This is a genomic window from Allokutzneria oryzae (assembly GCF_042429765.1).
GTDB lineage: Bacteria > Actinomycetota > Actinomycetes > Mycobacteriales > Pseudonocardiaceae > Allokutzneria > Allokutzneria oryzae.
Genome location: NZ_JBHLZU010000007.1, coordinates 1 through 111,212, shown reverse-complemented (window position 1 = coordinate 111,212; position 111,212 = coordinate 1). Strand labels below are relative to the sequence as shown.

At 70.8% G+C, this 111,212-nt stretch carries 106 protein-coding genes, 1 pseudogene and 2 riboswitches (1 of these 109 running past the window's edge); of the genes and pseudogenes, 50 read left to right on the top strand and 57 right to left on the bottom strand.

Features of this window, described 5'->3' with window-relative positions; all coding sequences use genetic code 11:
- The 3 genes in view from ACFFQA_RS09130 to ACFFQA_RS09120 are tightly spaced (at most 57 nt apart) and all read left to right on the top strand, a layout consistent with a single transcriptional unit that may run on beyond the window.
- Positions 1-111, top strand: partial view of an NAD(P)H-binding protein gene (locus ACFFQA_RS09130; protein ID WP_377851264.1) — the final stretch only. Its footprint begins 516 nt before the window's first position; 111 of the gene's 627 nt are visible here — the last part of the coding sequence; its start codon lies beyond the left edge, outside the window; its stop codon occupies positions 109-111.
- Positions 112-168: 57 nt separating this feature from the next.
- Positions 169-870 (top strand): Clp protease N-terminal domain-containing protein, encoded by a 702-nt coding sequence (locus ACFFQA_RS09125; RefSeq protein WP_377851262.1) that lies wholly within the window; start codon positions 169-171, stop codon positions 868-870.
- Entirely contained in the window at positions 870-1,826 is a 957-nt protein-coding gene (locus ACFFQA_RS09120) for an asparaginase domain-containing protein (RefSeq protein WP_377851260.1), read from the top strand. Before ACFFQA_RS09125 ends, ACFFQA_RS09120 begins: the two co-directional genes overlap by 1 nt.
- A gap of 217 nt (positions 1,827-2,043) precedes the next feature.
- On the opposite strand, the gene ACFFQA_RS09115 is transcribed toward ACFFQA_RS09120, so the two are convergent.
- From ACFFQA_RS09115 to ACFFQA_RS09105, 3 genes are read right to left on the bottom strand one after another with little or no spacing between them, the layout of a single operon-like run.
- Entirely contained in the window at positions 2,044-3,030 is a 987-nt protein-coding gene (locus ACFFQA_RS09115; protein ID WP_377851259.1) for a small ribosomal subunit Rsm22 family protein, read from the bottom strand.
- Positions 3,031-3,055: 25 nt separating this feature from the next.
- Positions 3,056-4,849, bottom strand: a complete 1,794-nt coding sequence (locus ACFFQA_RS09110) for an ABC transporter ATP-binding protein (RefSeq protein WP_377851258.1) — start codon at positions 4,847-4,849, stop codon at positions 3,056-3,058.
- Positions 4,846-6,606 (bottom strand): ABC transporter ATP-binding protein, encoded by a 1,761-nt coding sequence (locus ACFFQA_RS09105; protein ID WP_377851256.1) that lies wholly within the window; start codon positions 6,604-6,606, stop codon positions 4,846-4,848. The genes ACFFQA_RS09110 and ACFFQA_RS09105 overlap by 4 nt, the downstream gene beginning before the upstream one ends.
- A gap of 103 nt (positions 6,607-6,709) precedes the next feature.
- On the opposite strand from ACFFQA_RS09105, the gene ACFFQA_RS09100 reads away from it, so the two are divergent.
- From ACFFQA_RS09100 to ACFFQA_RS09080, 5 genes are all read left to right on the top strand, one after another.
- Positions 6,710-7,372 (top strand): DJ-1/PfpI family protein, encoded by a 663-nt coding sequence (locus ACFFQA_RS09100; RefSeq protein WP_377851255.1) that lies wholly within the window; start codon positions 6,710-6,712, stop codon positions 7,370-7,372.
- 114 nt (positions 7,373-7,486) lie between these two features.
- Positions 7,487-7,912, top strand: a complete 426-nt coding sequence (locus ACFFQA_RS09095) for a hypothetical protein (protein WP_377851254.1) — start codon at positions 7,487-7,489, stop codon at positions 7,910-7,912.
- A gap of 44 nt (positions 7,913-7,956) precedes the next feature.
- A complete protein-coding gene (locus ACFFQA_RS09090; protein ID WP_377851343.1) occupies positions 7,957-8,460 on the top strand; it encodes a SigE family RNA polymerase sigma factor in 504 nt (167 codons plus the stop codon).
- Between the two features lies 1 nt (position 8,461).
- Positions 8,462-8,803 carry a hypothetical protein gene (locus ACFFQA_RS09085; RefSeq protein ID WP_377851253.1) on the top strand — a complete coding sequence of 114 codons (342 nt, stop codon included), beginning with the start codon at positions 8,462-8,464 and terminating at the stop codon, positions 8,801-8,803.
- A gap of 16 nt (positions 8,804-8,819) precedes the next feature.
- Positions 8,820-9,956 carry an alkaline phosphatase family protein gene (locus tag ACFFQA_RS09080; RefSeq protein ID WP_377851252.1) on the top strand — a complete coding sequence of 379 codons (1,137 nt, stop codon included), beginning with the start codon at positions 8,820-8,822 and terminating at the stop codon, positions 9,954-9,956.
- Here ACFFQA_RS09080 and ACFFQA_RS09075 read toward each other — a convergent pair.
- Complete coding sequence (locus ACFFQA_RS09075) at positions 9,938-10,510, bottom strand: dihydrofolate reductase family protein (protein ID WP_377851251.1); 573 nt, start codon at positions 10,508-10,510, stop codon at positions 9,938-9,940. The two genes, ACFFQA_RS09080 and ACFFQA_RS09075, sit on opposite strands and share 19 nt — an antisense overlap.
- Positions 10,511-10,696: 186 nt before the next feature.
- On the opposite strand from ACFFQA_RS09075, the gene mihF reads away from it, so the two are divergent.
- Complete coding sequence (gene mihF / locus ACFFQA_RS09070; protein ID WP_377851250.1) at positions 10,697-11,011, top strand: integration host factor, actinobacterial type; 315 nt, start codon at positions 10,697-10,699, stop codon at positions 11,009-11,011.
- Between the two features lie 88 nt (positions 11,012-11,099).
- On the opposite strand, the gene ACFFQA_RS09065 is transcribed toward mihF, so the two are convergent.
- Positions 11,100-11,762 carry a hypothetical protein gene (locus ACFFQA_RS09065; RefSeq protein WP_377851249.1) on the bottom strand — a complete coding sequence of 221 codons (663 nt, stop codon included), beginning with the start codon at positions 11,760-11,762 and terminating at the stop codon, positions 11,100-11,102.
- A gap of 235 nt (positions 11,763-11,997) precedes the next feature.
- Positions 11,998-12,228, bottom strand: coding sequence for an AMED_5909 family protein (locus ACFFQA_RS09060; RefSeq protein WP_377851248.1), 231 nt, complete (start codon positions 12,226-12,228; stop codon positions 11,998-12,000).
- Positions 12,229-12,393: 165 nt separating this feature from the next.
- Here ACFFQA_RS09060 and ACFFQA_RS09055 point away from each other — a divergent pair, with 165 nt between their 5' ends.
- Both ACFFQA_RS09055 and ACFFQA_RS09050 read left to right on the top strand, forming a co-directional pair.
- Positions 12,394-13,137, top strand: a complete 744-nt coding sequence (locus tag ACFFQA_RS09055; RefSeq protein ID WP_377851247.1) for a DUF5919 domain-containing protein — start codon at positions 12,394-12,396, stop codon at positions 13,135-13,137.
- 10 nt (positions 13,138-13,147) lie between these two features.
- Entirely contained in the window at positions 13,148-13,618 is a 471-nt protein-coding gene (locus ACFFQA_RS09050) for an NUDIX hydrolase (protein ID WP_377851246.1), read from the top strand.
- Here ACFFQA_RS09050 and ACFFQA_RS09045 read toward each other — a convergent pair.
- Positions 13,611-13,964: a VOC family protein gene (locus ACFFQA_RS09045; protein WP_377851245.1), complete on the bottom strand. Its 354-nt coding sequence runs from the start codon at positions 13,962-13,964 to the stop codon at positions 13,611-13,613. The genes ACFFQA_RS09050 and ACFFQA_RS09045 overlap by 8 nt on opposite strands.
- Positions 13,961-14,593, bottom strand: a complete 633-nt coding sequence (locus ACFFQA_RS09040; RefSeq protein WP_377851244.1) for a DUF2238 domain-containing protein — start codon at positions 14,591-14,593, stop codon at positions 13,961-13,963. The genes ACFFQA_RS09045 and ACFFQA_RS09040 overlap by 4 nt, the downstream gene beginning before the upstream one ends.
- A 180-nt stretch (positions 14,594-14,773) precedes the next feature.
- Here ACFFQA_RS09040 and ACFFQA_RS09035 point away from each other — a divergent pair, with 180 nt between their 5' ends.
- Positions 14,774-15,787, top strand: a complete 1,014-nt coding sequence (locus ACFFQA_RS09035; protein ID WP_377851243.1) for an LLM class flavin-dependent oxidoreductase — start codon at positions 14,774-14,776, stop codon at positions 15,785-15,787.
- Positions 15,788-15,857: 70 nt separating this feature from the next.
- Here the strand turns inward: ACFFQA_RS09035 and ACFFQA_RS09030 are convergent, their stop codons facing one another.
- Complete coding sequence (locus tag ACFFQA_RS09030) at positions 15,858-16,670, bottom strand: alpha/beta fold hydrolase (protein WP_377851242.1); 813 nt, start codon at positions 16,668-16,670, stop codon at positions 15,858-15,860.
- 139 nt (positions 16,671-16,809) lie between these two features.
- Between ACFFQA_RS09030 and ACFFQA_RS09025 the strand changes: the two genes are divergently transcribed.
- Complete coding sequence (locus ACFFQA_RS09025) at positions 16,810-18,171, top strand: sigma-54-dependent transcriptional regulator family protein (RefSeq protein WP_377851241.1); 1,362 nt, start codon at positions 16,810-16,812, stop codon at positions 18,169-18,171.
- A gap of 79 nt (positions 18,172-18,250) precedes the next feature.
- Here ACFFQA_RS09025 and ACFFQA_RS09020 read toward each other — a convergent pair whose 3' ends face one another.
- The gene (locus tag ACFFQA_RS09020) at positions 18,251-18,772 is read right to left on the bottom strand and encodes a peroxiredoxin-like family protein (protein ID WP_377851240.1); all 522 of its coding nucleotides are present in this window, start codon (positions 18,770-18,772) and stop codon (positions 18,251-18,253) included.
- 73 nt (positions 18,773-18,845) lie between these two features.
- Here ACFFQA_RS09020 and ACFFQA_RS09015 point away from each other — a divergent pair, with 73 nt between their 5' ends.
- Positions 18,846-19,454: a TetR/AcrR family transcriptional regulator gene (locus ACFFQA_RS09015; RefSeq protein ID WP_377851239.1), complete on the top strand. Its 609-nt coding sequence runs from the start codon at positions 18,846-18,848 to the stop codon at positions 19,452-19,454.
- Positions 19,455-19,498: 44 nt separating this feature from the next.
- Here the strand turns inward: ACFFQA_RS09015 and ACFFQA_RS09010 are convergent, their stop codons facing one another.
- The 3 genes from ACFFQA_RS09010 to ACFFQA_RS09000 form a co-directional block, all read right to left on the bottom strand.
- Complete coding sequence (locus ACFFQA_RS09010) at positions 19,499-20,122, bottom strand: FMN-binding negative transcriptional regulator (RefSeq protein WP_377851238.1); 624 nt, start codon at positions 20,120-20,122, stop codon at positions 19,499-19,501.
- Between the two features lie 66 nt (positions 20,123-20,188).
- Complete coding sequence (locus ACFFQA_RS09005) at positions 20,189-21,160, bottom strand: tyrosine-type recombinase/integrase (protein ID WP_377851237.1); 972 nt, start codon at positions 21,158-21,160, stop codon at positions 20,189-20,191.
- A 123-nt stretch (positions 21,161-21,283) separates the two neighbouring features.
- Complete coding sequence (locus tag ACFFQA_RS09000) at positions 21,284-23,764, bottom strand: GH92 family glycosyl hydrolase (protein ID WP_377851236.1); 2,481 nt, start codon at positions 23,762-23,764, stop codon at positions 21,284-21,286.
- Positions 23,765-23,931: 167 nt separating this feature from the next.
- Between ACFFQA_RS09000 and ACFFQA_RS08995 the strand changes: the two genes are divergently transcribed.
- From ACFFQA_RS08995 to ACFFQA_RS08985, 3 genes are all read left to right on the top strand, one after another.
- Complete coding sequence (locus ACFFQA_RS08995; protein ID WP_377851235.1) at positions 23,932-24,498, top strand: ArsR family transcriptional regulator; 567 nt, start codon at positions 23,932-23,934, stop codon at positions 24,496-24,498.
- Entirely contained in the window at positions 24,495-25,706 is a 1,212-nt protein-coding gene (locus ACFFQA_RS08990; protein WP_377851234.1) for an MFS transporter, read from the top strand. Before ACFFQA_RS08995 ends, ACFFQA_RS08990 begins: the two co-directional genes overlap by 4 nt.
- Before the next feature lie 171 nt (positions 25,707-25,877).
- On the top strand, positions 25,878-26,243 hold the full coding sequence (locus ACFFQA_RS08985; protein WP_377851233.1) for a hypothetical protein: 366 nt from the start codon (positions 25,878-25,880) through the stop codon (positions 26,241-26,243).
- 26 nt (positions 26,244-26,269) lie between these two features.
- On the opposite strand, the gene ACFFQA_RS08980 is transcribed toward ACFFQA_RS08985, so the two are convergent.
- Positions 26,270-27,586, bottom strand: coding sequence for a PAS domain-containing protein (locus ACFFQA_RS08980; RefSeq protein WP_377851232.1), 1,317 nt, complete (start codon positions 27,584-27,586; stop codon positions 26,270-26,272).
- Positions 27,587-27,682: 96 nt separating this feature from the next.
- Between ACFFQA_RS08980 and ACFFQA_RS08975 the strand changes: the two genes are divergently transcribed.
- The 3 genes from ACFFQA_RS08975 to ACFFQA_RS08965 all read left to right on the top strand — a co-directional run bounded on the left by ACFFQA_RS08975 (position 27,683) and on the right by ACFFQA_RS08965 (position 34,721).
- On the top strand, positions 27,683-30,847 hold the full coding sequence (locus ACFFQA_RS08975) for a bifunctional cytochrome P450/NADPH--P450 reductase (RefSeq protein ID WP_377851231.1): 3,165 nt from the start codon (positions 27,683-27,685) through the stop codon (positions 30,845-30,847).
- 152 nt (positions 30,848-30,999) lie between these two features.
- The gene (locus ACFFQA_RS08970; protein WP_377851230.1) at positions 31,000-31,479 is read left to right on the top strand and encodes a CAP domain-containing protein; all 480 of its coding nucleotides are present in this window, start codon (positions 31,000-31,002) and stop codon (positions 31,477-31,479) included.
- Positions 31,480-31,601: 122 nt separating this feature from the next.
- A complete protein-coding gene (locus tag ACFFQA_RS08965; RefSeq protein WP_377851229.1) occupies positions 31,602-34,721 on the top strand; it encodes an amidohydrolase family protein in 3,120 nt (1,039 codons plus the stop codon).
- Between the two features lie 151 nt (positions 34,722-34,872).
- On the opposite strand, the gene ACFFQA_RS08960 is transcribed toward ACFFQA_RS08965, so the two are convergent.
- Genes ACFFQA_RS08960 through ACFFQA_RS08935 form a run of 6 tightly spaced genes read right to left on the bottom strand, consistent with a single transcriptional unit; the run spans position 34,873 to position 41,327 of the window.
- Positions 34,873-35,541, bottom strand: coding sequence for a GOLPH3/VPS74 family protein (locus ACFFQA_RS08960; protein WP_377851228.1), 669 nt, complete (start codon positions 35,539-35,541; stop codon positions 34,873-34,875).
- Between the two features lie 20 nt (positions 35,542-35,561).
- Positions 35,562-36,683: an acyl-CoA dehydrogenase family protein gene (locus ACFFQA_RS08955; RefSeq protein ID WP_377851227.1), complete on the bottom strand. Its 1,122-nt coding sequence runs from the start codon at positions 36,681-36,683 to the stop codon at positions 35,562-35,564.
- Complete coding sequence (locus tag ACFFQA_RS08950; RefSeq protein WP_377851342.1) at positions 36,680-37,858, bottom strand: acyl-CoA dehydrogenase family protein; 1,179 nt, start codon at positions 37,856-37,858, stop codon at positions 36,680-36,682. The genes ACFFQA_RS08955 and ACFFQA_RS08950 overlap by 4 nt, the downstream gene beginning before the upstream one ends.
- A 53-nt stretch (positions 37,859-37,911) precedes the next feature.
- Complete coding sequence (locus ACFFQA_RS08945) at positions 37,912-38,754, bottom strand: transglutaminase family protein (RefSeq protein ID WP_377851226.1); 843 nt, start codon at positions 38,752-38,754, stop codon at positions 37,912-37,914.
- On the bottom strand, positions 38,751-39,710 hold the full coding sequence (locus ACFFQA_RS08940; RefSeq protein WP_377851225.1) for an alpha-E domain-containing protein: 960 nt from the start codon (positions 39,708-39,710) through the stop codon (positions 38,751-38,753). The genes ACFFQA_RS08945 and ACFFQA_RS08940 overlap by 4 nt, the downstream gene beginning before the upstream one ends.
- A gap of 18 nt (positions 39,711-39,728) precedes the next feature.
- Positions 39,729-41,327 (bottom strand): circularly permuted type 2 ATP-grasp protein, encoded by a 1,599-nt coding sequence (locus ACFFQA_RS08935; protein ID WP_377851224.1) that lies wholly within the window; start codon positions 41,325-41,327, stop codon positions 39,729-39,731.
- Positions 41,328-41,880: 553 nt separating this feature from the next.
- On the opposite strand from ACFFQA_RS08935, the gene ACFFQA_RS08930 reads away from it, so the two are divergent.
- From ACFFQA_RS08930 to ACFFQA_RS08920, 3 genes are all read left to right on the top strand, one after another.
- A complete protein-coding gene (locus tag ACFFQA_RS08930; RefSeq protein ID WP_377851223.1) occupies positions 41,881-42,249 on the top strand; it encodes a hypothetical protein in 369 nt (122 codons plus the stop codon).
- 319 nt (positions 42,250-42,568) lie between these two features.
- A complete protein-coding gene (locus ACFFQA_RS08925) occupies positions 42,569-42,748 on the top strand; it encodes a hypothetical protein (RefSeq protein ID WP_377851222.1) in 180 nt (59 codons plus the stop codon).
- 710 nt (positions 42,749-43,458) lie between these two features.
- Positions 43,459-45,207, top strand: coding sequence for a ThiF family adenylyltransferase (locus ACFFQA_RS08920; protein WP_377851221.1), 1,749 nt, complete (start codon positions 43,459-43,461; stop codon positions 45,205-45,207).
- 146 nt (positions 45,208-45,353) lie between these two features.
- Here ACFFQA_RS08920 and ACFFQA_RS08915 read toward each other — a convergent pair whose 3' ends face one another.
- Positions 45,354-45,917 (bottom strand): DUF4142 domain-containing protein, encoded by a 564-nt coding sequence (locus ACFFQA_RS08915; protein WP_377851220.1) that lies wholly within the window; start codon positions 45,915-45,917, stop codon positions 45,354-45,356.
- Positions 45,918-46,235: 318 nt separating this feature from the next.
- Here ACFFQA_RS08915 and ACFFQA_RS08910 point away from each other — a divergent pair, with 318 nt between their 5' ends.
- Positions 46,236-47,198, top strand: a complete 963-nt coding sequence (locus ACFFQA_RS08910) for an ankyrin repeat domain-containing protein (protein WP_377851219.1) — start codon at positions 46,236-46,238, stop codon at positions 47,196-47,198.
- A gap of 3 nt (positions 47,199-47,201) precedes the next feature.
- Here ACFFQA_RS08910 and ACFFQA_RS08905 read toward each other — a convergent pair whose 3' ends face one another.
- The 3 genes from ACFFQA_RS08905 to ACFFQA_RS08895 form a co-directional block, all read right to left on the bottom strand.
- A complete protein-coding gene (locus ACFFQA_RS08905) occupies positions 47,202-48,437 on the bottom strand; it encodes a sensor histidine kinase (RefSeq protein WP_377851217.1) in 1,236 nt (411 codons plus the stop codon).
- The gene (gene cseB / locus ACFFQA_RS08900) at positions 48,434-49,111 is read right to left on the bottom strand and encodes a two-component system response regulator CseB (protein ID WP_377851216.1); all 678 of its coding nucleotides are present in this window, start codon (positions 49,109-49,111) and stop codon (positions 48,434-48,436) included. The genes ACFFQA_RS08905 and cseB overlap by 4 nt, the downstream gene beginning before the upstream one ends.
- 112 nt (positions 49,112-49,223) lie before the next feature.
- The gene (locus ACFFQA_RS08895) at positions 49,224-49,778 is read right to left on the bottom strand and encodes a hypothetical protein (RefSeq protein ID WP_377851215.1); all 555 of its coding nucleotides are present in this window, start codon (positions 49,776-49,778) and stop codon (positions 49,224-49,226) included.
- 200 nt (positions 49,779-49,978) lie between these two features.
- Here ACFFQA_RS08895 and ACFFQA_RS08890 point away from each other — a divergent pair, with 200 nt between their 5' ends.
- Together ACFFQA_RS08890 and ACFFQA_RS08885 are read left to right on the top strand one after the other, a co-directional pair.
- Positions 49,979-51,100 carry an LCP family protein gene (locus tag ACFFQA_RS08890; protein ID WP_377851214.1) on the top strand — a complete coding sequence of 374 codons (1,122 nt, stop codon included), beginning with the start codon at positions 49,979-49,981 and terminating at the stop codon, positions 51,098-51,100.
- Entirely contained in the window at positions 51,090-51,461 is a 372-nt protein-coding gene (locus ACFFQA_RS08885) for a DUF6542 domain-containing protein (RefSeq protein ID WP_377851213.1), read from the top strand. The genes ACFFQA_RS08890 and ACFFQA_RS08885 overlap by 11 nt, the downstream gene beginning before the upstream one ends.
- Here the strand turns inward: ACFFQA_RS08885 and ACFFQA_RS08880 are convergent.
- The 5 genes from ACFFQA_RS08880 to ACFFQA_RS08860 all read right to left on the bottom strand — a co-directional run bounded on the left by ACFFQA_RS08880 (position 51,450) and on the right by ACFFQA_RS08860 (position 56,845).
- Positions 51,450-52,193 carry a hypothetical protein gene (locus ACFFQA_RS08880; RefSeq protein ID WP_377851212.1) on the bottom strand — a complete coding sequence of 248 codons (744 nt, stop codon included), beginning with the start codon at positions 52,191-52,193 and terminating at the stop codon, positions 51,450-51,452. The genes ACFFQA_RS08885 and ACFFQA_RS08880 overlap by 12 nt on opposite strands.
- Positions 52,194-52,407: 214 nt before the next feature.
- Positions 52,408-53,571: a winged helix DNA-binding domain-containing protein gene (locus ACFFQA_RS08875; RefSeq protein ID WP_377851211.1), complete on the bottom strand. Its 1,164-nt coding sequence runs from the start codon at positions 53,569-53,571 to the stop codon at positions 52,408-52,410.
- Positions 53,572-53,617: 46 nt separating this feature from the next.
- On the bottom strand, positions 53,618-54,223 hold the full coding sequence (locus ACFFQA_RS08870; RefSeq protein ID WP_377851210.1) for a TetR/AcrR family transcriptional regulator: 606 nt from the start codon (positions 54,221-54,223) through the stop codon (positions 53,618-53,620).
- Positions 54,224-54,954: 731 nt separating this feature from the next.
- A complete protein-coding gene (locus ACFFQA_RS08865; RefSeq protein ID WP_377851209.1) occupies positions 54,955-55,296 on the bottom strand; it encodes a hypothetical protein in 342 nt (113 codons plus the stop codon).
- A gap of 112 nt (positions 55,297-55,408) precedes the next feature.
- Complete coding sequence (locus ACFFQA_RS08860; protein ID WP_377851208.1) at positions 55,409-56,845, bottom strand: FAD-binding protein; 1,437 nt, start codon at positions 56,843-56,845, stop codon at positions 55,409-55,411.
- A 224-nt stretch (positions 56,846-57,069) separates the two neighbouring features.
- Here ACFFQA_RS08860 and ACFFQA_RS08855 point away from each other — a divergent pair, with 224 nt between their 5' ends.
- Positions 57,070-59,370, top strand: coding sequence for an ATP-binding protein (locus tag ACFFQA_RS08855; protein ID WP_377851207.1), 2,301 nt, complete (start codon positions 57,070-57,072; stop codon positions 59,368-59,370).
- A gap of 141 nt (positions 59,371-59,511) precedes the next feature.
- On the opposite strand, the gene ACFFQA_RS08850 is transcribed toward ACFFQA_RS08855, so the two are convergent.
- Both ACFFQA_RS08850 and ACFFQA_RS08845 read right to left on the bottom strand, forming a co-directional pair.
- Positions 59,512-60,732, bottom strand: a complete 1,221-nt coding sequence (locus ACFFQA_RS08850; protein WP_377851206.1) for a PP2C family protein-serine/threonine phosphatase — start codon at positions 60,730-60,732, stop codon at positions 59,512-59,514.
- Positions 60,733-60,856: 124 nt separating this feature from the next.
- A complete protein-coding gene (locus tag ACFFQA_RS08845; protein ID WP_377851205.1) occupies positions 60,857-61,795 on the bottom strand; it encodes a glycoside hydrolase family 16 protein in 939 nt (312 codons plus the stop codon).
- A 343-nt stretch (positions 61,796-62,138) separates the two neighbouring features.
- Here ACFFQA_RS08845 and ACFFQA_RS08840 point away from each other — a divergent pair, with 343 nt between their 5' ends.
- Genes ACFFQA_RS08840 through ACFFQA_RS08830 form a run of 3 tightly spaced genes read left to right on the top strand, consistent with a single transcriptional unit; the run spans position 62,139 to position 65,106 of the window.
- Positions 62,139-62,807, top strand: a complete 669-nt coding sequence (locus ACFFQA_RS08840) for an HAD family hydrolase (protein ID WP_377851204.1) — start codon at positions 62,139-62,141, stop codon at positions 62,805-62,807.
- Between the two features lie 34 nt (positions 62,808-62,841).
- Positions 62,842-63,873 (top strand): phosphotransferase family protein, encoded by a 1,032-nt coding sequence (locus ACFFQA_RS08835; RefSeq protein WP_377851203.1) that lies wholly within the window; start codon positions 62,842-62,844, stop codon positions 63,871-63,873.
- A complete protein-coding gene (locus ACFFQA_RS08830) occupies positions 63,874-65,106 on the top strand; it encodes an acyl-CoA dehydrogenase family protein (RefSeq protein WP_377851202.1) in 1,233 nt (410 codons plus the stop codon).
- 89 nt (positions 65,107-65,195) lie between these two features.
- Here the strand turns inward: ACFFQA_RS08830 and cspE are convergent, their stop codons facing one another.
- Together cspE and ACFFQA_RS08820 are read right to left on the bottom strand one after the other, a co-directional pair.
- A complete protein-coding gene (cspE, locus tag ACFFQA_RS08825; protein WP_086824783.1) occupies positions 65,196-65,402 on the bottom strand; it encodes a transcription antiterminator/RNA stability regulator CspE in 207 nt (68 codons plus the stop codon).
- A 427-nt stretch (positions 65,403-65,829) separates the two neighbouring features.
- A complete protein-coding gene (locus tag ACFFQA_RS08820; protein ID WP_377851201.1) occupies positions 65,830-66,111 on the bottom strand; it encodes a helix-turn-helix domain-containing protein in 282 nt (93 codons plus the stop codon).
- 49 nt (positions 66,112-66,160) lie between these two features.
- On the opposite strand from ACFFQA_RS08820, the gene map reads away from it, so the two are divergent.
- Positions 66,161-66,928 (top strand): type I methionyl aminopeptidase, encoded by a 768-nt coding sequence (gene map, locus ACFFQA_RS08815; RefSeq protein WP_377851200.1) that lies wholly within the window; start codon positions 66,161-66,163, stop codon positions 66,926-66,928.
- A gap of 22 nt (positions 66,929-66,950) precedes the next feature.
- Here map and ACFFQA_RS08810 read toward each other — a convergent pair whose 3' ends face one another.
- Positions 66,951-67,877 carry a S66 peptidase family protein gene (locus tag ACFFQA_RS08810; RefSeq protein ID WP_377851199.1) on the bottom strand — a complete coding sequence of 309 codons (927 nt, stop codon included), beginning with the start codon at positions 67,875-67,877 and terminating at the stop codon, positions 66,951-66,953.
- Positions 67,874-69,826 (bottom strand): prolyl oligopeptidase family serine peptidase, encoded by a 1,953-nt coding sequence (locus ACFFQA_RS08805; RefSeq protein ID WP_377851198.1) that lies wholly within the window; start codon positions 69,824-69,826, stop codon positions 67,874-67,876. The genes ACFFQA_RS08810 and ACFFQA_RS08805 overlap by 4 nt, the downstream gene beginning before the upstream one ends.
- 273 nt (positions 69,827-70,099) lie before the next feature.
- Here ACFFQA_RS08805 and ACFFQA_RS08800 point away from each other — a divergent pair, with 273 nt between their 5' ends.
- Genes ACFFQA_RS08800 through ACFFQA_RS08790 form a run of 3 tightly spaced genes read left to right on the top strand, consistent with a single transcriptional unit; the run spans position 70,100 to position 72,323 of the window.
- The gene (locus ACFFQA_RS08800) at positions 70,100-70,681 is read left to right on the top strand and encodes an Rv2134c family protein (protein ID WP_377851197.1); all 582 of its coding nucleotides are present in this window, start codon (positions 70,100-70,102) and stop codon (positions 70,679-70,681) included.
- A gap of 10 nt (positions 70,682-70,691) precedes the next feature.
- Positions 70,692-71,486, top strand: coding sequence for an Rv2133c family protein (locus tag ACFFQA_RS08795; protein ID WP_377851196.1), 795 nt, complete (start codon positions 70,692-70,694; stop codon positions 71,484-71,486).
- Between the two features lie 36 nt (positions 71,487-71,522).
- The gene (locus ACFFQA_RS08790) at positions 71,523-72,323 is read left to right on the top strand and encodes a metallophosphoesterase (RefSeq protein WP_377851195.1); all 801 of its coding nucleotides are present in this window, start codon (positions 71,523-71,525) and stop codon (positions 72,321-72,323) included.
- Here ACFFQA_RS08790 and ACFFQA_RS08785 read toward each other — a convergent pair.
- A complete protein-coding gene (locus tag ACFFQA_RS08785; protein ID WP_377851194.1) occupies positions 72,275-72,742 on the bottom strand; it encodes a cupin domain-containing protein in 468 nt (155 codons plus the stop codon). The two genes, ACFFQA_RS08790 and ACFFQA_RS08785, sit on opposite strands and share 49 nt — an antisense overlap.
- 70 nt (positions 72,743-72,812) lie before the next feature.
- Between ACFFQA_RS08785 and ACFFQA_RS08780 the strand changes: the two genes are divergently transcribed.
- Complete coding sequence (locus ACFFQA_RS08780; RefSeq protein ID WP_377851193.1) at positions 72,813-73,700, top strand: LysR family transcriptional regulator; 888 nt, start codon at positions 72,813-72,815, stop codon at positions 73,698-73,700.
- A complete protein-coding gene (locus tag ACFFQA_RS08775) occupies positions 73,697-74,563 on the top strand; it encodes a TIGR03619 family F420-dependent LLM class oxidoreductase (protein ID WP_377851192.1) in 867 nt (288 codons plus the stop codon). The genes ACFFQA_RS08780 and ACFFQA_RS08775 overlap by 4 nt, the downstream gene beginning before the upstream one ends.
- Here the strand turns inward: ACFFQA_RS08775 and ACFFQA_RS08770 are convergent.
- Complete coding sequence (locus ACFFQA_RS08770; RefSeq protein ID WP_377851191.1) at positions 74,534-74,956, bottom strand: terpene synthase family protein; 423 nt, start codon at positions 74,954-74,956, stop codon at positions 74,534-74,536. The two genes, ACFFQA_RS08775 and ACFFQA_RS08770, sit on opposite strands and share 30 nt — an antisense overlap.
- An 82-nt stretch (positions 74,957-75,038) precedes the next feature.
- On the opposite strand from ACFFQA_RS08770, the gene ACFFQA_RS08765 reads away from it, so the two are divergent.
- Together ACFFQA_RS08765 and ACFFQA_RS08760 are read left to right on the top strand one after the other, a co-directional pair.
- Positions 75,039-76,175: an NAD(P)/FAD-dependent oxidoreductase gene (locus ACFFQA_RS08765; RefSeq protein ID WP_377851190.1), complete on the top strand. Its 1,137-nt coding sequence runs from the start codon at positions 75,039-75,041 to the stop codon at positions 76,173-76,175.
- The gene (locus tag ACFFQA_RS08760) at positions 76,172-77,044 is read left to right on the top strand and encodes an RNA polymerase sigma-70 factor (protein ID WP_377851189.1); all 873 of its coding nucleotides are present in this window, start codon (positions 76,172-76,174) and stop codon (positions 77,042-77,044) included. Before ACFFQA_RS08765 ends, ACFFQA_RS08760 begins: the two co-directional genes overlap by 4 nt.
- Here the strand turns inward: ACFFQA_RS08760 and add are convergent.
- From add to ACFFQA_RS08740, 4 genes are read right to left on the bottom strand one after another with little or no spacing between them, the layout of a single operon-like run.
- Positions 77,013-78,005, bottom strand: coding sequence for an adenosine deaminase (gene add, locus ACFFQA_RS08755; protein ID WP_377851188.1), 993 nt, complete (start codon positions 78,003-78,005; stop codon positions 77,013-77,015). The two genes, ACFFQA_RS08760 and add, sit on opposite strands and share 32 nt — an antisense overlap.
- A gap of 41 nt (positions 78,006-78,046) precedes the next feature.
- Positions 78,047-78,898, bottom strand: a complete 852-nt coding sequence (locus tag ACFFQA_RS08750) for an aminoglycoside phosphotransferase family protein (RefSeq protein ID WP_377851187.1) — start codon at positions 78,896-78,898, stop codon at positions 78,047-78,049.
- 13 nt (positions 78,899-78,911) lie between these two features.
- Positions 78,912-79,619 carry a polysaccharide deacetylase family protein gene (locus ACFFQA_RS08745; protein ID WP_377851186.1) on the bottom strand — a complete coding sequence of 236 codons (708 nt, stop codon included), beginning with the start codon at positions 79,617-79,619 and terminating at the stop codon, positions 78,912-78,914.
- Between the two features lie 5 nt (positions 79,620-79,624).
- A complete protein-coding gene (locus ACFFQA_RS08740) occupies positions 79,625-80,086 on the bottom strand; it encodes a GNAT family N-acetyltransferase (protein WP_377851185.1) in 462 nt (153 codons plus the stop codon).
- A 163-nt stretch (positions 80,087-80,249) separates the two neighbouring features.
- Between ACFFQA_RS08740 and ACFFQA_RS08735 the strand changes: the two genes are divergently transcribed.
- The gene (locus ACFFQA_RS08735; protein ID WP_377851184.1) at positions 80,250-81,356 is read left to right on the top strand and encodes a peptidoglycan recognition protein family protein; all 1,107 of its coding nucleotides are present in this window, start codon (positions 80,250-80,252) and stop codon (positions 81,354-81,356) included.
- A 163-nt stretch (positions 81,357-81,519) separates the two neighbouring features.
- The gene (locus tag ACFFQA_RS08730) at positions 81,520-82,281 is read left to right on the top strand and encodes a DeoR/GlpR family DNA-binding transcription regulator (RefSeq protein WP_377851183.1); all 762 of its coding nucleotides are present in this window, start codon (positions 81,520-81,522) and stop codon (positions 82,279-82,281) included.
- Between the two features lie 40 nt (positions 82,282-82,321).
- Here the strand turns inward: ACFFQA_RS08730 and ACFFQA_RS08725 are convergent, their stop codons facing one another.
- Entirely contained in the window at positions 82,322-83,020 is a 699-nt protein-coding gene (locus tag ACFFQA_RS08725; protein ID WP_377851182.1) for an MBL fold metallo-hydrolase, read from the bottom strand.
- Between the two features lie 276 nt (positions 83,021-83,296).
- Here ACFFQA_RS08725 and ACFFQA_RS08720 point away from each other — a divergent pair, with 276 nt between their 5' ends.
- The gene (locus ACFFQA_RS08720; RefSeq protein ID WP_377851181.1) at positions 83,297-83,497 is read left to right on the top strand and encodes a DUF1918 domain-containing protein; all 201 of its coding nucleotides are present in this window, start codon (positions 83,297-83,299) and stop codon (positions 83,495-83,497) included.
- Between the two features lie 19 nt (positions 83,498-83,516).
- Here ACFFQA_RS08720 and ACFFQA_RS08715 read toward each other — a convergent pair whose 3' ends face one another.
- The 3 genes from ACFFQA_RS08715 to hypE form a co-directional block, all read right to left on the bottom strand.
- Positions 83,517-84,428: a universal stress protein gene (locus ACFFQA_RS08715; protein WP_377851180.1), complete on the bottom strand. Its 912-nt coding sequence runs from the start codon at positions 84,426-84,428 to the stop codon at positions 83,517-83,519.
- A gap of 128 nt (positions 84,429-84,556) precedes the next feature.
- Complete coding sequence (locus tag ACFFQA_RS08710) at positions 84,557-85,855, bottom strand: Ni/Fe hydrogenase subunit alpha (protein WP_377851179.1); 1,299 nt, start codon at positions 85,853-85,855, stop codon at positions 84,557-84,559.
- Entirely contained in the window at positions 85,852-86,931 is a 1,080-nt protein-coding gene (gene hypE / locus ACFFQA_RS08705) for a hydrogenase expression/formation protein HypE (protein ID WP_377851178.1), read from the bottom strand. Before hypE ends, ACFFQA_RS08710 begins: the two co-directional genes overlap by 4 nt.
- 366 nt (positions 86,932-87,297) lie before the next feature.
- Between hypE and ACFFQA_RS08700 the strand changes: the two genes are divergently transcribed.
- On the top strand, positions 87,298-88,335 hold the full coding sequence (locus ACFFQA_RS08700) for an enoyl-CoA hydratase/isomerase family protein (protein ID WP_377851177.1): 1,038 nt from the start codon (positions 87,298-87,300) through the stop codon (positions 88,333-88,335).
- 30 nt (positions 88,336-88,365) lie between these two features.
- A riboswitch (cobalamin riboswitch) is annotated at positions 88,366-88,595 on the top strand.
- A 136-nt stretch (positions 88,596-88,731) separates the two neighbouring features.
- On the top strand, positions 88,732-91,026 hold the full coding sequence (gene metE, locus ACFFQA_RS08695) for a 5-methyltetrahydropteroyltriglutamate--homocysteine S-methyltransferase (RefSeq protein ID WP_377851176.1): 2,295 nt from the start codon (positions 88,732-88,734) through the stop codon (positions 91,024-91,026).
- 31 nt (positions 91,027-91,057) lie between these two features.
- Here metE and ACFFQA_RS08690 read toward each other — a convergent pair whose 3' ends face one another.
- Positions 91,058-91,705: a GNAT family N-acetyltransferase gene (locus ACFFQA_RS08690; RefSeq protein ID WP_377851175.1), complete on the bottom strand. Its 648-nt coding sequence runs from the start codon at positions 91,703-91,705 to the stop codon at positions 91,058-91,060.
- 116 nt (positions 91,706-91,821) lie between these two features.
- On the opposite strand from ACFFQA_RS08690, the gene ACFFQA_RS08685 reads away from it, so the two are divergent.
- The 3 genes from ACFFQA_RS08685 to ACFFQA_RS08675 all read left to right on the top strand — a co-directional run bounded on the left by ACFFQA_RS08685 (position 91,822) and on the right by ACFFQA_RS08675 (position 94,173).
- On the top strand, positions 91,822-92,343 hold the full coding sequence (locus ACFFQA_RS08685; RefSeq protein WP_377851174.1) for a CGNR zinc finger domain-containing protein: 522 nt from the start codon (positions 91,822-91,824) through the stop codon (positions 92,341-92,343).
- A 79-nt stretch (positions 92,344-92,422) separates the two neighbouring features.
- Positions 92,423-92,938 carry a DUF4232 domain-containing protein gene (locus tag ACFFQA_RS08680; RefSeq protein ID WP_377851173.1) on the top strand — a complete coding sequence of 172 codons (516 nt, stop codon included), beginning with the start codon at positions 92,423-92,425 and terminating at the stop codon, positions 92,936-92,938.
- Between the two features lie 11 nt (positions 92,939-92,949).
- Positions 92,950-94,173 (top strand): APC family permease, encoded by a 1,224-nt coding sequence (locus ACFFQA_RS08675; protein ID WP_377851172.1) that lies wholly within the window; start codon positions 92,950-92,952, stop codon positions 94,171-94,173.
- A gap of 609 nt (positions 94,174-94,782) precedes the next feature.
- Here the strand turns inward: ACFFQA_RS08675 and ACFFQA_RS08670 are convergent.
- Together ACFFQA_RS08670 and ACFFQA_RS08665 are read right to left on the bottom strand one after the other, a co-directional pair.
- Entirely contained in the window at positions 94,783-95,907 is a 1,125-nt protein-coding gene (locus ACFFQA_RS08670; RefSeq protein WP_377851171.1) for an HNH endonuclease signature motif containing protein, read from the bottom strand.
- 142 nt (positions 95,908-96,049) lie between these two features.
- Positions 96,050-96,228: pseudogene (locus tag ACFFQA_RS08665) on the bottom strand (IS5/IS1182 family transposase); the annotation flags it as partial.
- 326 nt (positions 96,229-96,554) lie between these two features.
- Here ACFFQA_RS08665 and ACFFQA_RS08660 point away from each other — a divergent pair.
- A complete protein-coding gene (locus ACFFQA_RS08660; protein ID WP_377851170.1) occupies positions 96,555-96,947 on the top strand; it encodes a VOC family protein in 393 nt (130 codons plus the stop codon).
- A gap of 65 nt (positions 96,948-97,012) precedes the next feature.
- Here the strand turns inward: ACFFQA_RS08660 and ACFFQA_RS08655 are convergent, their stop codons facing one another.
- From ACFFQA_RS08655 to ACFFQA_RS08625, 7 genes are all read right to left on the bottom strand, one after another.
- Positions 97,013-97,447 (bottom strand): YciI family protein, encoded by a 435-nt coding sequence (locus tag ACFFQA_RS08655; protein WP_377851169.1) that lies wholly within the window; start codon positions 97,445-97,447, stop codon positions 97,013-97,015.
- Between the two features lie 111 nt (positions 97,448-97,558).
- Positions 97,559-98,284, bottom strand: coding sequence for an HNH endonuclease (locus ACFFQA_RS08650; RefSeq protein ID WP_377851168.1), 726 nt, complete (start codon positions 98,282-98,284; stop codon positions 97,559-97,561).
- The gene (locus ACFFQA_RS08645; RefSeq protein WP_377851167.1) at positions 98,281-99,645 is read right to left on the bottom strand and encodes an AAA family ATPase; all 1,365 of its coding nucleotides are present in this window, start codon (positions 99,643-99,645) and stop codon (positions 98,281-98,283) included. Before ACFFQA_RS08645 ends, ACFFQA_RS08650 begins: the two co-directional genes overlap by 4 nt.
- Before the next feature lie 590 nt (positions 99,646-100,235).
- The gene (locus ACFFQA_RS08640; protein WP_377851166.1) at positions 100,236-101,303 is read right to left on the bottom strand and encodes a ribonucleotide-diphosphate reductase subunit beta; all 1,068 of its coding nucleotides are present in this window, start codon (positions 101,301-101,303) and stop codon (positions 100,236-100,238) included.
- Between the two features lie 22 nt (positions 101,304-101,325).
- Positions 101,326-104,193: a ribonucleoside-diphosphate reductase subunit alpha gene (locus ACFFQA_RS08635; RefSeq protein WP_377851165.1), complete on the bottom strand. Its 2,868-nt coding sequence runs from the start codon at positions 104,191-104,193 to the stop codon at positions 101,326-101,328.
- 338 nt (positions 104,194-104,531) lie between these two features.
- A riboswitch (cobalamin riboswitch) is annotated at positions 104,532-104,766 on the bottom strand.
- Positions 104,767-104,878: 112 nt separating this feature from the next.
- Positions 104,879-105,667 carry an ABC transporter permease gene (locus ACFFQA_RS08630; RefSeq protein WP_377851164.1) on the bottom strand — a complete coding sequence of 263 codons (789 nt, stop codon included), beginning with the start codon at positions 105,665-105,667 and terminating at the stop codon, positions 104,879-104,881.
- Complete coding sequence (locus tag ACFFQA_RS08625) at positions 105,664-106,617, bottom strand: ATP-binding cassette domain-containing protein (RefSeq protein ID WP_377851163.1); 954 nt, start codon at positions 106,615-106,617, stop codon at positions 105,664-105,666. The genes ACFFQA_RS08630 and ACFFQA_RS08625 overlap by 4 nt, the downstream gene beginning before the upstream one ends.
- Before the next feature lie 238 nt (positions 106,618-106,855).
- Between ACFFQA_RS08625 and ACFFQA_RS08620 the strand changes: the two genes are divergently transcribed.
- Together ACFFQA_RS08620 and ACFFQA_RS08615 are read left to right on the top strand one after the other, a co-directional pair.
- Positions 106,856-107,500: a PadR family transcriptional regulator gene (locus tag ACFFQA_RS08620; protein ID WP_377851162.1), complete on the top strand. Its 645-nt coding sequence runs from the start codon at positions 106,856-106,858 to the stop codon at positions 107,498-107,500.
- Positions 107,501-107,647: 147 nt separating this feature from the next.
- Positions 107,648-108,847: an FAD-dependent oxidoreductase gene (locus ACFFQA_RS08615; RefSeq protein ID WP_377851161.1), complete on the top strand. Its 1,200-nt coding sequence runs from the start codon at positions 107,648-107,650 to the stop codon at positions 108,845-108,847.
- On the opposite strand, the gene ACFFQA_RS08610 is transcribed toward ACFFQA_RS08615, so the two are convergent.
- Positions 108,840-109,466, bottom strand: a complete 627-nt coding sequence (locus tag ACFFQA_RS08610; protein ID WP_377851160.1) for a TetR/AcrR family transcriptional regulator — start codon at positions 109,464-109,466, stop codon at positions 108,840-108,842. The genes ACFFQA_RS08615 and ACFFQA_RS08610 overlap by 8 nt on opposite strands.
- Positions 109,467-109,538: 72 nt before the next feature.
- Between ACFFQA_RS08610 and ACFFQA_RS08605 the strand changes: the two genes are divergently transcribed.
- Entirely contained in the window at positions 109,539-110,423 is an 885-nt protein-coding gene (locus ACFFQA_RS08605; RefSeq protein WP_377851159.1) for a TIGR03564 family F420-dependent LLM class oxidoreductase, read from the top strand.
- Positions 110,424-110,712: 289 nt separating this feature from the next.
- On the opposite strand, the gene ACFFQA_RS08600 is transcribed toward ACFFQA_RS08605, so the two are convergent.
- The coding region (locus ACFFQA_RS08600) for an HNH endonuclease signature motif containing protein (protein WP_377851158.1) at positions 110,713-111,212 on the bottom strand (500 nt) is incomplete at its 5' end.

Here is a 111,212-nt window from a genome sequence, read left to right as displayed (position 1 = left end):
GTCGCGGCGGTCGCGGTCGCGTGCCTGACCGCCGATGAGACGGAGTGTCGTGCCTTCGACCTGGTCGCGGGCGCCTCGCCGATCCAGGAGGCGCTCGCCCTGGACATGTAACCCCAGTGGGGGTACAACGGGGTCATATGCGAGATGACCCCAGGGGAGGGCGCCGCCATGCCGAAGATCAACGTGTACCTGCCGGACGAGCTGGCCGAGGCGGTCAAGGAGGCGGGAGTGCCCGTCTCCGCGATCTGCCAGCGCGCGCTGGAGCAGTCGGTGCGCCGGGTGACCGCGATCAGGGAGACCGCGCTCGGTGACCTGGAGACCGAGGACCCGACGGCACGGCTGACGCACTTCACCGAGCGCGCGTGCGCCGCGGTCAAGCTCGGCATCGAGCGCGCACGCGCCGAGGGGGCCGCCAGCGTCGGCTCCGAGCACCTGCTCGGCGGGATGCTGGCCGAAGGCGGCAACCTCGCGCTCCACGTGCTGCGCGCGGTGGACATCGACCCGCGACAGCTGCTGCGCGACCTGGAGAAGGAACGAGGCTCCGGGGGCGGGGAGGGGCGGCAGTTCAGCAGCTCCGCGGCGAACGTGCTGGAGCTGGCCGTCACCGAGGCGACGGCGCTCGGCCACAACTACATCGGCTGCGAACACCTGTTGCTGGGCCTGGTCTCCGAGCCGGAGGGGGCAGGCGGCCAGCTGCTGCGCGCACGCGGCGCGGAGCTGCGGCTGACCCGGCGAGCGGTCACCGCCGCGCTCGCGGGCTACGTCCACCTCCGGGCGCAGGCCTCGGACAAGACGGAGAGCTCGGCGGCGGCGCTGTTGCAACCGATCATGCAGCGGCTGGACCGGATCGAGAAGCACGTGGGCCTGTGATGCGGATTCTGCTGCTCGCCACTGGCGACACGATCGCGCAGTCGGCGGGTCACGTCGCGGCGGGTGCGGAACTGGTGCCGGACACCGTCCACGAGGTGGTGGTCGAGGACGTGATGTCCGAGCCGAGCTGGGACATCACACCGTCGACGATGCTGGCGCTCGCGCGGCGGGTGCGGACCGCCCTCGTGGCCGACGGGTTCGACGGAGTCGTTGTCTCGCACGGCTTCGACACCGTCGAGCACACGCCGTTCCTCACCGAGCTGATGGTCGGCGGTGCGGGGGCGATGGGCGGGATCGTGTTCACCGGAGCGGTCCGGCGTCGTGACGAGGAGTCCGGCGACGGTGCGCGGAACCTGGCCTCTTCCGTTGCGGCCGCTGCGGATCCGGCGTTGCGGGGTGCCGGTGTGGTGGTGTGCGCCGGGGACTCGTTGCACGCCGCCCGGTGGGTCCGGCAGGTCGACGCCACGTCGCCGTCCGGGCTGTCCTCCGGGGTGAACCCGTTGGTGGGCAAGGTGATTGACGGACGAGTGGTCCTCATGGGCGCAGCTCCGGGGAAGGTGCCGGAGCCGGTCGGAGAGCCCGAGACGGACGTGGCGGTCATCGCGACCTATCCGGGTGTGGGAGCCGCTCAGTTCTCGGCAGTCGTGGACGCCGGGGCGCGGGGAGTCGTGTTGGACGGCACGGGGCTGGGCAACGTGCCGGTGGAGTTGTTCGCCGCGGTCGGGGAGGCTGTCGAATGGGACATTCCCGTGGTGGTGGCCTCACGCGCACAGCCGTACGCCGTGGGGCTGGAGGAGATGCCGCTGGGCAGCGGGCTCGCCGGCAAGCTCGGCGCCATCGGGGCGCGCGGGCTCGGTGTCGGGCAGGCGCGGAGCGCGTTGATGGTCGCGCTCGGCGGGGGAGGGGTCGCCGAGGTGCGCTCGTACTTCGCTGCGCTGCGACCCGCTTCGCGGTGACCGCCGCGACCGTCCTGCTGGTCATCGCGCTGGTCGGCGTGTGACTCCCGTCCACCCCGCCGCCTGAGCACCCGCCGGGTGGCTGATCCCGCGTTTTGTAGGCTTAATGCGGATGGGAGCGCTCTCTTTTCACGTTATGCCTACAAAACGCGATCACAGGGAGTGCCACGGCACCGCGTGTGGTGACAGGGAGTGCCACGGCACCGGGTGGGGTGACTCAGTCGGCCGGGGGCCAGGCGTCGCCCCACGAGACGTCGCGGGCGGAGCGGTAGAGCTCGCCCTGCCGCTTCGTCACCTTCGTCTCGGCGAGCACGCCCTCGTCGGTGCACACCTGGAGCGACACCAGACCCTTGCGCTTCAAGGGATGCCGCAGGACCCGGCTCGCCGCTCGGGACACCGGGGCCGCCGAGGCCGCGATGTAGGTGAACTTCTCGTCCTCGAAGTTCAGGGTGCCTTCCTTGATCAGCCGGTGGGCACCGAGGCGGGGCAGGCGCGTGGAGAAGTGGCACCAGTCCTCGCCGCGCGGGATCGGGCACGTCCGCTCGTGCGGGCAGGGCGCCACCAGCGAGCGGCCCATGCCGAGCAGCCAGTCCCGCGCGGCGGCGATCCGCTCGTACCCGGCGGGCGTGCCCGGCTCGATCAGCACCACCATCGCGGCGGTCTCCGCGAGCCACCGCACGGTCCGCTCCCTCGCCGCCTCCGGCAGCTCACCGAGGACGTAGGACAGGGTGACCAGGTCGGCGGCGGGCAGCGGGGTCCTGGTGTCGATCACCCCGCGCCGCCAGGTGGCCGAGCGCACCGCGGCGGAGTCGGCGCCCGCCGCGAGCTTCCTGCCCAGGGTGAGCGCCTGCTCGACCTGTTCGACGACGGTCAGCTCGGTCAGCGAGGACCACGTGTCCGCCGCCGCCCACACCGCGGCCCCGGTCCCGCCGCCCACGTCGATCATGGACGCGGGCGAGAACTCCGGCGCGAACACGGCGACCTCGCCCAGCACCGCGCGCACCGCCGCGTAGGTCGCAGGCATCCGGTAGCCCGCGTAGGCGGCGACGTCGACGTCGGAGCCGAGGATCGGCGTCGAGGCCGCCCGTCCCTCCCGGTACCGGGTGCTCAGCCGGTCCACCGAGCGCGCGAGCGCCTGCTGGGGCAGGCCGCCGATCGCGGTGTCCAAAGCGGACTGGAGGTCGGCGGGAAGGGTGGTGGCCACGGGGCGTCATTCTGCCCTGTCCACCTCACGCCGCGACCGGCTGGGCGAACTGCGCGGCGTGCAGCCGGGCGTAGTGCCCGCCCGCGGCCAGCAGCGACCGGTGGTCGCCCTGCTCGACGATCCGGCCGGAGTCCATCACCAGGATCACGTCGGCGTCGCGGATCGTGGACAGCCGGTGGGCGATCACGAAGCTCGTCCGGCCCCGGCGCAGCGAGGACATCGCCTGCTGGAGCAGTGCCTCGGTCCGGGTGTCCACCGAGCTGGTCGCCTCGTCGAGCACCAGCATCGCCGGGTCGGCGAGGAACGCCCGCGCGATGGTGATCAGCTGCTTCTCCCCGGCGCTGACGTTGGAGCCCTCCTCGTCGATCACCGTCTCGTAGCCGTCGGGCAGCGTGCGCACGAACCGGTCGACGTGCGTGGCCTTCGCGGCCTCGACGATCCGCTCGCGCGGGACGTCGCCGACCCCGTAGGCGATGTTCTCCGCGATCGTCCCGCCGAACAGCCAGGTGTCCTGGAGCACCATGCCGATGTTGCCGCGCACCTGCGCCCGCGAGGCCGCCGCGATGTCCACGCCGTCCAGGGTGATCCGGCCGCCGGAGACCTCGTAGAACCGCATCAGCAGGTTGACCAGCGTGGACTTGCCCGCACCCGTCGGGCCGACGATGGCGACCGTCTGGCCTGGCTCCACGGACACCGACAGGTTCTCGATCAGCGGCTTGTCGGGGGAGTACCGGAAGGACACGTCCTCGAAGGCCACGCGCCCCCGCACCTCGGCGAGCCGGGCGGGCACCACCGGGTCGGGCCGCTGCTCCTCGGCGTCGAGCAGCCGGAACACCCGCTCCGCCGACGCCAGGCCGGACTGCACGATGGTGGTCATCGCGGCGAGCTGGGTGATCGGGTGGTTGAACTCGTGGACGTACTGGATGAACGCCTGCACGTCGCCGAGCGACATCGTCCCGGTCGCCACCCGGATCCCGCCGACCACGGCCACCATGACGTAGGTCAGGTTGCCGACGAAGGACATGGCGGGCTGGGTGAGGCTGGAGACGAACTGCGCGCGGAAGGCGGCCGCGTACAGATTGTCGTTGTGCTCGGCGAAGGTGGCCATGGCCTCGCGCTGCCTGCCGAAGACCTTGACCAGCGCGTGACCGGTGTACATCTCCTCGATGTGCCCGTTGAGCTTGCCCGTGGTGGCCCACTGCTCGGCGAAGTGCGGTTGCGCCCGCCGCGCGATGGCCCTGGTGACCACGAGCGCGACCGGGATGCTGACCAAGGCGAGCGAGGCCATCAACGGCGAGAGCCAGAACATCATCACCACCACGCCGAGCAGGGTGAGCAGCGAGGTGACGATGCGGCTCAGAACCTGTTGCAGCCCTTCAGAGACGTTGTCGATGTCGTTGGTGACCCTGGACAGCACCTCACCGCGCGGACGCTGGTCGAAGTAGCCGAGCGGCAGCCGGTTGAGCTTGTCCGCGGACTGCTCGCGCAGCCGGAACGCCAGTCGCTGTGCGACAACGGCGGTCAACCGGCCCTGCACCCACGCGAAGCCCGAGGAGCCCGCGATCGCCGCAACGGCCCACGCCAAGGTGATCCCGACGGAGCCGAGGTCGATGCCGCCCGCTCCGGTGACTCCCGCGTAGACGAGGTCGGTGACGTGCCCGAACAGCAGTGGGACCGTCACCCACAGTGCCACGTACCCGAGACCCGCCACGACCACGCCGCCCAGCAGCAGCCGCTCCGGGCCCAGCATCCGCACCAGCCTGCTCAGCGAGCCCGCGAAGTCGCTGGGCCTGCGCACGGGCTCGTCCTGGCCGTTCATGCCACCTCCTGCTCGGCGCCCTGGGAGAGCACGATCTCCCGGTAGGTCTCGTTGGTGTCCATCAGTTCGGTGTGCGTCCCCGCGCCCACGACCCGGCCGCTGTCGAGCACGACGATCCGGTCGGCGTCACGGATGGTGGAGATCCGCTGCGCGACGATCACCACCGTGGCGTCGCCGAGCTCCTTGGCCAGCGCGGCTCGCAACGCGGCGTCGGTGTTGTTGTCCAGCGCGGAGAACGAGTCGTCGAAGAGGTAGATGTCCGGCCGCGCGACGAGCGCCCGCGCGATCGCCAGCCGCTGCCGCTGTCCACCCGAGACGTTGCCGCCGCCCTGGCCGATGGGCGCGTCGAGCTTCTCCGGCAGCGCCTCGACGAAGTCCTTGGCCTGCGCGATCTCCAACGCTCGCCACAGGTCCGCATCGGTCGCGTCGGGGTTGCCGTAGCGCAGGTTCGACGCGATGGTTCCGGAGAACAGGTAGGGCTTCTGCGGCACCAGCCCGATCGAGCCGGACAGCGTCGGCGGTGCGAGTTCGCGCACGTCCACGCCACCGACTCGCACGGAGCCGCCGGTCGCGTCGAAGAGCCGGGGCACCAGGTTCAGCAGCGTGGTCTTCCCACTGCCGGTCGAGCCCACGATGGCGGTGGTCCGGCCGGGCCGGGCGATGAGATCGACGTCGTGCAGCACGGGCTGCTCCGCACCGGGGTAGCGGAAGCGAACGCCGCGCAGATCGACGTGACCGTTGCGCGACAACGTGGTCACGGCGTTCTCGGACACGGTCACGCTCGTGGTCGTGTCCAGGACCTCCTCGATGCGGCCCGCGGAGACGCGGGCGCGGGGGAGCTGGAGCAGCATGAAGGTCGCCATCAGCGTCGACATCAGGATCTGCATCAGGTAGTGCAGGAACGCGAACAACGCGCCGATCGGCATGGCCCCGTCGTCAACCCGCTGCCCGCCGAACCACATCACGGCCGCGTTGGACAGCTCCATCACCAGCATGATCGCGGGCAGCATCAGCGCCATGAGCTTGCCGACTCCGAGCGCGACGCCCATCAGCTCGCCGTTGGCCTCGGAGAACCTCGCGCGCTCGTGCTCCTCGCGGACGAACGCGCGCACCACGCGGATGCCGGTGATCTGCTCGCGCAGCAGGCGGTTCACCCGGTCGATGCGGTGTTGCACGAAACCCGCGAGCGGCCCCATCCCGCGCAGGATCAGCCGCATCGTGACCGCCAGCACCGGCACCACGACCAGGAGCAGCGTGGAGAGCGGGACGTCCTGCCCCAGAGCCATGACCACGCCGCCCACACCCATGATCGGCGCGGTCACCATCGACGCCAGCGCGAGCATGGTCACCATCTGCACCTGCTGGACGTCGTTGGTGGTGCGCGTGATCAGCGAAGGCGCCCCGAGCTCCCCGAGCTCCCGGACGGAGAAGGTCTGCACCCGCGCGAAGACAGCGGCGCGCACGTCCCGACCGACCGCCATGGCGGTGCGCGCGGCGAAGTAGACGGCGGCAGCGGCGGTGACCACCTGCACGAGCGTGACGACGAGCATCACGCCGCCGGTGCCCAGGATGCGCGCGGTGTCGCCGCGCACCACGCCGTTGTTGATGATCTCGGCGTTGAGCGCGGGCAGCAGCAGCGAGGCGAAGGTCTGCACGAGCTGGAGCAGCACGACGATCGCGATCGAGCCCAGGTACGGCCGGAGGTGGGCGCGGAGCAGGCGGAGGAGCGCCCCTCGACGCTCTGGTTGGTCGGTCACCCGGCCACGCTAAAAACTCAATCAAAGTTGAGGTCAAGCGTCCTCGGGAACCAGCAGGGGAGTGGAGCCGACCACCTGCACAGGCGAGCCAAGGGAGGCACACGTGCAACGCAGGGACTTCTTCCGCATGTCGGCGGCGGGCGTGGCGGCGGGGGCACTGCCGCGATCAGGACCGCTGAAGGTGCACATCCTGCTCTTCGACGGCGCGGAGGAACAGGACTTCGTCGGCCCTCTGGAGGTCTTCGGCCTGGCGCGGGTGGAGACCACCCTCGTCCGGCACGGCGGCCCCGGCCGCATCGTCGCCACCCATGGCACGCGCATCGACGTCCAGCACGGCTGGGACCCGAAAGCCGCGGACATCCTGATCGTTCCCGGCGGGGGCTACGGACGCCGGGACGGACCGGGGGTCCACCAGGTGGTCAAGGACAAGTCGCTGCTGAGCGCCCTGGTCACAGCGCACAGGTCCGGTGTCGTGCTCGCGGCTGTGTGCACGGGGACGATGGTGCTCTCCGCCGCGGGACTGACCAGGGGGCGCCCGTGCACGACGCACGCCAGGGCGAAGGCCGACCTCGTCGTCCAGGGCGGCACCGTGATCGCGGCCCGCGTGGTGGACGACGGCGACCTGGTCACGGCGGGCGGGATCACCTCCGGCCTGGACCTGGGCCTGTGGCTGGTCACGCGGGAGCTGGGCGCCGACCGCGCGGTGACGGTGGAGGCGATCATGGAGTACGAGAGCCGGGGGACGGTCTGGCGATCACGGGCATGAGCGCCTCGAAAGGTTCTTCCGTGAACTCGTGCAACCTCCTGCCGCTCCGGCCGCATGGATAGGGGCGAGGAGGTCGCCGGCAGGGGCGGCGTCCCGGGATCCGAGGAGTCATGAATGCGAAAGCGAATGATGGTGGCGGCCGGAGCGCTCGTGCTCGGCGGCGTCGGCATCGCCCTGCCCGCGTTCGCCGGAGCGCCCGGCCCCACCCCGGCGGGTCCGACCGAGCCCGCGCCCGCCGCGCCCGCTGTGCCCGCCCCGGTCGCGCTCGGACCCGCCGTGCCCGAGCTGGTACAGCCCGCGCCGGACGCTCCCGCCCCGATCGTCCTCCCCGCGCCCGCCCCCGCGCCGGTACAGCCCGCGCCGCTGCCGTTCGCGCCGGGCGCTCCCGCCCCGGTGAAGCCCGGACAAGGCCTGGCGACCCACCCCGCGCCGGGCGCTCCCGCCCCGGCACCCGGCAGGCCGACGGCCCCGGCGCCGTTCCACCCCGCTCAGCCCGGACAGGGCAGCCCCGCGTCCCCGGCACCCGCACCGGGCAAGTGACCTGATCTGAGCGACGACGCGGGAGACCACCACGCGTGACCGACCTGAGCTGGAACGCCGAGTTCACCGAGTGCTTCGACCGGTGCGCCACCACCATGCGCTTCACCGCGTACCTGATGTGCGGCGACTGGCACGAGGCCGAGGACGTGATGCAGGCGGCGTTCCTCAAGCTGTACCTGGCGGGCCCGAAGCTCGCCCGCAGGGACGGCTTGGAGCCCTACCTGCGCCAGATCGTGGTCCGGACCTTCCTCGCCGAGCGGCGGCGGGTCCGCTGGCGCAGGGAACGGGTGACCGACACACCGCCGGAGCTCCCGGAGCCGGCGGGCATGCCGGAGGACAAGGTCGTGCTCTGGCAGGCGCTGGCCACTGTCCCGCCCCGGCAGCGCGCGGTCCTGGTGCTGCGCTACTGGAACGACCTGAGCGTCGAGGAGACCGCCGCGGCGCTGCGATGCTCGGCGGGAAACGTGAAGAGCCAGGGCAGCCGGGGCCTCGCGGTGCTGCGCCGCACCCTGGGTCCGGACTTCGGCGACCTGCCGGTGGAGGTGTGACATGGTGCGTGAGGACGACATGAGGGCGACCTTCGATGCCCTCAGCGTGCGGGAGTCCCCGCCACTGGCCTTCACTGCGGCGGACGTGATCGCGAACGGCGGCCAGGTCCGCAAGCGCCGCACCAGGAATCTCGCTGTCGCGGGCACGACCATCGCTGTCGCCGCCGTGGTGGCTGGTGTCTTCGTCCTGTCGACCGACCGCGTCGACACGCCGCCGGAGAACCTGACCCCGGCGAACACCCCGGCCACCACGTCGCAGCTGGGGCCGCGTCCGGCGTCCCCCGCCCCGATGCATCCCACCCCCTTCGCACCGCCGGCGCCGGGAGCACCGATCCATCCCTGATCGCACTACGATCGTGATGGTGGAACCTCTGGCGCCCCGCTACGGGGCAGGTGCGCTGGCCGATCTCGTCCCGTCCCTGCTCTCGGGCATGAACGTCCCGGGGATGGTGAACGTCCTCGGACTCCCCACGGCGAACCGGGTCTGCCTGCTCCTCGTAGACGGGCTCGGTTGGGAGCTGCTTCGCCGGCACGCGGCGGACGCCCCGTTCCTGACCGAGCTCGCCCGGACGTCGACACCGATCACCGCCGGGTTCCCCGCGACGACCGCGACCAGCCTCGCGGCGATCGGCACCGGTCTTCCCACGGGACAGCACGGACTGGTCGGCTATTCCTTCGCCGTCGACGACGACACGGTCCTCAACGCCCTGCGCTGGCGCCAGCGCGAGGAGGACCTCCGGGAGCGGGTCGTCCCCGAGGTTTTCCAACCCGCTCCGACCGCCTTCGAACGAGCTGCCGAAGCGGGGGTCCACGTCAGTCTCGTCGCACCACGCGACCAGAACGGCAGCGGCCTGACCCGCGCGGTGCTCCGAGGCGGGCAGTTCCGCGGCGTCCACGCCCTCGGCGACCTCACCGCGCGGACCATTGGCGCGCTCCAGGCCGAACGGAGCTTCTGCTACGCCTACCACGCCGACCTCGACGCGCTCGGCCACCTGTACGGACCGGGTAGTGACCCCTGGCGCAGCCAGCTGATCCACGTGGACCGGCTGGCTCAGGCGATCGCGGAGCGGCTGCCCGACGGCGCCGTGCTCGTCGTCACCGCCGACCACGGCATGGTGGCCGCGACCGACCGCGTCGACTTCGACGCGGAGCCCTTGCTGCGCAACGGAGTCCGGGTGCTCGGTGGTGAAGCGCGTGTCCGGCACGTCTACGCCGAGCCCGGAGCCGTGGACGACGTTCGTCAAGCGTGGCAAGGGTTCCTCGGTGACCGGGCGTGGTTGGCGCACCGCGACGAGGCCATCGCCGCCGGGTGGTTCGGACCGGTCGCCGACCACGTGCGCCCCCGCATCGGAGACCTCGTCGTCGCGGCGAAGGGCGGGCTCGCGATCACCCAGTCGGCGGAAGGGGTGTTGAGCGGCTTCATCGGGCACCACGGCTCGCTCACCGCGGAGGAGCAGCTCATCCCGCTGCTGGTGCATCAGCGAGGGGTGGCGTAGCGCATCTTCACCACCCCGCTGCCGAACTGCCGGAGCCCGGTGAGCGTGAAGGCGCCCGGGTGGAACCCGCCCGCGAACAAGGGCGTGCCCGATCCGCAGATCACCGGGTTCACCTTGAGGACCAGCTCGTCGATCTCCTCGCGCAGCTGCGCCGCCAGGTTCCCTCCGCCGCACAGCCAGATGCCGAGTCCGTCCTCCTGCTTGAGCTCGCGGATCTTCGCGACGGGATCGCCCGCCACCACCTCGACGTCGTTGCGGGGCGCGAGGCTGCGGGAGAACACCACCTGTCGAAGGTGCGGGTACGGGCTGGTGACGCCGACGGTGAGGGCGGGATCGTAGGTTCCGCGCCCCATCACCACCGTGTCGAAGGTGCGGTTCGGGGTGTCGGCGGCCATGCCGAGGTGCGGGCGGAGATGGCCGGGGATCGTCTCCGGGAACTCCTCGACGATCGCCTGGATGTGGTCGCCCTCCATCGGGAAGAAGTCGATGGAGCCGTCCGGTCCGCTGATGAAACCGTCCAGCGTCGTTGCGATGTAGTAGGTCAGCTTTCGCATGGGTTCTCCCGATTCAGCTCGATCGCGGTTCGTCCCGCGCGCCACGCCGAAGTGCACGCGTTTAGGTGACAGGAAGCCCGTTTCCGGGCATTCCGGAATGCTGTTGTCGGTGGTCGCGGTGATGATGCAGCGGTAATCCCCGCCCCTGACCGGGCGCGGGGTTTTCTTGCAGGAAGGACGGCAGCAGTGCCTCTCCCCACGATGACCCCCGAGCAGCAGGCCCAGGCCCTCGCCAAGGCGCAGCAGGCCCGTGCGGCGCGCAGCGCGTTGACCAAGGAGCTCAAGGAGGGTTCGCTGACGCTGCAGCAGGTTCTCGACCGCGCGGACTCCGATGAGGTCGTCAAGAAGACCAAGGTGCTCGCGCTGGTGAAGGCCCTGCCGGGGATCGGCGCCGTGCGCGCGGCCCGCGCACTGGAGACCGCGGGCATCCCGGAGAACCGCCGCGTCGGCGGACTCGGGGACCGGCAGCGCGCCTCGCTGCTCGCCGAACTGGCGGAGTAAGCGGAGCAAGGCGGGTGGGCCGGGCTGGTCGCTGTCAGATCATGGTGATCAGCCTGGCACAGCCCGGGTCCGATCGGAAGCGCGTTTCTCAGCTCGCCGGGTAGCCGATCTCCGCGATGTCCTTGCCGAGACCGGAAGGGCTCGCGTCGGGGTTGATCGCGGCGACCACCCCCGCGGTCAGCGGGCGCAGCGCGAAGACGTGGCGCACCGCGTCGAGGTCGATGCGCGTTTCGAAGTTGGTCTCGGCGAAGCGGTGGTAGCTCTCGGGTCGCCCGTCGACGAGCAGCTCCAACAACCAGGACGCGCCGTCGTCGGCGCCCGGCGGGATCTCCGCCTTCCCGGTCCGCCACTGCGGGTCGGAGTGCTCGCGCCACAGGCAGAACGTGGTGCTCCTGGTCCCGTCCAGCTCGCGGAAGGCGATGTCGTCCACACAGGACTGAAACGCCGCGGGGACGCCGTCGAACATCCCCGGCCACGGGTCGCGGGTGCGCCGCACCCACGGGCTCAGCGGTGACTCGTGGTCGAACCCGTTGACATAGGCGCCCGCGGGGGAGAAGACGATCGAGTAGCTGTCCCCGCCACCGCTGCGGAAGGACGCCAGCTCCTCGGTGGGGGACCAGGCGGAGTTGTAGGAGTAGTAACGGAAATCCCATTCGGGGCTCAGCGCGGCGTCGAGCATCGCCATGGCCCGCGACCGGGCGCGGACGACGTCGATGTCGGGCAGTGCGCGGATCACGTCGTGGACGGACATGGCTCCATTGAACCGCTTGCCCGGACGGGGAACGGCAGTCTCAGGATCACTCGATCCGGCAACTCAAGTCTCCGAGCGCGCCGTCCCGGACCGGCGCGAAGCGCGGGCGGAGGCGGTGCTGCTCGGTGGGTCGGTCAGCGGAGCAGTCGGCGAGGACTGGCAGCCCACGCGGGCGCACCCGCCCGACGGGGCGGAGGAACACGCCCACGCGACCGCGTGGTGATCGGCGAGCGGGTCAGCGCCGACGGGGCCGGGGCAGCTGGCCCTCGACGTCCGCCAGCTTCTGCCGGACGTGGCTGACCCAGTACAGCGCCTCGTGGTGGTGGTCGGTGTCCACCTCGGCGACCTGGGCGTAGACCGCCGCGGTCTGCTGGTGGTAGGCATGCCAGACGGCGGGCCGAGCCTCGGGGGCCGGACGCATCCGGCGCACGTACTCGTGCGCCTCCCGCAACGTCCGTGACCGCATAGCCACCGCCCACCCGTCCGTTCTCCGCACGCCGATGCCCCTTCTTGGTCGTCTGAGCCAGGGAGGCTTTCGGCGAGAATCCGGGACGCGCGCACCGCATAGCGGGACATCTCAGGACGTCCTTGCTAGGTTGCGCGCGTCCCAGTCGTCGGATGGGGAGACAGCGTGGCCAACGAGCGCCTGCGAGAAGCGTTGTTACGCAACGGTTTTGACCTCGAACACGCGGCGAGGGCGACCGGGGTGGACCCGAAGACCGTGGAGCGGTGGATCACCCAGGGACGCGTCCCGTACCCGCGGCACCGGCGCACGATCGCCGCACTGGTCCGTGAGGCCGAGGACTACCTCTGGCCGGACGCGGTCGCCCCGGAGCGCAAGGCGGAGATCGCGGAGTCCGAGGTGGTCAAGGTCTACCCGCGCCGCAGCGACATCCCGGCAGACCTGTGGGAGCGGCTGCTCGGGACGCCAGTCGCACGCGTGGAAGCCCTCTCCTTGGCGGCGTTGTTCCTGGTGGAGCGCCCGGACTTCGCCAGGCAACTGCGGAAGCGGGCTGAGGAGGGCACCCGCGTGCGGCTGCTCTTCGGCGATCCCGCCGCGCGGGAGGCGGCCAAGCGCAGCGAGGAGGAGCAGCTCGGGAAGGGCACCGTGGCCGCCAGGATCCGCAACGCGCTCGCCTTCGTCCGGCCCCTCCTGGGCGTCGAGGGCATCGAGATCCGGTTGCACAGGTGCACGCTCTACAACTCGGTGTTCCGCTTCGACGACGAGATGGTCGTCAACACCCACGTCTACGGCGTCCCCGGCGGGCACGCGCCCGCGATGCACCTGCGCAGGCTCTCCGACAGCGGCATGTTCGAGACGTACACGACGAGTTTTGAGACCGTGTGGGCGGGAGCTAGTCACGCGACGTTCTGAGGAGGCAGCCATGGGACGCACCGACTACTTCAACGATCCGGGCGCGCCGAAGCCGAACAGCCTCAAACCGGCGGTGAGCGCCGTCGTCCGCGACACCGAGGGCCGGCTGCTGATGATCAGGCGGACGGACAACGACAGGTACGCGATCCCCGGTGGCGCCCAGGAGTGCGGCGAGACGGTCGCCCAGGCGGTGGTCCGCGAGGTGGACGAGGAGACCGGCATCCGGGTGGACGTGACGAGCCTGGTCGGTGTGTTCTCCAACCCGGCGCACGTGGTGGCCTTCTCCGACGGAGAGGTACGCCAGGAGTTCTCGCTGTGCTTCCGGGCCACGCCGACCGGCGGTGACTTACGCGCCAGCAGCGAATCGAAGGAGGTCCTGTGGGTGGCGCCGCACGACTTGGCGTGCTTGGACATCCACCCCTCGATCCGGCTCCGCATCGACCACGGGCTCCGTGATCGGGCGGAGCCGTTCTTCACGTGACGTGCGACAGGATGTTCACCACGTTGCCGTCGGGGTCCCGGACGAAGAACCGCCGAACACCCCAGGGCTCATCGGTGAGCTCGTGCACGATCTCCGCACCGGCGGCGACCGCGGCCCGGTAGCTCGCGTCCACGTCGTCGACCTGGATCGACGCGACCGGTACCACCGCGGCGGTCGCGTCGTGGGTCATCAGGCTGAGCTGCACCTCGGGCCGTCCCGGATCGGCGAGCGTGACGATCCACCCGTGGTCCATCACCACCCGCATCCCCAGCACGTCTCCGTAGAACGCGACCGCCTCCTCCATGGAGGTGGTCTCCAGGTCCGCGACCACGCGGGTGACCTTCATCCTCGTTCTCCTCCGGCACCGGCGGGCTGGGCGACCGACGCGAGCTGCCGGTCGTGGACTCGGCTGAACAGTAGCTGCGCGACCGATGCCCCGATGAGGGCCATGGTCATGTCCCACTGGGTGTCCCACTGGTCGCCCTGGGTGCCCAGGTAGTCGGCGGCGTTCCCGCCGCCGAGCATGCCGACGAAGCCCTCGAACATCTCGAACCCGCCGCTGATGCCCAGGCACACGAAGGTGATGATCGTGACCAGCCACCGCCCGGGGACCAGGGGAGTGCGGCGCAGCAGGAGCTCCCGGACCACGATCGCCGGGACGAGACCCTGCGCGAAGTGGCCGATCCGGTCGTAGTGGTTGCGGTCGAACCCGAACCAGTCCTCCATCCAGAACCCCAGCGGCACCTCGGCGTAGGTGTACTGGGCGCCCAGCGTGAGGATCAGCGCGTGCAGGGCGATCAGCCGGTAGGCCAGCGGTGTCAACGGGAAGCGCCGGTAGGTCGCCACCAGCAGGGGAGCGGCCAGGGCGATCGGCAGCACCTCAAGGGCCCAGGTGCCGTAGGCGCGGGGGTTGATCGCGGAGGCGGCGACGGCCAGCAGCACGACGCCGAGCAGGACGAGGGGTTCACGCTTCACGCGGGCTTTCCTACCCGTTAGCCCGTATGGACCACACCGGTATCGGCGCAGAAGATCGTATCTTTAAAATATTGCGCGAACAATGACTTCAGTGACGAGTGAAATCAATCCTCCGGAACCACAGACCACAAAGCCGCCAGGACGGGAGAGCGGAATGCGCGCGCCGGGAGTGGGGTTGGCATGGACATGGCCGACTCCACGTTCCCGTTGTCCGTGCTCGACCTCGCCACGGTCGCGGAGGGCTCCTCCGACGCCGCCGCGCTGCGGCGCAGCGTCGAGCTCGCTCAGCACGTCGAATCACTTGGCTACCAACGGTTCTGGACGGCCGAGCACCACAGCATGCCTACCATCGCGAGCTCGTCTCCCGACCTGCTCGCGCTCCAGGTGGGCAACGCGACCAGCACGATCCGGGTCGGCTCCGGGGGAGTGATGCTGCCCAACCACTCGCCACTGGTCGTGGCGGAGCGGTTCGCGTTCCTGGAGGCTTTCCACCCCGGCCGGGTCGATCTCGGCATCGGGCGGGCGCCCGGCACCGACCAGCGCACCGCGGCGGCGGTGCGCAGGCACATCGGCCACGGAGTGGAGGACTTCACCGACCAGCTGACCGAGCTGGAGGGCTACCTTGACGGTGCGCTGCCGGAGGGGCACGCGTTCACCGGAGTGCACGCGGTGCCGACCAACCCGACGCGCCCGCCGGTGTGGCTGCTCGGGTCCAGCGGGTACAGCGCGGCGCTCGCGGCGCAGCGGGGGAGGCCCTTCGCCTTCGCCTACCACTTCGCGCCGGACAACGCCGCCGCCGCGCTGCGGCACTACCGCGAGGCGTTCCGGCCGAGTCCGGAGCTGGCGGAGCCGTACGCGATCCTCACCGTCGGTGTGATCGCCGCTGACACGGCGGCGGAGGCGGAGCGGTTGGCGATGCCAACGGCGCTGTCGATGGCGCGGCTGCGGGCGGGCCGGCCGACTCGGCTGCCGTCACCGGAGACCGTCGAGCGGCACGAGTGGACGCCGGGGGAGAGCGCGGCTGCGCGGAACTTCCTCTCGACCTACCTGATCGGCGAGCCGGACGACGTCGCGGCGCGGCTGCGGCGGCTGGTCGGTTCGATGGGGGCGGATGAGGCCATGATCACGTCGATCATCCACTCCGCGAAGGACCAGCAGCACAGTTACACGTTGCTGGCGGAGGCGATGCGTTGAGGACGGTTCCGGGGGTGCGGGGTGGGCGGGGGCGTCCGCACCCCCGGAACCACTTGGGCGGCCAGAGAGCTCATGAGGACGCGAGGAAGTCGCCGAGCACGGTGTTGAACCGTTCGGGCTCCTCGGCGAAGGGGGCGTGGCCGCTGTTGTCGAAGCGCGCGACCTCGGCGTTGGGCAGCTGCTCGGCCAGCCAGCCGCCGAGGTCGCCTGGGAAGACCTTGCTGTGCTCGCCGTAGACCAGCAGTGCGGGCACGGAGACTTCGTGGAGCATCGGGCGGAAGTCGGCGTAGGCCATGTCGAACCAGATGTCCAGCGCGCTGCGGGTGTGCGTCTTGGTGGTCTCGGCGTAGATCGCGTCGGTGGTGGCCTGGTCGGGTTCCTCCGCGAAGCAGGAGGCGATGAAGGGCTTGATCACAGTGGGGCGGGAGTGCCGGACGGTCTGGGCGAACACCGCGAGGTCGGTGATGGAGTAGCTGCCCATCAGCGGGAAGTCCCACTCGGCGGCGTCGAGGAAGCGCGGCGACTGGTCGACGAAGGACACCGAGCGCAGCTTCTCGGTGCCGTACTCGCGGATGTAGCTGAGGATGACGGCGGTACCCATCGACCAGCCGACGAGGCAGACGTCGTCGAGGTCGAGGTGGTCGATCAGCGCGCGCACGTCGTGGGCGTACTGGTGGAGCGAGTGGCCCGCGTCGGTCTTGCCGGAGTTGCCGTGGCCGCGGAAGTCCACGGTGACGACGCGGTTGGCCTGCGCGAGCGGGCCGGTGTTGGCCTGGAAGAAGGTGCTGTTCATCGTCCAGCCGTGCAACAGGATGACCGCGGGGCCGGTGCCGGTGTCCTCGTAGTACAGCGGGACGCCGTCGGGCAGTTCGAGGTAGGCCATGGCGGAAACCCTCTCGTCGTCAGCGCGGTCGGCCCGGATCATCGTCCGGGTGTTGATCAGCGGAGAAGGGGTTGCAACCGGGTTGCACGAGGGTTGCATCCGCCGCGCGGGCGGCCCTACGTTCTCGGCGGAGGCGACCATGGACGCTGAGGGCAGGCGGCTGGCCCGTGCGCGGGACCAAGCGTTGAGTGGGGTGGAGTCGCGCCGGGTCCGTGCGGCGGTGCGCGCGTCGTGGGATCGGGCGCGGAGCAACGGGGTGCATCCGGATCGGCATCTGCCGCCGGTGCCGTTGGCCGAGGACGACGTGCGTGAGGTGCGGCGTGACCATCCGCTGGCGCGGGTGTGGCCGTTGGTGGAGAAGACGATGCAGCCCGTGCTGAGTGAGCCGGGGCGCATTCTGTTCCTCAGTGATGCGGCGGGGCACCTGTTGTGGACCAGCGGTGAGCGGCCGACGTTGCGGGAGGCGGAGCGGGTGCACCTGGTGCCGGGTGCGCGGTGGAGTGAGGACACGGCGGGTACGAGTGGTGTGGGCACCACGTTGGTGCTGGGGCACGCGTTTCAGGTGCGTGGCGCGGAGCACTACCTGTCGGCGGCGACGGAGTACACGTGTTCGGCGGCGCCGATCCATGATCCGGTCACCGGTGCGGCGTTGGGGGCGTTGAACCTGACGACGGGGTCGTTGGGTGGTGCTGACCGGCTGGCGTTGTCGTTGGTGATGTCGACGGCGCGGTTGGCGGAGGCGCAGCTGCGGGACTTGGCGCATCGGCAGCACGCGGAGTTGCAGGGCCGCTACGTGCGGAGGCTGGCGAGCCGGGTGGGCAGTCACAGTGCGGTGGTGGCGCCGGATGGCCGGGTGGTGCACGCCGATCCGGCTGGGTGGTTGCCGGAGCGGTGGTTCCTGCCGTTGTGTGAAGGTCCCGCGGTGTTGCCGGACGGGCGGTCCGTGGTGATCGAGCGGTTGACGGTGAACGGGCCGTTCTTCGTTATGGCGCAAGAGGTTGAGGTTGACGGCGCGGTTGTCTTCGGCGGTCTCGGGCTCGATCGCGGTTGGTTGCGGGTGGACGGTGTTGCGCATGAGTTGACGATGCGGCACAGCGAGTTCCTCGCGGTGTTGTGCGCGTGGCCGGGTGGGCTCACCGCTGAGGGTGTGGCGCGTGAGGTTTACGGGGCGTCGGGCAAGACGGTGACGGTGCGGGCGGAGATGACTCGCTTGCGTCGTGTTCTTGGCTACCGGCTGGCGTCGGAGCCGTATCGCCTTGTGGGTCCGGTGCGGGCGGATTTCCTTGACCTGGAACAGGATCTGTCGTCGGGTTCGCTGGGTGGGCTGCTCGATCGGTACCGGGGTCCGTTGTTGCCCAGGTCCTCGGCTCCCGGGGTGGTGGAGCTGCGCGCCCGTCTGCACGAACGCCTCCGTGGGCGTGTGATGGCGGAGGGCGACACCGACGCTGTCATCCGCTGGCTGGCGGCCCCGCACGGCCGCTCCGACCGCACCACCCCCTGAGCACCACCCCCTCCGGCCATTCGCGGGCTTATGGACCTTCGCGAGCGCGCTCAGAGGTCCATAAGCCCGCGAATGGCGATCAGTGGGGGCGGGCGTGTGAGAGCAGTTCGTCGACCGACCACTGGTCGTAGGCGTGCTCGCCGTACTTGGCGGCGAGCACTCGGCCGGTGGGGTCGAGCAGGAAGTCGGCGGGCAATCCGAGTCGTCCTCCCTCCTGTCTGGCCGCGGGCGGGCGGTACTTGCCCAGCAGTGTCATGGCCGCTCCGCGCAGGATCGCGCCCCAGGTCCTCGGGTGCAGCAGCGCGCGAGGACTCGATTCGACACCGAACTCCCGGTAGTAGTGCTTGTCCGGATCGGCGATGACCGCGAAGGGCAGGTCGTGGTCGCGCAGCTCGCTTGCCGGCGAGTGGAAGAACACCACCTCGCGGATCCGCGCGTCGACGATCTCGTCGTGGCGCTGCGCGATCGAGCGCAGGTGGAGGTTGCAGACGGGGCATCCGGCGAACCGGCGGAACTGCAGGTGGACCAAGCGATCCGGGTCGGGAACGCGGAGTCGTTCTCCGGTGACGGTGGTCAGCTCGCGCTCGGTGACCTGGCGCATGGGAACCCCTCTTTTTAGGCGTGTGGTGTACGCCTACGAACGTATGCGCGTATGGTGTACGCTGTCAAACGCCATGCCACGACCCCGATCCCTCACACCCACCCAGATCGCGACCGCCGCGCTGGCCGTGCTCGACCGCGACGGGCTGGACAGCCTGTCGATGCGCACGGTCGCGCAGGAACTGGGCATGGGCACCATGTCGCTGTACCGCTACGTCACCGACCGCGGTCAGGTCGAGGAGCTCGTGGTCGACCTCGTCCTGCGGACGGTCGACCTGGACATCCCCCGTGGCGCTGCGGGCAGGCGCCTGAGCGTGCTGGCCGACCGAGTGCGGGCCGCGGTGTCCGACCATCCGGCGGCCGTGCCGCTGCTGCTGATGTACCGGCACCGCTCGCCCAGTTCGCAGCGCTGGGGCGAGACGATGCTGTCGGTGCTCACCGAAGCGGGCCTGACCGGCAGGGAACGGGTGATCGCGTTCCGCGCCATCCTCGGATACGTGTTCGGCGCTCTGCAGGTCCACTACTTCAGCGCGTTGTCCGGCCCGGGAACCGCCGCGCTGGCGGCGCTACCGCCCGATGAGTTCCCGATCCTGTCCGAGACCGCCGCGCAGGCCCAGGCCCTCTCTCCGGAGGAGGAGTTCCGGCGCGGCTTCGACATCCTGTTGCGCGGCCTCGGTCTCTGACAGTCCGACCATCAGCCTCTGAATGAGCGGGTCCCGGGGCTCGGTTAGCGTGGGCGCAGGAGGTGTGCTCGGACGGCGACGTCGTGCTGGTCGTCGCGGGTGGCCAGTTCGGCGGCGATGCGTTCGCGGACGTCGTCGGTCTTGTTGCCTCCGTACTTGAACTTGGCGCGGGCGGCGGTGACGGTGAGCTCGATACCTCGGATGCCGGGGAGGAGTCGCCGGTCGGGGTCCTCGGTGTGACTGACGGGGCAGCGGGCGCTACCGGGTTCGAAGTGGTCGAGCTGGCGGGTGAGCAGCTCAGCCTTGTCGTGCGGGTCGTCGAGGATGCGGGCGTCGCACTCCAGTTGGACGGTGGCGTAGTAGAAGGTGGGGACGCCGCGTTCGGGGTCGCCGTTCCAGTGCGAGCGGATGTAGGTGTAGTCGCCGACCACGGTGAGCAGGGCTCGGGGGTTCTCGGTGAGTGCCGTCCACACCGGGTTGGGGCGGGCGAGGTGCAGCAGTACCAGGTCCTGGCCGTTCTCGTGGCGGTAGGTGAAGTGGGTGGGGACGACGACGGGGAGTTCGCGGCCCGTGCCGGGGGCGATGAGCTGGCCGAAGTCGTGGTCGTGGCGGAGCCACTCGCGCCACTGGTCGTCGGAGGTGGGGGCGTCCCACGGGTGGATCAGCACGGTCCGATCCTGTGGCCTGGGAGGTTGTCGTCCCATGGCCACTGTTGGGGGAGTTCCGAAGGCCAATCAGGTGGCGGTGTCGGCGACCTCGGCGAGTGTGGCGTAGGTGCGGTTGGAGCCCGCGGCCATGCGTTGTTCGCGTGCGGTGGCGTCGATGTAGTTCTGGCTGGCGGTGATGGAGGCGTGGCCGAGGAGCTTGGCGATCTCGATGACGGAGGCGCCGTCCTCGGCGAGCCGGGTGGCGAAGGTGTGTCGGAAGGCGTGCACGAGGGCGCCGCGCTGGACCCGGTCGCCGACACCCGCGGCGCGCAGTGAGGTGCGGACGAGGTACTGGAGGCCGCCGCGCTGGAGTGCTTCGTCGCGGTGGTCGACGAACAGGGGGGCGGTGCCGGGGACGCGGAGTCCGAAGCGGAGCCTGCGGCTGTGCAGGTAGGCGGAGATGATCTCGTCGAGCGGGCGTTCGATGGGGACGGAGCGCCGGTTGCCGCCCTTGCCGCTGACCTGGATGCGGCGTTCCCCCGGTCGTCCGACGAGGGAGGCGACGGTGAGGCCGAGCAGTTCGGCGGAGCGCACGCCGGTGCACAGCAGGGTGGCGAGTACGGCGAGGTCGCGTTCGGGCCAGGGGTTTCTGGCGTTGCGGGCGCCTTCGGCGACCTGGCGGAGCAGGCGTTCGGGGGTGTCCTCGCCCTGGAGCGGTTTGGGGGCGCGCATGGGGGTGCGGGGTTTGGGCACGACCTGCATGGGGTTGCCGACGGCGGCGCCCTCGATGACGAGGAACCCGAAGAACCCGTTCCAGGTGGACCAGGCGCGGGTGACGGTGGCGGCGGAGCGGGGCCCGGCGAAGCGGGCGAAGGCGGAGCGCAGTGGTGCGGTGGTGACCTCGTCGACGGTGAGGTCGTGGGGTTCGCGGTCGAGGACGGCGGCGAGGTCGACGGCGACGGACTCGAGGTCGCGCCGGTAGGCGCGCAGCGAGTTCGCGGCGAGTTTCCTGGCCTGCATGTGCTCCAGGTAGGCGTCGATCCAGTCCGGCAACGTCACGTCCGCATTCTCCCGCACACCCCCGACAAGATCATCATCCTGACGTGGGACAGCGCCATTCGCGGGCTTATGGACCTGTTCGCGGGTCGCGAAGCGTCCATAAGCCCGCGAATGGCCGGGGGGTTACCTCGGTGGGGTGGTGGTGAGTTTGTGGGGGGTGAGGAGGGGAGAGGTGGTGGGGGTGAAGGTGGGCGGGGTTGTGGGGGCGGGGTAGGAGGGTGGGGCGGTGCCCCAGGGGGTGGGGGTGGTGGTGAGGGTGAGGTCGAGGCGGGCGCCGTTGAGGAAGCTCTCCGGGAGCCAGGTCGCCGTCGTGGTGCGGCCGTTGAGCTTCGCGGCGGCGATGTAGGCGGTGGTCGTCGTGGCACCGGGGGCGTTGATGGTGATGCGGCTGCCGTTGGCGCGGTCGATGGTGATCTTCGGGAAGAGCGGGGCGGAGAGCAGGAGCTCGCCCCTGCCGGGGTACTGCGGGTAGAGGCCCATGGCGGCGAAGGCGTACCAGGCGGACATGGCGCCGAGGTCGTCCTGGCCGGGGATGCCGTCGGGGGCGTTGCGCCACAAGGTGTTCAGGACCTCGCGGATGGTCTGCTGGGCCTTGGCGGGCGCTCCGACGTAGTTGTAGACCCAGGGGGCGCCGATGGAGGGTTCGTTGTCCATCTCGGAGTGCGCGCCGCCGGACTTGGTCAGTGCCCAGGAGCCGTCCGGCTTGCGGAAGAACTTGTCCAGCCTGGCGATCGTGGCCGCGTCGCCACCCATGGCGTCGGCGAGTCCGCGCACGTCGAAGGGGATCATCCAGGTGTACTGGGCGCTGCTGCCTTCGGCGAAGCCCTGGTCGCCCGCCGGGTCGAAGGGGGTGCTCCAGGTCCCGTCGGACTTGCGGTCCTGGATGTACCCGGTCGCGGGGTTGAAGACGTTGCGCCAGTAGCCGGAGCGGGCCAGGTACTCGTCGTGGGAGCGGGTGTCGCCGAGGCGTTGGGCGAGTTGGGCGATGCCGAAGTCGGCCGCGACGTCTTCGAGGGTCTCGCCCGCGCCGCCCCAGGCGTTGCCGTCGGCGGGCACGTAGTGCTGGGAGAGGTACTTGTCCAGTGAGGGGCGTTGGCCGACGACCATGACGTTCCAGCCGTCGCGGCTGAGGTCCTCCGGCTTGACCGTGCGGGCCGAGGTGGTCATCGACCTCAGTGCGCCGTGCGTGTCGAACTTCGTGCCACCGAAGGCGTGGATGCTGGCCACTGACACCGGGCCGGGGTCGCCGGTCATGACGTGGGTGCCGCCCGCGCCGTGGGTCCAGCGGTCCCAGATGCCGTTGTTCTGCTGGGCTTGGTTGTACAGGGACTGGGCGATGTCGGAGCCGACTCCGGGTTCGAGCAGGGTCAGCAGCTGCAACTGTCCTCTGTAGACGTCCCAGCCGGAGAAGTTGGCGTACTGGGCGCGCTGCCGTCCGGTGACGCGGTGCACCTTCTGGTCCATGCCGATGTAGCTGCCGTCCACGTCGTTGAAGACGTTGGGGTGCAACAGGGAGTGGTAGATCGCGGTGTAGAACGTGGCGAGCTGGTCGGGGGTTCCGCCCGTGACCTTGACCCGGGACAGCTGGCGCTTCCACGCGTCGTAGGCGTTGGCGCGCACGCGGTCGAAAGTGGTGCCGGTTGGGTTCTCGGCGCGGAGGTTGGCCTTGGCGCCGTCGGCGCTGACGAAGGAGATGCCGACGCGGACGTTCACCGGTTGGCCGCCGGTGTCGAAGGTGACGTAGCCGCCGGAGCCCTTGCCGGGCACGGGCCACCCGGCGTTGGGGAAGGACCCGGTGGTCCAGCCGGTGCCGCCGCGCGCGGTGGTGGAGCCGGGGGTGACCTTGTCGTCCTGCCAGGTTCCGGTGCTGGTGAAGGGTTTGTCGAACTCGGCGGTGAAGTGCAGCGTGTAGTAGCTGCGGCGGCCGACCTCGTTGATGTAGCCGCAGAAGTTGCCGCCGGTGACCGAGCCGCTGACGGTGCGCGTGGCGGGGTCGATGCGCACGGAGGCGTCGCTGGAGCCGACCTCGGAGCTGGAGGTGCGGAACAGCATCGTCGCGGGCTTGCCGTCGGGGTAGGTGAAGCGACCGGAGCCGGTGCGGGTGGTCGCGGTCAGCTCGGCGCGGGCGCCGGAGTCCAGTTTCACGCTGTAGTAGCCGGGTTTCGCGGTCTCGTTGGCGTGGCTGAAGGTGCTGGCGTAGACGGAGTCGGTGAGGTCGGCGGTGGGTGAGGTGGTGACCTCGCCGGGGTGGGGCAGGAAGGGGATGTCGCCGAAGGCTCCCGCGCAGCCGGTGCCGGAAAGGTGGGTGAGGCTGAAGCCGCGGATCTTGGTGTGGTCGTAGCCGTAGCCGCCGGGGCGGACGGTGCGGTTCTGGTTGCCCTTGGTGTTCTCCGGGCTCCACTGGAGCATGCCGAAGGGGGTGTCCGCGCCGGGCCAGGTCTCGCCGCCCTTGGTGCCGATGAGCGGGTTGACGTGGGCTGCCGGGTCGGCTGCCGCGTCGTGGGCCGGTGTGGCCGTCGCGACGTGGGGGAGCAGGGCGGCGGTGAGTGCGCCGAGGGTGACCAGCGGGATCGTCCGCCGTCTGCGGGAGCTGCGGAACACCATGCGGGTGTGCCTTCCGTGGGTGCCGTGGCGGCGGCTGGGGTCCAGTCCAGTGCACGGTCGCGTGGCTGGTCAAGGTCGCTGCTGGGGGAACTGACAACGTTGTCCGGCAACTTGTCCAATCCAGAAGAAGTCTTCCGGAATTTTTCTTCTGGATGTACTGTCGCCGCATGGACGACCAACGGAGGATCACCGACCCGGACGTGCTCAAGGGCATGGCCCAGCCGTTGCGGCGGACGCTGTACCGGCTGTTGTGCCAGCTCGGCCCGGCCACGGCGGGGGTGCTGGCCAAGCGCGTCGACGCCGATCCGGGCCTGGTCAGCTACCACCTGCGCGAACTCGGCCGCACCGGCTACATCGAGGAGGCGCCCGAGCTGGCCAGGGACCGCAGGCAGCGGTGGTGGCGGGCGGTTCCGGGCTCCACCAGCTGGTTGCACCTGGACTTCTCCTCCCCGGAGGACCGCGCCGTCGCCGACACGGTGAAGTCGCAGATGGTCGCCGAGCAGTTCGAGCGGTTGCGGGACTACGAGCGGGGCCGGGACTCCTGGCCGGACGAGTGGGTGGACGTGGCGACCTCCGCCGAGGGCAACCTGCGGCTGACACCTGAGGAGACGCGTGCGATGAACGCCGAGCTCCAAGAGGTGATGGTGCGCTGGTCCCGCGTCGGCAAGGGCGGCGGCGACGACGGCCGCGAGCACGTTTTCCTGTTCCTGCACGCCTTTCCGGAGAGACCATGACCACCGCCGTTGTCGTCCCCGCCTACCGGGTCGCCCAGTACCGCCGCTACGTCGCGGGCGAGGCCGTCTCGGTCCTGGGGGACCAGGTCTGGTACGTGGCGTTGTCGTGGGCGACGGTGCAGCTGGCCTCGCCCGGTGTCGCCGGAGTGGTGCTCGCGCTCTCGGCGGTGCCGCGACTGCTGCTGATGGTGCTCGGCGGGCCGCTCGCCGACCGCTTCGACGCCCGCGCGCTGATGGTCGGCAGCGACGCCCTGCGCGCGGTGGTGATGGTCGCGGCGGCCGGAATCGCTTTGGTGGCAACGGATCTGTGGTTGCTGGTCGCCGTGGCGTTGATCTTCGGGACGGTGGACGCGGTGTTCATGCCCGCGGCGGGGTCGCTGCGCCCGCGGTTGCTGGAGACCGAGCAGCTCTCCGATGGCGCGGCCCTGCGGGAGCTGGGCATCCGCGCCGCGCTCACCCTTGGTGCGCCGCTCGGCGGTGCGCTGGTCACGGTGGGCGGGCTGGCGCTGGCCTGCGCGGTCAACGCGGTGACCTTCGTGCTGTCCCTGCTGGCGATCCGCACGCTCCGCCCCCGCCCGCTGGAGCGCGTGGAGCGGCGTGAGCCCTACGGTGCGGCCCTGCGCGCCGGGCTCCGGTACCTGTTGTCGCACCGCATGTTGCGGCCGCTGTTGCTGGTGACGCTGTTGTTCAACATCGGGTTCGTCGGCCCGATGAACATCGGGCTGGCGTTGCTGTCGGAGGACCGTGGCTGGGGCGCGCCCGGGATCGGGTTCCTGCTCGCGGGCTTCGGTGTCGGCGCGGCGGTGGGTGCGCTGGTGATGCTCAGGGTCCGCGTCCGCCGCCACATCGGGATCGGGATCGCCCTCGGCGCGGTCGGGGAGGCGGTCGGGATCGCCGGAGCCACCCTCGCCCCGAACCTGGGGCTCGCGGTGGCCTCGACCGTGGTGGTCGGGCTGCTCGGCGGGCCGATGGGCATCATGTGCGCCTCGTTGACCCAGGCCAACACCGACGACGCGTTCCGTGGCCGGGTCAGCAGCGTCCAGGCTCTGCTCAGCCTCGGCGTCACACCGCTGGTGATGGGGCTGGTCGGGGTGCTCGCGGGACAGTTCGGGACCACGGCGGCGATGCTGGGCAGTGCGGTGGTGGAAGCCTCCGCCGCGCTCCCGTGCCTGCTGCTGGCGCGGCTGCGGCGAGCGTCGATCAGCTGAGTTGTTTCGCATTTCATCGCAGACCGAAATGTCGCGAGGCCGGACGGCGCGTTTTGGGTGATTTCGTTAGTCTGAATTCGACTGTTCTCCCAAGTGAATAGTCTTCGTCAAGTTTGTTGGAGCGCATTCTTCATGTCGAGGTCATCTTCGCGTTTCGCAGCGGTGACGCTGGTGGGCGCCACCGTCGTCTCGCTCGGTCTTCTCGTTCCTTCCGCCCAGGCCGCACCGGCCGCGGCGCAGGACTGCGCGGCGACCCACACGGTGCACGGGAAGGTCAAGGCGAGCCACACCGCGGTCATCAGGCCGAAGCCGGTCAAGAGCGAGGCGAACGGTCTCGGCCAGATCAACAAGGGCGACACGGTCACCCTCGTGAATGGCAACTGGGATGAGCCGACGAAGAAGTGCACGTACTTCGTCAGGAATGGCGAGAAGAACGAGGTCTGCAGCCCGGGTGACCCGACCACCTGGTACCACACCGTGTGGGTTGAGCGGTACAAGCGGATCGGATACGTGCCCGCCGCCTGCCACCGCGGCTGACCCACGAGGCTGATCAGCCGCCGCGGTCAGGACGGCCGCGGTGGCCATGCGGTCGTGGCCAGCAGGCCGAGGGTGTAGGCACGGGCCACGAGCGCGGTGCGGTTGGGGACCTCGAAGCGCTTCGTCAGGCGGGTGACGTGGTAGGTCACCCCTTCCGCGGTCAATCCCAGTGATCGCGCGATCGTCGCCGTGCTGTCCCCGGCCGCGAGCCGCGTCAGCACGTCGGTCTCCCGGTCCGACAACGCCGGTGGCTCCGGAGCCGGCTCCGGAGCCACGGCCAGCGTCGCCAGCAGAACGAGCCCGTCGTCGTCCGGCACCGCCTGCACCGTCAACGCACCGGTGTGCTCACCCCAGCGCACCGCGAGCACGCGCCGCGCCAGCCGTCCCGTGCTCAGCTCGTGCATCAGGCGCCTGTGGGTGGCGGTGTCGGCCGTGGTGAACAGCACCTCCAGCTCCGCGTCGACGAGGTCGCGCGGGCGTCGGCCGAGCGCCGCGGCCATGGCGGGGTTCGCGATGGTGATCCGGCCGTGCTTGGTCGCGACGCAGGTCGGGACGGGGGAGCGGTCCAGCAGCGCGAGGAACCTGTTGCGCCACATGGCCGCCCTGCGCCGGTCCGCCTCCTGCTCGGTGACGTCGAGCAGGATCGAGCCGACGTGGGTCCCGCCGTCCGGCTGGGGCAGCGGGAAGCGGTGGCCGGACCACTCGACCCCGTCGGCGCTGAGCCGGACCTGGCGCGAGCGGCCCGAGCCCAGCACCGCCGCGTTCTGCTCCAGCACCTGCGCGGCCACCTCCGGCGGCAGGACCTCCGCCACCGTGCGGCCGAGCACCTCCGGCAGCGCCAGCCCGAACAGCCGCTGCCCGGTCTCGCCCAGCCACACGTAGCGGTCGTCGGCGTCGGTGATCGTGGCCAGCACCGGCGCGTGCGCCAGGAACCGGCCGAGGCGGGTGCGGGCGGCGGTGAGGTCCCGCCGGTCGGCCAGCCACGCGCTGGTGTCCACCGCGATCATGGCCAGCAGCGGGCCGCCGACCAGGGCCTTGCGCCCGGCCAGCCACACCCGGTCGCCGCCGGGCCTGGTGAAACAGCCCGGGTCCTCCGGCGACCAGCGCACCGCGCGGCCACTGGACCAGATCGCCTCGTCCTCGGCGCGCACCCGCTCGGCGGTGGCCGCGTCGGCCCAGTCGGCGACGCGGGAGCCGGTCACGTCCGCGCCCGCCATCCGGTGGTAGGCGGGGGAGGCCCACACGAAGCGGCCGTCGCGGTCGCGGAAGGCCGCGATCACGTCGGTGGAGACCAGCAGGTCCAGCAGGCCGTCGATGTCAAGCCCGGATCGGTCGGAAGGCACTACAGGATTCTGTAGCACGATCGGCGTCCCCGTGGCCCCCGCGCTGCGAGTGTTGATCACAGACACAGGCACGGACACACCAAGGGGACGATCGCGATGCCGAAGCTCGAACCCGCCAGCGGTTCTTCGATGGACGTCAGCCGGCTCCCGCACCCGCCGCACCGGCTCCCGCTGCTGGGCGACCTGCTCGGCGGCAACGTGCGGCAGCGGCCGTTGCAGACCGCGATGGCCAACGCCCGCGAGCTGGGCCCGATCTTCACCCGCCGCTTCCTCGACCGCGACGTGGTCTTCGTCTGCGGCGCCGACCTGGTCGCCGAGGTCTCCGACGAGTCCCGCTTCGCCAAGCACGTCGCGCCGGGGCTGGCCATGATCCGGGGCATCGCGGGGGACGGGCTGTTCACCGCCTACAACCACGAGCCGAACTGGCAGAAGGCCCACGACATCCTGCTGCCCGCGTTCGCGATGAGCTCGATGCGCACCTACCACCCGACGATGCTCAAGGTCGCCAGGACGCTGATCGCGCACTGGGACGCCCACGTCGGCGGCGAGCCCGTCGGGGTGGCCGAGGACATGACGAAGCTGACCATGGACACCATTGGCATGGCCGGGTTCGGCTACGACTTCGGCTCCTTCGACCGCGACTCCGAGCACCCGTTCATCAGCGCGCTCTCCCGCAGCCTGGCCTACGTGCAGGCCAAGACCCGCGAGCTGCCGTGGACCGCGCCGCTGCACCGCCGCGACGACGAGCGTTTCGCCGCCGACGCCGCGCTGATGAACGGGATCGTCGACGAGGTGATCGCCGCGCGGAAGGCCAGCGGCGAGCACGGCACCTCCGACCTGCTGGGGCTGATGCTGGAGGCCACCCACCCCGACGACGGCACCACGCTGGACGAGGTCAACATCCGCAACCAGGTGATCACCTTCCTGATCGCCGGGCACGAGACGACCTCCGGCGCGCTGTCCTTCGCGCTGCACTACCTGGTGAAGAACCCCGCGGTGCTGGCCCGCGCGCAGGCCGAGGTCGACGCGATGTGGGGCGACGTCGCCGACCCCGACCCGAGCTTCGAGGACGTCGGCAAGCTCCGCTACGTCCGGCAGATCCTCAACGAGACCCTGCGGTTGTGGCCGACCGCGGCCGCGTTCGCCCGCGAGGCCACCGTGGACACGGTGATCGGCGGCGGGTACCCGGTCCGGAAGGGGCAGTGGCTGCTGGTGCTCGCGCCCGCGCTGCACCGCGACCCGGTGTGGGGGGACAACGTCGAGGCCTTCGACCCCGACCGGTTCACCCCCGAACGCGAGAAGGCGCGCCCGGTGCACGCGTTCAAGCCCTTCGGCACCGGTGAGCGCGCCTGCATCGGGCGGCAGTTCGCGCTGCACGAGGCCACCCTGCTGCTGGGGCTGCTCATCCACCGCTACCGGCTGCTCGACCACGCCGACTACCAGCTGAAGATCAAGGAGACGCTGACCGTCAAGCCCACCGGCTTCACCCTGAAGCTGGCCCGCCGCACCACCGAGGACCGCCACCAGGCCACCGTCGTCGCCATGCGGACGGAGGAGGGTGGGGTCGCCGGGCGGGCGAGGACCGGGACGACGCTGCGCGTGCTGCACGGCTCCAACCTGGGCACCTGCCGCGAGTTCGCCCGCCGCATCGCCGAGGACGGCAAGGGCTACGGGTTCGAGACCACCGTCGCCCCGCTGGACGCCTACGCCGGTGGCCTGCCCACCGACGGGCCGGTGGTGGTCGTCGCCGCCTCCTACAACGGCCGCCCCACCGACGACGCCGCCGAGTTCACCGCCGCGCTGCCCGACGTGGACGCCACCGGGGTGAGCTACGCGGTGCTCGGCGTCGGCGACCGCAACTGGGCCGCGACCTACCAGCGGATGCCCACCCTGATCGACGAGGGTCTCGCCGCCGCGGGGGCGAGGCGGCTGCTCGACCGTGGCGAGGCCGACGCCTCCGGGGACCTCGACGGCGACGTGTCGAGCTGGAGCGCGCGGATGTGGCGGGCGCTGCTGGAGTCCTACGGTGACCCCGACGCGGTTGCTCCGTCCACTCAGGACAGTCCTTCGTGGACGGTCACGCGGCTGGCGGGAGGTGTGACCTCGGCGCTGGAAGCGCGGCACGAGCTGCGGCCGATGACCGTGCTGTCCAACGAGGAGCTGGTGGACGTCGACCACCCGCTCGGCCGGTCCAAGCGGCACCTGCGGATCGCGCTGCCCGAGGGCGTCACCTACCGCACCGCCGACCACCTCACCGTGCTGCCGGACAACCGGCCCGAGCTGGTCGAGCGCGCCGCCCGGCTGCTGCGCCTGGACCTCGACGAGCTGATCGCCTTCTCCGGCCGCACCCCGCTGCCGGTGGACCGGCCGGTGACCGTGCGCCAGCTGCTGACCCACTTCGTCGAGCTCCAGGACCCCGCGACCCGCGACCAGGTGCGGGTGCTCGCCGAGCACAACCCGTGCCCGCCGGAGCGCGCCGCGCTGCTGGCCATGGCCGAGCGCGAGGACTTCGGGGGGCCGAGCCTGCTGGAGATCATGGCCACCCAGTCCGCTGGCACGCTGCCGCTGGAGGTCTTCCTGGAGTGCGTCCCGGCGATGCGGCCCCGGCACTACTCGATCTCCTCGTCGCCGCTGACCGCGCGGGGCGAGGTCGACCTGATGGTCGCGCCGCTGGCCGCGCCGCACCGGCACGGCGACGGCACCTTCGTCGGGGTCGGCTCGCACCACGTCACCGGCCTGCGTCCCGGTGACACCGTCCGCGCCAGGGTCTCGCCGTGCCGGGAGGCGTTCCGGCTGCCCGCCGACACCGGCGTCCCGGTGATCCTGGTGAGCGCGGGCACCGGCCTCGCCCCGTTCCGCGGCGCGGTCGCCGACCGCGTCGCCAAGGGCGTGACCAGCCCGGCGCTGTGCTACTTCGGCTGCGACCACCCCGACGTGGACTACCTGCACCGCGCGGAGTTCGAGGCCGCCGAGGCCGCGGGCGCGGTCCGGATGCGGCCGACCTTCTGGAAGGCGCCGGAGAACGGCTGGGAGTTCGTCCAGCACCGCATCGCCGCCGAAGGCGAGGAGGTGTGGTCGTTGCTGGAGGCGGGCGCCCACGTCTATGTCTGCGGCGACGGCCGAAGGATGAGCCCGGCGGTGCGGCAGAGTTTTCTATCGCTCTACCGCAATCGGACGGGTGCGGACGAGGCCAAGGCCGCTCTCTGGCTGGACTCCCTCATTGCAACGGACCGCTACGTCGAGGACGTCTACGCGGGCTGACCTGCCGCCATTCGCGGGCTTATGGACCTGTTCGCGCGTCGCGAAGCGTCCATAAGCCCGCGAATGGCCTAGTCCGTTCGGGGGTGGTGACACTAAAGGGTGAACGGGATCATGGGCGCCCCTGAGTGCTCCATATGGCGGAAGGCATGTGAATGACCCTTCGTTCCCGCTCTGCCGCGCTGGTTCTCGGCGCCCTGCTCGCCACCGCGCTCGCCCCCGGCCTCGCGCAGGCCGATCCCGGCGGCGAGGCGCAGCAGATCCTCGACCTCACCAACGGCCACCGCGCCGCGGCCGGCTGCCCGGCGCTGACGGCCAACCCGCGGCTGACCGCGTCGGCGCAGGGCCACAGCGACGACATGGCCGCGCAGAACTACTTCAGCCACACCGGCAAGGACGGCAGCGGCCCGGGTGACCGCATCGCCCGCGCCGGGTACCAGAGCCGCATGTGGGCGGAGAACATCGCCGCCGGCTACCGCGGTCCCGAGGAGGTCGTGCGCGGCTGGATGAACAGCCCCGGGCACCGCCGCAACATCCTCAACTGCGAGCTGCGGGAGCTGGGCGTCGGCTACACGTCCAAGACCGGCACCCGGTACACGACGTACTGGACGCAGAACTTCGGCACCAGCAGGTGAGCCGTTCGCCGCGCCGGAGTGCGCCGAATGGGCGCGCACCGGCGCGGCGATGTGTCGTCCCGGGGCTCGTGTAAAGCTGGCGCGGCACAACCGGACCACGCCAGTCATTCCCGGGAGGCACCATGAGCTTCGACCTGTCCCGCCGTGACCTGTTGCGCAGCAGCGGGGTCGTGGCGGCAGCGGCGGCGCTGTCGAGCACCACCGCTGCGGCGGCCTCCGCGGCCCCCGCTGAGGTGGACAGCGCCGAGGGCCACGGCGCGCCGCGGGTCGAGCTCACCGAGGGAACCAACATCAGCGCATCGGCCTCCGCCGACGGCAAGCTGATCGCCTTCGACCTGGTCACCGCGATCTGGACGGTCTCCTCCGGTGGTGGCGCGGCGCGGCGGCTGACCGATGACCTCGGCGACGCGAGCCTGCCGCACGTCGCCCCGGACGGCTCGCGCGTGGTGTTCCAGTCCTATCGGGACGGTAACTACCACTTGTGGACAGTCCGGCCGGACGGCTCCGGGCTGACCCAGTTGACCAAGGGCCCCAACGACCACCGCGAACCCCGGTTCTCCCCGGACGGCCGGTCGATCGTGTTCACCTCCGACCGGGGGAACACCGGCAGCTACGGCGTTTTCCTGTTCGACGTGGCCAGCTCCAAGATCACCCAGCTCACCGACACCGCAGCCGAGGAAGCCGCGCCCGCGTGGTCCCCGGACGGCGCCCGCGTGGCGTACACAGTGGACGATGCCGCGATCGACGTGCTGGACGTCGCCTCCGGCAAGGTCACCAGAGCGGTCACCGCCACCGGCGGCGCGAAGCTCTACGGCCCGGCGTTCGCGCCGGACGGCAAGACCCTGTCGTACACGCGGCTCACCGGAGCGGTCGCCGAACTGGTGGTGGGGGACAAGGCGATCACCTCCGGCGAGGACGTCTTCGGGTTCGCCGCCACCTGGCTCTCCGCCAAGGAGTTGCTCTACACCGCCGACGGTCACCTGCGCCGCCGCACGATCGGTGGGGCGGCGGCCGACATCGCCTTCACGGCGGCCGTCCCGGTGACCGCGCGCCGCAACTACCGCCAGACGGTCCGCGACCTGACCGACCGCCGCACCCACGCCGTGCAGGGAATCGCCTCGCCCGTCGTCTCCGCGGACGGCAAGCAGGTCGCCTTCCGCGCGCTGAACGCGTTGTGGCTGCTGACCATCGGCGACAAGCGGCCGAAGCGGCTGGTGGCCGACGGCTACTTCAACTCCGACCCCGACTTCGCCCCCGACGGCAAGTCCCTGGTCTACGTCTCCGACCGTGCCGGTGACGCCGACCTGTGGGTCCGCGACCTCGACTCCGGCAAGGAGCGCCGCCTCACCGGCCTGTCCGGTGCGCAGCTCACGCCGCGCTTCTCCCCGGACGGCAAGCGCATCGCCTACCAGGACCACGACGGTGCCGCGTGGATCGTCGACACGGCCGGAGGCACCCCGAAGCAGGTCACGCCGACGCTGTTCATGCCCGGCCGGATCACCTGGTCCCCGGACGGCAACACGATCGCGCTCGCCGCGGTGAAGCCGTTCTCCAAGCGCTTCCGCGAGGGCACCAGCCAGATCCTCACAGTCGATCTCGCCAGCGGCTCGCTGACCTACACCGAGCCGATGCCCTTCGCCTCCATCGCCGCGCGCGGCGACGACGGACCGGTGTGGTCCCCGGACGGCAAGCACCTGGCGTTCGTCGTGGAGTCCACCGCGTGGGTCGTCCCGGTTGACGCGCGCGGCAAGTTCACCGGAAAACCACGCCAGGTCACCCGCGAGGTCACCGACTCGCTGGCGTGGATCGGCTCGGACACCTTGCTGTACCTGAACAACGGCCGCCTGCGCAGCCAGTCGATCAACGGCGGCCGGGCGTTGACGATCCCGGTCGACCTGTCGTGGAAGCGCTACGAGGTCAACGAGAAGGCGGTCATCCGCGCGGGCGCCCTGTGGGACGGCCGGGCCCGGCAGCTGCGCCGCAACGTCGACATCGTCGTGGACGGCAACCGCATCGAGGGCGTCCAGCCCGCGCGCCCCGGACGGGCCACAGTGGACGCGTCGAAGCTGACCGTCATGCCCGGACTGATCGACTCGCACAACCACTGGCACCTGCGCGGGCGGCAATGGGGCGACCGGCAGGGGCGGACGTGGCTGGCCTACGGCATCACCAGCACCCGCTCGCCGGGCGACCCCGTCTACCAGATGGCCGAGACCCGCGAGGCACTCGACGCGGGCGCCCAGGTCGGGCCGAGGTTCTTCGCCACCGGCGAGGCCATCGACGGCTCCCGCGTCTACTACAACTTCATGCGGCCGACGCGGTCGCTCGCGCAGCTGGACCTGGAGCTGGAGCGCGCGCGGGAGCTGCACTACGATATGATCAAGACCTACGTGCGCCTGCCGGTGGAGTACCAGAAGCGGGTCATCGACGCCGCGCACCGAGCCGGGATGCCGCTGTCCTCGCACTACCTCTATCCGGCCGAGCACATCGGCATGGACGGCATGGAGCACACCGGGGCGACCAACCGCCTCGGCTACTCGCACACCGTCTCCCGCCTCGGGCGTGCCTACGCCGACGCGGTCACCCTGTTCATCCGCTCCGGCATGTCGATCACGCCGACGCTGTTCAACTCCGCGGCGCTCTACGGCGAGGACCGGTCACTGGTGGAGGACCGGCGCACCAAGGCGCTCTACCCGTCATGGGAGTACGAGCGGCTGGTGAAGAAGGCCGACGACGCCAAGCTCCCGGCCGCCGAGGCGATGATGGCGATCCTGAAGTCCAATGTGGACATGGTGCTGCGCATCCACCGCGGCGGCGGACTGGTCATCGCGGGCACCGACGCGCCACTGGACAACCCGGCGATCTCCTTGCACACCAACCTCCGCGCGATGGTGAAGTACGGCTTCACCCCGCACGAGGCGCTGACCACCGCGACGGCCAACACCGCCCGCTGGCTGGGCCACGCCGACAAGCTCGGCGTCGTCGCCAGGGGCGCCATGGCCGACCTGTCCTTTGTGGACGGCGACCCGCTCGCCGACATCAAGGCGGCCGCGGCGGTCCGGCAGGTCATGGTCGGGGGAGTCCTGCGCACGGTGGAGGAGCTGATGAAGCCCTTCACCCCGGCGGCCTCCCGCATGGCCCCCGCCGCCACAGTCCGCCTGGCCCCCACCACGCACGCACACTCCACCCAGTGGTGGCACACCCCCGAATGGGCCCAGCAAGTCTGCTGCGGCCACCCCTAGCCCACGCCTCCTAGGCAGACGCCAAAGGCCATTCGCGGGCTTATGGACGCTTCGCAGCGCGCGAAGAGGTCCATAAGCCCGCGAATGGCCGAAAAAGCGCGACGGCGCCCCGGCTGCCGGAGGCAGCCGGGGCGCCGGGGGCGTGCGGGTGTTACTGGCCGCTGGCGGCCTGGCTGGAGACGACCGCGGCCACGACCGTGGCCGTGACCGCCGCGTTGATCGCCGCGAGGGCCTGGGAGACGCCCTTGGCCGCGATGTCCTCGGAGGCCAGCTCCTTGAGGCGGGCGCGGGCGCCGGAGCCCTCGCCGCCCGGGTAGAGGCGACGGCTCAGGCCGCAGGCGTGCACCAGCGCGCCCAGCGCCGCCGTGCGGTCGTCGCCGTCGGCGCCGCCGAGGACGACCTTGTCCAGGCGCGCCTTGACCTCCGACTTCGCGGCCGCGTCCTTGATGGGGAAGCGGTGCACCGGGATGAGGCCGAGCACCTTCTTGCTCGCCTCCTCGATCACACCGGCGTTGGCGAGGCGGTCCGCGTAGGTGTCGCGGGTGTGCTTCTTGGCCTTGTTCAGCCACGAGGAGGGCTTGACGGGCTCGCCCTTCTCCACCAGGCCGGCCAGGGCCGAGTCCAGCGCCGCGTCGCCGACGGGCTTGGCGTCGGTGACCACGATCTTCTTGTCTTCAAAGGCAATGCGGTCCGCGAGGGCCAGCTCGGTGAGCTCGGCGCCGCCCAGTCCGAGCACGACTGCGTCTCCCGAGTGCAGCTTGCCGTCCTCGTCGTCGACGGCGAGCAGGAACAGTTCCTCGGGGAGGGTCCTGGAGGTCATGACGCGCATTGAACCACGGCTCACGTTTGCGCCAGCGACGGTATGTCCATCGGAAGATGGACCATGTGGCCCAGTGTCATCCGGTGTTCGCCACCCGTTCCGAAGGCGAGCTGGTCGATCTTGGCCCGCTTGAGCGCGAGGTGCGCGGGGTGCTCCCAGGTCATGCCGATCCCGCCGTGCAGCTGGATCGCCTCCTCCGCCGCGCGCACCGCCAGCTCCGCGCATTCCGACTGGGCCAGCGCGACCGCCACGTCGGCGTCCGGTGACCCGCAGGCCAGCGCGTCGGCGGCGTAGCGAGCGGTCGCCCGCGCGCACACCAGCTCCAGCCACAGGTCGGCCAGCCGGTGCTTGACCGCCTGGAACGAGCCGACCGGGCGGCCGAACTGGTGGCGCTCCTTGACGTAGCGGACCGTCTCCTCCAGGCACCACTCCGCGATGCCGACCTGCTCGGACGCCAGCAGCCCCGCGCCCACCCGCACCGCCTCGCGCACGGCGGCCTCGGCGCGATCACCCGAAGCGAGCAGAACACCTGGGGTGGATGCCAAAGACACGTCGGCGATGCGGCGCGTCATGTCCAGGGAGACCACCTCAGCCACCGTGACGCCCGGCGCGTCCGCGCGCACCGCGTACAACGCCGGACCGGTGGCAGGAACCACGAAGAACTCCGCGGCCCGCGCGTCGACAACCGAGGTCACGCGCCCGCTGAGCAGGCCGTCCTCGCCGACGGAGACCGTTGTGGGACAAGCGGAACCGGGCGCGGTGGTCAACGGGATCGCGAGCGCCGCTGTTGTGGTACCCGCCGCCAGGTCGCCGACCAGGTCGGAGTCGCAGGCCAGCAACGCGGTGGTCGCCAGCACCGTGCTGCCCAGGAACGGCACCGGTGCCACGGACCGGCCCAGCTCCTCCAGCACCACAGCCGTCTCCCGCACCGACGCGCCGTGGCCGCCCCGGTCCTCGGGCACGTGCAGGCCCGCAACGCCCAGCTCGGCGGCCAGCGTCCGCCACACGCCCAGGTCGCAGGGCTCGTCGGACTCCAGGCGGGCCAGCACCGCCGAGGGCGGGCAGTGGTCGGTCAGCACCGCGCGGACGCTGGCGCGCAGGTCCTGTTCCACCTCGGAGTAGAGCAGGTCGGGGTTGCTCATCGGGGCAGGTCCTTCCATGCGCGCTCGGAGTCGGTCCTCGGCTCGGTCGGCAGCCCGAGCACGCGTTCGGCGATGATGTTGCGCAGGATCTCCGAGGTGCCGCCCTCGATCGAGTTGCCCTTCGCGCGCAGGTACCGGTACCCGGCGCCACGGCCGTTGAAGTCCACCTTCTCCGGGCGGCGCAACGTCCAGTCGTCGTAGCGCAGCCCCTCCTCGCGCAGCAGCTCCACCTCGAAGCCGCTGAGGTCCTGGGCGAGCCTGGCGAAGGCCAGCTTCATCCCCGAACCCTCCGGACCCGGGTCGCCCGCCGCGAGCTGCTGCCGCAGCCGGACCCCGGCCAGCCGCAGCGCCTCGGCCCGCGCCCACAGCTTCACCAGCCGCGAGTGCAGCTCCGGGGTGCGCAGCTCGGGGCGCTCGCGCCAGGTGTCGGCGACGATGCCGATCATGCCGCCCTCACGCGGGACGGAGGTGCCGCCGATCGCCACCCGCTCGTTCATCAGCGTGGTCCGCGCGACCTGCCAGCCCGCGCCGACCGGGCCGAGCCGGTGCGCGTCCGGGATGCGGACCTCGGTCAGGAACACCTCGTTGAACTCCGCCTCACCGGTGATCTGGCGCAGCGGCCGCACCTCGACCCCGGGCGCGGTCATGTCGCAGACGAAGTAGGTGATGCCCTTGTGCTTGGGCACGTCCGGGTCGGTGCGGGCGATCAGGATGGCCCAGCGGGCGGTGTGCGCGCTGGAGGTCCACACCTTCTGGCCGGTCACCACCCAGTCGTCGCCGTCGCGCACCGCGCGCGTGCCCAGCGCGGCCAGGTCCGAGCCCGCTCCCGGCTCGCTGAAGAGCTGGCACCACACCTCCTCACCAGTCCACAAAGGACGGAGGAAGCGCCGCTTCTGCTCGTCGGTGCCGTAGGCCAGCACGGTCGGCGCGGCCATGCCAAGGCCGATGCCGATGCGCCTCGGGTCGTTGTCCGGCGCCCCGGCCGCGGCCAGCTCCGCGTCGACGACCGGCTGGAGCGACCTCGGCGCGTCCAGCCCGCCGAGCCCTGCCGGGAAGTGCACCCACGCCAGGCCCGCGTCGAAGCGGGCGCGCAGGAACGCCACGCGCTCCGTGTCCAGCGGATCGTGCGCGGCGAGCAGGTCCCGGACCCGGCCGCGCACCTCCTCCGCGTCCAGAACCGAACTCACACGCCACCCGCCTTCTCGTCGATGAGCCGATCTCACCGTAGTCACGCCAGACGGGTGATCTCCACATCCACCTCCAGCGCCGACGCCGCACCACCCGAGAAAATGCCCTTCACCGGCGCGACGTCGGAGTAGTCCCGGCCGAGCGCCACCCAGATGTGGCGCTGTCCCACCGGGATCGCGTTGGTCGGGTCGTAGCCCCACCAGCCCCCGGTCCACGCCTCGATCCACGCGTGGCTCTCGCCCTTGACCGTCTCGCGGACCTCGCCGTCGGGGTTGGTGTGCAGGTACCCGGAGACGTAGCGCGCCGGAATCCCCATCGAGCGCAGCAGCAACAGGCTCAGGTGCGCGTAGTCCTGGCACACGCCCTCCTTCGCCTGCCAGGCGTCCACCGCGGAGCTGTGCACACTGGTGCGCCCCTGCTGGTAGGTCAGGTGCTCGTGCACCCAGTTCGCCACGCCGAGCACCGCCTCGGCCGGGCCCACCCGGCGCTTGAGCTCCCGCCCGACCGCCGCGAGCTCACGGTTCCTCGGCACCGTTCGGGTCGGCTCCAGGAACTCGGTGTAGCGGTCCACCACGTCCTCGGCGCGCAGCCGGCCCCACGTCGCGGTGGTGACCGGCTCGCTCGCCGACGCCGTCTCCACCACCGAGGAGCCGATGATCTTCAGCTCCGTGTGCGGGGCGTGCAGGTCGAAGGAGGTCACCGCGTTGCGCCAGTAGTCGGTGTAGCGGTAGGCGCGCGTCGCCGGAGTGGTCTCCACGCGGTTGACCACCACCTCCTGCCGCCGGTCACCGCGCGGGGTCATCCGCACCTCGTTGAAGGACTGCACCACTGGCGAGGAGTAGCGGTAGCCGGTGCTGTGCACGATCCTGACCCGCCAGCTCACGACCCCACCTCCAGGTCGGTCTCGGTGTTGTTCCACGCCACCCACGGCGCGGAGTGGAAGTACTGCAACGACACCGCCTCGCCGACCTCGTGGATCATGTCCTGCAACGCGCCCAACCGGCTCGGCAGGTCCTCCAGCAGGTCGGTCGGCCGCAGGAACTCCAGGTCGCTGCGCGCCCGCCCGAGCAGCCGCAGCGCCTCGGCCTTCGCCCCGATCCGCACGCTCGGCCGCTGGTCCAGCTGTTCGAGGCACGCCTCGGCCTGCCGCAACGCGTGGAACACCGACCGCGGGAAGAGCCGGTCCAGCAGCAGGAACTGCACCACCCGGCCCGCGTCGATCGCGCCTCGGTAGGTCCGCAGGTACGTGTCCTGCGCCCCGGCAGAGCGCAACACCGTCACCCACCCCGGCGAGGACAGCTTGTCGCCGACCCGAGACAGCAACAGCCGCACCACCATGTCCACCCGCTCGACCGAGCGCCCCAGGACCAGGAACCGCCAGCCGTCGTCGCGGCTCATCGTGGAGTCGGCCAGCCCCGCGAACATCGCCGCCCGCTCCTCGATGAAGGAGAAGAACGCGTGCGGCCCGACCCGCCGCGAGTAGCGCTGACGCTCGCCGATCGCGTTCCAGGTTGCGTTGAGGCACTCCCACATCTCGGTGGAGACCACCTCGCGCGCGCCCCGGGTGTTCTCCCGCGCGCTGGTCAGCGACGCGGTGATCGACCCGATCTGCTCGGGGGAGTAGGCGACGAGCTCGGTCAGCGACCACGCGTCCAGCGCCAGGTTCTCCGGCGGGGTGATGCCCAGGACGCCGAGCAGCTGCCTGCTCGTCGCGTCCGGGTCGACGGTGGCGTCCTCCAGCAACTGGTGCACCGAGACGTCGAGGATGCGGGCGGTGTCATCGGCGCGTTCGACGTAGCGGCCGATCCAGTACAGCGATTCCGCGTTGCGGGCCAGCACGGCGTCCTCCTCTCCCCATCACTGTTGCTGCTGTTGTTGTTGCGAGACGGTCAGTTCCGGGCCCTGTTCGGCGGCGCGCCCGTCCACCGCCGCCGAGCTGACCAGGCCGGGGTCACCCAGCTCGCGCTCGGCGGTCGAGGACCGCGACGCCAGCACCCAGGTGTCCTTCGAGCCGCCGCCCTGCGAGGAGTTCACGACGAGGCTGCCCTCGGGCAGCGCCACCCGCGTGAGACCGCCGGGCAGCACGAAGACGCTCTCGCCGTCGTTGACCGCGAACGGCCGCAGGTCCACGTGCCGCGGCGCGAGGCGCTCGCCGACCTTGGTGGGCACAGTGGACAGTTGCACCACGGGTTGGGCGATCCAGCCGCGCGGGTTCTCGCGGATGCGCCTGCGCATCGCGGCCAGCTCGGAGCGGGAAGCGTTGGGGCCGAAGACGATCCCGTAGCCGCCGGAACCCTCGACCGGTTTGGTCACCAGCTCGTCGAGGTGGTCGAGCACGTGCGCGCGTTCGTCGGCCAGCCAGCACCTGTAGGTGTCGACGTTGGGCAGCAACGGTTTCTCGTTGAGGTAGTACTGCACGATCTCCGGCACGTAGGTGTAGACGAGCTTGTCGTCCGCGACGCCGTTGCCCACCGCGTTGGCGATCACCACGTTGCCCGAGCGCGCGGCGTTGATCAGCCCGGCGACGCCGAGCACGGAGTCAGGCCGGAAGTGCACCGGGTCGAGGAAGTCGTCGTCCAACCGCCGGTAGATCACGTCGATCTGCCGCTCGCCCTCGGTGGTGCGCAGGTAGACGACGTTGTCGCGGCAGAACAGGTCCCGCCCCTCGACGAGCTCGACGCCCATCTGCCTGGCCAGGAGCGAGTGCTCGAAGTACGCGGAGTTGTGCACCCCCGGCGTGAGCACCACGACGGTCGGATCGGCCGCGTTGGGAGCCGCCGACGCGCGCAGGGCTCTCAGCAGGTGCACCGCGTAGTCCGAGACGGGGCGAACCCGGTGGCGCGCGAAGAGGTCCGGGAACACCCGCGCCATCGTGCGCCGGTTCTCCATCACGTACGACACCCCCGACGGGCAGCGAACGTTGTCCTCCAGCACCCGGAACGTGCCCTGCTCGTCGCGGACGAGGTCGATGCCCGAGACGTGCAGCCGCACCCCGTTCGGCGGGGAGATCCCGAACGCCTCGCGGTGGAAGTGCTCGCACGAGGCGATCAACCGGCGCGGCAGCACCCCGTCCCGCAGGATCTGCGCGTCGCCGTAGATGTCGGCGAGGAACGCCTCCAGCGCACGAACCCGTTGCACGATGCCGCGTTCGAGCTTCGACCACTCCGAAGCGGTGATCACGCGGGGGATCAGGTCCAGCGGGAACGGCCGCTCCTGACCGGACAGGGAGAACGTGATGCCCTGGTCCACGAACGCCCGCCCCAGCGCGTCGGACCGCGCGCCGAGATCTGCGATCTCCGTCGGCGCGATCGACTCGTAGAGCGTGCGGTACGCGGGACGGATGCCGAAGTCGGCGGCGAACATCTCGTCGTAGGCACCCGCGTGCGGCCGCGTCGGATTGAGGTAGCCGTCGAACAGCGCGCTCGTGGTGACAGGGGAACGCACAGCTCGGTTCATGGTCCACATCCTGTCTGAGCTGGGCGGCGCCGCGAGTTAGCTGATTGTTAATGCCAGGTTTCCGCCCCGACACCCCCGAACGGTTGATCGTCATCCCGCTGAGCTGGCGCTACCGGCCCGGAGAGCGGCCAGACCTGAGCGGCAGGGGAGCGACCGGCGTGTTCGCGCTGGCATTCGTCACCTGGGAAGACACCTTGTCGGGGGCAAGTGGAGCGTTCGTTGTTCGAGTGCCCCGACCGGACACTCCCGCTCGGCATTCGCACAATGGACAATGAAGGGACGACCTCGGCGACTGCCGTCCTCAATCGGTGAGGACGCAGACAGCCTCGCCGCCTGGACGGCGTCCGCACATCGGTCACCGCCACCGATGTGCCGATCTGGGCGGCCGGGTGCGCAGTACGTACCACCGAAGGCCGCCCAGGTGTTCCCTGCCGGAGCGTGGCGGACCATTACGACGGCGAGCAGCTCGTTTTCGTCGCCCCTACACTGACGGTCCTGTCAATGAGTGAGAATGCGATGCCGTATCGTCCAGTCGGGGCGGAGATGAGAACTCATGAACAATGATGAGCGCGAGGGTGCTTCCCAGCTTCGTTCGGTCTACAAGGCCCTGATTGATGCGCTCGAAGCAGCCGAGTCTGATCAAGCGTCACTTCGAGCTGTCAGATCCTATGCCGGGGAGCTAGTCAAGCACTGCTTCCTCGGTAATGAACTGGCGAAGCTCATCGCCGCCAAAGAAGAGGGCATACCCGCGGAAGATTGCGTTGTCCGGCACGGTGACGACGAGGAAGTTGTCACGCGGGCGATCGAAGTGCTGCATGAGTGCCAGCACCATCTCGTGCGTGCTGCGAGCAAAGCGCAAGAGTTTCACTCAATCGTGTCTGCGCGAAGTAAACGGCGGGATGAGCGCACCGACGCGTCGTAGCGTCGCCGGTGACTGGTTCGGGGGGAATTTCCGATCGCGCGGCGGTGAACCCTACTCGTCGCAAGTCATGAGGGGGAAGTATGTTCAAAGTCAAAAGTATGCTCACCACGTCACTCTTGGCGTTGGTCGCTGCCCTGGCCTCGCCTGCGGTCAACGCCGCTCCGCGGCCACTGATCTCGGCGATGACGCCACCGGCGCAGGAGCCGCCGGCTGACTGCGGCGAGCGCATCCAGGCGTATGCGAAAACAGGGCAGCCCGTGAACGCGTGGCTCGTCCGAGTCGTCGGAGTTGACTTCGGGGGCGCGCGGGGCGTGCTTTCGTGGCATTCGACGACGATGATGAGACCGAAGACAAAGATATCCGCTTCGACCGGGATCATCCGCTCAACACGTCGGCCACCGTGAACGGTCTGCGCATCGCCATCTACGTCAGCATCACGGATCTCGAAAACACGTCCACGTTCTGTACAAAGACGATCTACTTCGCTCATCCTGGCTAGGATCTTCGATCGCGTCATCACCCGAGATCCACCGACACTCGCGGGTCTGCCGGTAGTCGACCGGCAGACCCGCGGTCCGTCGTCGAGGCTGCGCGGCCGACGGCTTCGGCTCGTGACTCACTGGAGATCACCTGAACCGGGGCAGTCCAAGACCGCGAACGTGCTGTTCGCCGTGGAGGCCACCCGCCGCTGGGCCAACGACGGGATCGCCGCCAGCTCCCCCCAGGCCCGGCGCGATCACGACCAGCCTTGCAACGCCACGCCGGTGGCCGGCACTTCGTCGACCGTGCCACCGGCGACCTCGGCGGGGTGGCCGACTAAGCCGTGGACCCTGTCAACGCCGACCGGCTCTCGACGTACTCCGAAGCCCTGGTCGCTGAGGAGACTCGCTAGCCGACTCTTACAGCTTTAACGCGACATTTCCTCGCGGACCTCGGCTTTTCGGGTGAAAGCTCACCCGGTTTCTTGGTTCTTTCGGAGCGCGGAGGATGCGCTGCTACCCTTCGGCCCGGTCCGGTTCGCTTTGTGATTGCCGCAAGGTACGGATCTTCCTCGTCATATGACCGGTTTGTCGCGGCCCATCGCGCTTTTCTTTCCGGCATAAGCCTGTACCTGTGGAGGGGTGATCCGTGGTGGATATCGGACGCTGGCACGTCGCGGCGTTTCACGTGCCTCCAGGCCGAGAGGGCGACCCGGCTTTGCTCGACGCGATGCGCGAGTTACGGGCGCGGATTCTTTTCGACCACGGTCGCCGACCGGGTTTCGCGCGACCGGACGGCACTTACGGCGACGACGATGACCAGGGCCTCGATCTCGGCGCGTGGCACTTCATCGCGCGCCGGGAACCGGATGGGCCGCCGCTGGGATACGTCCGGCTCTGCACGCCGGAGAGCACCGATCTGTTCCATTCCCGCGTCTACCTGGGTTCGGAGCGGTTCGAGCAGGTGCTGCGGTCAGCGGGCATCGCGGTCGCGGACGCGTTCGAGCACAGCAGGCTCGTCGTCGAACACCGGGCCCGCAAGCTGGGGTTGGGCCTGTACCTGAACGCGCTGGCGGTCGCGGCGGCCCACCACCTCGGTGCGAAGGCGATGATCGGGGTGTCGGGCACCAAGGACGGCCAGGACCACTTCCACGAGCGGTTCGGGTTCCGCGCTGTTCCCGACACTCGCGGGTACGTGGAGCAGTACACCGAGGACGTGGTGGTCATGGTCCAGCGTGTCGCCGACGGTGCGGGGGAATGCACCGACCTGGTCGCGCGGATTCGAGAGGAGTTCCCGGCCATCGCGGCCGCGGGCCCTTCGCGACTGCTGCCCAGGACGTCGTCGGGTCTGCCCGCGCCGGTGGGGCTCAACGACCGGGGCGCCGATCGGGACGTGTGGCGGCCGGTGCTGTTCGATCCCGGCCACGCCTCCGATGTGGGCGCGTTGAGCGCCCTGCTGGCCTCCGGCGAGGTGCGCGAGGTCCACGACACCATCGACGACCAGCTCACCGAGCTGGTCCGCAGCCGTGATCCGTCCTGTGTGGACCCTGACGAGATCCAGCGCGGGAAACAGGAGCAGTTGGCCGGTCTCGCCGCGTGGGAGTACGGCACCTGGGCGTGGTACCCGTGGTCGCAGCGGCTGGTCCACGTGTTGCCGCGCGAGGAGTTCCGCCTGGTGCGCACCGACCGCAACCGCGGCAAGATCGAGCGCCCGGAGCAGCGCCGGCTGCTGGGCAAGCGCATCGGGATCATCGGCTTGTCCGTGGGCAACAGCGCCGCCGTCACGTTCGCGCTGGAGGGCATCGGCGGCGCGTACAAGCTCGCCGACTTCGACGACTTCAGCCTGTCGAACCTCAACCGGCTGCGCGCCGGCGTGCACCACCTCGGAGTGAACAAGGCGGTGATCTCCGCTCGCCAGATGTTCGAGATCGACCCGTACCTGGACATCGAGATCTACCGGGAGGGCCTGACAGAGCACGAGATCGTGGAGTTCTTCACCGGTGGCAACGGGCCGATCGACCTCCTGGTCGAGGAGTGCGACACGCCGTGGGCCAAGATCGCGGCGCGGGAGCGCGCGCGGGAACTGGGCGTTCCGGTGGTGATGGACTGCAACGACCGGGGCATGCTCGACATCGAGCGGTTCGACCACGAACCGGACCGGCCGCTGCTGCACGGTCGGCTCGGCGACGTGAAGTCGGTTGACCTGCTCGACCTGAGCTACGAGGAGAAGGTCGCCCTGCTCCTGGCCATGGTCGACGAGACCCGGATCAGCCAGGAGCTCGCCGCGTCCTTCGCCGAGATCGGCCGCACGTTGAGCAGCTGGCCGCAGCTGGCGTCGGGAGTGGCCCTGGGCGGTGCGCTCACCGGCGAGGCGGCACGGCGCATCCTGCTCGGCGAGCCCTGCGCGTCGGGTCGCTTCTACACGGACTTGGACCTGCAACTCCGGCCCGAGCGCAACACCGCCGGGAGCGCGGTGTGACCCCGCTGCCCGTCGTGGTGGCCGATCCCGAAGAACTCACCCCCGCGTCCTCCACACGGTCGAGCGAACCGGGCTGGTCGGCTCGGTGGGGACGAGGCGATGCGCCGCCTCGTCCCCACCGGTGTGCGTTCGTCAGGCGACTCGGGTCACCCCGTGCACTCCCGCTGCGCGGTCTTCGCCAGCTCCAGGTGCTTCGTGGCCGTGGGCAGGGCCGCCCGCGCGAGGTCCTGCACCTCGCGCGTCCCGCTCTGGAGCGCCTGGTTGATGAGTGCCAGCTCCTTCTCGTGGAAAGCGATCTGCGCGGGAATCCAGACGCGGTCGAAGTGGACCCCCGACCTGGCCGACAGGAGCCTGAGCGTCCGCTGTTCCGGCGTGTCCGGACGGTCGGGCAGCTCCACCCGCTCCCGCGACGCGACCGGGAGCAGCTTCGAGTCCAGCAGCTTGTGCTCGGTCTCCAGGCGCGCGCCGAGGAGCCGCACGGTGGGGCAACTTCCCTTGGAAGTCGCCATGCCGCCGCTGGAGACCTCGAAGAGGTTGCCCTGGTGCGACCTCCCCAGGAAGAGCCGGTCGACCGGTGAGGCGGCCAGGAGCTGGGCCACGGTCGAGGTGATGGGGTCGGCCTTGGGTGCGGTCGCCGCATGGGCGGCGGTCCCGCCCAGTGCGAGAGCGCCGGCAAGACCGGCCGTCACCAGAAGGCGCAATGACTTCATGATTTTCCTTGTCCTGGTTGGCTTGTGCCCCTGCGGGGCACCGGTGAGCAGCCGAGCGCCACGGTCCCGGTCGCTCGGCGTCGGAAGGGATACGCGCCACTCCGGTGAGTTCTGTCGGGTTCGCGCGCAAGATCCCGCGAATGGATCATCGAGGTGCCGCCCGAGCTGTCCGAACGCGGTTCACCGACGTTGGTCCTCCTGGGCTCATCCGATGTGCGGCACCGGCAGGACCACCTCAGATTGGTTGATGAGCCGGTCTTGCCGCCCTCGCGCGCTCCGGGCAAGATCGCCCGCTTCGGACGGTGGAGGGGAAGCGCGGTGGACGACCGGAACGCCGGGTGGTCAGGAGTGGGCTGGGCCTCGTGGAAGGACTTCGACCTCGTGCGCGCCAGGCTCGACGCGGGCGCGGACCCGAACTCCGGACAGGTGGTGTACGAACACCCGCTCCACGCGGCGGCCGCGTGCGGTTCGCCCGAGGTCGTCGCCGAACTGGCGCGGCGGGTCGATGACGTCGACGCCATGTCCGAGGGCCGCACCGCGCTCTGGCGCGCTGTCCACACCAACAACCACGACAACGCCCGAGCCCTGGTCGACGCGGGTGCGGACCCGTGGCTGCCGATGATGTCCAGCTGGTCTCCGGGACGGCTCAGCCTGGCCGGGCCGGAACCGTCGTTGTTCGGCACGCCGCCGGAGGGCGTCGGACTGTCACCGGAGGAGGCCGCCGACGCGGCGGAGGCACCACGGCTGACCGAGGCTCTCGGCCAGCTCTGGACCGAGGGCACGGGCCTGGCGTGCGTCGTCGGGATCGACGCGGCCGAGGCCGCGAGGCGGCTGGAGGCCCTGCCACTGGAGGACGCCTCGCTGGTGGACGCCGCCGCGGACTTCGCCATGGACCTCGACGAGAGCCTGATGATCATCGGTGCGACCACGGTGCCCGGCGGCTGCGTCGTGACCCAGCCCTGGGGCTTCGCCCCGGCCGCAACCGGTGTCGTCGAACGCCTGTCGAAGGGCACCGTGTGCTTCGGGCTCTACGAGAACCCCAAGAGCGGCAGCCAGGGCAGCCTCACCCGCGACGGCGTCGCCGAGAGATGGGGACTGTCCCCAGCGGGCGAGGCGTGGGAGGACGACTCGGCCAAGGAGGTCCTGTTCTCCTACCTCTACCCAGAGGACGCCGTCGCCTACAGCTGCGCCTACGTGGGCCTGAAGCTCACCGACCCGCGCGCGGTCACCGGCCCGGCCGATCTCTGGCTCCGCCTGCCTCACCGCGACTACGTGTACTGACCGTCAGGAACGCGGGAGCTCCAAGGTGACCAGCGCACCGCCGCCGTTGTCGTCCTCCGGGGCGTTGGCGAAGCGCAGCTCCCCACCGAGCACCCGCGCCTGCGCCACCGCGATCGTCAAGCCGAGACCGTGACCGCCACCGCGGTCGCTGGAGCCCGTCCGGAACCGGCTCGGTCCCTCGCGCAGCAGCTCCGCCGAGAAGCCCGGACCGTGGTCGCGCACCCGCAGCACCGCTCCGTCGACCTCCACCAGCACCGGCGGTTCACCGTGCTTGCGGGCGTTGAGCAGCAGGTTCACCAGCACCCGCTCCAACCTGCGCGGGTCGGTGCGCACCGGCTCCTGGCCGGCCACCCGCACCTCGGCCTCCGGCAGGATCGCCGCGACCCGGCGGCGGACGAACTCGCCCAGCACCAGCTCGGTCAGCTCCGCCCGCTCGGTCGCGGTGTCCAGCCGAGCCACTTCGAGGATGTCCTCGACCAGGCCGCGCAGCACCCGCACCCGGTCCCGCACCAGCTCCGCCGGACGGCTCGGCGGCAGCAGCTCCGCCGCCGTGACCAGGCCCGTCACCGGGGTCCGCAGCTCGTGGGCGATGTCGGCGGTCACCCGCCGCTCGGCGACGAGCCGCTCCTGCAACGCGTCGGCCATCGCGTCCACCGCGCGGGCCAGGTCGCTGGTCTCGTCCTTCGGCCGGTCGCCGATCGCGTCGTGCACCCGGGTGCCCGGATCACCGTCGGCCACGTGCCGGGCGGCGACCGCCGCCAGCCGCAGCCTGCGGGACAGCCGCGCGCCGAGCACCACTCCCAGCAGCGTGCCCACGCCCACCACCGCTGCCGAACTGATCAGCAGGACCTCGTCCAGGTCCGCCAGCGCCGCGTCCCGGTCCTGGTAGGAGCTGCGCAGCGAGAGCACCTTGCCGTCGATCTCCGCCGCCGCCCAGATCACCGCTCCGTGCGGAGTGCGCTCCAGGTAGGTGGCGCGGTGACCGCCGCGCACCGCCCGCAGCAGCTCCGCGGGCACGTCGGGGGAGTCGAGGGTGCTGCCCAGCACCGCCTGCCCGGTCCTGGCGTAGTCGCGCAGCACCAGCTGGATCCGCTCGTCCTGCAACCCGCGCGCGTCCTCCAGCTGCATGCTGAGGAACTCCGTGCGCACCAGCACGCTCAGCGCGATCGCGACCAGGGCGCTGACCACGGCGATCACCGCGCTCAACCGCCAGCGCAGGGTGGTGGGGAACAGCCTCACGGGGTGCTCTTGAGCTTGTAGCCGAAGCCCCTGACCGTCTCGATCCGGTCCTGGCCGATCTTCGCCCGCAGCCGCTGCACGTGCACGTCGACCACCCGGGAGTCGCCACCCCACTGGTAGTCCCACACCTGTTCCAGCAGGATCTCCCTGGTCAGCACGTTGCCGGGGGACTCGGCGAAGCACAGCAGCAGCCGCAGCTCGGTCGGGGTCAGCTCCAGCCGCCGCCCGCCGCGCCGGACCTCAAGGCCGTCCTTCTCGATCTCCAGGTCACCGAAGGACAGCGGCCTCGCCGAGGGCTGCGCGACCCGGCCCATGCGGCGCACCACCGCCCTGATCCTGGCGACCAGGACCGTGCTGTCGAAGGGCTTGGTCACGTAGTCGTCGGCGCCCGCCTCCAGGCCGAGCACCACGTCCACCGGGTCGGCGCGCGCGGAGAGCATGATCACCGGAGTCGGGCCCTCGTCGCGGATCTGCCTGCACAAGCTCACCCCGTTGATGCCGGGCAGCATGATGTCCAGCAGCGCCACGTCCGGTCGCTCGGTGCGGAAGGCCGCGAGGCCCGCGATCCCGTCGGCGGCCACGGTCACCCGGAACCCGTCGCGCTCCAGGGTCAGCTGGGTCGTCTCGCGGATCACGTCGTCGTCCTCGACCAGCAGCACGTGCACGGCGTTCATGGCGCCTCCGCGGTGAAGAGCACGTCGGCGCTGGTCGATGGCGCCTCCGCGGTGAAGAGCACGTCGGCGCTGATCGATGGCGCCTCCGCGGAGAAAAGCACGTCGGCGCTGGTCATCTGCCCGCCTTCGCGAAACCCGTCCCGGTCCACGCGTACACGGTCGTCTCCTCACCACTCGGGCAGCACGAGCGGTCACCCGCGCGGTAGCGGCTGCGCACCAGGACCACGCCGGAACCGGGGTCGGGCTGCACCAGCACCCCGGACTCCTCGATCCCGAAGATCTGCGCGGGCGGCTGGCCCGGCCGCAGCTCGTAGACGTAGCCCGCGCGGTTGTACCCGTAGCCGGCGTAGGCGACGCCGCGGCAGTCCGCGACGTTGACCACGACCTCGGCGGCGCCGTCACCGGTCACGTCGACGTAGCGGGTGTCCACCGGGTACCGGCCGTTCTCACACGTCGTCAGCATGAGTTTGATCTTCTCGCCGACCTTGGCGTCCCCGCGCAGCAGGGCGACCGCGTCCACGGTGACCGGCTGGCCGCTGACCGTGGTCGTCACCGGCCGCTCCGCCTCGCTGGCCTTGCCCTCCACCCGCACCCCGCCCTGGGTGGCGCAGCCCACCGCGGCCAGGGCAAGCGCCGCGCAGCCGAGCGCTCTCATCGCGGTCCGCACCCCGCCATTCTGACCCCTCCGGAGTGGTCCGCCTCACCACAACGCGCCTCGGAGCTGCGCTGTTACCCAGCCGAGGGGTAGGCGCGGGGTGACTGTTACACGACCGACGGAAGGCGGTGGCAAAACGTCCATACCGTCGAAGGCGAGTCAGGTCCGCTGCCCGCCGTTGTGCGGCTCGACACCGATCCGAGGGGACGACGATGGAGCAGGGACACGGGAAGCGGCGTCGCGTGCTGTCCGGGATGGGCAAGGCGGGCGTCGCCCTGGTGTCGGCGGCGGCACTCGGGGTGAGCGCCCTGGGCTGGACCGCGTACCGCAGCGTCACCGTAGCGGTGACCACGGACGACGTGATCGCCGCCCCCGCCACCACGCAGAGCACCGGCAAGGCGCCCGCGACCGCGACCACGTTCCTGCTGGTCGGAGTGGACAGCCGCACCGACGCGCAGGGACGGCCGCTGCCGAGGGAGGTGCTCGACGAGCTCCAGGCGGGTGAGGCCGACGGGCAGCAGAACACCGACACGATGATGCTGGTGCACGTGCCCGCCGACCCGACGAAGAAGGCCTTCGCCGTATCACTGCCCAGGGACTCCTACGTCGACATCGCGGGCGGCTACGGCAAGCACAAGCTCAACTCGGCATACGCCAGGGCGAAGAACGCCCAGGGCAGCGCGACGGCGGGCCGCAGGAACCTGATCGAGACCGTGTCCAACCTGACCGGCCTGCGCGTCGACCACTACGCCGAGATCAACATGTACGCCTTCAGCCAGATCACCAAGGCCGTCGGCGGTGTCCCGGTCTGCCTGAACAAGGCGGTCAAGGACAGCTACTCCGGCGCGGACTTCCCCCAGGGCGAGCAGGTGCTCCAGGGCGCGGACGCGTTGAAGTTCGTGCGCCAGCGGCACGGCCTGCCCAAGGGCGACCTGGACCGGGTGCGCAGGCAGCAGGCTTTCCTGGCGGGGCTCGCCGGGCGGGTGCTGTCCGCGGGTACGCTGACCGACCCCGGCAAGGTCGCCGGGTTGCTCGACGCGGTCAAGACCTCCGTGGTGCTCGACCAGAACTGGGACCTGCTCAGCCTCGCCGAGCAGGTGCAGGGCCTCACCGGTGGCCGCATCGAGTTCCACACCATCCCGACCATCCGCCCGGACCTGGCCACCCCGGCCGACGGCACCGCGGTCGAGGTCAACCCGAAGCAGGTCAAGGCGTTCATCAACGACCTGCTCAGCGCCACCCCGCCGCCGCCGGTCCAGATGCGCCAGGGCCTCGGGGCGGCCGAACCACCGCAGCAGCCGATCACCGCGAACGGAGTCCACTGTGTCAACTGAGCGTCCCCGCCGGGGCCTGCCGTGGTGGGCGGTCGCGCTGGCCGGAGTCGCGGTCGCCGCGGCGGGCCTCGCCCTCGGCGACACCTACTTCCCGTTCGCCCTCGCGGGAGGCTGCGTGGTCGCGGTCCTGATCGCCGACCGCACCGCCCTGTTCACCGCGGCGGTCCAGCCACCGCTGGTGGCGGTCGCCGTGCTGGGCGGGGCGGCGTTGTCCGGCGGCTCCTTCCTGCGCTCGGCGTCGGTGTTCGCGTCGGTCTTCCCGATCCTGGGCGCCACCACCGCGCTGGTGATCGTGATCGCGCTGGTCCGGGCGGCCCTGCACCGCAGGACGACCGTGGCCCGGACCGGCTCAGACGCGTAGCAGGCGGGTGGTCCGCCACCCCAGCGCCAGCGCGGCGAGGGCCACCAGCGGCAGCCCGTACGGCAGGACCAGCCCGGCGCCGGTGTTCGCGCCGATCCCGCCCGCGGTGAGGACGCGGCAGAAGAAGCCGAGCACCGCGCCGAGCGCGAGCGCGCCGAGGAACTGGCCCAGCCAGCGGCCTCGGGCCGGGGTCGTCGCGGTGACGAGCAGCGTCGCCGAGGCCAGGGCCAGCGCCACGCTGCCGAGCAGCACGTCGATCGCCGGGCTCATCGACACGATCGGCAGCGGCTGCACCGGGTGGTCCAGCCGGGTGCCAGGCGGCGTCGCGGAGCTGAGGTCGCCCACCAGCCACCAGGCCGCGAAAGCGCCGGAGACCGACAACCGCAGCTGCGACCACAGCGGCGCCCGCGCGGGATGGCGGTCGACGCCCGCCTCGGGGACGCGGGCCAGCCGCCAGGTCCGCCACGCCAGCACCGCCGACACGACCACGATCACCGGCAGCTCGACGAAGACCGCGAAGATCGCGCCGATGTTCACCCCGGTCCCGCCCGTGGTGAGGACGCGTGCGGCGTGGCCGAGGTAGCCGCCGATCGCCAGCGCGACGAACAGCACCGCGTACCAGCGCCGGTCCAGCTCCCGCGTGCGCACCACCTCGAACAGCACCGCCGAGATGAACAGCACAGCACCGAAGCCCAACACCGCGTCGACGACCGGATTGCTGGTCAGAGGCATTACCGTGTAATCCATTCGCGTTCCCCGAGGGAACGCCGAGGACATTTCCCCGGTCAACGCCCAACCCGCGATCACCCCTGCGACCAGCAAGAACAGCTGGACTCGCGCGGGCGCCCCGAGCACCCCCACGAAACGGCTGTCGTCGTTCTTCATGCGCATATCGTTGGGGTTGTGTGACCCGGTTGCAAAGAAGAGTTTCGAAGAATCGGTGGCACTACCTACCGTCGGACGTAATTTCGCGTTCCAGCGGTGTGCGGAAACGCGGAACGAAGCGGACATCCCCGATCCACGCGCGCAGCAGCTCCGCCTTCGCGTCGACCGCCCGCACCACCGCGCGCGGCTGCTTCCCGAACAGCCGGACGCCGATCGTGCCGTCCTTGAGCTGCGCCCAGCCGCCGATCACCTCGCCGTCGCGCCACACGGTCGGCCCCACGTTGCCGGAGGTGTCGAACAGCGCGGCCCGGTACGCGTCAGGCAAATACCAGTCGCGGTGCTTCCACCCCATTGGCGTCGGGTCCAATGCGGGCAGCAACGCCACCCAGGCCTCGGTTTCCTCGGGCTCCGAGCAGTCGGGCAGGGCGTAGCCCTCGCCCTCATCGAGCGCGACGACCTCCGCGCCGGTCGCCGCCAGCGCTGTGCGCGTGTCCCGGAGCCCCCAACCGGTCCACCAGGTGATGTCTTCCACCGTGCCGGGGCCGAACCGCTCCAGCCATCGGCGCACCAGCTCCGCCTTGGCCTCGGCGGCGGGCGGCTCCTGGACGGGCGTCGCCAGCGCCCAGCCGAACTGGTTGCTGGTCCACGACCCGCGCGGCGCGGTCCGCCGGATCAGCCCGTCGACCGACAAGCCGCGCAGCACCCGCGAGCACACGGTTTGTGTTGACTCATAAGGCTTTCCGGCCGCGACGACCACCTTCTCGCGGAGTTGCGGGACCTCCGAGGACAGCTCCGCCGCCGTCGCCTCGCCCCGCTCGCGGAGCACGGCCAAGGCGGCTTCGTGCGCCTGCGCCAACCACTTCTCGTCCCAGCCGCCGCCCTCGTCGAGGTACTTCAGCAGCAGGGCGTGCTGCTTCGCCGCGATCGTCCTCGCCGTCGACGACCACACGGCGGGCGCGACCGCCGAGGAGACGACGAACATGGTGCGGCGCATGCACAACAGCCGCTCCATGCGCTCATCGAACAGCTCCTCGGTCATCGCGCCGAGATCCGCGGAGCTCATCCGGGCCCACGCGGAGAGGAACACCGTCGCCGGGTCGGTCGCGTGCAGTGCCACCACGGAGTCGGCCGCCTCGCTGACGGTGCCGGCCCGCCGCGACGGGGCGAGGAGGTGCCGGGCGCCGATCCGCGCGCGACGCTGCTGGGCGGTGATCTTTCTCGTCACGGGTCAATCTTCGGCGCCACGCCAGCTCAGCGCTTGCACAAACGCGTCACTCAGCCGGCCCGAAGAGGGTGTCCACGTGGTACTCGGCGATCCGCGCCGCGGCCTCCTGGGTGAGCGAACCGAGCACCACCGCCGCGCGCAGCCCGTCCGCCACCGCGAGGAAGGTGCCCGCCTCCAGCGCCGGGTCGCGGTCGGCGGCGAAGCCACCCATCTCCTGGATGCCCTGGAACTGCTCGGTCAGCGACTCCAGCGCCTCGGTGTAGATCCGCTGGGTGATCTCGGCCAGCCGGGGGGAGACGTGCGAGCGGGAGTCGAAGGCGATGATGATCCGCGCCTCCTCGATGCTCTCCGGGTCCATCGGCAGCCCGGCCACCATGATCGCCCGGAACAGCCCCCGGATCGAGCTCGGCGGCAGCAACGGCTCCAGCCTGGCCCGGATGCGCTCGCGCGCGCTCTCCACGACCCGCTCCAGCGCGAAGACGAGCATGTCGTCCTTGGTCTTGAAGTAGTGCTGGACCGAGCCCATGGACACCCCGGCCTCGCGCGCCACATCGCGCAGGCTGACCGCCTCCAGGCCGTCCCTGCTGGTGATCCGCAGCACGGCCTCGGCGATGTGCCGCCGACGCTGCTCGTGATCAACCTGCTTGGGCACGTCTGCCACCATGCTTCCGGGCCGGGGTTCCGTCGGCGATGATAATAATGCAGTCGCATGGTCACGGTTTCGCGACACGCGCCCGCAACATGACCAGGTGGATCATTCCGGGCAGCCGGTTCGGCGTTTCGCCCGGCATCCACGGTCACGGCTAGCGAGATCCGGGGGAGAGCGGCTCTGCCGAGGACGTCACCGTGTACCCCGTCCCAGGGTCGAACGGTGCTTCAACCGGCTCAAGCAGTTCCGAGACCTCGCGACCCGCTACGCCGAGCGCGCCGCCCACTGCCAGGCCGGGCTCACCATCGCCGCGATCGTGCTATGGCTGCGATGACTTACAGGACACGGCTTAGCCGCTTCCCCGGGCCCTCTGGCGCCGCCGTCGCCCGTGGCGGGAGGACGCCCCGGTACTCCAGCGGTAATGGGGGAGGTGCCGCGAACACCGGGGCGTCCTATTTCAGGTGGCTGTCACGCGTCGTGGTTGCAGACGGCCGAACCGACGTCCTTGTTCCAGCAGCTCGCGGGCCCCGCCTCGCCGCTGGGGGCGCCGAGGCGCTGCCTGCCGGGGCCAGGGCCGTTCCGGTCGCCAGCAGCACGGAGGCGATTGCCTATGTCCTTCGCTCGCATGCGCCGTCAACCACCGATCGGTTTTTCGGGCGTTGCGGGAAGGGTTGTGCAGAACCGGCCTTGCACGGTTCCGCACCTCGACGAGGATCAGGAACGCGGCCTTCCGGTCATGTCACTGCCGTCACCCGACGGGACGCGGCGAGGCATGCGCGGCAGGGCGGTCCGGACGGTTCCGCCATCGGCAGCGGTTCGACGACGTGCCCGCACAGCGCGGTGTAGTTGCCGCTCGCCTGCCCCTTGTGGAACGCGGTGTCGCTGACCTGGTGCTCGCAGCGGTCCCTGCCGCAGGTGATCGGGTTGGCGTACACGACGGGCGACGCGTCACGGCGGGGCGGCGGCACCTGGCGGGGTGCGCGGCCGCCTCCGCTCCGGTCGACCACAGCTCCCGTTCCTGCGGCGGTCGCGACAGCGATCAGCGGGAGAATCGTCCACACAGCGGCGTCCTGCATCGTCGTGCTCCGTTCGGTGTGGCCGCCCCGGCGGCGTCGAGTCTGGGGGAATCGACGCCGTCGGGGTGACCGGATACCCCGTGCGCGGTCCGGGGTTGGTCGGTGGTGCCCGCTACGGCACGGCGGCGTTGATGCCGGGGCCGGGCGTGAGGATGCGGGCGGGGTCGTAGAGCTTCTTGGCGCGCACGACGTCGTCCCAGGTGTCGCCGTAGTGCTCGCGCCACTCGTCCGGGCCGTACCGCTGGCCACCGATGGGGTAGGTCTTGCCGCCCAGGCTGCGCACCTTCTCCATCCAGACCTTGTTGCGCTCCAGCATCTTCTCGACGAAGTCGGGGGCGGGGTCGATCGGCGAGGCGTTGAGCACGTCGAACAGCCACACCAGGCCGTCCGGCTCCTGCGCGGGCATCCGCAGGCGCGGCCTGCGGAAGGACCCTGCCCGGTGCGGGAACACCAGCACGAAGCCCCTCCCGTGCGGTAGCGACCAGTCGTCCTCGGTCATCAGGCCGAACGTCTCGGCGGCGAAGTCCTCGATGTGCTCGTCAGCGAGGAAGACGTCGAACCACGGCTTGTGCCGCTCGTCCCAGTCCTCGGTGCGCCACTGGTCCATGACCGCCGAGTACTTCGAGACCTGGGCGACGTAGTCCAGCCGCTCCTCCTGCACCGGCCCCTGCGGGTCGAGGCCGTCGAGCAGGCCCTCCGGCACGCCGGTCCCGTGGTCGTAGTGTGCGAGGTGCACCAGGAACGTCGGGACCGGGGCGACCGCGCCGGGGGGCGCGATGATGCAGTAGATCTCGTCCACCTGGCCTCGGGCGACCACCTCCCGCATGGCGCGGAACGCCGCGGCGGGCTCGACGTAGGGGAGCACCCAGGAGCGCACGGAGGTGGGCAACGGCGCGACGTTCAGCTCGGCCCTGGTGATCACGCCGACCTGGCCGATCCCGCCGAGCACCGCGTCGAAGAGGTCGGGGAGCTCGGTCTCGGAGGCCCACTCGATGTCGCCGCGGCCGGTGACGACCTGGACGCGGGAGACGGAGTCGACCTGCGCGCCGTAGCGGTAGCCGGGGCCGATGCCGCCCGCGCTGAGGGTCCCGCCGACCGTGATGGGGAGGTAGCCGGTCAGCCCGCCCGTGAAGCGCGTCCCGTTCCCGGCCAGCGCGGAGACCAGGTCCGACCAGAGCACTCCGCCGTCGACCTCGGCCTTGGTCGGGCCGAGCTCGTGCACGGCGTTCAGCACGGTCACGTCGATGGCGATCCCGCCTTCGACCAGCCGCTGGCCCTGCGTCATGTGACCGGTGCCCTGGGGAGCGACCGGGATCTGGTGGTCGTGGCAGAACCTGATGACCTTCGCGACGTCCTCGGCGTTGCGGGGCCGCAGCACCGCGGCGGGGCGGCGGGTGACGATCCGGCCGAGATCGCGCGAAGCCTCTGTCAGGGCATCGCCGTCGAATTGGTACTCCCCGTCGACCTTGGGCAGCGCGACTGTGGCGCTCCCGGACTCGGTCGTCCAGTCGCGGGAAGTGGGGTCCCAGAACAGGGGCTGCTGCGTCATTGGATCTCCGGATGTCGCCTCGGCTTCGAGGTGAACGATGCCGTGAACACGCTGCGTGCACATCCGTGTACGCCACATGCTCGGCCCCGGCCGCACGTACGTGTTCGGTCCTTCGTGCGAGGAGCACACGTACGTGCGGTCCGACCCGGCTGGCCTGACGTGCCCGTGCGGGTGGAGACTGCGGGCATCGACGGCATGACGGGGCGGACGTGGAACTAGCTGGGGTGGGGCTGACCAGTCTGGTCGGCAGGGACGAGCTGCTGGGCTCGCTGGCGGCTTCGGTGCGCGCGGGCGCGAGGTTGACGAGCCTGTCAGGAGCGGGCGGGGTCGGCAAGACCAGGCTCGCGCTGGCGCTGCTCAGGAAGGTGGCGGGCGACTTCGACCTGGCCGCGGTCGTGCACCTTGCCGACCTCGGCCCGAGCGAGGACGCGGTCACCGCCGTCGGGCAGTCGATCGTGGCCGCGCTGGGCGTCACCGACCACCAGTCGCAGCGCCACCCGGTGGAGGTGCTGCTGGAACACCTCCGGGGTCTGCGGGTGCTGCTGGTGCTGGACAACGCCGAGCACCTCCTGGACCCGGTCGCCGACGTGGTGATCGCCCTGCTGACCGAGGCGCCGGGGCTGAGCGTGGTCACGACGACCCGGCACCGGCTCGACCTGCCGCCGGAGCGCGTGGTCGCCGTGCCGCCGGTGACGATCCCCGAAGCGGGCGCCTCACCGGAGGAGGCTCGCAGCAGCCAGGCGCTGTCGCTGCTGCTGGAGCGCGCCGGTGACGCCGGTTTCCCCGCGGTCCCCGAGGGCACCGCCGCGTGGGAGGCCGTCGTCGAGCTGGCGCGGTGGTCCGGCGGGCTGCCGCTGGTGATCGAGCTGATCGCGGCGCAGATGGGCGTGCTCGGGCCGGAGAAGACGCTGCAACGGCTGGACGGTGGGCGGCTGCTGACCACGACCGCGCGGCGCGCGCAGCCGCACCACCGCGCCCTCACCAAGGCACTCGACATCTCCTGGGACCTGTGCACTCCCGAGCAGCGCCTGCTGTGGGCACGGCTGGCGGTGTTCTCCGGCGGCTTCGACCTGGAAGCCGCCGAGGAGGTCTGCGGAGGCGGAGGAGGCAGCGGTGACGTGCTCTCGCTGCTGGCTGACCTGGTCAGGCACTCCGTCGTCGTGGTCACCGGGGACGGCCGCTACCACCAGCTCCAGCCGCTGCGCGAGTACGGGCTGCGCCACCTCGACGCCTTCGGCGAGACCGACGAGCTGCGCGAGCGGCACTGCCACTGGGTGCGAGGGCTGGTCGCGACCGCCGCCGACGAGTGGTTCGGGCCGGACGAGCTGGTGTGGCTGGCGCGCATCCACCGCGAGGTGCCCAACATCCGCTCCGCCGTCGGCTGGTGCGCCGCCACGAGGACCGCGGCGGCGGTGGAGGCCGGTCTGGCGATCGTGACCGACGTGCTGCGGACCCGGGTGCAGTTCTTCACCGCGTTGCAGAACACCACCTCCGCGTGGCTCGGCGACCTGCTCGCGCTGCCCTTGGCCGGGGACGAGCCGCCCGAGCCGACGCCGACCCGGATGGCCGCGCACGCCGCGCTCGGCTTCACCCTGATCGCGATCGGCGACAAGGACCGGGCCACGCCCCATCTCGACCTGTGCCGGGCGCTCGCCGTGGAACTCGGCGCGGAGTCCGCTCCGCCGCTGCTGTTCGTGGAGGGCAGTCACCTCGTGATGAGCCTCGGCGACACCGCCGGGCTGCCCCTGCTGCGCCAGGCCCGCGACGGCTTCCGGGCGCTCGGCGCGCGTGGTGACGGCCAGATGGCCGCGCTGCTCCTCGCCGTTGGCGCCGGTCTGCTCGGGCCCGCCGACGTCGCCGACGAGACCTCGGCGGACTGCTTCGAGGACGCCGAGCGCAGTGGCGCGCCCTGGGCCCGCACGTGGGCGCTGTGGACCCAGGGCCTACCCGCGCTCACCGCGCCGAACTACGTGCTGCAAGAGTGCCTTCCCGCCCAGATCGCGATGGGCGACCGGTGGGGCACCACGTGGACGGTCGAGGCGGGCGCGTGGTGGCGGTCCCGGATCGGCCAGCCCGAGGACGCGGCGCGGCTGCTCGGCGCCTGCGTGGGCCTCCAGGAGCGGCACGGCGTCGGGCTCGGCGGTCTCGTGCCCTTCCAGCGGCAGCGCGAGCTGGCGGAGCGGCGGATCGTCGCGGCGATCGGCGAGGCGGCCTTCCGCGCCGCGTACACCGACGGAACGGAGCTGACCACCGAGGAGGTCTACGAGCTGGCACTGCGGCCCGTCAGCGCCCGCGCGGCGACCGCACCGCCGACCACCGCGTCGGAGCTGACGACGGCGGAGCGCAAGGTGGCGGCGCTGGTCGCCAACGGGCTCAGCAACGGGCAGATCGCGGAGGAGCTGCACGTGTCGAAGCGGACCGTGGAGACCCACGTCGGCCGGATCTTCGGCAAGCTCCACCTCGTCAACCGCGCGCAGCTCACCGCGTGGTACCTCGGCCGCTCCGGAGACGAGCCGTCCACATAGGACTCGCCGCGACCACGACCACCGGCCCGCCGTGGGCTGGCTGGCGTGGTCGGGGTTCTCGCGTTTTGTAGGCTTAATGCGCGAAAGAGCGCTCTCATTTCGCATTAAGCCTACAAAACGCGGGATGAGGAGGAGGGCGGGTCAGGTGTGGGGCAGGAGCGAGTTCGCCGCGGTCGTCGACCATTCGACGAGCATGAGCGTGGCGTCGTCCTGAAGCCGGCCCTTCTGGTGGTCGAGGACGGCGTGGGTGATGCGGCGCAGGGTTTCCGGGGCGGACAGCCCGGCGGCTTCGTGGCGTTCGGTGAGATCGACGAGCCGGTCGATGCCGAACTCCTTCCCCTCGGGGTCACGGGCCTCGGTGACACCGTCGGTGTGCAGCAGCAACCGGTCGCCGGGTTCGAGGTACTCCACCCCCAGGCCGCGGTCGCCGATGCTCGGACGCAGGTGGCGCAGGCCCAGCGGCAGTCGTGGGGCGACGCCGAGCGTCTTGACCACGCTGCCGCCGCGCAGCAGCACGGGTGGCGGGTGCCCGGCGAGGAGGTAGCGCAAGGTCCCGGTGCTCAGGTCGAGAGTGGCCAGCACCGCCGTCGCGAAGCCTTCGGTGGGATGGTCCCGGCTCAGCACGGTGTCCGCCGCCTCGGCGATCGCGGGCAGGTCGGCGCCGCTGCGGCGAGCGTTGCGCGTGGCGGCCAGGACGGAGGTGGTGATGAGCCCGGCACACAGGTCGTGTCCGGTGGAGTCGAACACCGCCAGGTAGGCGTCCGTGTCGTCAACGGCGTAGTCGAAGCCGTCACCGCCGACCTGGTTGAAGGGCTCCATGGTGGCGCAGATGACCAGGTCCCGGCAGGCGAAGGTCTGCGGCGGCAGCAGTTGCCAGAGCAGTTCGCTCGCCACTGTCAGCGGTTCCGTGCGGCGGACCCGGTGGAACAGGTCGCTGTACGGGAGCTTCGCCACGACCAGGTGCCCGACCAGCCCGGCAAGCGTCCAGCACCGCTCGCGCAGCCGCGAGTCGTCCAGGTCCGCGTCGGTGGGGAGTCCGATGGCGACCACGCCGAGTCGTTCGGTGCCGTCGAGGACCGGTACCCACAGCAGCGGGGCACCGTGGGCATCGTGCCCGGTGAGGATCTCGGTCAGCCGGAACGCCCGTCCGGCAACGGTGGCGTCCACGTCCAGCACCTCATCGTGCGTCACATCCACGGAGTGCAGTGCGCGCTGTGCGATGTCGGCCAGGTAGAGGCGAGGGCGGATGTCTACCCGCGCGCACGTCGAGCCCAGGATGCTGACGAGTTCGTCCGCGGTGGCCAGGTGCGAGGCATCGATGATCTCACTGAGGACCGAGTACCAGTCGGCATCCTGGTTCATGGCAAGACAGGGTAGGCCGTAGTCAATGTCCTGACATCGGTCAACGACTCCTCCTGGCCCGCGGAACCTCGGGGCGTCCAACGGAAAGACGCGACTCCCGTGGCCGGTGCCAGATCGGGAGGCCCTACATCGGCACCGTGTCCACAAAGGACTGTCCAGAATTCCGTTGCGCGACAACGCGATCCCGGACCTGGGTGGGGGACAGCCGCTCGTCGTCGGCGTAGTAGACCCAGTCCACGTCCATCTCGTAGCCGCGCGTGGTGGAGCCGCCGACCAGGCCGCCCCCGATGAACCACTGACTGAAGTTGATCATCTGTGGGGTCTCGGGGTAGAGTCGCCCGCCGTGCTCGACGACGAGCCGGTCGTCCACGAAGTACCGCATGGTGCCGTTCATGACCTGCAACGTCAGCACGTGCCAGCCGTCGAGGCCGGTCGCCTCGTGCTCGGACTCGCTGTCCACCCACCACGGGTCGGCCTGATAGGTCTCGTAGCTGGTGCAGAACATGTTCGGCCCGGTGGTGCCCCACCCGCCGTTGGGCAGGTACTCGAAGTCCTGCTCGCTGTAGTCGGGGTCGCGCGGGAAGGCCAGCGGCGTGATGGTGAAGAAGGTCTGCACGAGCTGGTCGCCGTCGGGGCCCGAGGTCGGCCGGTCGCTGAACCGGACGCGCGCCGAGTAGGTGCCCTCGAAGAACTTGCGCTGGTGCGAGATCTCCGCCTGCCGGGTGCCCGCGGCGCTGCCGTCGGTCACGCCGCTCAGGCGCATCACCTTCTCCGCGCCGGAGCCGGGGAAGGTGATCTGGCCCGGCGACCACACCGCGCCTGGCACGCCGGGGCCGCCCTGGTAGTCGCGGACGCGCCAGCCGCGCTGGAGGACCAGGGGGTCGGTGGAGCTGGAGTAGCTGAAGTCGTCGAAGAGGACCTGGCCGGGGGCGGCGACCGCCGGGGCGGTGGTCACGGTGGCGGTGAGCAGCAGCGCGGCCGGGAGCAGGGCGAGGCGGCGAGGCGGGAACGCCATCGGTGCGTGCCTTTCGTCGGTGGCGGCGACGAATTCGGCGGCGTACAAGGAAAGTTCCCATACTTGAACCGGGTGGGGCAAGGAGCCGGGCCGGACAGGATCAGACAGGTTCCGGTGTCGGCCGGGTGGTGGGGAGCGTCGGGATCTCGCGGTCGAAGCCCCGGTGGACCAGAATCGCTTCGCGGTGGGAGTCCTCGACGTGCTGCGGCAGCCCGCGAACACCTCGCCGGTGCGTTCGTCCTCGGTACGGGCATGGCCCAGCTCAGCAGCGGGTCGTCGTGGTGGGCCGCCGCCAGCACGTCGGTGATCCCGGGTGGCCGGTGTGCGTGATCAGCAACGGCCGCCCTCAGGTGCTTACCCGCCTGGCCTACCGGCCGGTAATGTCGCGGGAATGGCGGTCGAGGACACTGTGCGCGCGCTCGTTGTCGACTACGGCGGGGTGCTGACCACCCCGCTCGGCCCGTCCTTCGCGACCTGGCTCGCCGCCGACGGCATCGAGCCCGTCGGCTACGCCGAGGTGCTGCGGGACTGGCTCGGCCGGTCCGCGCCGCCCGACTCGCCGGTGCACCTGCTGGAGCGAGGAGAGCTGGACGTCGCGGAGTTCAACCGGCTGCTCGCCGACCGGCTGACCACTGTGGACGGTCGAGAGATCGTGGTGGAGGGCCTGCTGGACCGGGCCTTCGGCACCGTCCGGCCGGAGCCCACCATGCTCGACCTGGTGCGCGCCGCCCGCGCCGCCGGGATGCGCACCGCGCTGCTGTCCAACAGCTGGGGGAACAGCTACCCGATGGACGTGCTCGCCCCGCTCTGCGACGTCGTGGTGATCAGCGGCGAGGTCGGCATGCGCAAGCCGGAGGAGCGCATCTACCGGCTCACCGCCGACCGCCTGGGGCTGCCCCCGGAGCAGTGCCTGTTCCTCGACGACGCGCAGCCCAACGTGGACGGGGCGGTCAACGCGGGGATGCGCGCGCTACTGCACACCGATCCCGCCGCCACCGTGCCCGCCGTCGCCGACCTCGTCCCGGCACTGATCACCTACCTGCGAGAGGGAGCCCCTTGAGCACCGCCGACGTACCTTCCCCAGCGGAGGCGCCATGAGCACCGACCTGCCAGGGCTCGACCTGGCCGCGGCCGAGTCCCACCTCCGGCGCGAACGACCGGGGCTGATCACCGCTCCGCTGACGGCCGAGCTGATCGCGGGCGGCCGGTCGAACCTGACCTACCTGGTCACCGACGCGGCCGGGACCGAGTGGGTGCTGCGCCGTCCGCCGCTGGGCCACGTCCTGGCCACCGCGCACGACATGGCCAGGGAGTTCCGGGTGATCTCCGCGCTCGGCGCGACGCCGGTGCCGGTGCCGCACGCGGAGCTGCTGTGCACCGACCCGGACGTGCTCGGCGCGCCGTTCTACCTGATGGAGCGCGCGGCGGGCACCGTGATCCGGCGGCGCGAGCACGCGGCAGGACTGGGCGAGAACGGTGCGCGGGAGCTGTCGAACCAGCTCATCGACGTGCTGGCCGACCTGCACGCGGTCGATCCGGAGTCGGTGGGCCTCGGCGACTTCGGCCGCCCGGAGGGCTTCATGGCCCGCCAGCTCTCCCGCTGGCGCAAGCAGCTCGACGCCTCTCGCAGCCGGCCCGTCCCGGAGCTGGACGCGCTCAGCGAGCGCCTGGGCGCCGACGTGCCCGACAGCGGACGGCCCGCGATCGTGCACGGGGACTACCGGCTGGACAACGTCCTGGTGGCGACCGACCCGCTCCGGATCGGCGCGGTGCTCGACTGGGAGATGGCCACCCTCGGCGACCCGCTGGCCGACCTCGGCCTGCTGGTCGTCTACTGGGAGCGCCTCGCCGGGATCGGCGACGCCATCGCCGACGACGTCAGCGGCATGCCCGGGTTCCGCTCCGCGGCCGAGCTGGTCGCCCGCTACGCCGAGCGCAGCGACGTGGACCTGGGCAGGCTGTCCTGGTACGTCGCCTTCGGGCACTTCAAGCTCGGCGTGATCATCGAGGGCATCCACTACCGGCACACCCAGGGCAAGACCGTCGGCGCCGGGTTCGAGCTGCTGGGACGGATGGTCGGACCGCTGGCCAAGGGCGGCATCGCCGCACTGGAGGGGGAACTGTAGATGGACTTCGCCACCGACGAGCTCACCCGGTCCTACCAGGCCCGGCTCACCGAGTTCATGGACGCCCACGTCTACCCGGCCGAGGCCGTGCACCACGAGCAGCTGGAGGCCGCGCCCGGCAGCTGGCAGGCCCCGCCCGTGCTGGCCGGGCTCAAGGCAGAGGCGCGCAAGGCCGGGCTGTGGAACCTGTTCCTGCCCGACTCCCGCTACGGCGCGGGCCTGACCAACCTCCAGTACGCGCCGCTGGCCGAGATCACCGGCCGCAGCCCCGCCATCGCCCCCGAGGCGCTCAACTGCGCGGCCCCGGACACCGGCAACATGGAGCTGCTCGCCGAGTTCGGCACCGAGGAGCAGCGGGACCGCTGGCTCAAGCCTCTGCTGGAGGGCGAGATCCGCTCGGCGTTCTGCATGACCGAGCCGGACGTCGCCTCCTCCGACGCCAGCAACATCGCCACCCGCATCGAGCGCGACGGCGACCACTACGTGATCAACGGCCGCAAGTGGTGGTCCTCGGGCGCGATGAACCCGAACTGCGCGATCTTCATCGTGATGGGGCAGACCGACCCAGACGCCGACCGGCACCAGCGGCAGAGCATGGTGCTCGTGCCGCGCGACACCCCCGGCGTGCACGTCAAGCGCGGCATGACCGTCTTCGGCTACACCGACTCCGCGCACGGCGGTCACGCGGAGATCGAGTTCCGCGACGTGCGGGTGCCGGTGGAGAACGTGGTCGGGGGAGAGGGCAAGGGCTTCGCCATCGCCCAGGCCCGGCTCGGTCCGGGGCGCATCCATCACTGCATGCGGCTGATCGGCATGGCCGAGCGGGCGCTGGAGCTGCTGTGCCGCCGCGCCGTGCGCCGGGTGGCCTTCGGCAAGCCGCTCGCCGACCAGGGCGTGGTCCACGAGTGGATCGCCGAGTCCAGGGTGCGCATCGAGCAGGCCCGGCTGCTGGTGCTCAAGACCGCGTGGCTGATGGACACCGTCGGCAACCGGGGCGCGCACACCGAGATCCAGGCGATCAAGATCGGTACGCCGCTGATGGCGGAGTGGGTGATCGACAAGGCGATCCAGGCGCACGGCGGCGGCGGGATCAGCCAGGACTTCCCGCTGGCGCAGCTGTGGGTGCAGGCCCGGCTGCTGCGCTTCGCCGACGGCCCGGACGAGGTGCACCGGATGTCGCTGGCCCGGCGGGAGCTCAAGCCCTACCGCGAGGAGCTCGCCGCCGAGGGGTGAGGCGGGCCGGAAACGGAAACGGCCCCCCGGTTCCAGTGGAGCCGGGGGGCCGTTCGGTGAAGCTCGATGCCTCGTTCGGATCGAACCGCTTACAGCGGGCGAACCTGCTGGGCCTGCGGGCCCTTCTGGCCCTGGCCGATCTCGAACTCGACCCGCTGGTTCTCCTCCAGGCTGCGGTAGCCGCTGGTCTGGATCTCCGAGTAGTGGACGAAGACGTCAGCGCCGCCGTTGTCCGGGGTGATGAAGCCGAAGCCCTTCTCGGAGTTGAACCACTTCACGGTGCCCTGCGTTGCCATTTACTGATCTCCTCGACAGGTGCCGGGGTAGGGGGTCGCGGTCGCGATCCCCTGGTCGGTACTGCACGCGACTTCTCCGGCATAACCTGGAGAAAACAACGCCCGCATGTTCCGTTCCGCGAGCTTGAACCACACGAAACTGACGACCGCGCAGAGTCAATCACGAAGTCGGCTCATGAGCCACCGCTTCCTGACGGAAACCCGGAGAGCATTGTTACGCCGGTTCCGTTCCCACCGTCCGAAAAGGCCGGTGAGCTGGGCCATTCGCCTGTCCCGCAGGCGATAACCGCCCCCAGCGCCAGTAACGATCATCACCCGGACGGCCGCATCCAGGACGTGGGACGCCTGTCGGAACAGTGTGACCCCACTTGGCGGTTCCCGCCCGTCGTGATGCTCTTGTGATGAAAAAGTCACGCCGCTCGTGCTCTCAGGATGATGCGGCCATCGGCAGGTCCGGATCGGTGCCGACGGCGTCGGCCCGGCGCAGCAGGGCGTCCAGCGACAGGCCCAGCGCCTCGGCGAGCGCCGCGACGGTGAAGAAGGCCGGGGTGGGGATCCGGCCGGTCTCGATCTTGCGCAGGGTCTCGGTGGAGATCCCGGCGCGCAGCGCGATCTCGACCATGCTGCGCCCGGCCCGGGCCTCCCTCAGCGCCCGGCCCAGCCGCGCCCCGCGCTCCCGTTCGGACTCGCTCAACGGCACTCGCACCATGCTGTGATAGTAATACCGGTATAGTTATCCCGGTAGAACGAGGTGAACCGTGATCGAGCTGAAGACCCCCACCGAGATCGAGGCGATGCGCGAGGCGGGCAGGGTGGTCGCCAACACCCTCGCCGCGGTCCGCGCGGCCGCCCGCCCCGGTGTCTCCCTGCTGGAGCTGGACGAGGTGGCGGCGGCGGTCATCGCCGACGCGGGCGCCAAACCGGCGTTCCTGCACTACCACCCGAGCTTCGCGCCGAGCCCGTTCCCCGGCACGATCTGCACGAGCGTGAACGACGCGATCGTGCACGGCGTGCCCAACGACTACCGCGTGGCCGACGGCGACCTGGTCAGCATCGACTCGGCGGCGGTGCTCGACGGCTGGTCCGGAGACGCGGCGGTCAGCTTCGTCGTGGGCGCGGCCGACCCAGCGGACCTGGAACTGATCGACACCACGACCCGGGCGTTGCGGGCGGGCATCGCGGCCGCGCAACCGGGCAACCGGCTCGGCGACATCGCCAACGCCATCGGAGTGGTCGCCCGCGAGGCGAGGTACGGGATCATGGAAGGCTACGGCGGCCACGGCATCGGCCGCACGATGCACGAGGACCCCCACGTCGCCAACGAGGGGCGCGCGGGCCGCGGGATGCGCCTCCGGCCCGGCCTGACCCTGGCGATCGAGCCGATGCTCACCCGTGGCGGCAAGGACTCCTACATCACGGACGCCGACGGCTGGACGCTGCGCACTGTGGACGGCACGCGAGCGGCCCACGTTGAACACACGGTGGCCGTCACCGAGGACGGCCCCGTCGTCCTCACCCTCCCGTAGCCCACCGCTCGGTGGGGGCGCGTCACGCCAGGGCGGGCTCGGCGAGCCTCAGCACCCCGGTGTCGGCGTCGAGCTCCGCCACGACGCCGAGCGGCACGCTGAACTGGGCGGCGCAGTGACCGAAGCCGAGCTCCCACGCCACCGGGACGCCGAGGTCGGACAGCCGGTCCTCCAGCAGCGCCCGCACCGCGGCGGACTCGCCGCAGTCCGTCCACGACCCGAGCGCGACACCCGCGACGCCCTCGAACCACCCCGAACGCAGGAGCTGGGTGACGAGCCGGTCGATCCGGTAGACGTCCTCGGTCACGTCCTCCAGCAACGCGATCGCGCCCTTCGCGGGCGGCGGCGACTCCGGAGCGCCGAGCGCCGAGACGATCAGGCTCAGGTTGCCCCCGGTCAGCACGCCGCGCGCGGTCCCGCCGACGATCGGGTCACCGAGACCGGAGCCGATGACGGTGGTCTTCTCAGGCTCGAAAAGCGTGTCGCGCAACAACTCCGCGGCTCGCACGTCCTCGGTGAACGCGACGCTGCCGATCATCGGCGTGAACAACGTGGACTGGTCGACGTAGGTGGCGAAGGCGTCGTGCAACGCGGTCACGTCACTGGAGCCGGCGAAGACCTTCGGCGCCGCCGCGGCGATCGCGGACCAGTCCAGCAGGTCCAGCACCCGGAGGCAGCCGTAGCCGCCACGTGCGCAGAGCACGGCGGCGATCTCCGGGTCGCACCAAGCCTCCTGGAAGTCCGCCGCCCGGTCGGCGTCGGTGCCCGCGAGGTAGTCGAACCGAGGGTGCCGATCGAGCACGTGCTCGCCGACGACGACGTCCAGCCCCCACGACCGCAGCAGGCCCACACCGTCGTCGAGGACCTTCTCGGGAACGGGCCCCGCGGGCGCCACCACCGCGACGCGGTCCCCGGGCCGCAGCCGCCGCGCGCGCTGCCGGGCCCTCATCGGCTCAGCTCCAGCGTCGGGACACCTTCCGGGGCGAACCCGAGAACCTGGCCGTAGAAGGACAGTTCCGCCTCAAGCGAGGCCGCGACGGTCTCCGCCTTGCGGAACCCGTGCTGCTCGCCCTCGAAGGGCAGGTAGCCGTGCTGGATGCCCGAGCCCGCCAGCTGGGCGACGAACCGCTCGCACTGCACCGGTGGGCAGATCTCGTCCTCAAGGCCCTGGAGCAACAGGATCGGTCCGGCCAGCTTGTCCACGCGGGTGCTGGGGGAGCGGTCCAGATAGCGCTGCTCGGTCTCCGGCAGCCTGCCCACGATGCTGTCCAGGTACTGCGACTCGAAGTCGTGGGTCTCGCCGCTCGCCCAGCCCATCAGGTCCAGGATCGGGTAGTACGCGGCGCCGCAGCGGTAGACCTGGACCGAGGTCAGCGACGCCGCGGTGGTCCAGCCACCCGCGCTGCCGCCCCGGATGGCCAGCCGCCGCGGATCGGCCGTGCCCTCCTCGGCCAGCGCGGAGGCGACGGCGGCGCAGTCCTCGACGTCCACGACGCCCCACTGCCCGCGCAGCCGCTCGCGGAACTCCCGGCCGTAGCCGGTGGAGCCGCCGTAGTTGACCGCGACGACGCCGATGCCCCTGCTGGTGAAGTAGGTGAACTCGTTGTCCAGCGTGCCGGAGATCCGCCCGGTCGGCCCGCCGTGCACGTGCACCACGTACGGCGGCAGCTCGCCCTCCGGCGCGGCGAAGTCGGGGTTGGTGGGCGGGTAGACGTAGGCGGGTACCCGCTGGCCGTCCGGGCCGGTGAACACGCGTGCTTCCGGCACCGGCAGCCACGCCGGATCGTCCAGCCCCGGCGGCGGTGAGGTCACCTGCGCGCACTCCCCGGTGGCCAGGTCGAGGCGGAGCACCGCACCGTGGCTGGTGGGGCCCGACGCCACGCCCGCGATCACCGTGCCGGAGGCGGCCAGCGGCGACATCCACACCGGCAGCGGCACGTCGAGGTCGGTGATCGTCCCGGCGTTCTCGTCGAGCAGCGCGAGCGTCCCGGCGCGCAGCACCGCGAGTCTTCCGTCGCCGAGCGGGGCGAACCACCGCGCGCCGAGCTTCCACAGCGGTCCGCCGAGCTCGTCCTCGATCGGCGCCAGGTTGCGCCTCGTGCCGTCCAGCCCGATGCGGAACAGGTTCCACCAGCCATCGGGGTCGGTGATCGCGTAGACGGAGTCGTTGTCGGCCCACTCGACCTGGCAGACGGCCTCGTTCGGCCCGCCCGCGAGCACGCGGCGCGAGCCGACCGCGCCGTCCTGGTAGACGGTGGCCACGCACAGCTCGGTCCCGTCCCACGGCATGGCCGGATGGTCCCAGCCGATCCATGCGATGTGCTTGCCGTCCGGGCTGCACTGGGGTGCGGTGAGGAACCGGTGGCTGGCGACGAGCTCGCGCACGGTCGCCGGCCCGTCACCGGCGTCCAAGGGGATGGCGACCAGCGAGCGCCGCACGTCCGTGGGCGCGGGGCCGGTGACCTCCTCGCGCACGCACCACACCTCGGTCCCGCCGGGCGGGGCGACGAGGTCGCCGTAGCGCAGCCCGTGCCGCGCGGAGGGCTCCGGCGTGAGCGGCACCGGCTCGGCGTCGGGGCCGGAGAGGTCCAGCAGGTAGACGCGCTGGTCGTCCCAGTTGGTGAAGACCACGCGCGGACCGTCGAGCACCACGTAGGGGCGCCCGCCGTACTCGTGCACGCGGTTGCGGACGTTCCACGGCGAGCCCAGCACCCGCCGCGGGGGCTCACCGGTCCGGCCGCGGAACAGCGCGACCCGGCCCCCCTCCGCGGGCTGGCCCTCGGCCCACCACAGCTCGTCGGAGTGCAGGCCGACCCACTGCGGTCCGGAGGCGACGGCGGCGGCCTCTGCCGAGGTGATCGGCGAGGCCCAGGTCCCGTAAGGCGCGATCTTCACCACAGCTGGAGGGTAACCACTCACGCACTGTCTACTGTGGACGAATATGGCGCTGGCCGAAAAGCAGTGGTCCGGACCACCTGTTCGCGGTGAGCGAAACCGCTCGGTCGGGTGTCGCGGGCCCCGGCACCGGCGACAAAGCCCGCAAATGCGACGTTGTGCCGTCCCAGGGCTCAACCGGGCCGCGAGGCGTCCCGCCGGACGCGGCTCGGTGATCGACAAGTTCGGACCTGGAATGTGCCTAGACGCCCCTCGTGTCCTAGGGTCGTCAGTGCCATGGCCAGGATCATTCATCTTTTTCGCGAGCCGGACCGTTTCGTCGCTGGAACGGTCGGGCAGCCCGGTGACCGCGTCTTCTACCTCCAGGCCTCCGAGGAGGGCCGGACGGTGAGCGTCTCACTGGAGAAACAGCAGGTCGCCGTGCTGGCCGAGAGGCTGGGCGCGTTGCTGGAGGAGGTGCAGCGGCGCTTCGGCGCCGAGGTGCCACCCGCGACGCCGGGCGACGTAGTCGACAACCAGCCGCTGGAAGTGCCGCTGGACGAGGAGTTCCGCGTGGGCACCATGGGCCTCGGCTGGGACGCGGAGTCCCACGCCGTGGTCATCGAGCTGCTCGCGGTCACCGAGGAGGAGGTCGACGAGTCGGTCGTGCTCGACGACACCGAGGAGGGGCCGGACGCCGTCCGCGTCTTCCTCACCCCGGTGCTGGCGCGCGCCTTCGCCCAGCGGGCCGAGCGGGTCGTCGCGGCGGGGCGCAAGCCGTGCCCGCTGTGCAACGGCCCCCTGGACGCCGAGGGCCACATCTGCCCGCGCCAGAACGGCTACCGCCGCGGCGTCGGCGCCGACGAGTCCGACGAGTAGGGCCCCGGGCATGCGGCCAGACGACCCAGCGGCGCTGGAGCTGGTGCGGCACGGCCGCATCGAGGTGCAGGGACGGCTGGTCGACGCGTCCAACGCCACCCTGTTCGGCTCGATCACCCACGAGGGCGTGAGCGCGGAGGCGGTCTACAAGCCGATCCGCGGCGAACGCCCGCTGTGGGACTTCCCCGACGGCACGCTGGCCGGTCGCGAGGTCGCCACCTACCTGGTCTCCGAGGCGACCGGCTGGGGACTGATCCCGCCGACCGTGCTGCGCGAGGGCCCGTTCGGCCCCGGCATGGTGCAGCTGTGGGTGGACGTCGATCCCGAGGCCGACCTGGTCGACGTCGTCGCGCCGGACGCGGTGCGGCCGGGCTGGCGGCGGGTGCTGGAGGCACACGACCGCTTCGGCGACCCCGCCGTGCTGGCGCACGCCGACCACCCGGGCATGCGGCTGCTCGCGCTGCTGGACGTGGTGGTCAACAACGCCGACCGCAAGGGCGGCCACGTGCTGCACGCCAAGGGCGGCAAGGTCTACGGCGTGGACCACGGCATCTGCCTGCACCACGAGGACAAGCTGCGCACGGTGCTGTGGGGCTGGGTCGGCGCGGGCCTGCCGGAGGAGGCGCCGGAGGTGCTGACCGTGCTGCGCGAGCGGCTGGAGGGCGACCTCGGCGCCGCGCTCGCCGAACACCTGACCCGCAAGGAGATCCGGGCCACCGAGGACCGCGTCGCCCGGCTGCTGGAGATCGGGGTGTTCCCGGAGCCCTCCGGTGAGTGGCCCGCGATCCCCTGGCCCGCCTTCTGACCCGAGCCGGGCCCCGTCGCCGAGAGAGGGAGACCGATGATCGTCATCGCGCACATCAGCGACACCCACTTCGACGGCGGGGAGCGCAGCACCGAACGCGCGGCGCGGGTGATGAGCTACCTCGCGGGCCTGTCCACTCCGGTGGCCGCGATCGTGGTCAGCGGTGACATCACCGACCACGGCACCGAGGCGGAGTACGAGCAGGCTCGCGCGACCCTGGCCGCCGACGTGCCGGTGCTGTTCCTGCCCGGCAACCACGACGCGCGCAGCGCCTTCCGGAAGGTGTTGCTGCGCAAGGACTCCTACGACCCGTCCGATGTGGAGGACCCGACCGGGACCGACTCGCCGGTCAACCGCGTCCACGAGGCCGGTGGCGTGGTCTTCCTCCTGTGCGACTCACTGATCCCCGGCCGCGACGAGGGACTGCTCGACGACGAGACGATAGCCTGGCTGGACGAGCGGCTGGGCTCGGTGTCCCCGGACGCCCCCGCGCTGGTCTGCGTGCACCACCCGCCGGTCGAGCTGCACATCCCGTTCATCGACGCGATCGGACAGCGCGGCGCGGACCGGCTCGCCGCGGTGGTCGAGCGCCACCCCCGCGTCGCCGGTGTCCTGTGCGGACACGCGCACACGGCCGCCGCGACGACCTTCGCCGGCCGCCCGCTGCTGGTGGCACCCGGCGTGGCGTCCACCACCCTGCTGCCGTGGGAGGGCGGCGGGGTGAGCACGGAGCTGCCGCCCGGACTCGCCTTCCACGTCCTCGGCGAGGACAACCGGATCACCACCCACTACCGCGTGGTCCTCCACAGTGGAGAGTCGACCGGGCGGACGTCGTAGAGAGCGGGATCGGCGGGAACGCAGTCCGGTGGCGTGGTTCCGCTGGCCACGCGTGAGAGGTGCCGCAGGTAGTCGAACCGCTGCACGCCGGGCGTGATCGCGATGAGCAGGTCGGCGTGGGAGTCCGGTGTCGCGCCGAACGCGTGCGGGAGGTGCGGTGGCACGACGACGAGACCACCCTTGCCGACGGTTTCCACCTTGTCGTCGAGCATGATCTCCAGCTCGCCGTCGAGCACGTAGAACACCTCGGTGGAGCGGGCGTGGTAGTGCGGCTTGCCGCCTTCGACGCCGACGTCCAGGCGAAGGCGGCCCGCGCTGAGGCTCTCGCCGGTCGCGGCGCTGTCGGCCAGCAGCCAGCCGGTCGTGGTGGGGGAGTAGTGGAGGACCTCGGCGTCCTCTTCGCGGAAGACCAGTGTCATGCGCCCAGTACATCCGCTGGGGAACAACCCTCCCAGCCCCAGCTGTTCCCCACAGTGATCACCGATCGTGATGAATGGGGTGGACGTGGAGCTGCGGCAGCTGCGGTACTTCGTCGAGGTCGCCGACGCGGGAGGGTTCGGCAGGGCCGCCGAGCGGTTGCACATCGTCCAGCCCGCGGTGAGCCAGCAGGTGCGGCGCCTGGAACGCGAGCTGGGTGTGCGGTTGTTCGACCGCTCCACCAGGCACGTGAGCCTCACCAGCGCGGGTGAGCTGCTGCTGCCGGACGCCCGAGCCGCCCTCGCCGCCGCCGACAAGGTCCGCACGAGGGCGGAGGACATCAGCTCCGGCCAGGACACCGTGCTGCGCCTCGGCGCGAGCCGGGCTCCGGGGCCACGGGTGCAGCGAGCGCTGGACGAACTCAGCGACACCGTCCGGGTCCGGCTCACCAAGGCCCCCGTGCCGGAGCTGCTCACGGCCGTGCGCACGGGTGAGCTGGACGCCGCGTTCGTCCGCGCGCTGACCTCCGCGCCAGGGCTGACCGTTGTTCCACTGTGGACGGACAGGTTGGTCGTCGCCCTGCCCGCCGACCACGACCTCGCTGAGAAAACCTTGCTGCACCTGGAGGATCTCGCGGACCTTCCGGTCCGGCTCGCACCACGCTCGGCCAACCCGGCGTTCCACGACTTGATCACCAAGGCGTTCGACGACCAGGGAGTCGGCCCACCACGCGGCCCGGAGTTCACCAACCTCATGGACACCCTCGCCGACATGAGCGCGACCGAGGCATCGTGGACGCCCTTCTACCCGGTCGGTGATCTGCCCACCTTGCGCCGCATCGCTTTCGTGCCCCTCGCCACGCCCACCCTCACCACGTCGCTGGTCGTCTCCTCGCCGGACTCGCCGGCCCATGCACTACTTTGGCCGCTCGGCGAAGTCGGCAGGGGAGGCCCGGAATGAAGGTGGGAGTCGCACTGGCCAACGGCGGCGCGCGGGTGGACGGTGGGGACCTGGTGCGGTTGGCGGTCAGGGCAGAGGAGGCCGGGCTCGACTCCGTGTGGGTGATGGACCGCTGGTTGCGACCGCACGCGGCCGTGGACATGCCCGGTGTGCCGGTGCCCGTCGTCATGCCCGCCGAGTCCTACGCCACCGTGTTCGACCCGATCGAGCTGCTGACCTTCATCGCCGCCCGCACGTCCCGGATTCTGTTGGGCACCAGTGCGATCAACGTGCTCTACCACCCGCCGGTGCTGCTCGCGCGGCGGCTGGCGACGCTGGACCAGCTCTCCGGTGGGCGGGTGATCGCGGGCGTGACATCGGGGTGGATGGCCGAGGAGTTCGCCGTGGCCGGTGTCCCGCGCGAGCACAGGGGCGGCGGCCTCGACGACCACCTCGCGGCGATGCGCGCGGTGTGGGGGCCGAACCCGGTTCGCCATGAAGGCAGTCACTACTCGATCGCGACCTCGGACATCGGCCCGAAACCGTTCCAGGACAGGAGGATTCCGCTCTTCGTCGGGTTCACCACGGAAGCGGGCGCCCGGCGTGCGGCCCGGATCGGCGATGGAATCCACCCTTACCGCAACGACGTCGACGGGCTCGCCGCTGACCTCGCGAAGGTGCGGGACAGCGGCAAGCCCGTCGTGTTGCGCACCGACGTGGGGGCCGGGATCTTCAGCGCCGACCCGGCCTCGTGGGGCGAGGACCTCCTGCGGCTCGCGGGACTCGGCGTTGACCACGTGTTCGTGCAGCTGGATGCCGACGCGGACGCCAGGCTCGACCTGCTCGGCGAGGCGCTACGGGCCTTCCGGCCCGTTGACCAGTGAGGTGTCCGTGGTCAGCCGCACCCCGTCGGCGACCTGGTAGCGGTCCGACCGGCGCGACCAGTCCAGGTTGCCGCGCATCCACGACTCCATGCCCTCCACGAAGGACGTGACCGCGGCCCGCTCTTGTGCGTCGAGCCCGAGCCAGCGGCTGGAGAGCAGGGCCAGCTCGTCGCGGGCGTGCGTGAACTCCTCCACGTAGTCGGCCACCTTGCGGTAGACGGCGTCGATGGCGTCCTGGAGCCCGTTGCCGCGCTCTTGGGCGAGCACCAGGACCCCGTTGGTCGTCTCACCCGCGACGAGCTCCTTGCGCAGCGAGACGATGTCGTTCACCCACACCACGACATCGGCCGCCCAGTTGTACATCGTGCGCAGCTGGTCGGTCTCGTGCAGCAACGACGGATTTCGATTGAAACCGGCACTTCGAGCCCCCTCGGCCGGATGTCACAAAACCGTGCCCTTCTTCCGTCTTCCTCCTGTGACGCACAGTGAGAAGAAGACGACCGTCGTGGTGCTCGGCGCCGGCTACGCCGGGCTGGTCGCGGCGAAGCGGCTGGCGCGGCAGTCCCGGGCGGCGGTGCGCCTGGTCAACGCCGAGCCGGACTTCGTGGAGCGGATCCGGCTGCACCAGGCCGCGGCCGGGCAGTCCCTGGCCGAGCTGCCGCTCGCCGACCTGCTCGGAGACAGCGGCGTGGACCTGGTCGTGGGCACGGTGACCGAGATCGATCTCGCCGCCCGCCTGGTGCGCGTGGGCGCGGACCGGGTCCTGCGGTACGACATCCTGGTCTACGCGCTGGGCAGCGTGAGCGAGGCCGACGCCGTTCCAGGTCTGGCCGAGCACGCGGTGACGCTGTCCGACCGCGCCGACGCGGCGCGGCTGGCCGAGCGGACCGCCCGGTGCCGGACGATCACGGTCTGCGGAGGCGGACCGACCGGGGTCGAAGTGGCGACGGAACTTGCCGAGTCCCATCCGGGACTGTCGGTCCGCATGATCACCAAGGGGCGGGTGGGCGGCTGGTTGTCCGCACGCGCGAGCCGCTATCTCGACCGGCAGCTCGATCGCTTCGGCATCGAGGTGATCGGGGACGCCGAGGTGGTGCGGGTCGAGCGGGGCGCGGTGGTGCTCGCCGACGGTACGCGCGTGGGTTCCGACGTCACGGTGTGGTGCGGCGGCTTCACCGTGCCCGTGCTGGCGCGCGAAGCCGGACTCGCGGTCAACGAGCGGGGTCGCGTGGTCGTTGACGAAACCCTGCGGTCGGTGTCGCACCCGGAGGTCTACGCGGTCGGCGACGCGGTGGCGGTGGCCGGCCCCTGGGGCGCCGAACTGTCCTACGGCTGTCGCTCAGGCGGGTTCACCGGCCCGTACGCCGCCGACACGATCGCGGCGCGGCTGGCCGGACGCGCGCCGAAGCCGTTCCGGTTCCGCTACGTCCACCAGTGCATCAGCCTTGGCAGGCGGCGCGGGCTGGTCCAGTTCGTCCGAGGCGCCGACGAGAGTCCACTGTGGATGTTCCTGCGAGGCAGGATCGCCACGTGGTACAAGGAGATCGTGTCCTCCTCCGCGATCTGGTTGTTCCGGCATCCCGGGCCCTACCTCAGCAGGAGGCGGTCATGAGCGCCGAGGAGTTCGAGCGGCACCGCGGCCTGTTGTTCGGCGTCGCCTACCGGATGCTCGGCAGCGTCAGTGAGGCCGAGGACGTCGTGCAGGAGGCGTGGCTCCGGTGGGACCGGGCTGAGCCGTCCGAGGTGCGCGAACCACGGTCCTACCTGATGCGGATCACGACGAGGGTGGCTGTCGACCACCTCCGCAAGGCCGCGACGCGGCGCGAGGACTACGTCGGACCTTGGTTGCCGGAGCCCCTTGTGCTCGGTCCGGACCCGGCCGAGGACGCGGTGCTCGCCGACTCGGTGTCAGTGGCGATGCTGGTGGTGCTGGAGACTCTGTCCCCGTTGGAGCGCGCGGTCTTCGTGCTCCGCGAGGCGTTCGGGTTCGCCTTCGCCGACATCGCCGCCGCACTCGGCCGGTCGGAAGCGTCCGTGCGGCAGCTCGCCCACCGCGCCCGCGAGCACGTGCAGGCGCGGCGCCCGCGCTTCGAGACGGACCGTTCCGTCCGCGCGGCCGCCACCGAACGGTTCCTCACCGCCGCGATGGGCGGCGACCTCGCGGAGCTGCTGGCGGTGCTGTCACCCGACGTGCGGTTCGTCGGCGACAGCGGCGGCAAGACCCGCGCACCACGCCATGTCCTGCACGGCTCGGGCAAGGTGGCGCGCCTGTTCGCCGCTGTCCACACGGACTTCCCAGCGGAGACGCGGATCGACTACCGCGACGTCAACGGCGCTCCCGCCGCGGTGCTGTCAGCGGGCGGAGTGCCCTACGCGGTGATTGTCGTCGACGTTGACCCCGACACGGGACTGGTGGCGGCACTGCACGTGATGGGCAACCCGGACAAGCTCACCGCGTTGGCTGCGCGAGCCACTCCGTGATCTCCCGGTGCATCCGGGCCTTGAGCGCGTCGGGTGCGAAGGAGGCGTCCACCCCGGCGCGGGCGAACTCGGCGAGCACGGTGTCGTCGTAGCCGAACGCGTCGCGCACGCGGGCGTACTCGTCGCTGAGCGAGATCCCCATCATGTTGGGGATGTCGGTGTTCACCGTGACGATGAGCCCGGCCTCGCGCAGCTTCGGCAGCGGGTGCGCCGCCAGCGACTCCGCCACGCCGAGGATCACGTTGGAGGATGGGCAGACCTCAAGCGGAACACGGCGGTCACGGACCTCGGCGACGAGCTCGGGGTCGTCGAGCACCCGCACGCCGTGGCCGAGGCGTTCGGAGTGTCCGATGTGGATCGCCTCGCGGATGCTGTCCGCGCCACAGCACTCCCCGGCGTGGTGCAGCAGGCGCAGACCAGCCTCCTTGGCTGCGTCGACGACCTCCGCGAACGGCGCCAGGGGATAGGTCTCCTCGCCCGCCATGCCGATCCCGATGACCTCCTCGTGCGCGGTGGCGAGCTTCAGCGTGCTCCACGCGCGTTCCACCGACCGACGACGGGAGTGGTCGAGGATGACCCGGCACACGATGCCGTACCGGCGCTGTCCCTCCTCCAGTCCACTGAGGACGGCCGCCAGCGGCATCCCGAGGTCACCCAGCCGTTCGCCGTGCGCCGCCGCGGTGAAGGTGACCTCGGCGTAGCGGGTGCCTTGCGCGGCCTCGTCCTCGCAGAACTCCAGCGCGATCCTGGTGAAGTCCTCGGGGCGGAGCAGGCAACCACGGATGACCGCGTTGGCGTCGGCGAACTGCCGGAAGCCGGAGAACACGGTCGAACCGTCGCTGAGGTGCGACGGCACCTCGACCCCGTTAGCCGCGCCGATCTCGTGCAGCGTCTGCCAGCGAACGGTGCTCTCCAGGTGCACGTGCAGGTGGGCCTTGGCCAGTCGAGTCACGTCCCGCATGGCGCTGACCCTAGGACGGAGGCGCTCGCGGAGCACGGGATTTAGCCGGTGCCCGGGTCGCGCAGGGTCTCCGCCCGCGCTCGCGCCACGAAGTTGCCGAGGGCGTGATCCCGCAGTGCGACGTTGCCCGAGAGCTCTCCAGCCGCCGCGACCTGCAAGGACAGCGTCGCGCGGTGGGTCATCGCCCGGTCGAGGGTCGCCGGGTCGGTGATCTCGGCGACCCTGGCCGCGCCGTAGATCCCCACCAGCGGAGCGAGGTCGATCGCGGGATCGCCGACGCAGAGGTGGTCCCAGTCGAACACCCCGCTGATCCGCCCGTCCCGCCACAGCAGGTTGTGCGGGCCGAAGTCGCCGTGCACCAGCCCTGCCGGAGCCCGGAACTCGGCGACGATCACCGCCGCGACCACCTCGGCGGCGGTGTCGCGCAGATCCTTCGGCAGGCGCGGCACGAGGTCGTCCATCACGATCGAGGGCCACCGCTGCCCGCCGCACCACGTCCGCGGTTCCGGCAGCCCGGCAGGAGGGTCCGCCTCGGACAACGCGGACAGCGCCGCGGCGAGCTCGGTCGCGGCGTCCGCCCACGCGATGTCCGGGCGGAGCTCGCCGTCCAGCCGGGACACCAGCACGCCGGTCCGGCCGCCGTGCGAGCGCGGCCCGGAAAGCGTTTTCGGCACCGCGAAGGGGAAATCGACGCGGCGGAGCAGCTCGCTGGTGCGGTGTTCGCGCTCTACCCGCGCGACATCGGTTGTGATCCTCGCCACAACCTCGGGTAGGACCAGGACGTCGTGGAACGCTCCGTGCCGGTACCGCGCGGCCGGCCAGTCGTGCTCCGGCCAGCACGCCGACGCATGGTCCACAGTGGACTCGACGAGCTTGTTCCCGGCCGCCGCCATGCGAAGAACTTACCTATTTTTCGAGCTTGAGCAGCTCCGACACGGTGACGAAGCGGTATCCCCGCTCGTGCAGTCCGGCGACGATTCCGGGGATCGCGGCGCGCGAGGCGGCCCGGCTGCCGAACATGACGTGCATCAGGATGATGGAACCAGGACGAGTCTGTTCCAGAGCTATCCGCACCATTGCCTCGGCGTCGTAGGTGGTTCCCGAGTCCGGCTCGACGTCCCACATCACCGTTGTCCGGTTGTGCTCGGCGAGGTAGCTCGGCAGTGTCCACAGCTTCTTCCCGTAGGGCGGCCGGAAGGTGATCTCGCCGCTCTGCCCGCTTGCCCGCAGCGCGCGGTCGGTGTCCTCGATCTCGCGACGCACGAACTCCGGTCCGACGAAGGCCATCCGCTGGTGCGAGAAGCCGTGGTTGCCCAGCTCGTGACCTGCCTCGCGGATCTGCCCGCCCAGGTGCGGCCGGGCGAGGAGGTCGCTGCCGTTGAGGTAGAACGTCGCGGGCACGCCGAGTTCGCCGAGCGTGCGCACCACCTCCGGCGTGAAGTCCGTCGGACCGTCGTCGAGGGTGAGCGCGACGACCTTCTCCTGTGTCTCCACCCGGTTCACCAACTCGCCGAAGAGCTGGTAGGAGCGGGAGTTCGTCAGTTCGTGGAGCCCGAACGTGCCGAGCCCGAGTGTGAGGGCCACCACGGCGGTGATCGTCAGAGCCTTGCGCACGGCGGTCAGTCGACCACACGGTCGGGGTCGATCCGCAGGCGCATGTCGTACTGGTCGATGCCCTCGGCGAACCCGTCCGGCGTGATCTTCTCGGTGATGAACCCGTGGCGCTCGAAGAACCCCGCGCTGTGCTGGCTCGTCGCCAGCACCACGGTCGCGGGCCCGTGCGAGGCGATGTCGTCGAGCCGAGCCGTCAGCAGCCGGGCGCCGAGACCGCGCCGGTGGTGTTCCGAGTGGACCATTCCCCAGCACAACGTCCAGGTGTCCGGTCGGCTCCGGTGGGGAGCGTGGCCACCGCAGGCGATGACCTGGCCGTTCTCCCGGCCGACGAGGTAGTGCTCGGCGAAGCCGTCGAGGAACTCCGCGAACTCCGCCCGTTCGGCGGTGTCGAAGTACCTCGGCACGTTGCTGTCGAACACCGCGAGGACTTCGGGCAGGTCAACGGCGCGGTACGGGGAGATGAACATCCATCAACATTCTCAAACCGTGGCTTGCTGACCAAGTTACGACGGTTGGCCGAAAGGAAGAACCCACCGATAGGGCCTAGCTCATCACAGGGTGCCGCGCCGACCGTAGGTGGCCGCAACTCATCCGTTTGGGGTCCCTGCCCCCAACCCGAGGAGTACCGCCATGCACCACACCAGCGACACCGGAACATTCGCGCGCCGAACCCTGCTCGGCAGCGGTCTCACGCTCACCGCGCTCGGCGTGCTCGGCACGAGCTCGTCCGTGACGGCGACCGCGACGGCGGAGGTCCGGGAAGCCGCCGCCGCACCGGCGATCTCGGGCACCGCCGACTGGAAAGCCCGTGCCCCCAAGGGCCCGATCTCGGTGCTCAACAAGCGCACGTCGAAGATCGTCGTCCACCACACCGCGAGCCCGAACGTCACCGATTTCAGCCAGGCGGCGGCGTTCGCGCTCTCCCGCTCGATCCAGAAGCACCACATGGACTCCAACGGCTGGGTCGACTCGGGCCAGCACTTCACCAACAGCCGCGGCGGCTACATCACCGAAGGCAGGCACCGCAGCCTCGAAGCCCTCAACAGCGGCACCAAGCACGTGCTGGGCGCGCACACCACAGGCCAGAACAACGTGGCGTTCGGCATCGAGAACGAAGGCACCTACACCAGCGCGATCCCGACCGACGCACAGTGGAACAGCCTTGTCCGGCTGTGCGCCTACATGTGCCAGAAGCACGGCATCGCCACGTCCGCGATCTTCGGGCACCGCGACTTCAACAACACGGCCTGCCCCGGGAACCTGCTCTACGGCCGCCTGTCGGAGCTGCGCCGCGCGGTCGCCGCGACGCTCGGCGCCGCCCCCGAGGCGGACCCGATCACCTGGCGGCTGGTCCAGCCCGGCGACACCGGCGAGCGGGTGCTGGTCGCCCAGTACCTCTTCCGCGCCATGGGCGAGGCCAAGGTCCAGGCCACCGGCGTCTACGACGAGGAGCTGGACGCGGCGGTCCGCCGCCTTGAGGCCAAGCACGGCATCCCGTCCAGCGGTCTGGTCGGCGCGGAGACCTGGCCGCTGATCGTGGCGCCGGTGAAGCTGGGGCACAACGGCGAAGCGGTGCGCGCGTTGCAGCTCCTGCTGACCGCACACGGCGTGGCCAACCGCTCCGACGGCGTGCTCGACGGCCGGGTGGACTCCGCCATCCGCGGCTTCCAGGCGAGCAACGGCCTCCGCGTCACCGGCGAAGCCACCGCGGACACCTGGCGCCACCTCCTGTTCTGACCGTTCTGACCGTCAGGTGTGGAGGGGGGCCTGCCCCCTCCACACCACCGCGTGTTCACCGCCCGGTCAGGTTCGAGGGAGCGATTTCCTTGGTGTTGCAGCGCAATGCCGCCAGAACTCAGGTAACCGGGCACGATCGGTTGTGACCGGGCCTGGAGGTGCGATGCACGCCGAGGACCGGCAGCGGTGGATCGTCGCCACAGTGCGCGCCGAGGGGCGGCTCGACGTCAGCCGGATCGCCGACGAGCTCGACGTCTCGCCGGAGACCGCACGCCGCGACCTCGGCTCGCTGGAGAGGCTGGGCCTGGTCCGGCGCGTGCACGGCGGGGCCTATCCGGTCGAGCGCGCGCGGTTCGAGATCACCCTCGCCACCCGCGTGCACAGCCACCTCGCCGAGAAGCGCCGCATCGGCACCGCCGCCCTCGCGTTGCTCGGTGACGCGGAGTCGGTGTTCGTCGACGAGGGCTCGACGTGCCAGGTGCTCGCGGAGGGCTTTCCCGCGTCGAACAGGTTGACTGTGATCACCTCCGCGTTGGCGACGGCCTCGATGATCGACGCGAACACCGGCGCGACCGTGGTGGTGCTCGGCGGACGCCTGCGCGGGAAGACACAGGCGACCGTGGACCACTGGGCCGCGCGGATGCTGCGGGACATGGTGGTCGACGTCGCGTTGATCGGGGCCAACGGCGTCAGCCTCCGGCACGGGCTGACGACGCCGGACCCAGCGGTCGCCGCCGTCAAGACGCAGGCCGTGGAGTCGGCGCGGCGCAGGATCCTGGTGGCCGACCACACGAAGTTCGGCGCGGACAGCTTCTGCCGCTTCGCCGACGTGCGGGACGTCGACGTGATCGTCACCGACACGGGACTGTCCGCCGCCACGGCCACCCGCTACCAGCTGCTAGGCCCCGAGGTAGTGCGCGCGTGATCCCCCCCCCCGAAATCCTGAGTTCTCGCCATTCGCGGGCTTATGGACCTTTGGGAGCGCTCACATCGGTCCATAAGCCCGCGAATGGCGTGGAAAGGGGGGTTCCGTGGCCGAAACAGACGGTTCTGGGGTTGAGCCCCACCATGTGGTCGAAGGACCGCGCCGCTTGGTCCCGGTCCAGGTTGAACACGCCGAGTGCGACCTCGCCCACGTTGGAGATCGTGTCGCCGGTGAACAGGACCCCGTGCTCCGGCAGGTGGATCGCGATGCTTCCGTCGGTGTGCCCGGGGAGGTGGAGGATGTGCGCTCCTCCGCCGAACGGGAGGACCTCGCCGCCGTGGAGCACCACGTCCACCCGAGCGGGAGGGGCCGGGGGCAGGTTCGGGGTGATCTGGTCGTACAGCTCGCGCTCCCAGTCGGCGGTGAGCACCGGAGGCGGCCCCTCGACGGCTCCGGTGATCATGGGGACGTCCGCGTGGTGCGCGTGCACCCGGGCGTTCGGCCAGGAGTTGATCTCCGCCGCTGCGCCGGCGTGGTCGTTGTGGAAGTGGGTGAGGACCACGTGCTCGACCGAAGCGGTGTCCCGGCCGAGTGCGCGCACCGCTTCGGCCAGCGCGGCGCCGGAACCGGCTATCCCGGTGTCGATGAGCGTGACCGACTCCTCGTCCAGCCACACGTAGGACTGCCCGAACTCCAGGTGCGCCATGTGCAGCCCCGGCACCACTTCGATGAGCTCCATGGCGGCGAGCGTAGGTGCGCCGGTCGCCGTGGAGCCGCCGATTCCACCAGGGGCTGAACTACGTCCGCCGCTCGCCTTCGCGATCGTCTCGATGGCCTGCAGGGACTCGCACAGCGCCTTGCCCTCGGGGCTGGCCGCGCTCGGCGGAGGCTCGCGGGGTTCGTCGCGGAAGGGGCCTAAGACCCGTCCACAAGCGTCTTCGGCGTCTGGTGGCCCGGCGGAGCGGGACCGAGAGTGAGGTCGGATACCGCCGTCGACGAAGGAGGATCGGGCACGATGAAGGCGAAGGTCGGGGACTGGCTGGTGATCGAGCGGGCCCGGCTCGGTCAGCCGCGCAAGGCGGGCAAGGTGGTCGCGGTGCCGAAGGCGGACGGTTCGCCGCCGTACCGCGTGCGCTGGTCGAACACGGACCGCGTCACCGTGGTGTACCCCGGGCCCGACGCCCGGATCGAGGAGGGGGCCGCCCGGGGGGAATGACCGATGTCGCGGGACCGCCTCAGCCGCCTGCCGCGGCCCGGCCGTCGACGCCCACCACGGCCACCGGGCACGGGCAGTGGTAGAGCAGGGCGTGGCTGACCGAGCCGAGCAGCGCCCGGCCGAGCCGCCCGCGTCCGTGCGCGCCGACCACGACCAGCGCCGCCGAGTTCGCCTCGTCCAGCAGCACGTGCGCCGGGCGTTCGACGCTGATCACCTTGTGCACCGGCACGTCGGGGTACCGCTCGCCCCAGCCCGCGAGCGAGGCCGACAGCACCGCCGCGGCGGCGACGCGCACCAGCTCCCAGTCGAACTCCCAGGACCGTACGGGGGAGAGCGCGTCGACCGGGAGGTCGGTCCACGCGTGCACCGCGACGAGCTTTCTGCCGTGCCTGGCGGCGTAGTCGAAGGCGAACCCCAGCGCGTGGGTGCTGTTCGCCGAACCGTCCACACCGACGACGACGGTGCCCTCGTGCGGGCCGAGCAGCCTGCTGCCGCGCACGACGACCACCGGCCGTGAGCACCGGCCCGCCAGTGCGCCCACGGTCGATCCGAGCACCGCCCTGGCCGCCATGCCGGTGCCGGACGCGCCGAGCACGATGAGCGCGGCGTTCTCCGCGGCCTTGGCGAGCACCTTGACGGGTGGCCCGTCGGCCAGCTCGGTGCGCACCTCGATGCCGGGGACGGACCTGCGGCACCTCTCCGCCATCTCGGCGAGCTTGCGGCCCGACTCCGCGTGAGCGGCGTCGCGCAGGGGACCGCTCGCGGACGGGAACAACCGGGCGAGCTTGTCGAAGGGCCAGTGGAACGCCCACACCAGCACCAGCGGCCGACGCCGCTTGCCGGCTTCCGCCGCGGCCCACGAGACGGCCTTGCGCGCGCCGTCCGATCCGTCGTATCCCGCGACGATCGGCCCAGTGTCCAGAGTGGACATGTGTCCTCTCCTGTTCGTCGTGGCCTGCCAGCCGATCCGCCGACGTTGCCACCGCGACGGACCGACAGGCAGGGGAAAAGGTCATGACAGGGTGGGTCAGCCGACCCGCTCGCACGGGGCTCGGCGGCTCATCGCCCGATGATCCGCAGCCGCAGGAAGCGCGCCGAGCTCGCGACGCCGGGGTCGTGGTCGCGGATCGCCCGCTCGCACAACGCGGCCAGCGCCCTGTGCGGCAGCTTCAGGTTCGCCTGCACGAGCAGGGCGAGCTCCTCCTCGACGGCGTCCTGGTTCTGCACCGTCGGTGGCATGACCACCGCGGACCGGACGAGGCCGGCGGAGTCCAGCTCGTAGCGGTGGTAGAGCAGACCTCCCGGCGCCTCGGTCGCGCCGTGGCCCACCGTCTCCTTCGCGCTCGGGGCGACCGGCTCGGCGGCTTCCCTCGGCACGGCGTACTCGGCGATGAGCCGCAGCGCCTCCTCGATCGCGTGGACCAGCTCGACGGCGCGGACCACGATGCTCCGGAAAGGGTTGCGGCACACCGTTCCCAGCCCGGCGGCCACGGCGGCCTGACGCGCGAGCGGGGAGAGCGCTCCCGAGTTCAGCGCGTAGCGCGCGAGCGGGCCGACGAGGTAGCGGCTGCCGTCCAGGCGGGGGTGCGGCACCTCCGAACGCGGCGCCCGGTGGTCGACGACGTGCTCGGAGAACCGGGAGACCGGCACGTCCAGCCCCGTGCTGCTCCGGAGGTGGCCGCGGTCGATCGGGTAGCGCGCTGGTGAGTGCAACGCCAGGAACGGGTGGTTGATCCGGAAGTCGGGGACGTCGAAACCCGCGACCCAGCTCGTGGTGCTCACAGCGGCGTCGAGCGCGCGGCGCAGCCGCTTGGCCGTCGGCGCCAGCTCGGCGCGTCGCGGCACGCTGTGGAAGCCGCCGACCCGGACGTTCACCGGATGGACCAGGCGCCCGCCGAGCAGCGCGATCAGGTCGTCGCCCGCCTGCTTGATCGCCAGGCCCCGATCCACGGCTTGCCGGTGGTCGCCAGCCAGCGCGAGTGCGTCCGGGTAGCCGAGGAAAGCCGGTGCCTGCAGCAGGTGGATGTGCAGTGCGTGGCAGGAGATCCACTCGCCGCAGCACAGCAGCCGCCGCAGGTCCGCGAGCGCGTCGCCGATCTCCACGCCGCACGCGGCCTCGACCGCCTGGCAGGCCGAGAGCTGGTGGGCCACGGGCCAGATCCCGCGCACGCGGGCGGTGATGTCCGGTGGCTCGGTGTAGGAGCGTCCCCTGAGGAACGCCTCGAAGTCGTTGGGAGGCGGGTAGAGCCGGAGTTTCGCGCGTTCGACTCGTCCATTGTGGACTGTGATGTCGAGTGTCGCGTCGCCCTCGGCTCTGCGCGGCGCGCCCAGCTGAGGGGAAGGGGCGTGTCGCCTCACACGCGGCTCCCGCCCCGGCCGCGTTCGCCCAGTGCGACCGCGGCCCGCGGCGTGGCGGGCTGCTCGCCGACGCCGATGAGCGCGTCCACCACCCGGGTGGCGCCGACCGAGGTGCGGGCGGTGACCCGGCCGGGCGGCCCGTCGGTCACCACACCGATCGCCTGCGCCAGCACGCCCTCGGCCTGGCAGCGCATGGCGCCCAGCACGGTGCCGGAGGCGACCGGCGCCACCAGCGCCACGAGGCAGCCCTCGTTGGCGATCTGCAGCGGGTCCAGCCCGAGCAGCTCGCAGACCTCCGCCACCTGGCACGGCACCGGGAGGTCGGGCTCGGTGATCTCGATGGCGACCCCGGACGCCGCCGCGAGCTCGTTGAGCGCACTGGCGAGCCCGCCCCTGGTGGGAGCGCGCAGGGCGTGCACGGCGCCCCCACCCTTCTCGATCATGGTGGCGACCAGCCCGTGCAGTGGACGGCTGTCGGAGCGGATGCCCGCTTCCAGGCCGGGGCCGAGGCCCTCGCGCGCGGCGAGCACCGCTGTGCCGTGCCGCCCGATCGGTCCGGACAGCAGCACCACGTCGCCACGCCTGCCTGCCGCGGGAGAGGTTCTCGCTCCGGGCAGCGGCAACCCGACACCCGTGACGGTGAGGTAGATGCCGTCCGCCCTGCCGCGTCCGACCACCTTGGTGTCCCCGGCGACCACCGCGACCCCGGCGGCCCGCGCTGCCGCGGCGACGGACTCGGTCACCGCTCGCAGCTCGGCGAGCGGCAGCCCCTCCTCCACCACGTAGGCCACGGCCAGCGCGACCGGTCTGGCCCCGCGCACCGCCACGGCGTTCACGGTGCCGAACACCGAGAGCGAGCCGATGTCCCCTCCGGGGAAGAAGCGCGGGCTGACCACGAAGGTCTCGGTGCTGAACACGAGGTCGGCGCCGGGCTGTCTGCCCGTGCCAGGTGATCTTGTGAACACCTCGGCGAGCAGCTCCGCTATGAGATGTCCGCCGGAGCCGTGGCCGCGCAGCAGCCGCTCGGTCTCGGCAAGCGACCTCGGACGAGTCGCGGCAAGGGAATCCATGCTCATCCTCTCTCCATAGTGGACAGTGGTGGACCGCCTGCGGCGGCGAGCGTGGTGCACCCGGGGCGGTCGGCCGGGCGCACCGCGCGCACCCGGCCGACCTTTCGGCGGCGGCGACCCGGCCGCACCCCGCGCGGTGCGGCGACGACGTCACGGGGGCCACCGACGCCCCGGGCCCCGGTCACCCCGGACCGTGCGGAGCACGCGGTCTCACCGGGGCTTCGTGGTCGGCGAGGCAGACCCCGCCCAGCCTGGACAATGTCAACGGCCCAGCCCAGGGACGAAGTTCACTAGGCAACAAGGACTTTCGGCACCGGTTCGGCAGCGGCCGGACGGCGTAGGGGCTGCGTCCGCGGGCTATAGGGTTGGCGCATGAACGACGTAGTGCTGCGGACCGAACGAGGGCTCGGCCGGATCACGCTCAACCGGCCGAGGGCGCTCAACGCGTTGACCCCGGAGATGGTCCGCCGGATGGACGCGGCGCTCGCGGAGTGGGAAGCCGACGACTCGGTCCGCGCCATTCTCATCGACGGGGCTGGGGAGCGCGGGCTCTGCGCGGGTGGCGACATCCGGGGCATCTACGAGCACGCCAAGGCCGGACAGGACGGGCCGAAGACGTTCTGGCGCGAGGAGTACCTGCTCAACCACCGCATCTCCCGCTTCCCCAAGCCCTACGTCGCCCTCATGGACGGCATCGTGATGGGCGGCGGCGTCGGGGTCTCCGCGCACGGCAGCGTGCGGGTCGTCACCGACCGCTCCACCGTGTGCATGCCGGAGGTCGGCATCGGCTTCCTGCCCGACGTCGGCGGCACCTACCTGCTCTCCCGCGCGCCGGGTGAGCTCGGCACGCACGCCGCCCTCACCGCCGCCCGGCTGACCGCGGCGGACGCGATCCACTTCGGGCTCGCCGACCACTACGTGCCCGCCGCGAAGCTGCCCGAGCTGGTCGAGGCCCTGCTGGAGGCCGACGACCTCGACGCGGTGGTGCGCGCGCACGCCGAGGCCCCGCCCGCGAGCCAGCTCGCGCAGGAGCGGCGCTGGATCGACCCGTGCTACGCCGCCGACACCGTCGAGGAGATCGTCAGCCGCCTGCGGACCAGTGGCGAGCCCGCGGGGGAGGCGGCGGCCAAGGAGCTGCTGGACAAGTCGCCGACCTCGGTCAAGGTCACGTTGAAGGCGCTGCGCACCGCCAAGGTGCTCGACGGGCTCGGCGAGTGCCTCGACCTGGAGTACCGGATCGCGTGCGTGCTGCTGACCGGCCACGACCTCGTTGAGGGCATCCGGGCGGCGATCATCGACAAGGACCGCAACCCGCTATGGAGCCCGGACCGGATCGAGGACGTGGACCGCGCCGACGTCGAGCGGTGCTTCGCGTGGCTCGGGGCGGACGAGCTCGGACTGTCTGGTTGATGATCCATCGCTGTTGACCGCCCCGTCCGCTAGGGTCGGCGTCGCTGGTGGTTCGACCGCGCGCTCCGCACGGAGAACGCGGCCGAGGCAAGAGGGAACCCGGTGCGAGTCCGGGACTGCCCCGCAGCGGTGAACGGGAACGACCGCCGTCATGAGCACTGGGTCCGGCAGGACCTGGGAAGCGACGGCCAGTAGGACAGCCGGTGCACGCACCGGAGACGCCCGTGAGTCCGAAGACCTGCCACCGGCACGCGCACCGACGGTGCGCGTGGGTCCTACGGCCTCGCGGGCGGCCTGTGCGGACGACGGTGCCGGGTGCTGTGCCGCCCGGGCCCGTCCTCGCGTGCGCTCCGTGAGTCGTCGGACTCGTCAGAGCAAGCTCGCGAGGAGAGAGCTGTGAACGACGTCGTCACCGACGCCCCTCTTGGCACCACTGTGCTCGGTTACCCGCGGATCGGTCCGCGGCGGGAGCTCAAGCGCGCGCTGGAGGACTACTGGGCGGGTCGCGCCCCCGCGGAGGCGCTGGAGGCCGTCGCCGCCGACCTGCGCGCCAAGACCTGGGCGGAGCTGGCCGGAGCCGGGCTCGACTCGGTCCCAGGCAACACCTTCTCCTACTACGACCAGGTGCTGGACGCCGCGGTCACCGTCGGAGCGGTGCCCGACCGCTACCGCGCCCTCGGGCTGTCCGACCTGGACACCTACTTCGCCATGGCCAGGGGCAACGACGCCATCCAGCCACTGGAGATGACCAAGTGGTTCGACACCAACTACCACTACCTGGTGCCCGAGCTCGGTCCGGACACCACGTTCTCCGTCGCCGACAACAAGCCGTTGCGGGAGTACCGCGAGGCCCTGGATGCCGGAGTCACCACCCGGCCGGTGCTGATCGGCCCGGTCACCTTCCTCCTGCTGTCCAAGGCGGCCCAGGACGCACCGGAGGGCTTCGGTCCGCTCAGTCTGCTGGACGGGCTTCTCGACACCTACGAGCGGCTGCTGGCCTCGTTGGCCGATGCCGGGGTGCAGTGGGTCCAGCTCGACGAGCCCGCCTTCTGCGCCGATCGCAACTCCGCCGAGCTGGCCGCGCTCACCGCCGCCTACAACCGGCTGGGCAAGCTCACCAACCGGCCGCGCATCCTGGTCGCGTCGTACTTCGGCACCCTCGGCCCCGCCCTGCCCGTGCTCGCCGGGACACCGGTGGAGGCCATCGCGATCGACCTGGTCGCGGGCAGCGTGGACGGGGTCGCCTCGGCGACCGCGCTGCGGAACAAGACGGTGGTCGCCGGTGTCGTTGACGGCCGCAACATCTGGCGCACCGACCTCAACGCCGCACTGGCACGCTGCGCGACCTTGTTCGGCACCGCCGAGCGCGTCGAGGTCTCCACCTCGTGCTCCCTGCTGCACGTGCCCTACGACGTGGAGGCGGAGACCAACCTCGACCCGGTCGTGCGGCCGTGGCTGGCCTTCGCCAGGCAGAAGCTGGACGAGGTCGTGCTGCTCGGCCGCGCGCTGCGCGAGGGCACCGACGGAGTCGCCGACGAGCTCGCCGCCGCCACGGCTGTGGTGCGCTCGCGCGCGACGACCAGCAGCATCCGCAACGACCAGGTGCGCGCGCGGCTGGAGGCGCTGCGCCCGGAGCACTACCGCCGCGCCGACTACGAGACGCGCGCGAAGGCCCAGCAGGAGCGGTTGAACCTGCCCCCGCTGGCCACCACGACGATCGGCTCGTTCCCGCAGACCGGTGAGATCCGCAAGGCGCGCGCCGACTTCCGCGCCGGGCGGCTCGGCCCGAACGAGTACCGCCGCCTGATGCGCGCGGAGATCGAACGGGTGATCCGGCTCCAGGAGTCCATCGGCCTCGACGTCCTGGTGCACGGCGAGCCCGAGCGCAACGACATGGTGCAGTACTTCGCCGAGCTGCTCCAGGGCTTCGCCGCCACGGAGTTCGGCTGGGTGCAGTCCTACGGTTCGCGGTGCGTGCGCCCGCCGATCCTCTTCGGCGACGTGTCCCGGCCGGAGCCGATGACCGTGGAGTGGACCTCCTACGCGCAGTCGCGGTCGCACAGCCCGGTCAAGGGCATGCTGACCGGTCCGACGACGATCCTCGCGTGGTCCTTCGTGCGCGACGACCAGCCGCTCGCGGTCACCGCGCGCCAGGTCGCACTGGCGTTGCGGGACGAGGTCCGCGACCTCGAAGCGGCGGGTATCCGCGTCGTGCAGGTCGACGAGCCCGCGCTGCGCGAGCTGCTGCCGCTGCGCGAGGCGGACCGCAAGGAGTACCTGGACTGGGCGGTGGAGTCCTTCCGGCTGTCCACGGCGGGCGCTGCGGACAGCACGCAGGTCCACACCCACCTGTGCTACTCGGAGTTCGGCGACGTGATCTCCGCGATCGATGGCCTGGACGCCGACGTGACCACCATCGAGGCGGCGCGCTCGAAGATGGAGGTGCTGGAGGACCTGCGCGCCGTCGGCTTCGGCAGGGGCGTCGGGCCCGGCGTCTACGACATCCACTCGCCGCGCGTTCCCAGTGCGGACGAGGTCGTGGAGATGCTGACCGCCGCGGTGCGCGCCGTTGCGGCGCGGCGGTTGTGGGTCAACCCCGACTGCGGCCTGAAGACGCGCGGCTACGCGGAGGTCGAGCCCGCGCTGAGGCACATCGTCGCGGCCGCGAAGAAGGTACGCGAGCAGCTGTAGCGGCGACGACGGTCGTGTGGGGCGTCCGGCCTCACACGACCGTCGTGATCACCGCGCGGCAGGCGACCTGCCAGCCGAGCGACTCGTACAGCGCCTTGCCCTCGGGGCTGGCCACGAGCACCAGTCGCTCGGCTTTCTGTTCCACCGCGATGAGGTGCAGCTGCCGCATCAGCTGGGAAGCGAGCCCCTTGCGCCGGTGCTGCTCGGCGACCTCGACGGCGTCGATCACGCCGAAGCCGTCCAGCACGACCAGTGAGGCCGCGCCGGCCTCCGAACCGTCCTTTGTGGACGTGCACGCCACTCGGACCGCGCCGGAGGGCAGGGTCTCCGCCGCGAACGCGTAGCCGTCCACTCCGGTCGGGGCCTCCGAGTCCGCCGGGTCGTAGCGCATCAGCCACTCGACGTCCGGCCGTGCCCAGTCGAAGCCGGGTGGTGGCTCAGCGGGCTGGTCATCGGTGAGCGGGATCGTCACCCAGTCCCGCATCGGGGAGCCGCCGTCGGCGAGGATCGCGGCGCGCAGCCATTCCGGGTCGAGACCGGGTGTGGTCACGACGTACTCGACCGTCCGGCCCCCGCGGCCGACCCGCACGGCGATCGCGGCGGCCAGAGTCGGCCGGACGTCGGTGAGGCCGCGGACGGCCGTCCAGCCACGGAGCCACTCCGTGATCAGCTCGGTCACGCCGAGATCCATGACTTCCCCTTTCCGTCACTGCCTGGATAGGCTGATGCGGTGACGCTAGCCCGCGCGCGCGTCACTGGTCAAGGAACATGAGGCAGTGACGGGAGGATCGGGGTTTGGACATCGGCAACAGCCACCACGCACTCCGACTGGAGACCGCCGTCTCCTTGGTCAACGCGCTGACCGGGGACAACGCCGGTGGTGAGCCCGCGTTCCTCGAACCGCACGAGGTCGGGCAACTCGCGGGCCTCGCTAGCGACCTGCGCGCGGTCATCGAAGCGCTCGTCGGCGACGACCACGACAGCGCCGCGCGCACGCTCAACCGCCTGCTGGTGGCCAGCCACGCGCGACCGCGGCTGCACCGCGACGGCGACGAGCCCTGGCACCTGACCTTCGACCCGCCGGACGCCGACTTCGTCCAGCGGTGGACCGCCGGTCTCGCGGTGTCCTTCGCGGCCGTCCTCGGCGACGACTCCGCGCAGCGGCTGGGGTTGTGCGCCGCGCCGCGCTGCGACCGCGTCTTCATCGACGCCAGCCAGGCGCGGAGCAAGCGGTTCTGCGGTGTTGCGTGCCAGAACCGCGTCAAGGCGGCTGCCTACCGCAAGCGCGGCGCACGCCAACGGGAGGAACGCCCGTGAGTGTCCATTTCGTGAAGACCTTGCGGAATGATCGGTCAGACGCGGGTTGCGGCGGTTGCGTCGTGGGAAGGTCCACGCCGTGACCACTCGTCTCCTCGCAACGAAGCTCATCGCCACGGCCGTCTTGCTGACCGCCTGTGCCGCGACGCCCGAGCCGCCACCGCCGCCAGCACCGGTGCCCGAGCCCTGCCTCGCGATCAAGCCGGGCATCGTGGACGCCGCGCTCGGCTTTCGGCAGCTCGGCCTGGAGATGACCAACTGCGGCACCAAACCGTACGAGGTCAACGGGTATCCGGTCGTGAAGCTCTTCGACGCCGACCACAACTTGCTCGACATCACCGTCGGGCACAGCGCGACCGCCGACCCGGGCCCGAAACCGCTGACGATCAAGCCGGGGGAGAGCCTGGAGGCGCACTTCTCTTGGCGCAACACCGTCACCGACATCGACCGCGTGCCGCTGACCGCGACCACTCTGGAGGTCGCTCCGCTTGAGGGGCTTCCCGCGCAGAAGGCGGACCCGAAGACCAAGCTCGACATGGGGAACACCAGCCAGGCCAATGTGACCGCCTGGATGCCGCGCCGCATGAGCTCCTGACGGAGGGACCGATGAGCGACTCACTGGACCGGCGGCTCGGCCTCACCGACACCGTGGTGGTCGGCCTTGGGGCGATGATCGGCGCGGGGGTCTTCGTCGTCTTCGCACCCGCTGCGACAGCCGCGGGGTCGAGCCTGCTCCTCGGCCTGGCCCTGGCAGCGGTTGTGGCCTACTGCAACGCGACGTCCTCGGCGCGACTGGCCGTGCGCTACCCGACTTCGGGCGGCACGTACGTCTACGGCCGTGAACGGCTCGGCCCGTTCTGGGGCTACCTCGCCGGGTGGTCGTTCGTCGTGGGCAAGACCGCGTCGTGCGCCGCCATGGCGTTGACGGTGGGTCTCTACGTCTGGCCCGGTCAAGCACATGTCGTCGCAGTGGCGGCGGTGGTGGCACTGACCGCCCTGAACTACACCGGTGTGCGGAAGACGGCCCTGTTGACCCGGGTGATCGTGGCGATCGTGCTCGTGGTGCTGGCCGTGGTGGTCGCGATGGGACTGAGCGGCGGCACCGTTGATCTTGAACACCTGGTCCCGACAGGCGTGGCCGGAGTGCCGCAAGCGGCCGGACTGCTGTTCTTCGCCTTCGCCGGGTACGCCCGTGTCGCCACTCTGGGCGAGGAGGTGCGTGATCCCGCCCGCACCATCCCGCGGGCGATCTCGGTAGCCCTGGTGATCACTCTGATCGTCTACACCGCAGTGGCCGTGACGGTGTTGTCCGTGCTCGGCCCCGACAGGCTGGCGGCGTCAACGGCGCCGCTCGCCGACGCCGTCCGAGCCGCTGGTGCGCCGGGCCTGGCCCCGCTGGTGACCGTGGGAGCCGCCATCGCCGCACTGGGCGCGTTGTTGGCGTTGATCCTCGGTGTCTCGCGGACGGTGCTCGCCATGGCGCGTGACCGGCACCTGCCCGTGGCCCTCGCGGCGGTCCATCCGCGGTTCGCCGTGCCGCACCGAGCCGAGCTCGCGGTGGGTGTTGTGGTCGCAGTGGCCGCTGCGACAGCCGATCTGCGCGCAGTAATCGGGTTCTCGTCGTTCGGAGTGTTGCTCTACTACGCGGTCGCCAACGCGTCGGCGTGGACCCTGGACCGCCGCCGGTGGCTCGTGCCCGGAGTCGGGTTCGCCGGATGCGTCCTGCTGGCGTTCACCCTGCCAACGGCCTCGGTCCTGAGCGGCGCGGCGGTCGTGGCGCTGGGGGCGGTGCTGTACGGGGTGCGGTCTGGTGCCAGACCGTCCGACTGACCCGCTACGTTGCGATCACGTGCTCCGCTCAGGTCCCGCTGTGGGTGCCCAGCTCGTCGCGGGCTGGAGTGAGGACCGCCGGTGGCTGCGGGACCCGTCGCTACGAGGGCAAGGCCCAGGCCCGCGGTGACGTGGTCGTGGTTTCCGGTGCGAGGTGGTCGTTGGTGTTGGCCGCGGAGACCCCGATCCTCCTGCCGCCCGCGACGAGTCGATCAGCTCTTGGGGTCGAGGTCATCCGGCACCGCGCGGTGTGGCTTCTCCTGCACCCCGGCCAGATCCAGGTGGTGAACGGTGCGCGACCCCGAGCGACGGCGGGCACTCACTGGTCACCACGAACACGATCGCGGTGACCACGGCACGGGGCTCGGTCACCGACCACCAGCCTGGGGGAGGACTCAGCGCCTCCACCAACGCCCACAGCATGTGCGGTCGTGGTGTCGGGGTCATTGGCGGCGTTGAGGCTGTGGTTGCGTTGAGGGCCGGGCTGCCGCCCCGACTTCGTCGGGTTGCCCTCGGATAATTCTCCCGGACTCCGGCGCGCATTTCCTTGACCACCCACCACCGCTAACCCGCTCACCTCTAGCGGTGGCGGGCTAGCCGGGGCCGAGTTTAAAACGGGGGAGCAGGATCAGCTATCGGCTCAGGCTCACGAACATAGGTGCGTCCCATCGGCGTCGTCCAAATATGGATACCACCCGGGAGCTGAGTTCGTTTCCACCGACTGTGATGCTTCATCACATGATGTCGGCGGCATTTCGCGCCAAGATCATCCGCCACGGTGTTCGTGCCGTCGAAGGGTTCGCAATGATCCAGATCGCAGCGGTGCGCCGGTTGGCGACAGCCGATCGCCACACACGTGACATCCCTGGCCCGGACCAGGTCGGCCAGGGCTGCCGAGGGCCGGTAGTTCGTCCGCCCCACATCCACCGCGACCCCGGTCACCGGGTCGGTGAGGATCCGCTTCCACGTACCCCCGGCGGCGATGTCCCTCGCCACGTCTGCGGGAATCGGCCCGTACCCGGCGAGCATCCCGGGTTCCTGGTCCATCCCCATCAACGTCGTCGCCGGGAGGGTGACCAGGACCTTCACCTCACCCTGGGGTGCACCGGTCTCCTTACCCATCAACAGGTCGAACGCGACATCCGCCCGGCGCTGGTCCATGGTGCGCTCATCGTCCAGGCCTCGGGCGATGCGGTCGATCCGGTCCCAGACCAACGCTCCTTGGAGGGCGGTGAACTGGAACCGCAACGCGCACATCGCGTCGTCGAGGTTGAGCTTCTCCACCCGGCGGGTGCGCTTCTTCTCCTCGTGTCGCCGAGCGGCTGCTGCGGGGTCGAGCTTGGCGATCAACCGTTGGGCGTGCTGGCGGATGCGGCTGTAGTGGTGGGTGCGGGCGTACTCGATCAGTACTGCTTCCATGATCTCCGCCTGCACAGCCGTGAGCGGCTCCAGCTGGTCCACGATCAGCAGGGCCTTGCCTTGGTCGATCCGGCCCTCCTCCAGGGCGGCGAGGACGGCCGGGCGGGAGGCGAGGTTCTCGGCGTGGTTGATCAGCGTGCTCGCCTTGCGCGAGGAAATCGAGAGCAACGCCCCGACCTCATCCCCAAGGTAGGGGTACTCCGCGAAATCCGTGCTGACCACCAAATCGGCGAGATGGCGCGCCAGGACCGCGTGCGCGTGATTCACCGCGCGGTAGGCGTCCTCGATTGCATCGAGGGTCTCATCCGGGGTCATATTTCTATTCTACGTGCCGAAAAATGGTGATCATGGCTCTATGGGATGAAATAGGAATCTATTCTTTCGCTGTCGGCGAACGGGAAAACATCGCCGAAACCGGGCGGATGCGAGGTGGCCGTGGACATCCCGAACAGCAACGCCGGTCGGTCGGGTTCGGATCGGAACGGCGATCCCCCTTGCCGCCCGCGGCGACGCCGCCTCCAGCACCGGCCGGGACCAGTCGATCAACCCCTGGGAGCCAAGGTCACCCGGCACCGCGACCCCGAGCGACGGCGGGCACTCACTGGTCACCACGAACACGATCGCGGTGACCACCGCCCACAGCTCATCCATGCCCGAAGGGCACGTTCGAGGACCGCGCCGAGATCCAAGCGGGATGCCGCATCTGTCGCCGGAATGGAACTGGACACGTCATTGCCGGTCGCGACCTCGCTCTGCCATCGGAAACGCGCTGGACGTCCGGTGCGCCGAAGGCGGGAGCGAAGGCCCTCGGCATGATCACCCGATCGGAGCCGCCCGTCTGGCTGGATGTCCGTTTCCTTCAAGACGTCAATTGCCGACGCAACTACGTTTCGTGCCGTGAACGGTCCGGGAACTGGCTCCGGCGGGTTGCCGGCGTACTGGAACTGACCAAGAGGAGATTCATGGACGTGCACCTCGACCTCGTCGGCATGGTCGTCACCGACATGGCAGCGTCGCTGGCGTTCTACCGCCACCTCGGGCTCGACATCCCGGCGGAGGCCGACGACCAGCCGCACGTGGAGACGACCCTGCCCGGCGGGCTGAGGCTCGCGTGGGACACGGTGGAGACCGTCCGCTCGTTCACGCCGGACTGGCAGGAGCCGAGCGGCTCGCCGCGGATGTCACTGGCGTTCAAGTGCGCCAGCCCTGACGAGGTCGACGCCGTCTACGCCAAGCTCGTCGGGCTGGGCTACCACGGTCACTGCGAGCCCTGGGACGCGTTCTGGGGGCAGCGCTACGCGGTCGTGGAGGACCCGGACGGCAATACCGCGGACCTGTTCTGCCCCAACGCCTAGAGCCGGTCTGCCCGTCCTGGGGAACGCTGCGGGCCTGGCACGGCAACCGTGCCAGGCCCTCCGTCCTACTTGTCCTTCTGTTGCTCGGCGGCCTTCTCCCGCAGGCGGTTCTCGGCCGCCTGCATCTCCGGCGTCATCTCCGGGGCGAAGTCGGCCGCCTCGAACACCTGGCGGATCTCGATCTCCGACTCCGGGGAGCCGTCGAAGGGGACCCGCTTCACCCACGCGATCGCTTCGTCCAGCGACTTCACGTCGATGATCCAGAACCCGGCGATGAGCTCCTTGGTCTCGGCGAACGGGCCGTCGACCACGGTCCGCTTGTCACCGTCGAAGCGCACCCTGGCGCCCTTGGAGCTGGGGTGCAGGCCGTCGCCCGCGAGCAGGACGCCCGCCTCGACCAGCTCCGCGTTGAACTTGCCCATGGCGTTGAGCTCGTCCGCGCTCGGCATCACGCCGGCCTCGGAGTCCTTGGTCGCCTTGACCAGCACCATGAACCGCATCGTCTGTCTCCGTCCGTGTGGGGGTGTCCGTGCTTTCTACCTGAGCGTCGAACGGCTCACCGGCGGATCGACACAACCGGCGGAATTTCTCCGACTTCTCGTTTCCGCTGATCAGGACAGCAGCGCCGACCGCAGCTCCGGTGTGCGCAACAGCTCGACCACTCCGGGGGAGTCGGAGAAGACCAGCTCCGCCGTCGGGAGCGCGGCCTGCCGCAGCATGGACTGGCACACATCGGCGAACGGCTGCTCCCGCACGGTCAGCACCGCGCGCGCCCGCGTCGCCGCATCGCGCGCCCGGCTCCACTCGCGCAAGCACAGGATCACCACCCGCTGCGCCTGAACCCGCCCGCGTGTCAGCAGTGGACGGTTGAGTCCGCACACCTCGATCGTCGCCCGCCCCTTTGCGGTGAGCGGGTGGTAAGCGCCGAGCGAGAGCGTCAGCAACAGGTGCTCGAACGGGTCCTCCACCGTCGGGTCGATCAGCAGCGGCGCGCCCGCGGAGTCCACCGGGAATCGGTCGCGCTTCTCGTGGCTGTTGCAGGTCGAGCATGCCAGGAGGTGGTTCAGCCAGTCGAAGGTCCGCAACGGGTTGCGCGACAGTGGCTCGTGGTGGTCGATGTCGGTGCCCTGGTTGTCGCCGCAGTACATGCAGTGCTGCCGCCCGGGTGCCATCTCCGCCAGGGTGGTGCGCAGCGTGCGGCGGTCCGGGTTGGTGCGCCACAACCTGCGGGCGTGCGCGGACCTGGTGCCACGCGGCACGGCGGAGAGCCGTTCGGTCAGCGCGGCCAGTCGCCCGGCGACCTCCACGGGCAGCGGGGTGCGGGCGATGCGGATCATTCCCGGGACCAGCCGGGCTCCCCGAACCGCGCGGCGACCTCGTCGACCCTGGCCACCGGCGAGCTGGTCAGCAGGTCCTTCAGCTGCTGGTAGCGGTACTTCGCCGCCTCGCTGATCTCCCCGGCGATCACCCCGACCTCCAGCTCCACGAGCTCCCGCCGCAGCTGCTGCGCGCGCTCGGAGTACGGGGTGTCCAGGCCGAACAGCTCCGAGAGCACGGCGTCGTCACCGCTGCCGAACACGATCCGCTCGTAGAGGTCCTGGTCGACCACGAGCGGCGGCTCGTCGCTGTCCGGGCCGGGCAGCTTGACCAGCCCGCCCTCGTCGGCCGCCTGGCACACGTAGGGGCTGTGCGTCGTGACGATGAACTGGATGTTGGGGAAGTGCTCCTTGAGCCAGCCGCCGATCCGCTTCTGCCAGGACACGTGCAGGTGCGCGTCCACCTCGTCGATGATCACCACGCCGGGCACCGTGATCACCGGGGTCGGCCCGTCCAGCCGCACGGGCAGGCTGCCGAACGCCTCGTGGATCTGCTTGAGCAGATCGACCACCAGCGCCGCGACCGTGCGGTAGCCGTCGCTCATCTCCCGCAACGGGAACCGGTGCCCGCCCCGCACGACCCACAGCCCGTCGGAGTCGACGCCCTCTATCCGGTAGGAGTCCGGCAGCAACCCGTCGGCCAGCACCCGTAGCGCGGTCTGCTTCAGCTCCCGCGCCCCCGGCCGCCGCTCCAGCGACCGCAGGTGCTGCTCGATCAGCCAGCTCACGCCCTCGGCGAGCGAGGCGTCCTCGTGGAACAGGCTCGCCAGCCGGGCGACCGGTCCGGGGCTGAGCATCAGCCGCTGCGCGTCGCTGGCGCCGCCCGCGAGCCTGCGGAACGGTCCGTACGCCGCGCAGAACCAGCCGGTGGGGTTGTCCTGCCACGGTCCCCGGCGCGGCATGGCCCGCTGCCGTTCGGGGATCGCCTCGTGCAGCGACGGCTGGACGCTGGCGCGGAAGACCTGCGCGCTCTCGTCCGGTGGGGTCCAGGCGAGTCCCACCCAGAACTCGTTCTTCGGTGACGGCCCGCGTCCGGCCAGCCGGTCCACGTCGGGGTCGAACGCCAGCTGCACCCTGGCGGTGGCGGTCTCGCGCCCCGAGGTGATCCAGTTCTCGAAGTCGGGCACCAGGTTGCGCACCACGGCGGGCCCGCTCACGGCGAGGGCGATCGCCCGCAACAGCGACGTCTTGCCGGAGCCGTTGCGCCCGGCGATCACGGTCCAGCCCGCGTGCGTCCCGTCGGGCCGCGTCAGCTCCAGGTCGACCTCCCGGGAGTCGTGGAACCCCCGGATGTTGCTGAGCCTGACCCGCGAGATGTACATCCGGTCCCCAACGCTCGACCCTGCACGAACCCCGACTGTATCTCCGAGCGGTGCCACGGGGAGATCCACAACGCCGGACGAAACCGATGTGCAACCACGCGAGTGCGGTCGAGGCCAGGCTGTGCCCGGCACGTGCCGCCGCCTCGCCCCCCTGGCGCCCTCACCCGGAGGCCACCCCCGCCCCTCGTTTCGCGTTTTGGAGCCTTAACGCGAAATGAGAGCGCTTTTTTGCGCGTTAAGGTGACAAAACGCGAAAACCCCGACCGCGCCAGCCAGTCCACGCGCACACCGCGGCGCGGCACGGGGTCGGCGAGGCACCTCGGGGTACTCGGTGGCGTGCACCCGTTGCCCACCACCGGGTCCGAGCACATGCGCCCGGTCGGCGTCCGTCGTCTGCCTCGGGCTGTCGAGCGGTCGCGGCCGCATGCGGCACGAACCGGGTGATCGTCGGATCCTCTGAGAAGTGCGGCACTTCCGCCGCCGCAGCCCGCACCACGCCTCCTCTCACGCACTCTCGCGTCCGGAACGCCGCGCGCCCCGGTCGGCTCCGTGGGAGGGGTCGGAGCCGACCGGGGCGCGTGAGGGAAGTGCTAGTCCCAGTCGAGGGCGCCACCGGACTGGTACTCGATGACCCGGGTCTCGAAGAAGTTCTTCTCCTTCTTCAGGTCCATCATCTCCGACATCCACGGGAACGGGTTCTCCGTCTCCGCGAACACCGGCGCCAGGCCGATCTGGGCGCAGCGGCGGTTGGTGATGAAGTGCATGTACTGCTCGCACAGGTCGGCGTTGAGGCCGAGCAGGCCGCGCGGCATGGTGTCGCGGCCGTAGGCCACCTCCAGCTCGCAAGCCTCGGCCAGCATCGTGCGGACCTCGGCCTGGAACTCCGGGCTCCACAGGTGCGGGTTCTCGATCTTGATCTGGTTGATCGCGTCGATGCCGAAGTTCAGGTGGATCGACTCATCGCGCAGGATGTACTGGTACTGCTCGGCGATGCCCACCATCTTGTTGCGCCGCCCGAGCGAGAGGATCTGGGCGAAGCCGGTGTAGAACCACATGCCCTCGAAGACCACGTAGAAGGCGATGAGGTCGCGCAGGAACGCCTGGTCGGTCTCGGGCGTTCCGGTGCGGAAGTCCGGGTCCTCCAGGTGCTGGGTGTAGGCCAGCGCCCACGCGGCCTTGTCGGTGATCGACGGGACCTCGCGGTACATGTTGAACAGCTCGCCCTCGTCGAGGCCGAGGCTCTCCACGATGTACTGGAACGTGTGCGTGTGCACCGCCTCCTCGAAGGCCTGGCGCAGCAGGTACTGGCGGCACTCCGGGTTGGTCAGGTTGCGGTAGACCGCCAGCACGATGTTGTTGGCCACCAGGGACTCCGACGCGGCGAAGAAGCCGAGGTTGCGCTTGACGGCGCGGCGCTCGTCCTCGGTGAGGCCGTTCGGTGACTTCCACAGCGCGATGTCGGCCTGCATGGACACCTCGGTCGGCATCCAGTGGTTGTTGCAGCCCGCCAGGTACTTCTCCCACGCCCAGTGGTACTTCAGCGGCAGCAGCTGGTTCACGTCGGCGCGGCAGTTGATCATCCGCTTCTCGTCGACGCTGACCCGCCCGCCGGAGCGGTCGATCTCGCCGAGACCGCTGGTGATTTCGGTGTTCGTCACGGTGTGAGTCCTTCTGAGCTGGTTACTGGCAGGCTTCGCAGTCGGGGTCCTCGATGGAGCACGCCATGCCCACCTCGGTCGCCGGGACCGGCGCGGGGGACGGGGACGGCGCGGGCACCACCGGCGAGACGGCGTTGAGCTTGCCGTCGGTGCCGCGCAGGGTGCTCTTCTCCACGTGGGTCGCGCTCTGCGAACGCAGGTAGTAGGTGGTCTTCAGGCCGCGGACCCACGCGTGCTGGTAGAGCTCGTCCAGCTTGCGGCCGCTGGGCGCGGCGATGTAGAGGTTCAGCGACTGCGCCTGGTCGATCCACTTCTGACGGCGGGCCGCCGCGTCGATCAGCCAGCGGCTGTCCATCTCGAACGCGGTGGCGTACAACGCCTTCACCTCGGCCGGGATGCGGTCGATGGCGCCGAGGCTGCCGTCGAAGTACTTCAGGTCGCCGATCATCACCTCGTCCCACAGGCCGAGCTCCTTGAGCTCGCGCACCAGGGACGGGTTGACCACGGTGAAGTCGCCGGACATGTTCGACTTCACGTAGAGGTTGCGGTACAGCGGCTCGATGGACTGTCCGACGCCGGTGATGTTGGCGATGGTGGCCGTCGGCGCGATCGCCATGACGTTGGAGTTGCGCATGCCGACCTCGACGACGCGGGCCCGCAGCGTTTCCCAGTCCAAAGTGGACGAACGGTCCAGGTCGAGGTCGGTGCCGCGCGCCCCGGCCAGCAGCTCCACCGAGTCGATCGGCAGGATTCCCTTGCTCCACAGGGAACCCTCGAAGGTCTCGTACCTGCCCCGCTCGGCGGCCAGCTCGGCGGAGGCGGAGATCGCGTAGTAGCTGATCTCCTCCATGCTGCGGTCGGCGAACTCCACGGCCGCGTCGGACGCCATCGGCACCCGCAGCGTGAACAGCGCGTCCTGGAAGCCCATCAGGCCCAGGCCGACCGGGCGGTGGCGCATGTTGGAGCGCTTCGCCTCGGGGATCGTGTAGAAGTTCACGTCGATCACGTTGTCCAGCATGCGAACCGCGGTGCGCACGGTGCGCTCCAGCCGCTCGTGGTCGATGCCGTCGGCGGTGACGTGCTGCGCCAGGTTGACCGAGCCGAGGTTGCACACCGCGACCTCGTCCACCGTGGTGTTCAGCGTGATCTCGGTGCACAGGTTGGAGGAGTGCACCACGCCGGAGTGCTGCTGCGGGGAGCGCAGGTTGCACGGGTCCTTGAAGGTGATCCACGGGTGACCGGTCTCGAAGAGCATGGTCAGCATCCGCCGCCAGAGGTCCTTCGCCTTCAGCTTGCGGAACACCCGGATCTCGCCGCGCTCGGCGGCCAGCTCGTAGGCGCGGTAGCGCTCGGTGAACTCCGGGCCGTAGGCGTCGTGCAGGTCCGGCACCTCGTCGGGGGAGAACAGCGTCCAGTCGCCGTCGGCGCGCACGCGGCGCATGAACTCGTCCGGCACCCAGTTCGCGGTGTTCATGTCGTGGGTGCGGCGGCGGTCGTCGCCGGTGTTCTTGCGCAGGTCGAGGAACTCCTCGACGTCGATGTGCCAGGTCTCCAGGTACGCGCAGACCGCGCCCTTGCGCTTGCCGCCCTGGTTGACCGCGACCGCAGTGTCGTTGGCGATCTTGAGGAACGGCACGACGCCCTGGGACTGGCCGTTGGTGCCCTTGATGTGCGCGCCGATGCCGCGTACCGGGGTCCAGTCGTTGCCGAGACCGCCCGCGTACTTCGACAGCAGCGCGTTGTTGCTGATGCCGTGGAAGATCCCCTCCAGGTCGTCGCCGACCGTGGTGAGGAAGCACGAGGACAGCTGCGGCCGGGTGGTGCCCGCGTTGAACAGCGTCGGCGTCGAGCACATGAAGTCGAAGGAGGAGATCAGGTTGTAGAACTCGATCGCCCGCGCGTCGCGGTCGGCCTCCAGCAGCGACAGGCCCATGGCCACGCGCATGAAGAACGCCTGCGGCAGCTCGTAGCGGTGCTGGTCGCTGTGCAGCAGGTAGCGGTCGTAGAGCGTCTGCATGCCGAGGAACTGGAACTGCAGGTCGCGGTCCGGCACCAGCGCCGCGCCCAGCCGCTCCAGGTCGAAGTTCGCCAGGTCCGGCTCCAGCTGGCCCAGCTCGATGCCCCTGCGCACGAACTCGGCGAAGTACGCCGGGTAGCGCTCGCTCATCTCGCCGTGGCTGGCCTGCTGCTCACCGGAGTACAGGAACTCCAGCGCCTCGCGGCGGAGCTTGTCCTGCAACAGCCTGGCGCTGACGAAGGAGTAGTTCGGGTCGGTCTCGACCATCGTGCGCGCGGCCATCACCGGCGCGATGGTCAGCTCGGCCAGCGTGATGCCGTCGTAGAGGTTGCGCAGGGTCTCGGCAAGGACCGCCTTGGCGGACACCGCCTCCAGGCCGGCGCACGCCTCGTCGATCACCAGCGCGAGCCGGTCGGTGTCCAGCGGCTCGACCCGGCCGTCGGGGTGCCGCACGGTGAAGGCGGGCACCACCGGGGCGGGTGGTTCCTCGGTGACCTGCTGCTGCGACCGGGCCTTGGCGTGCTCCTCGCGGTAGAGCACGTAGGCGCGGGCGACCTTGTGGTGACCGCCGCGCATCAGGGCGAGCTCGACCTGGTCCTGGATCTGCTCGATGTGCAGCGGGCGGTCCGGGCCGCTGTGCCGCAGCAGCGCGGTCTCCACGTCCAGGGTGAGCTCGGCGATGAGCTCGCGGACGCGGGTGGACGTGCCCGCCTCGCGGCCTTCGACGTCGAGGAACGCCTTGGTCACCGCGACCGAGATCTTGGTGGCGTCGAAGGGGGAGGAGGTGCCGTCGCGCCGGATCACCGCGACGGCGGCGGGGGTGGTTGACGGGTCCGAGGACGGTGTGACGGGGTCCGCTGAGTGCACGGTCAAGGAGGAGCTCCAGATCTCGCCGGTGCCGGAAGGGGGGAGTGCGACGGCAGGGGGCACCGACCGAGCGCCCGTCGAGCGACGTCGGGTGGTGGACCTGCCGGGGTCTGGGGTGCTGGCCGGGGGCCTGTCTCGGGCTAGCCGAGGCGCGCGAGGGCGGGCGGCCGGTGGCCGCCGGGTATGCCTGGTCGTGCCGGGGCGACGAACACGGCGCTCTCCTCGCTCGCTTGGCGGAAACGGCCTGGGCGGCCACGCAGGGGTGAGGGCCGACCCGGGCGCCGCGAGGGGCCGTCAGGTCGTCCGCTCGGCCCTCCCACGAGGCCACGGACCGGGCACGCCGGGTGGCGTGCCCGTCGACGGCAGGTGTTCGGACTCGTGGGCGACACCGGACGGGCCGGTGAACCTACTGGCCGTCGCTTCCCGGACGTCCACGTCCAGTGCTGTACCGCCCCGTTCCCGGGTCGGTGACGGCGGTCGTTCCCATTTACCGCTGCGGGGCAGTCCCGGAGTCGCACCGGGTTCCCTGTTGCCTCGCGACCCGTTTCGGGGCCGCGAACCATCGACGCGGGGAATACTACATCTAGTGGTCGATCTTGCAAGCGAGCGCTAGATGGTGGCGTGTTCCGGTTATCACGTGGCTACCGACCGTTCCCCGCGACCCCCTTCCGAGCGTCCCTCCGCCGGGCCGCTAGACCCCGCGCCGCATCGCCCGCGTGCCCAGGAGCAGGCCGATCGCGCCGACCGCGACCGCGGTGAGCGCGCCGTGCAGGACGGCGGGCTCGGCGAAGCCACCGGCGAACAACGCCCGCTCGGCGTCCACCAGGTAGGACACCGGGTTCAGCCCGGCGACCACCCGGAGCCAGTCCGGGCCGGAGCTGACGGGCAGCAACACCCCGGACAACAGCAGCACCGGGAACATCACCATCTGGGTGACGCCGTAGAACAGCTCGCCGCTGGGCCGCGACGCGATCGCCAGCACGTAGGACAACGCGACCAGGCCGGCACCGAAGACCATCAGGAGTGCCAGTCCGGCGAGCACGCCGAGCGGGCGCAGCTCGAAACCCAGCGGCACCGCGACGGCGATGATCAGCGCCGCCTGCGCCAGCAACACCAGGAACTCCTTGAGCGTGCGGCCGACGAGCATCGCGGTCCGGCTGAGCGGGCTCACCAGCATGCGCTCGAACGAGCCGCTGAGCAGCTCCGTCAGCAGCGAGTACCCGGCCATCATCGGCCCGGACAGGCACATCATGATCAGGATTCCCGGCACGAACCACTGCCACGGCGAGCCGCCGCCGTTGTCGCCCGCCAGCATCGAGCCGAACAGGACCAGGAACAGCAGCGGCTGCCCCATCGTGTAGATCAGCCCGCTCGGCTGGCGCAGAGTCGGCATGAGCTCGCGGAGGAACACGGTCCTGGTGTCCCGCAGGAACTTGGTCAACAGTGCCTCCGCGGGAGGAAGTACGTCGGTGGTAGTCACGCGGCCGCCTCCTCCTCGCGCAGGCTGCGCCCGGTCAGCGCCAGGAACACGTCGTCGAGCGTGGGGCGGGCCGACGTCGCGGTGACCACCCGCACGTCCTTCTCGGCGAGGGCGCGCAGGAACTCCGGCAGCGCGGTGTCGGCGAGCTTGACCTTGACCCGGACGGTGGTGGTTTCCCTTGTGGTGTCACCGAAACAGGCCCCGACATCGGCGGCAAGCAGCGCCTCCGGTTCGCTTGCGGTGGTGACGGTGACGCTGTCCCCGGCCAGATCGCTCTTGAGCGCCTCGGCGGTTCCGTCCGCGATGATCCGGCCGCTGTCGATGATCACCACGCGCTCGGCCATGGTGTCGGCCTCCTCCAGGTAGTGCGTGGTGAGCACGATCGTCGTGCCGTACTGCTCGCGCAGCCGCCGCACGTGCTCCCAGATGTTGGCGCGGTTCTGCGGGTCGAGCCCGGTCGACGGCTCGTCCAGGAACAACAGGTCGGGCTGGTGCACCAGGCCGATCGCGATGTCGAGCCTGCGCCGCTGGCCGCCGGAGAGCGTGCCGGGCGTGCGCTTCGCCATCGCGCGGAGGTCGAGCAGGTCGAGCATCTCCTCCGCCCGTCGCCGCGCGGCGGCCCGGCTGAGCCCGTAGGCGAGCCCCTGCGTCACCAGCTCGTCGTGGACCCGGAAGGTCTCGCCCGCGCTGGAGCGTTGGCCGACGTAGCCGATCCGCGCCCGCACCCCGGCAGGGTCGGCGCGGATGTCGCTGCCCGCGACGGTCGCCGTGCCGGACGTGGGTGGCAGCAGCGTGGTGAGCATGCGCAGGCTGGTCGACTTCCCGGCTCCGTTCGGGCCGAGCACCGCCACGAGCTGACCGCGCTCGACGTCCAGGTCCAGGCCTCGGACGGCGTCCACGGTCTCCCGTCTCGCCGTGAACCGCCGGGTCAGTTTTCGGGCATGGATCATCGACCCCTCCTTGCTGGCTGTGTAAGGGCATGGCAAGAAAGCCCTGGTGAGGGCTTGTTTGAGTGAGAATTCATCCTGAGTCGGCGGGACCGGGGCTGTCAAACGCGAACAGTGCGTTCATGTTCGCTCTGACCTGCGAAGACGTCCGGCGTCGATGGCGTTTTCCCAGCTCGGAAAATTTTCGCCGGATTTGATACTCGTGTGCGTATACTCGTCTGCGAGTAAGGAGGTGGTCCTGGTGGCGCGGCGCAAGGTCGGCAACCTGCTGGCGCTCGCGGTGCTCTCGGTCGTCACGCAGCGGCCGATGCACCCCTACGAGATGGCCTCGATGCTCCGGGCACGCGGCAAAGACGCGGACATGGGCATCAAGTGGGGCTCGCTCTACACGGTCGTGCGGAACATGGAGAAGCACGGCCTGATCGAGGCGGTGGAGACCGTCCGGCAGGGTGGGCGGCCCGAGCGCACGGTCTACCGGATCACCGACGCGGGCTCCGCCGAGCTCGTGGACTGGGTGCGCGAGCTGATCTCCGTGCCCGAGCGCGAGCGCACTCGTTTCCAGGCCGGGCTGTCGGTGATGGCGGCGCTGTCCCCGGACGAGGTCCAGCGGCTGCTGCGACACCGGCTGGACCTGGTGGAGCGGGAGGCGACCGACAAGCGTGAAGCGTTCGAGCAGCACAGCGAAGAGCTCCCTCGGCTGTTCCTGATCGAGAACGAGTACGAGCTGGCGCTGCTGGACGCGGAGCTGACCTGGGTCCGCGCCCTGCTCGACGAGCTGTCCTCCGGGACGTTCGCCGGGATCGACCAGTGGCGGGCGTTCCACGCCACCGGTGAGCTGCCGCCAGAGCTGGCCGAGCTCGCGGAGAGGGGCAGCGTCACGGACTGACCCACGAAGAAGAACGGGCCCCGGCGGGGTGCTGCGAACACCGCCGCCGGGGCCCTCGACCTCGAACCGAAATCCCGCGCGGGGACCCGGCCCCAGGTGGCAACCGCAAGAATAGTCGGCCTCCCCGCGCCCACATGGGGAGGAACCATGTCCACGGCAAGAACGGCTCTGGTCGTCGGCGGCGGAATCGCCGGACCGGTCGCGGCGATGGCATTGCAGAAGGCCGGTGTCGAAGCCACGGTGTGCGAGGCGCACCCCAGCTCGGCTGACGGCGTCGGTGGCGGGCTCGGCCTCGCGCCCAACGGGCTGAACGCGCTCGGCGTCATCGGCATCGACGAGGCGGTGCGCGATATCGGGATCCCGGTCTCGTCCATGCTCATGCGCAGCTGGACCGGCAAGCGCCTCGCCGAGTTCGGGGAGCCCTCAGGAGCGCCGATCATGTACACGATGTGGCGTTCCGACCTGTACCGGGTGCTCTGCGACGAGGCGGCCCGCAGGGGAGTGCGCATCAGGTACGGAGCGAGGCTCGCTTCGGCCCAGGACGACGGCGACGGCGTCACGGCGTCCTTTATGGACGGAACACGGGCGACGGCCGACATCCTGGTCGGAGCCGACGGGATCCGCTCGACCGTGCGTTCGCTGGTCGATCCGAGCGCGCCGGCCCCGAGCCACACCGGCCTGCTGGGCTTCGGCGGCTGGTCCAGCGCGAAGGTGCCGTCCACCAACGGAGCCATGCACATGGTCTTCGGGAAGCGGGCGTTCTTCAGCTACACCGTCGAGGACAACGGGCGTGTCGGCTGGTTTGCCAACCTGCCGCACAAGGAGCGGATGACGAGCGCGGAAACCACCGCTGTTGGCGCGCGCGAATGGCTGCGGGTGCTGCGCGAGGTGTTCGCGGGGGACCGGGTGCCCGCGGTGGAGATCCTTCGCGGAGTCGATCCCGACGAGCTCGTGATGACTGGGAGCCTGGAGATCATGCCTCCGGCACCGCGCTGGCACCGAGGCCGCATGGTCCTGATCGGCGATGCCGCGCACGCGCCATCGCCCAGCTCCGGCCAGGGGGCGTCGCAGGCCATCGAGGGAGCTGTGCACCTGGCCCGCTGCCTGCGGGACCTTCCGGTGGACGCGGCGTTTCAAGCCTACGAGGGGCTGCGGCGCGAGCGCGTCGAGCGGATCACTGCGGCGGCGGCGCGCACCAACCGGAACAAGGCCGCCGGACCGGTGGCCAGGGTGCTGCGCGACTTGGTCATGCCGACGATGATGCGGCTGATGACCAAGCCCGACCAGCTGGCCTGGCAGTACGACTACCGCATCGACTGGGACGCGAGGGTTCCGGCGCTCACATGAGGTCCGCCGTCGCCAGCGCTCGCCCGGGCAGGGGCGAGTCGCTGGCGGCGCGCAGCCCGTCCAGCATCAGCTCCAGGAAGCGGCCGGAGGTGGCCTCGGCGAGGTCGCCGGGCACCTCCGGCGGCACCCGGATCAGCATGCTCAGCAACAGGTTCACGTCACCTGCGCCGACATCGGCGCGCATCGACCCCTCGGCCTGCGCGCGCTCGACCATCCGGTCGAACAGCTCGATCACCTCCAGCCGCGCCGCGCTCAGCTCCGGGTCACCGTCGATGGCTTCCCGCAACCGGGGATCGGCGGCGGACTGGAGCACGCACAGCCGCGCCTCGGCGGTGCGGCGCACGTAACCGGTGAACGCGGTCCAGCCGTCCGGAGCGTTCTCCCACGCGTCCCGCCCGGCGTCGCGCAGCCGTCGCACTGTGTCCTCGGCAACGGCGTGGATCAACGCCTCGCGGTCGGGAAACCGCCGGTAGAGCGTTCCGACGCCGACGGAGGCGGCTTTGGCGATCTCCTCCATCGGCGTGTTCAGGCCGTGCGCGACGAAGAGCGCGTGCGCCGCGGCGAGGATCTGGTCGCGGTTGCGCCGCGCGTCGGCTCGCATCGCTCTCCGATCAAGCATGTGGACGGTTTCCTTCCGCTTAGCCTATCGTGGCGAACAACCGGATGAATTCCTTCCACTTAGGGCGGCGAGATGCGCATCGGTGTGGGCTTCAACGAACTCGGACTGACCCTCCAGGAGGTGATCGACCAGATCGGCGCGGCGGCGGAGCAGGGCTTCGACGCGGCCTGGTTGGGCCACCATTACGGCTGGGACCCGCTCACCCTGCTCGCCGCCGCGAGCCCCCACGCGCCCGGCATCGGCCTGGGCACAGCGATCGTGCCGACCTACTCGCAACACCCGGTGGCCCTGGCCAGCCAGGCGTTGAGCGTCCAAGCGGTCACCGGCAACCGCCTCACCCTCGGCGTCGGCCTCAGCCACCGCCCGCTGGTCGAAGGCACGCTCGGTAGGTCCTTCGACCGCCCGGCCCGCCACATGCGCGAGTACCTGACTGTCCTCGGCCCACTCCTGCGGGGTGAAACCGTGTCATACCAAGGAGAAACCCTCAGCGCCTCGGCCAAGGTCGACGTCCCGGGAGCCCTCCCGCCGACGCTGCTCGTCGCGGCACTCGGTCCGGCGATGCTCCGCCTGACAGGCGAGCTGGCCGACGGCACGGTGACCATGTGGGCGGGCCCGCGAGCCATCGCCGACCACGTCGTTCCGGAGATCACGAGGACGGCGACCGGATCACCGCGCATCGTCGCCGGCCTACCGGTGCTGGTCACCGCCGACGAGGCGGCCGGGCGGGCCCACATCGACGAGCACCTCGGCATCGCCGGGTCGCTGCCGAGCTATCGCGCGATCCTGGACCGCGAAGGTGCGCCGACGCCCGGTGCCGCCTCGATCGTCGGTGACGAGGACTCGGTCGCTTCGCAGGTTCGTCGGTTGGCTGAGGCTGGGGCTACTGATCTCATCGCCTTTCCGATGGGAGGCGTGGGGGAGCAGGTTCGTACTCTTTCGGTTTTGGCCGCCTTGTAGAGGGGTTTCGTAGAGGGGTTTCGTTGGGTTGTGCCCCGTCCTTCCAGCGCGCTGAGCAAGGGTTCGGGCGGGGTTCCTGCCCCAACCACCGTTGCCTACGCCCACAGTCCGAAGCCGTTGAGCATCCTCCCGTACGACCAGCAACCCCTTACCTTCCAAAGCAAACCGATCTTTGAACTCAGCCCCGGCAGGCCAACCCACCTGGGAACCGGGCGGTGGGCAGGCGTGGTCACCCGTCCAGGACGACGGCACTCACGTGCGGGAGAGCGATCCGGGACCCGCCAGCCCGCTACCCCGGATTCTCGTACCGACCACCGCCGGTCGGCAGCATCGTCTGCCACGCCGTGCGGATGTTGCGCCGGGGTTGTCGTTGTGGATCAACCCAGGAGGGTGGGATGAACACCGGCAACCCGTGGTCGAACTCGATCTCCCAGTCACCCTGGTGGATCACGGTGTGGTGATGTCGGCACAACAACACCGTGTTGTACAGGGCGGTCGGGCCGCCTTCGGACCAGTGGATCACGTGATGGGCGTCCGCCCAGGCCGCGGGCATCGTGCACCCCGGGAACGCGCACCCCTTGTCCCGCACCGCCAACGCTGTGCGCAAGGGGCCGGTGACGGTGCGCTGGGCCTGGCCCACATCCAAGGGAATACCCATGGTGTCCAGCACCACCGGGATGATCTTGGCGTCGCAGGCCATCCGCCGGATCGTCTTCGCCGTCATCGGCCCACCCCAGGACGCCCAGCCGCTGGAGAGGCCATCGCGGAGGTCGGCGTAGTCGATGGTGA

What these genes read in the sequence shown, in the direction of transcription:
- ACFFQA_RS08960 (WP_377851228.1), bottom strand. Translation starts at nt 35,541, where the DNA reads ATGACCTCCAGGACCCTCCCCGAGGAACTGTTCCTGCTCGCCGTCGAC.
- ACFFQA_RS08795 (WP_377851196.1), top strand. Translation starts at nt 70,692, where the DNA reads ATGCGGCCAGACGACCCAGCGGCGCTGGAGCTGGTGCGGCACGGCCGC.
- ACFFQA_RS08915 (WP_377851220.1), bottom strand. Translation starts at nt 45,917, where the DNA reads ATGAAGTCATTGCGCCTTCTGGTGACGGCCGGTCTTGCCGGCGCTCTC.
- ACFFQA_RS08625 (WP_377851163.1), bottom strand. Translation starts at nt 106,617, where the DNA reads ATGATCCATGCCCGAAAACTGACCCGGCGGTTCACGGCGAGACGGGAG.
- ACFFQA_RS09085 (WP_377851253.1), top strand. Translation starts at nt 8,462, where the DNA reads ATGGTGCGTGAGGACGACATGAGGGCGACCTTCGATGCCCTCAGCGTG.
- ACFFQA_RS09080 (WP_377851252.1), top strand. Translation starts at nt 8,820, where the DNA reads ATGGTGGAACCTCTGGCGCCCCGCTACGGGGCAGGTGCGCTGGCCGAT.
- ACFFQA_RS08995 (WP_377851235.1), top strand. Translation starts at nt 23,932, where the DNA reads ATGGACGACCAACGGAGGATCACCGACCCGGACGTGCTCAAGGGCATG.
- cseB (WP_377851216.1), bottom strand. Translation starts at nt 49,111, where the DNA reads ATGAACGCCGTGCACGTGCTGCTGGTCGAGGACGACGACGTGATCCGC.
- ACFFQA_RS08615 (WP_377851161.1), top strand. Translation starts at nt 107,648, where the DNA reads ATGTCCACGGCAAGAACGGCTCTGGTCGTCGGCGGCGGAATCGCCGGA.
- ACFFQA_RS09110 (WP_377851258.1), bottom strand. Translation starts at nt 4,849, where the DNA reads ATGAACGGCCAGGACGAGCCCGTGCGCAGGCCCAGCGACTTCGCGGGC.
- ACFFQA_RS08760 (WP_377851189.1), top strand. Translation starts at nt 76,172, where the DNA reads ATGAGCGCCGAGGAGTTCGAGCGGCACCGCGGCCTGTTGTTCGGCGTC.
- ACFFQA_RS08935 (WP_377851224.1), bottom strand. Translation starts at nt 41,327, where the DNA reads ATGAACCGAGCTGTGCGTTCCCCTGTCACCACGAGCGCGCTGTTCGAC.
- ACFFQA_RS08790 (WP_377851195.1), top strand. Translation starts at nt 71,523, where the DNA reads ATGATCGTCATCGCGCACATCAGCGACACCCACTTCGACGGCGGGGAG.
- ACFFQA_RS09125 (WP_377851262.1), top strand. Translation starts at nt 169, where the DNA reads ATGCCGAAGATCAACGTGTACCTGCCGGACGAGCTGGCCGAGGCGGTC.
- ACFFQA_RS09095 (WP_377851254.1), top strand. Translation starts at nt 7,487, where the DNA reads ATGCGAAAGCGAATGATGGTGGCGGCCGGAGCGCTCGTGCTCGGCGGC.
- ACFFQA_RS09020 (WP_377851240.1), bottom strand. Translation starts at nt 18,772, where the DNA reads ATGCGCCAGGTCACCGAGCGCGAGCTGACCACCGTCACCGGAGAACGA.
- ACFFQA_RS08840 (WP_377851204.1), top strand. Translation starts at nt 62,139, where the DNA reads ATGGCGGTCGAGGACACTGTGCGCGCGCTCGTTGTCGACTACGGCGGG.
- ACFFQA_RS08860 (WP_377851208.1), bottom strand. Translation starts at nt 56,845, where the DNA reads ATGACGCAGCAGCCCCTGTTCTGGGACCCCACTTCCCGCGACTGGACG.
- ACFFQA_RS08750 (WP_377851187.1), bottom strand. Translation starts at nt 78,898, where the DNA reads ATGGCGGCGGCCGGGAACAAGCTCGTCGAGTCCACTGTGGACCATGCG.
- ACFFQA_RS08720 (WP_377851181.1), top strand. Translation starts at nt 83,297, where the DNA reads ATGAAGGCGAAGGTCGGGGACTGGCTGGTGATCGAGCGGGCCCGGCTC.
- ACFFQA_RS08785 (WP_377851194.1), bottom strand. Translation starts at nt 72,742, where the DNA reads ATGACACTGGTCTTCCGCGAAGAGGACGCCGAGGTCCTCCACTACTCC.
- ACFFQA_RS08850 (WP_377851206.1), bottom strand. Translation starts at nt 60,732, where the DNA reads ATGAACCAGGATGCCGACTGGTACTCGGTCCTCAGTGAGATCATCGAT.
- ACFFQA_RS08835 (WP_377851203.1), top strand. Translation starts at nt 62,842, where the DNA reads ATGAGCACCGACCTGCCAGGGCTCGACCTGGCCGCGGCCGAGTCCCAC.
- ACFFQA_RS09035 (WP_377851243.1), top strand. Translation starts at nt 14,774, where the DNA reads ATGGACATGGCCGACTCCACGTTCCCGTTGTCCGTGCTCGACCTCGCC.
- ACFFQA_RS08920 (WP_377851221.1), top strand. Translation starts at nt 43,459, where the DNA reads ATGCGCGAGTTACGGGCGCGGATTCTTTTCGACCACGGTCGCCGACCG.
- ACFFQA_RS08830 (WP_377851202.1), top strand. Translation starts at nt 63,874, where the DNA reads ATGGACTTCGCCACCGACGAGCTCACCCGGTCCTACCAGGCCCGGCTC.
- ACFFQA_RS08880 (WP_377851212.1), bottom strand. Translation starts at nt 52,193, where the DNA reads ATGCCTCTGACCAGCAATCCGGTCGTCGACGCGGTGTTGGGCTTCGGT.
- ACFFQA_RS08800 (WP_377851197.1), top strand. Translation starts at nt 70,100, where the DNA reads ATGGCCAGGATCATTCATCTTTTTCGCGAGCCGGACCGTTTCGTCGCT.
- ACFFQA_RS08810 (WP_377851199.1), bottom strand. Translation starts at nt 67,877, where the DNA reads ATGAGGGCCCGGCAGCGCGCGCGGCGGCTGCGGCCCGGGGACCGCGTC.
- ACFFQA_RS08700 (WP_377851177.1), top strand. Translation starts at nt 87,298, where the DNA reads ATGAACGACGTAGTGCTGCGGACCGAACGAGGGCTCGGCCGGATCACG.
- ACFFQA_RS08725 (WP_377851182.1), bottom strand. Translation starts at nt 83,020, where the DNA reads ATGGAGCTCATCGAAGTGGTGCCGGGGCTGCACATGGCGCACCTGGAG.
- ACFFQA_RS08820 (WP_377851201.1), bottom strand. Translation starts at nt 66,111, where the DNA reads ATGGTGCGAGTGCCGTTGAGCGAGTCCGAACGGGAGCGCGGGGCGCGG.
- add (WP_377851188.1), bottom strand. Translation starts at nt 78,005, where the DNA reads ATGCGGGACGTGACTCGACTGGCCAAGGCCCACCTGCACGTGCACCTG.
- ACFFQA_RS09030 (WP_377851242.1), bottom strand. Translation starts at nt 16,670, where the DNA reads ATGGCCTACCTCGAACTGCCCGACGGCGTCCCGCTGTACTACGAGGAC.
- ACFFQA_RS09050 (WP_377851246.1), top strand. Translation starts at nt 13,148, where the DNA reads ATGGGACGCACCGACTACTTCAACGATCCGGGCGCGCCGAAGCCGAAC.
- ACFFQA_RS09025 (WP_377851241.1), top strand. Translation starts at nt 16,810, where the DNA reads ATGGACGCTGAGGGCAGGCGGCTGGCCCGTGCGCGGGACCAAGCGTTG.
- ACFFQA_RS08970 (WP_377851230.1), top strand. Translation starts at nt 31,000, where the DNA reads ATGACCCTTCGTTCCCGCTCTGCCGCGCTGGTTCTCGGCGCCCTGCTC.
- ACFFQA_RS08670 (WP_377851171.1), bottom strand. Translation starts at nt 95,907, where the DNA reads ATGACCCCGGATGAGACCCTCGATGCAATCGAGGACGCCTACCGCGCG.
- ACFFQA_RS08955 (WP_377851227.1), bottom strand. Translation starts at nt 36,683, where the DNA reads ATGAGCAACCCCGACCTGCTCTACTCCGAGGTGGAACAGGACCTGCGC.
- ACFFQA_RS08675 (WP_377851172.1), top strand. Translation starts at nt 92,950, where the DNA reads ATGAGCGACTCACTGGACCGGCGGCTCGGCCTCACCGACACCGTGGTG.
- ACFFQA_RS08990 (WP_377851234.1), top strand. Translation starts at nt 24,495, where the DNA reads ATGACCACCGCCGTTGTCGTCCCCGCCTACCGGGTCGCCCAGTACCGC.
- ACFFQA_RS08865 (WP_377851209.1), bottom strand. Translation starts at nt 55,296, where the DNA reads ATGCAGGACGCCGCTGTGTGGACGATTCTCCCGCTGATCGCTGTCGCG.
- ACFFQA_RS08645 (WP_377851167.1), bottom strand. Translation starts at nt 99,645, where the DNA reads ATGTACATCTCGCGGGTCAGGCTCAGCAACATCCGGGGGTTCCACGAC.
- ACFFQA_RS08650 (WP_377851168.1), bottom strand. Translation starts at nt 98,284, where the DNA reads ATGATCCGCATCGCCCGCACCCCGCTGCCCGTGGAGGTCGCCGGGCGA.
- ACFFQA_RS08605 (WP_377851159.1), top strand. Translation starts at nt 109,539, where the DNA reads ATGCGCATCGGTGTGGGCTTCAACGAACTCGGACTGACCCTCCAGGAG.
- ACFFQA_RS09045 (WP_377851245.1), bottom strand. Translation starts at nt 13,964, where the DNA reads ATGAAGGTCACCCGCGTGGTCGCGGACCTGGAGACCACCTCCATGGAG.
- ACFFQA_RS08660 (WP_377851170.1), top strand. Translation starts at nt 96,555, where the DNA reads ATGGACGTGCACCTCGACCTCGTCGGCATGGTCGTCACCGACATGGCA.
- ACFFQA_RS08775 (WP_377851192.1), top strand. Translation starts at nt 73,697, where the DNA reads ATGAAGGTGGGAGTCGCACTGGCCAACGGCGGCGCGCGGGTGGACGGT.
- cspE (WP_086824783.1), bottom strand. Translation starts at nt 65,402, where the DNA reads ATGGCAACGCAGGGCACCGTGAAGTGGTTCAACTCCGAGAAGGGCTTC.
- hypE (WP_377851178.1), bottom strand. Translation starts at nt 86,931, where the DNA reads ATGAGCATGGATTCCCTTGCCGCGACTCGTCCGAGGTCGCTTGCCGAG.
- ACFFQA_RS08655 (WP_377851169.1), bottom strand. Translation starts at nt 97,447, where the DNA reads ATGCGGTTCATGGTGCTGGTCAAGGCGACCAAGGACTCCGAGGCCGGC.
- ACFFQA_RS08730 (WP_377851183.1), top strand. Translation starts at nt 81,520, where the DNA reads ATGCACGCCGAGGACCGGCAGCGGTGGATCGTCGCCACAGTGCGCGCC.
- ACFFQA_RS08780 (WP_377851193.1), top strand. Translation starts at nt 72,813, where the DNA reads ATGAATGGGGTGGACGTGGAGCTGCGGCAGCTGCGGTACTTCGTCGAG.
- ACFFQA_RS08735 (WP_377851184.1), top strand. Translation starts at nt 80,250, where the DNA reads ATGCACCACACCAGCGACACCGGAACATTCGCGCGCCGAACCCTGCTC.
- ACFFQA_RS08740 (WP_377851185.1), bottom strand. Translation starts at nt 80,086, where the DNA reads ATGTTCATCTCCCCGTACCGCGCCGTTGACCTGCCCGAAGTCCTCGCG.
- ACFFQA_RS08890 (WP_377851214.1), top strand. Translation starts at nt 49,979, where the DNA reads ATGGAGCAGGGACACGGGAAGCGGCGTCGCGTGCTGTCCGGGATGGGC.
- ACFFQA_RS09120 (WP_377851260.1), top strand. Translation starts at nt 870, where the DNA reads ATGCGGATTCTGCTGCTCGCCACTGGCGACACGATCGCGCAGTCGGCG.
- ACFFQA_RS09000 (WP_377851236.1), bottom strand. Translation starts at nt 23,764, where the DNA reads ATGGTGTTCCGCAGCTCCCGCAGACGGCGGACGATCCCGCTGGTCACC.
- ACFFQA_RS09015 (WP_377851239.1), top strand. Translation starts at nt 18,846, where the DNA reads ATGCCACGACCCCGATCCCTCACACCCACCCAGATCGCGACCGCCGCG.
- ACFFQA_RS09075 (WP_377851251.1), bottom strand. Translation starts at nt 10,510, where the DNA reads ATGCGAAAGCTGACCTACTACATCGCAACGACGCTGGACGGTTTCATC.
- ACFFQA_RS09060 (WP_377851248.1), bottom strand. Translation starts at nt 12,228, where the DNA reads ATGCGGTCACGGACGTTGCGGGAGGCGCACGAGTACGTGCGCCGGATG.
- ACFFQA_RS08975 (WP_377851231.1), top strand. Translation starts at nt 27,683, where the DNA reads ATGCCGAAGCTCGAACCCGCCAGCGGTTCTTCGATGGACGTCAGCCGG.
- ACFFQA_RS08610 (WP_377851160.1), bottom strand. Translation starts at nt 109,466, where the DNA reads ATGCTTGATCGGAGAGCGATGCGAGCCGACGCGCGGCGCAACCGCGAC.
- ACFFQA_RS08930 (WP_377851223.1), top strand. Translation starts at nt 41,881, where the DNA reads ATGAACAATGATGAGCGCGAGGGTGCTTCCCAGCTTCGTTCGGTCTAC.
- ACFFQA_RS08965 (WP_377851229.1), top strand. Translation starts at nt 31,602, where the DNA reads ATGAGCTTCGACCTGTCCCGCCGTGACCTGTTGCGCAGCAGCGGGGTC.
- ACFFQA_RS09065 (WP_377851249.1), bottom strand. Translation starts at nt 11,762, where the DNA reads ATGTCCGTCCACGACGTGATCCGCGCACTGCCCGACATCGACGTCGTC.
- ACFFQA_RS08715 (WP_377851180.1), bottom strand. Translation starts at nt 84,428, where the DNA reads ATGTCCACTCTGGACACTGGGCCGATCGTCGCGGGATACGACGGATCG.